We start from the raw sequence: 113,269 nt of genomic DNA, 5'->3' as shown, positions 1-113,269 counted from the left end.
ATTCCCATCACCCGCTCCATCCGCCTCCGCCAAGGCTTCGGCGGGATCGATGGCGGAGCAACGGCGCAACACGCGCAACGCTGGAGGCGGATGTCCCGCCGTAGCTTCAGCGAAGGGGGCCACCGGATTTCAGCTGAACTACATCGCCGATCGCAAAATTCATCTGTGCCGCGGTTGGGCGGCTGTAGTGGTCCTGCTTGTCAGGCCACCGGCGCGTCATTCTGAAAGCCTTTCGGACGCCCGTCCGCCGTGGCAGGTTCGCCCGGCAGCGAACGCTGGCACCGGCTGACGTTCGCGGCATCAGGCACCGGGGGAGCGCTCTATGATTGTCACCACCACCAATGGGCTCGAGGGCTACCGCATCGTCCGCCACATCGGCGTCGTGCGCGGACTGACCGTGAGGTCGCGCAGCGTCGTCGGCAATATCGGCGCCGCCATCCAGATCCTGTTCGGGGGGAACATCTCGGTCTACACCAAGCTCGCCGAACAAACCCGTCAGGAAGCCTTCGACCTGATGATGGCGCACGCCGAGGAAGCCGGCGCGAATGCCGTCCTCGCCATGCGCTACGACGCCAACGAAATTGCGTCCGCCGTCACGGAGGTCTTGGCGTACGGCACGGCCGTCGTTGTGGAAAAAGCCGATTGATCGGCGCCGGATAGACGCAGAAAACGGCGGTCAGGCCACGGATGCTCACGGTGCGTGCGCCGCAAAAGCTGATGTTCGCTGCGCGTGTCATAAGAAAGTGGCCGCGAGGCGGTGACAAACCGAAAAAGTTCAGCTAAGGATGCCGCCCCCGCATTAGGCATGTGCGCCTTTCGCGTCGTTATGGCGCGCAATTGTCATTGCGAAGGGGAGTAGCTCAATTGGTAGAGCGTCGGTCTCCAAAACCGAAGGCTGGGGGTTCGAGCCCCTCCTCCCCTGCCACAGGTTTCGGAGCGGATCAGTAACGAGGGCCCACTGATCCGGCTCGTAAGGACAAAACCCCAATCAAACTGGGGATGCGTCAATTTGTCACATGGCGCTCGGGAAGCGGTTTTGATGTCGAAGTTCAATCCGTTCGAATTTGTGCAAGAGGTAAGGCAGGAGGTTTCCAAAGTCACCTGGCCGACATGGAAAGAGGTGTGGGTTACCACCCTCATGGTCCTGATCATGGTGTCTTTGGCGTCGGCCTTTTTCCTGATGACGGATTTTGCCCTCGGGCATTTGGTCAACATGGTGCTTGGGCTCCGCCGTTGATGCGGCAGGAGCACCGGATCGCGATCGCCCTCGTGGCGAAGGACAAGATTTGAGAATGGCCAAGCGCTGGTACATCGTTCACGCCTACACCAACTTCGAACGCAAGGTGGCAGATGCCATCAAGGAGCGTGCGCGGGCGGCTGGTCTTGAAGACGTGTTCGAGGAAGTCGTCGTGCCGACCGAAGAGGTCGTCGAGGTCAAGCGCGGGCGTAAGGTCCAGTCCGAGCGGAAGTTCCTGCCGGGCTACGTGCTCGTGAAGATGGAGATGTCGGACGCCGCGTTCGTGCTCATCAAGAACACGCCGAAGGTGACGGGCTTCCTGGGTGCCGACAACAAGCCGATCGCGATCTCGGACGATGAGGCGGCGCGCATCCTCAATCAGGTCAAGGAAGGCGTCGAGCGTCCGAAGCCCTCGATCATTTACGAGATCGGCGAGCAGGTCAAAGTCGTGGACGGGCCGTTTGCCTCGTTCCAGGGCGAAGTGGAAGAGGTCGATGGGGAGCGGTCGCGCCTCAAGGTCGGCGTTTCGATTTTCGGCCGCAAGACGCCTGTCGAACTCGAGTTCGGGCAGGTGGAGAAGGTGCCGGCATAGGTTTCATGAACTTCCGGCGCATCTAGCGCCGGTCGCGGACAACGGATCGGCCGCTGATGCGGCAGGCCGTGTCCAATTTTGCGGGAGGGCTCTCAAAGCCCGCTGACCGCTAACCCTGAGGAAGCAGTGCTTCCTCGAAAACTTAGGGGATACGATGGCGAAGAAAATTGACGGCTACATCAACCTTCAGGTCCCGGCGGGAGCGGCTAACCCCTCTCCGCCGATCGGCCCCGCGCTTGGCCAGCGCGGCGTCAACATCATGGAATTCTGCAAGTCCTTCAACGCAAAGACGAAGGACCTGGAGCAGGGTACTCCGATTCCGGTGAAGATCACGGTCTTTTCCGACCGCTCGTTCACGTTCGAAATGCGCACGCCTCCGGCGACCTTCCTGATCAAGAAGGCAGCAGGCATGAAGGCGACCGGCAAGGGTGGCTCGGGTTCTAAGAACCCCGGTCGCGACGTCGCTGGAACGATCACTTTGGCTCAGCTCCGCGACATCGCGAAGGTGAAGATCAAGGACATGAACACGGACGATCTGGATCAGGCCACCAAGACGATCGCTGGCTCCGCCCGCTCGATGGGCCTCAAGGTGGTGGAGTAGTCACATGGCAAAAGAAGCAACCAAAGAGAAGTCTGGCGCCAACGCCGATAAGGCCGCCGCTGCACGCCTCGCCGGCGGCAAGCGCAATGCCGAAGTCCAGAAGGGCATCGACGCCAACAAGGCATACGCCATTGACGAGGCCGTGCGCCTCATCAAGGAACGCGCCAAGGCCAAGTTCGACGAGACCGTCGAAGTTGCGATGAACCTCGGCGTCGATCCGAAGCACGCCGACCAGATGGTCCGCGGCGTCTGCAACCTGCCGAACGGCTCCGGCCGTACGGCCCGCGTTGCCGTGTTCGCGCGTGGCGCCAAGGCCGAAGAAGCCAAGGCCGCTGGCGCCGACTTGGTGGGCGCAGAGGACCTGGTCGAGATCGTCTCGAAGGGCACGATCAACTTCGATCGCTGCATCGCGACGCCCGACATGATGGGCCTCGTCGGCCGCCTCGGTAAGGTGCTCGGCCCCCGCGGCCTGATGCCGAACCCGCGCGTCGGCACCGTGACCATGGACGTCGTCGGCGCCGTCAAGGGTGCCAAGGGCGGCTCCGTCGAGTTCCGCGTCGAGAAGGCTGGCATCGTCCACGCCGGCGTCGGCAAGGCGAGCTTCACGGAAACCGCGCTCGTCGAGAACATCAAGGCGTTCGTCGAAGCGGTCACCAAGGCGAAGCCGGCCGGTTCGAAGGGCACGTATATCAAGAAGGTGTCGCTCAGCTCGACCATGGGGCCTGGCCTCAAGATCGACACCGGCACTGTCGTTTCCGCAACGCCGTCGGCCTAAGGCTCGGCGCGTTGAACACGAATTCGGTGCCGCGGGGCTTGCTCCCGGCACTGGATCTCCGGCGCAAGGACCTTTCGGGGTCTACGAGCCGGAGACCTGTCCAAGATTGATGGGCGCCGATCCGGTTCTCCGGTGACGCTTAATCCTCTCGAACGAGGGCCCGCATGAGACGGGAGACCACCCGGATTTCAGGCCTTCTGGCCCCGATCCGGTATGAGCCTTCTGGGTCAGCACCGTGCCGTACTTACGAGCGCGCGGTCGGACAGGACGAGCGTCGCAGCCGGCTTCCTTCGGGAAGTGAAGCTGCGGCAGGTGCAACCCGCGACGGGGTGAAAGCCTCGATCGCAACCAGGAGTGAGCAGTGGATAGAGCCGCAAAACAGGCGCTCGTAACGTCCCTCCACGACGTGTTGAAAGACACGGGCGTGGTCGTCGTTGCCCACAACACCGGCATGGTGGCGGCCCAAGTGGGAGAATTCCGCAAGCGCGTTAAAGAAGCTGGCGGGTCTGTCAAAGTGGCCAAGAACAGGCTGGTGAAGCTCGCGCTCAAGGACACCAACGCTGAGGGTATTTCTGATCTTTTCGCAGGGCCGACCGTATTGGCCTATTCGAAGGATCCGATTGCCGCAGCGCGGATCGCCGTCAAGTACGCCAAGGAAAACGACAAGCTCGTGATCCTCGGCGGCGCGATGGGCGCCTCCATCCTTGACGCGAACGGCGTCAAAGCACTCGCTGAACTGCCCTCGCTTGATGAGCTGAGAGCCAAGCTGATCGGACTGTTGAACGCGCCGGCGACGAAGATCGCCCGCACGATCGCAGAACCCGGCGCACAGCTCGCACGCGTCATTCAGGCCAAGGCATCTCAAAGCGAAGCTGCATAACGCAACCGTGGCCGAGCGACGTACGCAAATGCGTGCGCATCAACTCTGAAAACGGCGCGTCCCGAACCGAGCGAAGGCTGGGACAATGCGCCTCTCTCAAAGGCTAAACCGGAAGGACTATATACGATGTCGGATCTCGCAAAGATTGTTGACGACCTGTCGAAGCTGACCGTTCTCGAAGCAGCTGAACTCGCCAAGCTTCTCGAAGAGAAGTGGGGCGTCTCGGCTGCTGCTGCCGTTGCCGTTGCCGCAGCTCCTGCTGCTGCTGCTGCCGTCGAAGAGCAGACCGAGTTCACCGTCATCCTGAAGTCGGGCGGCGACAAGAAGATCAACGTTATTAAGGAAGTTCGCGCCATCACGGGCCTCGGCCTGAAGGAAGCCAAGGACCTCGTTGAGGCCGGCGGCAAGACCGTGAAGGAAGGCGTCTCCAAGGACGAAGCTGCAAAGCTGAAGAAGCAGCTTGAGGACCAGGGCGCGGTCGTCGAGCTGAAGTAAAGCATCGGTGAGCAGGCAACGGACACAGGGTCAAACCTGCTGCCTGTTGCCTGCGATCTGCTGCCCAGACGGTTCACCGGAGGGTCTCGAGCGGGTCAAAACCCCGCGAACAGGCCCTCCGGCGAGCCGTTTAAAGAGTTCAAAGAAGAAGCGCAGGGGATGGCGACCTCGGCGCTGGCAAAATATGGCGAGTGGTGCGCACCCCCGGCGCAACCCCGACGAGATGAGGAGCGGACATGGCTGAGACCTTCAACGCCAGGAAGCGGATTCGTAAGCAGTTCGGTCACATCCGCGAAGTGGCGCAAATGCCGAATCTCATCGAGGTTCAGAAGAGTTCCTACGACGAATTCCTGATGGTCAAGGAGCCGGCCGGCGGCCGCTCTCACGACCATGGCCTGCAGGCCGTTTTCAAGTCCGTGTTCCCGATCTCCGACTTCTCGGGCCGCGCGACGCTCGAGTTCGTGCGCTACGACTTCGAGCCGCCGAAGTATGACGTCGACGAGTGCATGCAGCGCGATATGACCTTCGCGGCGCCGCTCAAAGTCAAGCTGCGCCTGATCGTGTTCGACATCAACGAAGAAACCGGCTCGAAGTCGATCAAGGACGTCAAGGAGCAGGACGTCTACATGGGCGACATGCCGCTCATGACGCTCAACGGCACCTTCGTCATCAACGGCACCGAGCGCGTGATCGTCTCGCAGATGCACCGTTCGCCGGGCGTGTTCTTCGATCACGACCGCGGTCGCACGCACGCCTCGGGCAAGCTGCTGTTCGCAGCCCGCATCATTCCCTATCGCGGCTCGTGGCTCGACTTCGAGTTCGACGCCAAGGACAACGTCTACGTTCGCATCGACCGCCGCCGCAAGCTTCCGGTGACGACGCTGCTGTATGCGCTCGGCCTCGACGACGAGACGATCCTCTCGACGTTCTACAAGATGATTCCGATCAAGGAATCGAAGCGCGGCTGGAAGATGCCGTTCATGTCCGACAAGATGCGCGGCATGACCCCGCTTGCCGACCTCATGGACGCCAAGTCGGGCGACGTGGTCGCTAAGGCTGGCGAAAAGGTCACCGCCCGCCGGGCGCGCGAACTGGCCGAGAACGGCCTCAAGGAAATCCTCGTTTCGTCCGAGGATCTCGCCGGGCGTTACATCGCCGAGGACATCGTCGATCTCGAAAACGGCCAGATCTACGCCGAAGCCGGCGCCGAGCTGGACGCGAAGCTGCTTGCCGAGTTGAAGGATCAGAAGGTCAAGGAATTCCACGTCCTCGACATCGATCACGTCAACATCGGCCCGTTCATCCGCAATACGCTGAACATCGACAAGAACTCGAACGGCGACGAAGCGCTGATGGATATCTACCGGGTCATGCGCCCGGGCGAGCCGCCGACCATCGAAGCGGCCACGAACCTGTTCCACTCGCTGTTCTTCGACAGCGAGCGCTATGACCTGTCGGCTGTCGGCCGCGTCAAGATGAACATGCGCCTCGAGCTCGACGCGCCGGACACGATGCGCGTCCTGCGCCGCGAGGACATCCTCGCCGTCATCAAGACGCTGGTCGACCTGCGCGACGGCCGCGGCGAGATCGACGACATCGACCATCTCGGGAACCGCCGCGTCCGGTCGGTCGGCGAGCTGATGGAGAACCAGTACCGCGTCGGCCTGCTCCGCATGGAGCGCGCCATCAAGGAGCGCATGAGCTCGGTCGAAATCGACACGGTCATGCCGCAGGATCTGATCAACGCCAAGCCGGCGGCCGCCGCCGTGCGCGAGTTCTTCGGCTCCTCGCAGCTCTCGCAGTTCATGGACCAGACCAACCCGCTCTCCGAGATCACGCACAAGCGTCGTCTCTCGGCGCTCGGCCCAGGCGGCTTGACGCGTGAACGCGCGGGCTTCGAAGTCCGCGACGTGCATCCGACGCACTACGGCCGTATCTGCCCGATTGAGACGCCGGAAGGCCCGAACATCGGCCTCATTAACTCGCTCGCGACGTTCGCGCGCGTGAACAAGTACGGCTTCATCGAGAGCCCCTACCGCAAGGTGAAAGACGGCAAGGTCACCGACACGGTCGTCTATCTCTCCGCCATGGAGGAGATGCGCCACCACGTCGCCCAGGCCAACGCCCACATCGACGCCAAGAACAACCTCACCGAGGACCTCGTCACCGTTCGCTACTCCGGCGACGTGATGCTCGTCCCCGTCGAGAAGGTCGACTACATCGACGTCTCGCCGAAGCAGCTCGTGTCGGTCGCCGCGGCGCTCATCCCGTTCCTTGAGAACGACGACGCCAACCGCGCCCTCATGGGCTCGAACATGCAGCGTCAGGCTGTTCCGCTCGTGAAGGCGGAAGCGCCTCTCGTCGGCACCGGCATGGAAGAGGTCGTCGCGCGTGACTCGGGCGCCGCCATCGCCGCCCGCCGCGCCGGCATCGTCGACCAGGTGGACGCCACGCGTATCGTCATCCGCGCAACCGACGAGACCGATCCGTCGAAGCCGGGCGTCGACATCTACCGTCTGCGCAAGTTCCAGCGCTCGAACCAGAACACCTGCATCAACCAGCGTCCGCTGATCAACGTCGGCGACCGTGTCGAAGCCGGTGAGATCGTGGCCGACGGTCCTTCGACCGATCTCGGCGATCTGGCGCTCGGCAAGAACGTGCTCGTCGCGTTCATGCCGTGGATGGGCTACAACTTCGAGGACTCCATCCTCCTCTCCGAGCGCGTCGTGTACGACGACGTTTTCACCTCGATCCACATCGAGGAATTCGAGGTCATGGCCCGCGACACCAAGCTCGGGCCGGAAGAAATCACGCGTGACATTCCGAACGTTTCGGAAGAAGCGCTGAAGAACCTCGACGAAGCCGGCATCGTCTACATCGGCGCCGAAGTGAACCCGGGCGACATCCTCGTCGGCAAGATCACGCCGAAGGGCGAAAGCCCGATGACGCCGGAAGAAAAGCTCCTGCGCGCCATCTTCGGCGAAAAGGCCTCCGACGTGCGCGACACGTCTCTGCGCCTGCCGCCGGGCGTCTCGGGCACCATCGTCGAAGTGCGCGTCTTCAATCGTCACGGCGTCGACAAGGACGAGCGTGCGATGGCCATCGAGCGCGAGGAGATCGAGCGTCTCGCCAAGGACCGCGACGACGAGCTGCAGATCCTGGACCGCAACGTTTATGCGCGTCTCAAGGACTCGCTGATGGGCAAGGAAGTGTCCAAGGGTCCGAAGGGCGCCCGCAAGGGCACCGAGATCGACGAGCCGGCCCTCGCCGACATCCCGCGTAGCCAGTGGTGGGAAATCGGCCTCAAGGACGAGAAGGCCCAGGCCGAGCTCGAAGCGATCAACAAGCAGTACGAGGAGGCCAAGAAGAGCCTCGAACGCCGCTTCGTCGACAAGGTCGACAAGCTCCAGCGCGGCGACGAGTTGCCGCCGGGCGTCATGAAAATGGTCAAGGTCTTCGTCGCTGTGAAGCGCAAGATCCAGCCGGGCGACAAGATGGCCGGCCGTCACGGCAACAAGGGCGTCGTCTCGCTCATCGTGCCGTGCGAGGACATGCCGTTCCTCGAGGACGGCACGCACGTCGACGTGGTGCTGAACCCGCTGGGCGTGCCGTCGCGCATGAACGTCGGACAGATCCTCGAGACGCATCTTGGTTGGGCTTGCCGCGGTCTCGGCCGCATCATCGACGAGGCGTTGAAGGAATTCCACGCCTCCGGTAAGGCCGAACAGCTCCGCCAGGAGATGGAGAAGATCTACGGTAAGGAAGTCATCAAGGCGTCCATCAAGGACAACGATCTGGCGACCGCCGCTGAGAAGCTGACCAAGGGCGTGCCGATTGCAACGCCCGTGTTCGACGGAGCCAAGGAAGCCGACATCGTCGAGATGCTGGAAGCGGCCGGCTTCGACAGCTCGGGCCAGGTCCGTCTGTTCGACGGCCGCACGGGCGAGCAGTTCGATCGCCAGGTCACGGTTGGTTACAAGTACGTCCTGAAGCTGCACCATCTTGTCGACGACAAGATCCATGCTCGCTCGATCGGCCCGTACAGCCTCGTCACCCAGCAGCCGCTGGGCGGTAAGGCCCAGTTCGGTGGTCAGCGTTTCGGCGAAATGGAGGTCTGGGCGCTCGAAGCCTACGGCGCCGCCTACACGCTGCAGGAAATGCTCACCGTCAAATCGGACGACGTCGCAGGCCGCACCAAGGTCTACGAGGCCATCGTCCGCGGCGACGACGCGTTCGAGGCCGGCGTGCCGGAAAGCTTCAACGTGTTGGTCAAGGAAATGCGCGCGCTCGGCCTCAACGTCGAGCTGCTCAACTCCGAAGTGCCGGCCGTCGAAGCCACGCAGGAAGCACCGCAGGAGCGTCCGCAGCTTCCGCCTGCCGCCGCCGAGTAGAACGATACGACGGGAAGTCCGGGCCATGTCCGGACTTCCCCTCATTTTCTAGGCCCGCCCGGGACCGCGCGAGCATCGCCGGAACGGGCAGGACGCAAACGACGAGAATTTTGAGGATCGCGGGCCCCACCCACCGCTGATCCCGGGAGAGAGCCGATGAACGAGATCACCAACCTCTTCAAGACCCAGGCGTCGGTCCCGACGTTCGACGAGATCAAGATCTCGATCGCGTCGCCGGACGATATTCACTCGTGGTCGTTCGGTGAGATCAAGAAGCCGGAAACGATCAACTACCGCACCTTCAAGCCGGAGCGTGACGGCCTGTTCTGCGCCCGCATCTTCGGACCGATCAAGGACTACGAATGCTTGTGCGGCAAGTACAAGCGCATGAAGTACAAGGGCCTGATCTGCGAAAAGTGCGGCGTCGAGGTGACGCTCGCCAAGGTGCGCCGCGAGCGCATGGGCCACATCGAGCTGGCCGCGCCGGTCGCCCACATCTGGTTCCTGAAGTCGCTGCCCTCGCGCATCGGCCTGCTGCTCGACATGACCCTCAAGGATCTCGAGCGCGTCCTCTACTTCGAAAACTACATCGTCACGGAGCCCGGCATCTCTCCCTTCAAGGAGAAGCAACTCCTGACCGAGGACCAGTTCAACCAGGCGATCGAAGAGCACGGACCGGACAGCTTCACCGCTGGCATCGGCGCCGAGGCCATTCGCGAACTCATGACCGGCATGGATCTCGAAAAGATCCGTGAAGACCTGCGCCAGGAGATCATCGAGTCCACCACCGAGCTGAAGCCCAAGAAGCTCGGCAAGCGCCTCAAGGTCATCGAGAGCTTCATCGACAGCGGCAACAAGCCGGAGTGGATGATCCTGACCGTCGTTCCGGTCATCCCGCCGGAACTGCGTCCGCTCGTGCCGCTCGACGGCGGCCGCTTCGCGACCTCGGACCTGAACGATCTCTATCGCCGCGTCATCAACCGCAACAACCGTCTGAAGCGGCTGATGGAGCTGCGTGCACCCGACATCATCATCCGCAACGAAAAGCGCATGCTGCAGGAGTCGGTCGACGCCCTGTTCGACAACGGCCGCCGTGGCCGCGTCATCACCGGCGCCAACAAGCGTCCGCTGAAGTCGCTCGCCGACATGCTGAAGGGCAAGCAGGGCCGCTTCCGTCAGAACCTGCTCGGCAAGCGCGTCGACTACTCCGGCCGTTCGGTCATCGTCGTCGGTCCCGAGCTGAAGCTCCACCAGTGCGGCCTGCCGAAGAAGATGGCGCTTGAGCTGTTCAAGCCGTTCATCTACTCGCGCCTGCAGACGCTCGGCCAGGCGGCCACCGTCAAGCAGGCCAAGAAGCTCGTCGAGAAGGAGAAGCCCGAGGTTTGGGACGTCCTCGACGAGGTCATCCGCGAGCATCCCGTGATGCTGAACCGCGCTCCGACGCTGCATCGCCTCGGCATTCAGGCGTTCGAACCACAACTGATCGAAGGCAAGGCGATCCAGCTTCACCCGCTGGTTTGCGCAGCCTTCAACGCCGACTTCGACGGCGACCAGATGGCCGTCCACGTTCCGCTTTCGCTGGAAGCCCAGCTCGAAGCGCGCGTGCTCATGATGTCGACGAATAACATTCTGCATCCCGCGAACGGCCAGCCGATCATCGTCCCGTCGCAGGATATCGTGCTCGGTCTCTACTACCTGTCGATCGTCCGTGAAGGCCAGCCCGGCGAGGGCATGGCGTTCGGCTCGGTGGGCGAAGTGCGTCATGCTCTCGAGGCAAAAGCGGTTTCGCTGCATGCCAAGATCAAGGGCCGCTTCCGCTCCAAGAACCAGGACGGCGACGAGGTCGTCGAACTGGTGGACACCACGCCGGGCCGCATGATCTTGGGCGAAGTGCTGCCGCAGAAGCCGGGCGTGAAATTCGCGCTCGTCAATCAGCTTCTGACGAAGAAGGCCATCTCCGGCATGATCGATGCCGTCTACCGTAACTGCGGTCAGAAGGAGACGGTGATCTTCTGCGACCGCATCATGGCGCTCGGCTTCCATCACGCGTTCAAGGCCGGCATTTCGTTCGGCAAGGACGACATGCTCATCCCCGACTCGAAGACGAGGATCGTCGCCGAGGCGACGGAACTCGTTCGCGAGTTCGAGCAGCAGTACAACGACGGCCTGATCACCAGGCTCGAGAAGTACAACAAGGTCGTCGACGCCTGGTCGAAGTGCACCGACCAGATCGCCAAGGAGATGATGGATCGCATCTCGACCAATCCGCGCGACAAGGATGGCCGCGAGCTCCAGGTCAACTCGATCTACATGATGAGCCATTCTGGCGCCCGCGGCTCCGCGGCGCAGATGAAGCAGCTCGCCGGCATGCGCGGCCTCATGACCAAGCCTTCGGGCGAGATCATCGAGACGCCGATCATCTCGAACTTCAAGGAAGGCCTGTCGGTTCTCGAGTACTTCAACTCGACCCACGGCGCCCGTAAGGGTCTCGCGGACACCGCGTTGAAGACCGCAAACTCCGGCTACCTGACGCGCCGTCTCGTCGACGTCGCCCAGGACAGCATCATCTATGAAGAGGATTGCGGCACCGATCGCGGCATCAAGGTCCAGGCCGTCGTCGACGCCGGTCAGGTGATCGTGTCGCTCGGCGCCCGCGTGCTCGGCCGTACCGCGGCCGAGGACATCGGCTTCACCAACGAGAACGGCGAAGAGACGATCATCATCAAGGCCGGCGACCTCATCGAGGAACGCCACGCCGACGCCATCGAGAAGGGCCAGATCCAGGAAGTTCGCATCCGCTCGGTTCTCACCTGCGAGACCATCACGGGCGTCTGCGGCAAGTGCTATGGCCGCGATCTTGCGCGCGGCACGCCGGTCAACATCGGTGAGGCGGTCGGCGTCATTGCCGCTCAGTCCATCGGCGAGCCCGGCACGCAGCTCACGATGCGCACGTTCCACATCGGCGGCACCGCGAACGTCGTCGACAGCTCGTTCATCGAGAGCAACTTCAACGGCAAGGTGAAGATCAAGAACCGCGCCATCGTCAAGGACGGCCAGGGCCGTCTGGTCGCGATGGGCCGCACCATGTCGATCGTCATCGTCGATCAGTCGGGCAAGGAACTGGCGACCCACAAGGTCCAGTACGGCGCCCGCGTGCATGTCGACGAAGGCGATGAGGTCAAGCGCGGCACCAAGCTCGCTCAGTGGGACCCCTACACCCGTCCGATCCTCACCGAGGCTACGGGTAAGGTGGAGTTCGAGGATCTCATCGAGGGCGCGTCCGTCCGCGAGCAGACCGACGAAGTGAAGGGCACCACCAACCGCGTCATCGTCGATTGGCGCGCAACCCCGCGCGGCGCCGAGTTGAAGCCTGCCATCGTCATCAAGGACTCTAAGGGCAAGCACATCAAGGTGGCCCGTGGCGGCGATGCCCGTTACCTGCTGACGGTCGAGGCCATTCTCTCGGTCGAGCCGGGTCAGGAAGTCAAAGCGGGCGACGTCATCGCGCGTATCCCGCTCGCCTCCGCCAAGCAGAGCGACATCACGGGCGGTCTTCCGCGCGTGGCCGAACTGTTCGAGGCACGCCGTCCCAAGGACCACGCGATCATTTCCGAGGTCTCGGGTACGGTCGAGTTCGGCAAGGACTACAAGAACAAGCAGCGCATCACGATCAAGCCTCTGGACGAAACCCAGGAGCCGGTCGAGTACCTGATCCCGCGTGGCAAGAGCCTGGCGGTCCAGCCCGGCGACCACATCGAGCGCGGCGATTACATCTATGACGGCAACCCTGCGCCGCACGACATTCTGGCGATCAAGGGCGTCGAGGAACTCGCCAACTACCTGATCAACGAGATCCAGGACGTCTACCGTCTGCAAGGCGTGACCATCAACGACAAGCACATCGAGGTCATCGTCCGGCAGATGCTGCAGAAGGTCGAAATCACCGACACGGGTGAGACGACCTTCATCAAGGGCGAGCAGGTCGACCGCATCGAGTTCGACGAGGAGAATGCCAAGTTCGAGAAGGCGGGCAAGCGCCCGGCTTCCGCGACACCGGTTCTGCTCGGCATCACGAAGGCATCGCTGCAGACCCGCTCGTTCATCTCGGCTGCGTCGTTCCAGGAGACCACGCGCGTGCTCACCGATGCTGCCGTCATCGGCAAGTCGGACACGCTCGAAGGCCTCAAGGAGAACGTCATCGTCGGCCGCCTGATCCCGGCCGGCACGGGTGGCATGCTGCGCGGCCTCCGCCGCATCGCGGCCAAGCGCGACGAGCTGATCAGCAAGGAAAAGGCGAAGTCGGACTCCGACCGGTCGCTGTCAGGCCCCGGTGAAGCCGGTGGTCCGGCCCGCCGCCGCCGCCGCGTGGCCGAGTAGGCCACGCACTAGGCGAGTGGCCGAGTAGGCCGCCCACGAACTGCTGACGAAATAGGAAGGCGGCCGGGAAACGGCCGCCTTCATTGTTTTTTATCGGCCTTATGGCCCAGGCCGGGCGCGTGTTTTGGCCCCCTGCTGCCGTCTGGCCATCGGCGGACAGTTGCCCTATAAGCCCCGCTAGAAAAAGCAGCGTCAGACAAAGGGTAAACGGCCGCCGGCCGCCCGCCCTGGACAACTGGCGAAGCGCGTGAGGAAGGTACTGACGACAATGGCCGCAACCTGGTCTCCCGAGAGCTGGCGTTCTTCTCCGATCGTCCAGGTCCCCGATTATCCCGACGCCGGCGCGCTGCGTGACGTCGAGGGCCGTCTTGCGACCTTCCCGCCGCTCGTCTTTGCAGGTGAGGCGCGCGACCTGAAGCGGACGCTCGGCGAAGTGGCTCGCGGCGAGGGCTTCCTGCTGCAGGGCGGAGACTGCGCCGAGAGCTTCCTCGAGCATCGCGCCGACAACATCCGCGACTTCTTCCGCGTCTTCCTGCAGATGGCGATTGTGCTGACGTACGCCGGCGGCAGCCCGGTGGTGAAGCTCGGCCGCATCGCTGGCCAGTTCGCCAAGCCGCGCTCCTCGTCGACCGAAAAGAAGGACGGCCAGGAGCTGCCGAGCTACCGCGGCGACATCATCAACGGCGCCGAATTCACGCCCGAGGCCCGCATCCCGGACCCCGCCCGCCAGCTTGAAGCCTATCGTCAGTCGGCGGCCACGCTGAACCTGATCCGCGCCTTCGCGACCGGCGGCTATGCCGATCTCGAGCGCGTGCACCAGTGGAACATGGGCTTCGTCAAGGACAGCCCGCAGGGCCATCGCTACCAGGAACTCGCTGATCGCATCGCCGAAACGCTGACGTTCATGCGCGCCTGCGGCATCACGAGCGAGAACACGCCGCAGCTCCGTTCGACGCGGTTCTACACGAGCCACGAGGCGCTCCTGCTCAACTACGAGCAGGCGCTGACCCGTCTCGATTCCACGAGCGGAGATTGGTACGCCACGAGCGGCCACATGCTCTGGATCGGCGACCGCACGCGCCAGCCCGATCACGCGCACGTCGAATATTGCCGCGGCGTCAGGAACCCGATCGGCATCAAGTGCGGCCCGTCGCTGGAGGCCGATGGCTTGCTGCGCCTGATCGACATCCTGAATCCGAAGGACGAGGCCGGCCGCATCACGCTCATCTGCCGCTTCGGCCACGAGAAGGTAGGCCAGCATCTGCCGAAGCTCATTCGGGCGGTCCAGAAGGCCGGCCGCACCGTGGTCTGGTCGTGCGATCCGATGCACGGCAACACCATCAGCGCCGCCAACGGCTACAAGACGCGGCCCTTCGATCGCATCCTGAAGGAGGTCGAAGCCTTCTTCGACGTCCATCGCGCCGAGGGCTCGCACGCGGGCGGCATTCACGTCGAGATGACCGGCCAGAACGTGACGGAATGCACGGGCGGCGCCACGGCGATCTCGGAAACGGATCTGCTCGACCGCTACCACACGCAGTGCGATCCGCGCCTCAATGCGGATCAATCGCTCGAGCTGGCGTTCCTCGTCGCGGAGCGCATGAAGCTCGAGCGCGAGGCGCGTAGCGCGCCCCCGCGACCGGAGGTCGCTTTCGGCTAAGTGGCCGGAGGTCGCTTTTGGCTAAGTGACCGGAGGTCGCTTTTGGCTAGGTGACCGGAGGTCGCTTTCGGCTAAGTGACCGGAGGTCGCTTTCGGCTAAGTGACCGGAGGTCGCCTTCGGCTAAGTGACCGGAGGTCGCCTTCGGCTAAGCGACCGGGCGGAACTGACACCCGCCCGCGGGCGTTTTCACGGACTGGGCCGTGGGGCGGGCGCCCCACGGCCACCGGAGAACAACGCCATGAAAATCGACAGGAAATGGGCCAAAGGGGCGCTCGCCGCCTGGGCGATGCTCGCTCTGCCGGCCACTGCCTTCGCCGCGAGCGAATTCGCTGGCACCTGGAAGGTTCAGGACACCTCGGGTGCGTCGTTCGAGATCACCTTGACCGACGCCGGCGAAGCCTCGGCAACCCGGTCCGGCGAGGGCATGAAGGGCACCTGGACCGAGGAAGGCTCAGCCGCCGTCATCAAGTGGGACACCGGCTGGACCACTAAGATCACCAAGGAGGGCGGCTCCTACACCAAGACCGCGTTCGAGGTAGGCAAGGCTGTGCCGAAGGAGGGCAACAGTTCGCCGGCCGAGAAGGTGAAATAGGCTCAGCAGCGCGACCGGATCAGTCCATCTCCGAGACCCGGACTACGGCAAATTGCCGTGGTCTTGCCGGCTCGGGCCAACACCGAGGGGAACCCCTCGGTGCGCGAGGCGTTTTTCATGAGGTGAAGGTCGCGCCAGATGCCCGGCCGCCGAAAAGCGGAGGAGACGATGGCAAGCCTCAGCAAGCAGGGGAGCGCGATGCTCTCCAGTTTTTTGAACGTCGTGGGCGGCAGCGACCAGAATTTGTCGGGCAGCGAATTTGCCGGAACGTGGGAAGTCCGCGACAGCAAGGACACGCCGTTCGAGATCACGCTCTTCGGGTCGGGAACGGCCGAAGCCAATCGCGCCGGCGAAGGCATGACCGGCACGTGGAGCGTGGACGGCCCGGCCGACGGCGCCACGGCCGTGATCACCTGGGATACCGGGTGGACGACGAAGATTACGCACATGGCCGACGGCTACGTGAAGACCGCTTACGATCAGACGGCCGCAACGCCGACGAACACGTCGACTGCGCAAAAGGTCGACTAGAGTGCTTCCGGAAAAGTGGGATCCGGTTTTCCGATAAGAAGCACGACGAAACGAAGGGCGCCGATCAGGCTTTGGCGGCGCGCGCGATGGCTTCGGAGATCAGACGCCGCGCCTCTTCGGCGTCGCCCCAGTGGTCGATTTTCGCCCACTTTCCAGGCTCGAGATCCTTGTAATGGGCGAAGAAGTGCTCGACCTGCTGCATCGAGATCGCGGGCATGTCGGTGTAGTTCTTCACCTTGTCGTAGCGCTGTGAAACCTTGCTCGACGGCACGGCGAGGATTTTCTCGTCGCCGCCGCCCTCGTCCTCCATCACGAGGACGCCGATAGGCCGGCAATTGATCACCGCGCCGGGGACGATCGTGCGGGTGTTGCACACCAGCACATCGATCGGGTCGCCGTCATCCGACAGCGTGTGCGGCACGAATCCGTAGTTTCCCGGATACCGCATCGGTGTGTAGAGGAAGCGGTCCACGATCAGCGTGCCCGACGCCTTGTCCATCTCGTACTTGATCGGCTCCCCGCCGACCGGCACTTCGATGATGACGTTGATGTCGTGCGGCGGGTTCGTGCCGATGGGGATCGCGTCGAGGCGCATGAATAGGCTGCCTTTTGATTTTGGCGAATGGATTGCTTCGCCAGAACGTGCTCCAAGGCGCGCGGGCACACAAGAGGCGGATGTGTCGCCCTCGTTGTTCCTTGGTCGAACACGGAGGGTTTCGATGGACGGAGGGTTTCGATGGCCACGGTCCGACGTGGGTCCGACGTGTTGCCCACGCAGGTTCGACGCAGGTCCGGCTCAGGGCACCGGTACGGCACTGACGCCGAGCCCGAGGGCCATCATCACCAGCGGAACGGTGAGCAGGGCGGCGATGGTCGAGATGAGGATCACGGCCGAGGTGACGAGGGCCGGCAGCCGGTAGAATTCCGCAACGATCAGCGGCCCGGACCCGGTGGGGAGCGCCGCGAGCAGAATGGCCATCGCGGCAAGACGGGACGGGACGGCAAACAGCGTGGCGAGCGCGACCGTCAGCGCGGGATGCACGATGAGCTTGACCGCAGTAAGCGCCAACGAAAGCCGCACCTCGGCTGCCGCGACCGCGCGCGGTTCGGCCAGCACCAGTCCGATGACCACGAGCGCCAAGGGGCTCGCCGCGCCGCCGAGCATCTTGAGGAACGTGTCGGCGGCTTCGGGAAATCCAAGCCCCGACGCGCCATAGAGAACGCCGAGGACGGGCGCGATCAGGATCGGATTCTTTGCGAGCGATACCGCGACCTTGCCGGCCAGCCGCAGTGGCCGCCGTTCGCTCTGGCTGGCGAATTCAATCAGCACGATGGCCGAGGCGTTCAGGACGCAAACGGTAATGATCGACGCGATGGTGACGGGCACGAGACTTTCCCGGCCGAAAATGATCAGCAGCACCGGAAAGCCGATGTAGGCGGTATTGGCGTAGGAGCCGAGCAGCCCGTTGATGCCTGCCGTCGACAGTGTCTGGCCTGCGATCAGGCTACCCGCGACGAGTGCGAAGAAGATCACGCCGCACGAAAGCCCGTACGCCGCGATGAAGTGCGGCTGCGCAAGTTCGCTCCAGCTCGCGTGCGCCATGACGTCGAACAAGAGCGCCGGCAGGGCGAGGTAGACGACGAAGCGGTTGAGCTCCGAGACCGCTTGCGTCCCGAGCACGCCGATGCGCCGGGTCGCGTATCCGCACGCGATGAGCGCAAACACCGGCGCGATGATCGAGAGAATGGACAGCATCGTACAGCGCTCAAACGAAATGGCCCGGCTCGCTCGCCGTGATAGGGGGAAGGCCGCTGCCGGTCCAGCACTTCGCGCTAAGGGCGATGTCTCGCCCGCGGTTCCGCCGGGCAAGACCCGCACGGCGCGGCGGCTTGCTGCTGGACCGGGACGGCACTCCGCCTTAAATCTTGCCGGGCATGACAAATACAGAAACCTCGACCCTGAAAATCGCGCTGGCGCAGTTGAACCCCATCGTGGGCGACCTGGACGGCAATGAGCGGAAGCTGCTCGCGGCTCGTGATGAGGCCGCCGCGCTGGGCGCGGACCTGATCGTCTTCCCGGAGCTGTTCCTGACCGGCTACCCGCCGGAGGACCTCGTGCTGAAGCCTGCCTTCCACAACGCCGCCCGTGAGCGCGTGGAAGCCCTGGCGAAGCGCCTCGGTCCCGGCCCGGCCGTCCTTGTCGGCACGGTGTGGCCGGACGCGGAGGGTGTCTACAACGCGGTCGTCCTGCTGGACGAGGGCGAGGTCTCCGCCGTCCGCTTCAAGGTCGATCTGCCGAACTACGGCGTCTTCGACGAGAAGCGCGTGTTCAAGGCCGGCGAGCTGCCGAGCCCGATCTCGTTCCGCGGCGTCCGCCTCGGCGTGCCGATCTGCGAGGACATCTGGAAGGACGAGGTCACCGAATGCCTTGCGGAGTGCGGGGCCGAAATCCTGATCGTTCCAAACGGCTCTCCCTTCGACTGGAAGAAGCCCGATCTGCGCGTGAACGTCGCCGTCGCGCGCGTCACCGAGACGGGATTGCCGCTGGCTTACGTCAACCAGATCGGCGGACAGGATGAGCTGGTGTTCGACGGGGCGTCGTTCGTGCTGAATGCTGACCGCAGTCTCGCCGTGCAGTTTCCCGCCTGGACCGAGCACGTCGCCGTCACGGAGTGGACGCGCACGGCCGAGGGCTGGCGGTGCTTGCCCGCCCCGCTTGATCGCGTGCCCGAGGGAGACGCGTCTGCGTATCAGGCCTGCGTGCTGGGCCTGCGTGACTACGTCGACAAGAACCGCTTCCCCGGCGTCGTGCTCGGACTATCGGGCGGCATCGACAGTGCCCTCGTGGCCGCGATGGCCGTCGACGCGCTGGGACCGGATCGCGTCCATGCGATCATGATGCCCTACCGGTATACGTCGTCCCAGAGCATCGCCGACGCGGAAGCCTGCGCCGCAGCACTCGGCATCAAGCTCGATACCGTCCCCATCGCGCCCGCGGTCGAGCATCTGAATGCCTCGCTCGCCCCTCTCTTCGCGGGCCGCGCGCCGGACATCACGGAGGAGAACGTCCAGAGCCGGGTGCGTGGCGTGATCGTCATGGCGATCTCGAACAAGTTCGGCGCCATGGTGCTCACCACCGGCAACAAGAGCGAGATGAGCGTGGGTTACGCCACGCTCTACGGCGACATGAACGGCGGCTTCAACCCCGTCAAGGACCTCTACAAGCTCGAAGTCTATCGGCTTGCGCGCTGGCGCAATGCCCATGTGCCAGCGCATGGCCTGGGGTCGGCCGGCATCGTCATTCCCGAAAGCATCATCGTGCGCCCGCCCACGGCCGAACTGCGTGAAAACCAGCTCGACCAGGACAGCCTGCCGCCCTATGAGGTGCTGGACGACATCCTGACCTGCCTTGTCGAGCAGGAGATGCCGGTGGCGGACGTCGCCTCGCGTGGCCACCCGCTCGATGTGGTGAAGAAGGTGGAGCGGCTGCTGTATCTCGCGGAATACAAGCGCCGGCAGGCCGCGCCCGGCGTCAAGATTTCGAGCCGCAACTTCGGCCGCGACCGCCGCTACCCGATCACCAACCGCTTCCGGGAGTAGCTCACTTCGCCTTGGTGCCGTCGGCGCAGAATGTGAGTGCCACCTGGCAGAGCCCGTAGGCGCGCTCGCAATCCCAGCTGGCGTCCTTCTGTGCCAGAGCCATCGATTCTCCCGACGCGGATTTCCAGCGTCCGGGATCGGTCGGGACTTCCGCAAGCGACCAGCATTGCTGCTTCGAGATGGTGGCGATGACTTCGCACCCGGCGCCGCCGAGTTTGTCCGTGCAGGATTTGATCGCGGCCGTCTCCGCCGCCGCGCGGGTCGGCTCCTCCACGCGCGCGAAGATGTTGCCGCCGTTGTTGACGACCGCGCCCCAGCATTCGGACTTCGAAAAAAGGCCGCCGCATTCGGCGAACGGACCCTTCTTGCCGCCGAGCAGGAACAATCCCGCGCCCGCGATCAGCGCGAGCCCGAGCGCCCCGGCCGCTCCATAGACCGCCCATCGGCCGCTGGCGCTCTGCGGCAGGCGGGTCGCCGCCGCCAGGCGCTGGAACGTCGAGCTGACGACTCCCTTCGATTTCGCCGTGCCCGACACTTTTTGTCGTGAGCTTTGTTGCGTGCGCCGCACCGCGGTCTGCGGCTCGGACGACACGACCTCGCTCCCCTCGAGAAGCTGCGGACGCCACGCCCGGATCGATTGCGGACGCTCGGCGGGCGGCAGCTTCAAGGCCGCGTCGATCGCCTTGAGGAAGCTCTCGCGGTACTGCCCCGCCGCCGCCTTCGACGCTGGAATGAGATCGTCGGAGAGTTGCCGCGAGGTCGCCTCCATCGGGCGCTCGCCGGTCACCGCCCGGTAGAGCGTCGCCGCGAAGGCGTAGATGTCGGTCCAGGCGCCATAGCGGTCGGCGTTCGACGTGTACTGCTCCGGCGCCGAATACCCGCTCTTGAACACGAGCGCGGATACGAGCTGCGAATGCTGTTTGATCTCGAAGCGCGAAGCGCCGAAATCGAGCAGGATCGGCGCGCCGTCGGCCGCCCGGATCATGACGTTCTCGGGCGAGAAATCGAGGTGCCACGTGCGGTTTTCGTGCACGAGTTCGAGGGCGCTCAGCAGCGGCCCCGCGACGAGGTCGAGTTCGTCCTGCGTCGGCTTGCTGTCAAGCCCGCGCAGCCACTTCTCGAGCGTCATGCCGCGGACGAGATCGAGCACCATGTAGGCGGTTTCGTTGAGTTCGAACACGCGCCGCACGGCAATGATGTTCGGGTGGTTGAACTGCGCCAGCAGGCGGGCTTCATCGAAGAACTTCTTGAGGCCCCAGCGATAGTCCGCTTCCGAGTTCGCCCGCGCCAGGAACTTGAGGCTGGTCCCTTCGCGCCTGACCAGGTCCTCGGGAAAGAACTCCTTGAGGGCGAACTCCTTGTTCAGCATCTCGTCGTTGATGAGATACGTAATGCCGAAGCCGCCACGCCCGAGCAGACCGGTGATCACATACTGATCGATCCGCGTGCCGTCCCGCAGCACGGCCTCGTTCTGCCCCTCCATGGATCGGCGCCCTCCTAGTGCTTCCGGACAATCGTCGTGCTTCCGGAAAGTAAAAGCAGTGCTTCCGGAAAAGTGTGAAGCGGTTTTCCGATCGGAAGCACGACCGACTAAAGCAGTGCTTCCGGAAAAGTGTGAAGCGGTTTTCCGACAAGAAGCACGCCGAACAAAGAACGCGTCGCTCCGTCCCGGATGAGGGAGCACCATGCCCCATTCGCCTTGAGCCGGAAAGGGTTACTCTGTGTTCCTCCAGATCCGGCCGGGGGCCGGTTGGGAGACGTCTATTTCGCCCGATAACACTAATGCAGATGAGGCCGTGGACGCCGGTCTCGCGATGTTGAACCCCCCACATCGTCAGCGTAAGATGAATCCCTCGATCCACCCGGACGACACCTGGAGACGCATGCATGCGGCGCCGACTGAGGCAGCGCGAAGCGGTAGTGGCGATTGGTTTGCTGCTCTCCGTTTTGGGATCGTCGGTCGCGGGCGCCGCTGACCCGAAGCTGTTCGTGAAATGCCAGGAGCCCGCTAAGGCGTCCGGCGCCGGGCAGGGGACCGTCACGTGCGACGTACGCGCCTCCGGAGCGGCTGTTTTCAAGGATTTGAAGGCCACGATCAAAGGCGAGAAGGACCCGCTCGACACTAAGTTCGAGGCCTTCGATCCCGCCTCGCAGGGCACCACCACCGCCTACATGATCCAGATCCTGCCGAACAACCGGCGCACCACGCTGTCCCAGATGGGCGACGCCGTGGTGACCTTCACCGATCAGCGCGTCGGCAAGCGCCGCTTCATGGCCTACACGTTCGCGAACGACCTCGCGCTGGTGGCCGATTCAGGCACGTCGAAGGCCGAGTTCGTCCGCCAGATCATCGCCATCAAGCCCCTGACAGCGACCATACAACTCTACAAGACGGCGCTCCAAGCCGTCGAGGCGCTAGCGAAGGAGACCGGCGATCGCAAGGCCCTCGTGATACTGGCCGACGGCACGTCGGACGACACCGGCTACAGCCACGATCAGGTGGTGAAGGCCGCCAAGGACGCGGGCGTGACCATCCACGTTCTCGGCTACTACGACGACAAGAATGCGCGCCCGCAGTTCCAGAAGCTCGCCCGCCTCGCCGAGGACACGGGCGGCTCCGCGACCGAGGTGAGGCAGGGCGCCGCCAACAAGGATTTCACCAAGGACTTGGTGACGAACCGGTTCGCGGGTGAGGTGCTGGAGAACGGCGGCAAGGCGGTCGTGACCCTCAAAGGCCCGGCCGGCGCACAGACCATCGAGGTCAAAGCAGACCTGACCGACGGCAAGACCCTCGTCGCCGAGGAGAAGGTCACCGTTCCCGCTGCCGCGCCGCCGGCCTACGACGGCCCCGCGTTCGAGCGCTCGGCGGAACCGGAGCCCGAGCCGAAGGGCACATGGGAGCAGATTTCCGACTGGGCGGAGGACAACTCTTTCATTGTCGTGGCGCTGGGTGTGCTGCTGGGCGCGGGGATCATCGCGTTCGCCGTCTACGGCCAGCAACTGCTCGGCATGGCCCGTGGCGGCGTCGCCGTGCCAGCGGCCGCGCCTGAGCGGCAAGCCGCGAGCTATGACGACGACGCCGACGATCCGATGACCACCGAGGGCGGAGGCGAGGGCGAACTGCTGCGCGATGCGGAAGGCCGCCCCGTCGTCTACGGCTGGCTCGAAATGCTTGACGGCAACGCCTCGCGCCATCCCCTCCGCACCACCAACGTGCGCGTCGGCCGCCACCGCGACAACGACATCTGCCTCCAGAACGACTCCATTTCGCGCCGCCACGCCGTGCTGCACTACAACGCCGACACCCGGCGCTTCGTGATCACCGATCTCGGCGGCGGCAACGGCGTCGTCGTCAATAAGACCAAGTACAAATCCCGTGAGTTGAGCGACGGCGACATGGTGGAGCTGGGCGAGGTTCGGCTGCGGTTCCGGGCCGAGACGGAGTTCTTGACGTAAGCGCAGTCCAAGGCGGCGACAGCACGTGCACGACGGCCCGAGACATTGAGAGACCCGGCAGAGCGCGCCATCGGCCATCGCGCCCGCCGGGAGACCGAGGAGATCCGAGATGAGCAACGATCCGCGCTACCCAGGGGACGACGACGAGGACGACGCCCAGTCCAACAAACGCACGCGTCTTGTCATGCGCCCGGACGTTGCGGAAGGAAGCCCCGCGACGGGCCCGGTCGAGCAGCCGCGCGGCGGCTCGGTCATCGGCACGACGCGGCTCGTCGGCGTTGCAAATCAGGGTGGCGGTGGCGGCGCTGGGTTTTCTCCGGGCGTACCGACCGTGAAGATGCAGAACCAGGCCAAAACGCAGTACATGCGCGAAGGCACCGTGGAAACCGAGCCGGTGGCGGGATGGATCGTCATCGTCAAGGGACCGGGCCGCGGCGGCTTCCGGCCGGTCTATGTCGGCATGAACTCGGTCGGGCGCGCCCCGAGCCAGCGCATCTGCCTCGACTTCGGCGACGAGACCATCTCGCGCGAAGAGCACGCCTTCATCACTTACGACGACGAAACGCGGACCTTCTACCTGCAGCACGGCGGCAAATCCAACCTCGTCCGCCTCGCGGGCAAGCCCGTGCTCGCGCCCACCGAGCTCAAGCCCAACGATCTCTTCCGCATCGGCAACACCACGTTCCGGTTCGTCGCCTGTTGCGGCCCCGACTTCTGCTGGACGAGCGAGGTCGAAGACGTATGACATGGCTCGTGGCAGGCGCTGCCCGAGCCACGATCGGAACGCGCTCAAATCAAGAAGACGCCTTTGAGATTTGGCCGTCCGAAGCCCAAGCCGCCACCAGCCGCGGCGATGGACTGCTCGCGGTGGTCGCTGATGGAATGGGAGGACACGCCGGCGGCGAAATCGCGGGCGACCTCGCAGCTCGCACCTTCGTGTCCACTTTCACCGGCAGCAACGGCGCACTGTCCGAGCGCCTGCAGCACGGCCTGGAGGCCGGCAACGACGCCATCGCTTCGCATGTCCAGGCCAACGCAAAACTGCGCGGCATGGGTTGCACGCTGATCGGTGCGTGGGTCGACCGCGCGGGGCTGTCGTGGGTGAGCGTCGGGGATTCGCTGCTGCTGCTGTTCCGCGCGCCGGAAGTCCTTCGCCTCAATGCCGATCACTCGCTGGGCGCCTACCTTGACGACCAGGTCCGCCGCAATCAGATCGCCCCAGGCGAGGCGCAGAACAATCCCTATCGCAATGCGCTCCGCTCCGCCCTGACCGGCAAGGCGCTCGAGCTGGTCGACCTGCAGGGGGAGCCGTACAAGCTCAGCTCCGGAGACTGGATCATCCTGGCGAGTGACGGCATCACGACGCTCGATGGCGACGAGATCGGCGACATCGTCTACGCCAACCGTGAGGAGAGCCCGGAGGTCATGGCCGAGCGCCTGATCGCCGCCGTGGAAGACAAGCAGGAGCCTGATCAGGATAACACCACGGTTGTCGTACTGCGGATTGTCGAGGATCCGGACGCAGGGATAGATGAGGAGCAGCCGACCCGCGTCCTGCGTCCCGAACCGGTGCTCGCAGCCGCGCCGCCGGAGGCTGACGACGACGGTGTCGCCACCACCCAGCGGATCGTGCAGCCGCCTGCCGTCTATTCTGTCTTTCGCCGTCACCGCAGCCTGATCGTCGGCCTCGGCATGGGGCTGATGTTCCTGATCGGCTGGGGCGTTCGCGCGCTGCTGGGATAGAACCGCGCCGCGCCCCTATCGCCCGAGCAGCTTGCGCGCCGCCACGTCCGGGCTGACCCGGCCGGAAAGAACCTCGTCCGCAAGGCCGTCCACCTCACGGCCGCTGTCTTCCTTCACGCGCCGCGCCACGATGTCGGCTGCCGCGCGCGCGATCAGGTAGCGCGCCCGCCGCCGGCGGCGGGCCAATGGGTCCGCACCCGCTCCGCGCGAGCCTACGTCCCGCATGGCCGCGACGAGTTCCGGAACGCCTTCGCCGGTCGTCGCGGTCGTCTTGAGCACCGGGATATGCGACCGCATCGAGCGGATCGAAAGCGCGCCGAGCAGTTGCTGCAGCGTCAGCTCCGCGCCCTCGCGGTCGCCCTTGTTGACCACCAGAATGTCCGCGATTTCGAGCAGGCCGGATTTCATGGCCTGGATGTCGTCGCCGAGCCCCGGCGCCGAGATCACGACGCGCACGTCGGCCACTTCCGCGACGTCCATCTCGCTCTGCCCGGTGCCCACGGTTTCGAGCAGCACGAGGTCGAACCCGGCCGCGTCGAGCGCATCGATGACGCGCACGGCGGCCGGTGAAAGGCCGCCGAGATATCCGCGGCTCGCGAGCGAACGCACGAACACGCCGTCGTCGTCGAGAGCCGCCGTCATGCGGATGCGGTCGCCGAGAATCGCTCCGCCCGAAATCGGGCTCGACGGATCGACCGCGATCACGCCGACCGTGCCGCCTTGCGCGCGCACGTGCGCGATGACGGCATTGACGAGGGTGGACTTGCCGGCGCCGGGAGGCCCCGTGAAGCCAAGCACGAGCGCATGGCCGAGATACGGCTGCAGCGCCTCGAGCAGGGGCGGGGCGCTGGTGGACAGCTTCTCGAGCTCGGTTACGGCGGCCGCGATGGCGCGGCGCTCGCCGGCGCGCAGGCGCTGAACGAGATCCGGAATCGCTTCGAGCTTCAAGCTCGAGCGAGGCATCGGAGGGGCATCGCGGGTCGTATCATCCATGCTGGCGCTGATACGCATTATTGGACGTAACCGCAATGCCTCCGGCCGTCACAGTCGCAACGATTCCCTTCCCCCTTCATGCAGAAGGCATGTCTCCGGCATGACGAGGGGAAGATGGCAGGGGGAGGAACCGACGGCGTAAACGATCAGAACCACAGCCCCGGCCAGCGGTAGCGCGGCCGCATGTCGCCCGGGCCATAGCCGACAAGCGTCATCATCGGCTGCTCGATGATGACGAGCGGATCGTGCCGTGCGGCCGGGTCGGCGGGCGCGGCGCGCGCGAGCAGCCGCTCGATTCGATCTTCGGTGTTCGGATGCGACCTGAGCAGCGACGGATGGGGCACTCGGCGTGCTGGCACCGGGAACATGAGGTCTTCCCAGAAATGCCCGGTGTAGGGCTCCAACCGCCGCAAGGCCGAGGCGAGCGCGCCCGGATCGCCGGTCAAGTCCGCCGCGTGCGCGTCCGCCAGGAATTCACGCGACCGCGACAGGCGAAGCTGGAACATGCTCGACAGCGCGGGTGCCAGATAGAGGCAAAGCACCGCCCACCACGAGATCGGGTCCTCGCCCATCAGCAACGCCAGCACGTTGTAGACCGCGAGCCCGAGCGCCACGTAGCTCATGAGCTGCAGAACGCGGGTCATAACGTCGGCAAGGCCCATCACCAGCAGGTCGTTGTTACGGATGTGGGCGACCTCATGGGCGAGCACGCCGGCGGTTTCGGACAGAGTGAGTCGCCGCAGTAGTCCTTCCGTTACGGCGATCGCCGAATGCTGGCGTGAACCGGCGGCAAACGCGTTCAGCGTCATGCTGGGAACGACATAGAGATTGGGACGCTGTGGGAGCCCCGCACGATAGCTCAGGACGTCGACGAGGCTGGAGAGCTGGCTATCATCGGGCGGCACGTGAGTCGCCTGGTAGAGGCGCATGACGGCTTCTGGCGGCATGCGGGCGGCCATCGGCCAGATTGCAGCGATGAGGACCGCCGCCGCGAGCGCGCCGGCCGCGCCCCAGAGCAAAACCGTCGGCACGCTGACCAGGAAAACGAAGCCTGTGAGCAGCAGCGCCGCCTGCGTCAAATTGGGTCGGGACTGGGAGCCGGGAAGCGATGCGTCGAGGGGAAGCATGTCGGCCCTCCGCGCCTGAAGGATGACGATTGGAATGCGTGAATCACGCTGGAAAGCAGGCCGCCCCGCACAGCAAAGCCCGCAGAACTTGATGTTGTCTCGAAAAGCGACATTCGTATGATGAACGGCAACGGGGCCCGTTCCGGTCCACTGCGCCAGCAAAAGCGGCGGCCCAAATCCGCGGCGCGCCAATGCGCGGAGTCAATTCTTTCGATCAAGTCACCCACAAGGTGTTGACCGGGAATCCCCGAATGTATATAGGAACGCCACTCTCACGGTAGGTGGTAGGCCCTCTTCGCGCTTCTTTCGCGCTCTGCCTAAACGCTGCCGTCCCTAAAGCAGAGGACATTTTCGGACCAAGATCGCTGGTGAGCCGATGAGGCAAACCGGAGGATCCTCTGGTTTTTTCCGTGCCAGGCCCCGGGGCTCCGGGGCTCGGCAGTTTTCGTTTGGCGCATGCTGTGTCGAGGACGCGCGGCGACAGACGAATTGAGACGGCATTCCGGTTGGTTTGCTGAATTGGCCTGGAGCCGAACGAGAAGCGGGGCGTTTTATGCCGACGATACAACAGCTGATCCGGAAACCCCGGAGCCCGAAGGTCTATCGCGAGAAGTCGCGCCACATGGAAGCGTGCCCGCAGAAGCGCGGCGTTTGCACCCGTGTGTACACGACGACGCCGAAGAAGCCGAACTCGGCACTCCGCAAGGTTGCCAAGATCCGGCTCACCAATGGCTTTGAGGTCATCGGTTACATTCCGGGCGAAGGCCACAACCTTCAGGAGCACTCCGTGGTCCTGATCCGTGGCGGCCGCGTCAAGGACTTGCCCGGCGTCCGTTACCACATTCTGCGTGGCGTGCTCGATACCCAGGGCGTCGCCAGCCGCAAGCAGCGTCGTTCGAAGTACGGTGCGAAGCGGCCTAAGTAGGCCAGCATCGCTTGAGTATCCCGGACGAGCCGCCTGAGAAGCGGTGAGATCCGGAGATCTCGAAGGTTCCAGGTGGCTCGCCCGGGTGTGAGCTGTAAAAAATTGAAGCGAAGGGCTAGGACACATGTCCCGTCGTCACAGTGCAGAAAAGCGCGAAGTCAATCCGGATCCGAAGTTCGCGGATCTTGTTCTGACCAAGTTCATGAACGCCGTCATGTCGCACGGCAAGAAGTCGGTCGCCGAGCGCATCGTGTATGGCGCGCTTGAGCGGATGGAGCAGAAGGCGAAGTCGGATCCGATCGCCATGTTCCATCAGGCTCTCGAGAACGTCATGCCGGCGGTCGAGGTTCGTTCGCGTCGCGTCGGCGGTGCAACGTACCAGGTTCCCGTCGAAGTCCGCACCGAGCGCCGTCAGGCGCTGGCGATCCGCTGGATCATCACGGCTGCGCGCGCTCGCAACGAGAACACCATGGTCGAGCGTTTGTCGGGCGAATTGCTCGACGCGTCTTCGAACCGCGGCACGGCCGTCAAGAAGCGTGAAGACACCCACAAGATGGCGGACGCCAACCGGGCGTTCTCGCACTACCGCTGGTAAAGAAACAACGCGCGGTTGCGTCCAAGCGGAGCTTGGCTCCGAAACAACTGGGCAACCGAAGCGCAAAGGGAATGACAGATGGCCCGGCAATACGCCATTGAGGACTATCGCAATTTCGGCATCATGGCTCACATTGATGCCGGGAAGACGACGACGACTGAGCGAATCCTCTATTTCACCGGCAAGTCCTACAAGATCGGCGAAGTCCATGACGGCGCCGCCACGATGGACTTCATGGATCAGGAAGCTGAGCGCGGCATCACCATTACGTCGGCCGCGACGACCTGTTTCTGGGTGGGCCGCGACAACAAGAAGCGCCGCCTGAACATCATCGACACCCCCGGCCACGTCGACTTCACCATCGAAGTCGAGCGTTCGCTGCGCGTGCTCGACGGCGCCGTGTGCGTTCTCGACTCCAACCAGGGCGTTGAGCCGCAGACCGAGACCGTCTGGCGCCAGGGCGACAAGTACAACGTTCCGCGCATCATCTTCTCCAACAAGATGGACAAGACCGGCGCAGACTTCTTCATGTGCCTGGCCGACATCAAGGACAAGCTCGGCGCGCGCGCGGTGCCCCTGCAGATCCCGGTCGGCGCAGAAGCGGACTTCCGCGGCGTGGTCGACCTTATCAAGATGAAGTCCTACACCTGGGAAGGCGACGCCAAGGACGCCCCCATGGTTGAAGGCGAGATCCCCGCCGACCTCATCGACAAAGCAAACGAATATCGCGCTCTGCTGATCGAAGCTGCCGTCGAGATGGACGACGTGGCGATGGAAGGTTACCTCGAGGGCAAGGAGCCCGACGAGGACACGCTGCGCAAGCTCATCCGCAAGGCGACCGTCACGCGCACGTTCTATCCGATGATGTGCGGCTCGGCCTTTAAGAACAAGGGCGTTCAGCCCCTTCTCGACGCCGTCGTCGACTTCCTGCCGAGCCCGCTCGATCGCGAAGCCTACCGCGGTATCGACCCGAAGACCGGCGAGGAGAGCCCGCGCCATCCGTCGGATTCCGATCCGCTCGCCATGATCGCCTTCAAGATCATGAGCTTCGAGCACGTCGGCTCGATCACGTTCTGCCGCATCTATTCGGGCAAGCTCGAGCAGGGCATGGCACTCGCCAACACCTCGCGCGACAAGAAGGAACGTGCCGGCCGCATGTACCTCATGCACGCCGCCGACCGCGAGGAAATCAAGGAAGCCTTCGCCGGCGACATCGTCGCTCTGCAGGGCATGAAGGACATCCGCACGGGTGAGACCCTGTGCGATCCGGCTAAGCCCGTCATCCTTGAGAAGATGGATTTCCCGGAGCCCGTCATCAACCTCAAGATCGAGCCCAAGACCAAGGCCGACCAGGAGAAGATGGCGATCGCCCTCAACACCATGGCCGTCGAGGATCCGTCCTTCCGCGTTTCCGTCGACCAGGAGAGCGGCGAGACCATTCTCAAGGGCATGGGCGAACTTCATCTCGACATCAAGGTCGACATCCTGAGGCGCACCTACGGCGTGGACGCCAACGTCGGCGCCCCGCAGGTCGCCTACCGCGAGACGCTCGCTCGTCCCGCAGACATCGATTACACGCACAAGAAGCAGACGGGCGGCACCGGCCAGTTCGCGCGCGTCAAGCTCAGGCTTGAGCCGAACGAGACCGGCAAGGGCAATGTGTTCGAAAACACCGTTGTTGGCGGCACCGTTCCCCGCGAGTACATCCCGGGCGTCGAAAAGGGCGTCAAGTCGGTTTGGGACAACGGCGTGCTGATCGGCTTCCCGCTGGTCGACATGAAAGTCACGCTGCACGACGGCGCGTTCCACGAAGTTGACTCTTCGGCGATCGCGTTCGAAATCGCCACCCGCGCGGCCATGAAGGAAGGTTGCGAAAAGGGTGGTGTGAAGATCCTCGAGCCGATCATGGACGTCGAGGTGGTGACGCCGGGCGACTTCGTCGGCTCCGTCATCGGCGACATCAACTCGCGTCGCGGCCAGATCCGCACGCAGGAGATGCGCGGCAACGCTACGGTCATCCGGGCCTACGTTCCGCTCGCCAACATGTTCGGTTACGTAAGCCAGTTGCGGTCGATGTCGACGGGACGCGCGTCCTACACCATGCAGTTCGCGCACTACGCCGACGTTCCGCGCAACGTGGCTGACGAAGTTAAAGCGAAATATGCCTGAGCGGGCGGCCCCGGAAGGGGCCCCGGTTGAGGCGATGAGATCCGGTTGATCCGGGCAAGATGAGAACGAGCTTAAGGAGAGCCTACGATGGCCAAAGCGAAATTCGAGCGCAACAAGCCGCACGTTAACGTCGGCACGATTGGTCACGTTGACCACGGCAAGACGACGCTGACTGCAGCGCTGACGAAGGTGTCCTTCGACCGCGGCTGGACGACCACGGCAATCAGCTACGACAACGTTGCCAAGGCGTCTGAGAGCCAGGGCCGCCGCGACCCGACCAAGATTCTGACGATCGCCACCTCGCACGTCGAGTACGCGACGCCGAACCGCCACTACGCCCACGTCGACTGCCCGGGCCACGCCGACTACGTCAAGAACATGATCACGGGCGCAGCCCAGATGGACGGCGCGATCCTCGTCGTGTCGGCTGTTGACGGCCCGATGCCGCAGACCCGCGAGCACATCCTGCTCGCCCGTCAGGTCGGCGTTCCCTACATCGTCGTGTTCCTGAACAAGTGCGATATCGTCGACGACGCCGAACTCCTCGACCTCGTCGAAATGGAAGTTCGCGAACTGCTCGTGAAGTACCAGTTCCCCGGCGACGACACGCCCGTCATCCGCGGCGCCGCCGTCAAGGCGCTCAACGGCGAGAAGGGCCCGCTCGCTGACGAAGCGATCATCAAGCTCTATGAAGCCCTCGACACCTACATCCCGCTTCCTGAGCGTCCGAAGGATCAGCCCTTCCTGATGCCGATCGAAGACGTGTTCTCGATCTCGGGCCGCGGCACCGTCGTCACCGGCCGTATCGAACGCGGCGTGATCAAGGTCGGCGAAGAAGTCGAGATCGTCGGTCTCGCTGCAACGCAGAAGTCGATCGTGACCGGCGTCGAAATGTTCCGCAAGCTGCTCGACAGCGGTGAAGCCGGCGACAACGTTGGTTGCCTCCTGCGCGGCATCGACAAGGAAGCCGTTGAGCGTGGCCAGGTTCTGGCCAAGCCCGGCTCGGTCAAGCCGCACAAGAAGTTCAAGGCTGAGGCTTACGTTCTCACCAAGGAAGAGGGTGGCCGTCACACGCCGTTCTTCACCAACTACCGTCCCCAGTTCTACTTCCGCACGACCGACGTCACCGGCGTCGTCACGCTGCCGGAAGGCACGGAAATGGTTATGCCGGGCGACAACATCGCAGTTGATGTCGAGCTGGTTTCGCCGATCGCCATGGAAGAGAAGGTCCGCTTCGCAATTCGCGAAGGTGGCCGTACCGTCGGCGCTGGCGTCGTCACCAAGATCGTAGAGTAACGGAAATAGAGAGGCGCTCGAGAGGGCGGCGGAAACGCCGGGCTAAGAGCGCTTCTCTCATTTAGCGGGTTCGATACAATGAACGGCCAAAACATCCGCATCCGATTGAAAGCGTTCGATCATCGAATTCTCGATGCATCGACGCGGGAAATCGTGAACACGGCGAAGCGCACTGGCGCTGAGGTTCGGGGACCGATCCCCCTGCCGACGCGCATCGAGCGTTTCACGGTCAACCGCTCTCCGCACGTCGACAAGAAGAGTCGCGAACAGTTCGAAATGCGCACCCACAAGCGCATGTTGGACATCGTAGATCCGACTCCTCAGACGGTCGACGCGCTGATGAAGCTCGACCTGGCCGCAGGCGTGGACGTGGAAATCAAGCTCTAGAGGATGCCGCGCCGACAGGTCTCCACCGTGTTGGCTGCGATAATTGAAGGAAGGAATGCGAACAAATGCGTTCCGGAGTGATTGCACAGAAAGTCGGCATGACCCGCATCTTCACGGATGCAGGTGAGCATGTGCCAGTGACAGTCCTGAAGATGGAAAAGCTTCAGGTTCTGTCGCAGCGCACGACCGATAAGCACGGCTACACGGCCATCCAGGTCGGCGCTGGCACGCGCAAGCCATCTCGTCTCACGAAGTCCGATCGCGGTACGTTCGCGGTCGCCAACGTCGAGCCGAAGCGGAAGCTTGCGGAGTTCCGGGTCAGCCCCGAGAACTTGATCGAAGTGGGCGCCGAGATTACGGCCGACCATTTCGTGCCGGGCCAGTTCGTCGACGTGACCGGCACCAGCCAGGGCAAGGGCTTCCAGGGCCCGATGAAGCGCTGGAACTTCGGCGGCCTGGGCGCAGCCCACGGCGTCTCCGTGGTCCATCGTTCGCACGGCTCGACCGGCCAGCGTCAGGACCCCGGCAAGGTGTTCAAGGGCAAGAAGATGGCCGGCCACATGGGTGACGAGCGCATCACCACCCAGAACCTCATCGTCGCCAAGATCGACGTTGAGCGCGGCCTGCTGATGATCCGCGGCGCAGTGCCCGGCTCCAAAGGCGGCTGGGTTGTTGTTCGCGACGCCGTCAAGAAAAAGGCTCACGCCGACGCGCCGAAGCCTGGCGCGTTCAAGCCTGCGAATAAGGAGAAGGCGTGATGAAAGCCAACGTCACCACGCTCGAAGCCAAGAAGGCCGGTGAGATCGAGCTCGCCGACGCCATTTTCGGGCTCGAGCCGCGCAAGGACATCCTGCATCGCATGGTGCGCTGGCAGCAGCTCAAGCGCATGGCCGGCACGCATCACGCACAGGACCGCTCGGAAGTCACGGTCACTGGCAAGAAGATGTACAAGCAGAAGGGCACCGGCGGCGCTCGCCACGGTGACAAGTCTGTCCCGCAGTGGCGCGGCGGCGGTAAGGCGTTCGGCCCCAAGCCGCGCAGCCATGCCATCGACCTGACCAAGAAGTTCCGCGCGCTGGCTCTGCGTCACGCTCTCTCCGCCAAGGCCAAGGCCGGCGAGGTTATCGTGATCGACACGGCTTCGTCGTCGGAAGGCAAGACGGGCGTCCTGAAGAAGCAGTTCGCTTCGCTCGGCTGGCGCAGCGCTCTGATCATCGACGGTGCGGCGCTCGACGACGCATTCGCCCGTGCGGCCCGCAACATTCCGCACATCGACGTGCTGCCGATCGCCGGCATCAACGTCTACGACATCCTTCGCCGTGAGAAGCTCGTGCTGACCAAGGCGGCCGTCGAGGCGCTGGACGTGCGCTTCGCCGACGTGAAGGCCAAAGCCGCGGAGCAGAAGTGATGAACAAGCTCAAAGCCTACGACGTCATCCTGTCTCCGGTGATCACCGAGAAGGCGACGCAGGTTTCGGAAGCGAACCAGGTGATCTTCAAGGTCGCTTCGGGCGCCAACAAAACCGACATCAAGTCTGCGGTCGAGATCCTCTTCAATGTGAAGGTCAAGGCTGTGAATACGCTGGTCCGCAAAGGCAAGCGCCGCACGTTCCGCGGCATCCGCGCCCAGCTCAGTGACGTAAAGAAGGCCATCGTGACGCTCGAGGAAGGCCACTCGATCGACGTTACGACCGGCCTTTAAGGGAGACGCGCCGCCATGGCTTTGAAGACATTCCGTCCGACATCTCCGGGCATGCGCCATTTGGTGCAGGTTGATCGCTCGCACCTGTTCAAGGGCGCGCCGGTCAAGATGCTGACCGAAGGTAAGCGCAAGACGGGCGGCCGCAACAGCGACGGTCGCATCACGACGCGCCACATCGGTGGCGGTCACAAGCAGTCGTACCGTCTGGTCGATTTCCGCCGTCGCAAGCACGACGTTGCGGCAACGGTCGAACGGCTCGAGTACGATCCGAACCGCACGGCGTTCATCGCGCTGATCAAGTACGCGGACGGCCACCTGTCCTACATCATCGCTCCGCAGCGTCTCGCTGTCGGCGATCAGGTGATCTCCGGCGCGAAGGTCGACGTGAAGCCCGGCAACGCCATGCCGCTTTCCGGCATGCCGATCGGCACGATCGTGCACAACGTCGAGCTGAAGCCCGGCGGCGGTGGCCAGATCGCGCGCTCGGCCGGTGCCTTCGTGCAGCTCGTCGGCCGTGACGCTGGTTGGGCCGTTCTCAAGCTCAGCTCCGGCGAAACCCGCAAAGTCCGCGCCGAGTGCATGGCGTCCGTGGGCGCCGTCTCGAACCCGGATCACAGCAACGAAGTGATCGGCAAGGCGGGCCGCCAGCGTTGGAAGGGCAACCGTCCGACCGTGCGCTCGATCGCCATGAACCCGATTGACCATCCCAACGGCGGCCGCACCAAGGGCGGCAAGCATTGGGCGACGCCGTGGGGCAAGCCGACCAAGGGCTTCAAGACCCGCAAGAACAAGCAGACCGACAAGTTCATCGTCAGAAGCCGCTCGAAGAGCAAGTAGTCGATAACGCTACTTGAACCACGAGCAGACGATCGAGGAGACGAAAGAGTGACACGCGCAGTTTGGAAGGGCCCCTTCATCGACGGCTACATTCTCAAGAAGGCTGAGAAGGTACGTGCGTCGGGGCGCAATGAGGTCATCAAGACCTGGAGCCGTCGCTCGACGATTCTGCCCCAGTTCGTGGGCCTGACGTTCGGCGTCTACAACGGTCAGAAGCATGTCCCGGTGAACATCACCGAAGACATGATCGGCCACAAGCTTGGCGAGTTCTCGCCGACGCGCGCCTTCCATGGCCACGGCGGCGACAAGAAAGCATCGACGAGGAAATAATGGGCAAGCCGAGCCGGGAACGGAGCCTCTCCGACAAAGAGGCACGCGCGATCACGAAGAACCTTCGTGTGTCGCCGCAGAAGCTGAACCTCGTCGCGGGCCTGATCCGTGGCAAGAAGGTCGACCAAGCGCTCGCCGATCTCGAGTTTTCGAGGAAGCGTATCGCTCAGGACGTCCGCAAGTGCGTGATGAGCGCCGTTGCCAACGCCGAGAACAATCATCAGCTCGACGTCAACGCCTTGATCGTGTCCGAGGCCTATGTCGGCAAGAACCTGGTCATGAAGCGCTTCGCGGCTCGCGGCCGTGGTCGCGGCTTCTCGATCATGAAGCCGTTCTCGCAGATCACCGTCGTGGTGCGTGAGACGGAAGCCGAGGCTGAGAAGCCGAAGGCCGCCAAGGGCGCAGCCAAGCAGGCCAAGCCGGCTGCCAAGGCGAGCAAGAAGTCTGCTGCGGCTGAGAAGGAGGCCGAGTAATGGGTCATAAAGTCAATCCCGTCGGCCTTCGGCTCGGCATCAACCGCACCTGGGACAGCCGCTGGTTCGCCCGTCGTGGCGAATACGGCAAGCTGCTTCATGAAGATCGCGCCATCCGCGCTCACATCTTGAAGATGCAGCGCACCGCCGGCATCTCCAAGGTCGTCATTGAGCGCCCGCACAAGAAGTGCCGTGTGACCGTTCACACGGCCCGCCCGGGCGTTCTGATCGGCAAGAAGGGCGCCGACATCGACAAGCTGCGCGGCGAGCTTTCGCGCTACACGTCCTCGGAAGTTCATCTGAACCTCCTCGAGGTCCGCAAGCCCGATACCGACGCCGTTCTGGTCGCCGAGAACATCGCCCAGCAGCTCGAGCGCCGCGTTGCCTTCCGTCGCGCCATGAAGCGCGCCGTGCAGACCGCTCTGCGCGCTGGTGCCGTCGGCATCCGTATCAACGTTGCCGGCCGTCTCGGCGGCGCTGAAATCGCCCGCACGGAGTGGTATCGCGAAGGCCGCGTGCCGCTGCACACCCTCCGCGCCGACATCGATTTCGGCTACGGCGTTGCCCAGACCGCCTATGGCGTGATCGGCATCAAGGTCTGGATCTTCAAGGGCGAGATCATGGAGCACGATCCGATGGCCTCCGAGCGCCGTTCGACCGAAGGAGCCGGCGACGGCACCGGCGGCCGTCCCCGCCGTGAGGACGGCGGCGAGCGTCGCGAGCGTCGTGGTGGCCCCCGCGGCGACCGTGGTGGACCGCGTGGCGGCGGCGACGCTGCCAAAGAAGGACAGGAGCAGGCCTGATCAGGCTTGAAGGACCAGGACCATGCTGTCACCGAAAAAAACCAAGTTCCGCAAGCAGTTCAAGGGCCGCATCCACGGCGTTGCGAAGGGCGGTACGAGCTTGAACTTCGGCTCTCACGGCCTCAAGGCCGTCGAGCCTGAGCGCGTCACTGCACGCCAGATCGAAGCCGCGCGCCGCGCCATCACGCGTCACATGAAGCGTGCCGGCCGCGTCTGGATCCGCATCTTCCCGGATGTGCCCGTCACCAAGAAGCCGGCCGAAGTCCGAATGGGCTCTGGTAAGGGCAGCATCGAGCTGTGGGTTTCGCGCGTCAAGCCGGGCCGCATCATGTTCGAGTTGGACGGCGTTCCGGATCAGATCGCGCGTGAAGCGCTTCTGCTCGGCGCGGCCAAGCTCGGGATCAAGACTCGTATCGTGACGCGCGTCGGCTAACCCCCGAAACGGCGCACGGGCTAAGGAAGGAATACGACGATGAAATCGGGTGATTTGAAGAGCATGACGCTCGATCAACTCGACGATCAGTTGGGGAAGCTCAAGAAGGAGCAGTTCAACCTGCGCTTTCAGAAGGCCTCCGGCCAGCTTGAGAACACCTCGCGCGTGCGCCAGGTCCGGCGCGACATCGCGCGGGTTCTGACGCTCGCTGGCCAGAAGCGGGGCGGATCCTCGTCCGTGGCCGCGGCGAAATCGAAGACTGGCGCGTAAGGAGATAGAACGATGCCGAAACGCGTCCTGCAGGGTGTGGTTGTTTCGAACAAGAACGACAAGACCATTGTCGTCGAGGTGGAGCGCCGTTACACGCATCCCCTTCTGAAAAAGACCGTGCGTCGTACGAAGAAGTACCACGCCCACGACGAGAAGAACGTGTTCAAGGCCGGCGACCGCGTCGAGATCCAGGAGAGCGCTCCGATTTCGAAGCTGAAGCGTTGGGTCGCGCTCGAAAAAAGCGCGAGATAGATCGATGGCGGCGCCTCGCGTGAGGCGGCGGCCGGGTGACGAAACAGATTTTTACGCCGCGGGCTGTGCGGCAGGAAGAGAGACGGTGCGATGATCCAGATGGAGACAAATCTCGACGTCGCCGATAATTCGGGAGCGCGTCGCGTCCAGTGCATCAAGGTGCTGGGTGGATCGAAGCGCAAGTACGCCACCATCGGCGACACGATCGTCGTGTCGGTGAAGGAGGCGATTCCGAAGGGGCGCGTTAAGAAGGGCCAGGTCATGAAGGCCGTGATCGTGCGCGTCGCCAAGGGCGTGCGCCGTCCCGACGGCTCGCTGATCCGTTTTGACCGCAACGCCGCCGTGCTGATCAACGCACAGGGCGAGCCGGTCGGCACGCGTATTTTCGGACCGGTGACGCGCGAGCTTCGCGCCAAGAACCACATGAAGATCGTCTCTCTCGCTCCGGAGGTGCTGTAATGGCGTCGCTCAAGATCAAGAAGGGTGACAGCGTCGTCGTCCTGACCGGGCGCGACAAGGGCAAGCGCGGCGAAGTGATCGAGGTTCGCCCGAAGGAGAACCGCGCTCTCGTCCGTGGCATCAACGTCGTGCGCAAGCATCAGCGCCAGACGGCCAAGGAAGAGGGCGGCATCATCTCGAAAGAGGCCGCGATTCAGATTTCGAACCTTGCCCTCGAGGATCCCAAGGACGGCAAGCCGACCCGCATCGGTTTCCGCTTCCTGGAAGACGGCAAGAAGGTCCGTTTCGCCAAGCGCTCTGGCGAAGTCATTCCGGAGAAGAACTAAGCCATGGCCGACAAAGAGAAACCCCAGAAGGCCAAGTCGGCAACTGCCGGCGCTAAGCCTGGCAAGGAAGCCCGCGGCGCCAAGCAGGCGAAGGTCGATGCTGGTCCGCGCGAGTGGAAGCCGCGTCCGGCTGACTACAAGCCGCGCCTCAAGACGCACTACGAAAAGGTCGTGCGCGACGCGCTGAAGGAAAAGTTCGCCTACGCGAACCCGATGCAGATTCCGCGCATCGAGAAGATCGTGCTCAACATGGGCGTTGGCGAAGCGACTGCCGACCGTAAGAAGGTCGACAACGCGGCAGCCGATCTCGCGCTCATTGCCGGCCAGAAGCCGCTGATGACCAAGTCGACCAAGTCGATCGCGACCTTCAAGGTGCGCGAAGGCATGACGCTTGGCTGCAAGGTCACGCTGCGCGGCGACCGGATGTACGAATTCCTGGACCGGTTCGTCACCATCGCGCTTCCGCGCGTGAAGGACTTCCGGGGCCTTAACGGCAAGAGCTTCGACGGCCGTGGCAACTTTGCGTGCGGTCTGAAGGAGCACATCGTGTTCCCGGAAATCGATTACGACAAGGTCGACCAGGTGTTGGGTCTCGACGTGATCGTTTGCACTTCGGCCAAGACTGACGACGAGGCGCGCGAGCTGCTTCGTGGTTTCAACTTCCCTTTCCGCAGCTAGAGGACCTCGGGCACGCTCACGCGAAAACCCCGAAAGGCCTTTGGAGGACAATGAATGGCTAAGACGAGCTCTATCGAGAAGAACAACCGGCGCCGGAAGTTGACCGCGCAGTACGCAGCCAAGCGCAAGCGCTTGAAGGCGATCGCGGACGATCTGAAGCGCCCCGCCGAGGAGCGCTTCGCAGCGCGTCTGAAGCTCGCCGAAATGCCGCGCAACGGCTCGGCTGTTCGCATCCGCAACCGCTGCGAGATCACGGGCCGCGCCCGTGGCAACTATCGCAAGCTCAAGATGTGCCGCAACCAGCTCCGGGAGCTGGCCTCGCAGGGTCTTATCCCTGGCATGGTCAAGTCGAGCTGGTAAGAGAGGGCTGAGCACATGGCAGTGAATGATCCTATCGGCGATATGCTGACGCGCATCCGCAATGCGCAGATGCGCCGCCGTCCCAAGGTTTCGACGCCAGCGTCGAACATGCGGGCCCGCGTCCTCGACGTTCTCGCCGAGGAAGGCTACATCCGCGGCTACACGCGCGTGGAGCAGAAGGGTGAACACCCCGAGTTCGAGATCGAGCTCAAGTATTTCAACGGTCAGCCGGCGATCAAGCAGATCAGCCGCGTTTCGACCCCTGGCCGGCGCGTTTATTCGCCGGTTCGTGATCTCCGCACGGTCGCCAACGGCCTCGGCGTCGCCATCCTGTCCACGCCGAAGGGCGTGATGTCGGATTCGCGCGCTAAGGAAGAGAATGTCGGCGGCGAGATCATCTGCAACGTATTCTAACGGAGAGCCCCGGTCTCGGCCGGGAGCTTGAGGAAAGCGACATGTCACGCATCGGTAAAAAGCCCGTTCCCGTACCCGCCGCAATTACTGCGACGGTCGACGGCCAGACGGTCAAAATGAAGGGAGCCAAGGGCGAGCTCTCCTTCACGCTGCCTGAGGTACTGAAGGTCGAGAAGACCGCCGAAGGTATCGAGATCACGCTCGGCGAGGACACCAAGCAGGCGCGCTCCATGTGGGGCATGTCGCGCTCCATGGTGCAGAACCTGATCACGGGCGTGTCCGAAGGCTACACCCACACCCTCGAGATCCACGGCGTCGGCTTCAAGGCCGCGCTGAAGGGCAAGGACGTGTTGACGATGTCGATCGGCTTCAGCCACGACGTCGTCCACCAGATCCCGCCCGGCGTTGAGGTCAAAGTGGGCGGCGCTAAGCAGGAGGTCGTGACGGTCTCCGGCATCGACAAGCAGCTCGTCGGCCAGGTCGCCGCCGATATCCGCGCCTCGCGCAAGCCGGAGCCCTACCAGGGCAAGGGCGTGCGCTTCAAGGGCGAGCACGTCTTCCGCAAGGAAGGCAAGAAGAAGTAGGACCGAGGCCATGGCCAACGCAAACACCCAGTTCGAAAGGCGCCGCGCACGCGTTCGCCGGACGTTGAAGGCCCGCGCCGCGGGACGTCCGCGTCTTTCTATTCATCGCTCGTCGAAGCACATTTACGCTCAGATCATCGACGACGCCGACGGCAAGACGATTGCCTCGGCATCGAGCCTCGAGAAGGATCTGAAGTCGTCCTTGAAGACCGGCGCCGACAAGGCCGCCGCCGCCGCCATCGGCAAGCTCGTTGCAGAACGTGCTGTCAAGGCAGGCGTCAAGGATGTCGTGTTCGATCGCGGCGGTTACATCTACCACGGGCGCGTGAAAGCGCTTGCCGATGCGGCCCGCGAGGGCGGCCTGAGCTTCTGATAAGAGGAATTTGACCAGTGGCACGTCCATCATCGAGAGACCGCGGTCGGGAGCGCGAGCGCGAGGAGAGCGAGTTTTCGGACAAGCTCGTCCACATCAACCGCGTCGCCAAGGTCGTGAAGGGCGGTAAGCGCTTCGGCTTCGCTGCGCTCGTCGTGGTCGGCGACCTCAAGGGCCGCGTTGGCTTCGGCCACGGCAAGGCCCGCGAGGTTCCGGAAGCGATCCGCAAGGCAACTGAAGCTGCTCGCCGCAATCTTGTGCGCGTTCCGCTCCGCGACGCCCGCACCCTGCATCACGACAGCGAAGGCCGTCACGGATCGGGCAAGGTCGTGCTGCGCTCGGCTCCGGCCGGTACGGGCATCATCGCCGGCGGCGCCATGCGCGCCGTGTTCGAGATGCTCGGCGTCCATGACGTCGTGGCCAAGTCTTTGGGCTCGACCAACCCCTACAACGTCGTTCGCGCGACGTTCGATGCGCTGAAGGAGCAGGAAAACCCCCGCTCCGTCGCCGCTCGCCGCAACAAGAAGGTGTCAGAGATCGTCGCCCGCAGGCGCGATGGCTCTTCCGCCACGGAGATCGCCGCAGAAGCCTGATGACGGGCGTGCTTTCGGATGGCCTCCAGGCGCAAGCCGGATCGGAGGCCGTCCGGTTGAAAGCACGGCCGGCAACGGACACGCGGCGGAAAGATTCGAGAAGGGTACGAACCATGGCAGCCAAGAAGACGCTCACGGTCGAGCAGTACGCGAGCGCGAACCGCCGGCCCGAGATCCAGACCCAGACCTTGATCGGCCTCGGTCTCAACAAGCTGAATCGCCGCCGCGTTCTTGAGGACACGCCGTCGGTTCGCGGCATGATCAACAAGATTCCCCATCTCGTTCGAGTGATCGACGATAAGGGCAAGGCCTGAGACGCGCGCCGTCCGGTCACTGCGGCCGGATATGCGCTGTCTCTGCTGAAAGACGAACAAGGAGCTTGAGGCCCATGCGGCTCAACGACATCAAAGACAATCCCGGCGCCCGCAAGAACCGCGTGCGGATCGGACGCGGCATCGGCTCCGGCGTGGGCAAGACCGGCGGCCGCGGCGGTAAGGGCCAGACGGCACGCACCGGCGTCGCCATCGGCGGCTTCGAAGGCGGCCAGATGCCGCTCCATCGGCGTCTGCCGAAGCGGGGCTTCAAGAGCATCAACCGCAAGAACTGGAACGAGATCAACGTCGGCGCCCTTCAGCAGGCCATCGACGAGGGCAAGCTCAAGGCCGGCCAGTCCGTCGACGTGACGGCTCTGGTCGACGCCGGCATTCTGCGCCGTCCCAAGGACGGCCTGCGTCTGCTCGGTTCGGGCGAGATCAAGGCCAAGCTGGCGCTCACCGTCAATCACGCGACGGCATCCGCCAAGGCCGCCATCGAGAAGGCCGGCGGCTCGATCTCCGTGATCGAGGTGAAGGTGCTCGAGGCAGACGAGATCAAGCGCAAGAAGTCGGCCGCCAAGAAGGCAGGCACCGGCAAGCAGCCGGCTGGCGCGAAGTCGGAGGAGTAGGCATCGCGCACGCGCCCCGGGGTCCGTAACGTCCGAAACCGGGCGATGCGCGGGGCGCAGATCGAACTGCTTGGTGGCGCTCCGTCGCGGTGGGGATAGACGCGACGGCAGGCGGACACCAAGTAGAAGGCTCAACCGGGCCGGGAGAGAACGACATGGTATCCGCTGCCGAGCAGCTCGCCTCAAATCTCAACTTGGGCGCCTTCAGCAAGGCCCAGGACCTGAAGAACCGCATCTGGTTCACCCTGGCCGCACTGGTCGTCTACCGCTTCGGCACCTTCATTCCGATCCCGGGCATCGACGCGACCGCCTTTACCGAAGCGTTCCGCTCGCAGTCGTCGGGCATTCTCGGCATGTTCAACGTCTTCGCCGGCGGCGCCGTCGAGCGTATGGCGATCTTCGCGCTGAACATCATGCCGTACATCTCGGCCTCGATCATCATCCAGCTCATGACCTCGATGAACAAGAAGCTCGAGGCCTTGAAGAAGGAAGGCGAGTCGGGCCGCAAGCAGATCAACCAGTACACGCGCTACCTGACGCTCGTGCTCGCCGCGTTCCAGGCCTACGGCATCGCCATCGGCCTTGAAGGCTCGCGGTCCGCGGCCGGCTCGGTTGTAGCCGATCCTGGCTGGTTCTTCCGTGCAACCACCGTGATTACGCTGGTCGGCGGCACCATGTTCCTGATGTGGCTTGGCGAGCAGATCACGCAGCGCGGCGTCGGCAACGGTATCTCGCTCATCATCTTCGCCGGCATCGTCGCGGGCCTTCCGCATGCGATCGTCGGCTTGTTCGAAATGGCGCGCACCGGCGCCCTCTCGACGTTCCTGCTGCTCGCCCTCATTGTGCTGATGCTGGCCGTCGTCGCTGCCATCGTCTTTATCGAGCGCGCCCAGCGGCGGCTCTTGATCCAATATCCGAAACGACAAGTCGGCAACCGGATGTTCCAGGGCGATGCATCGCATCTGCCGCTCAAGCTCAACTCGTCGGGCGTCATTCCGCCGATCTTCGCCTCGTCGCTCCTGCTGCTGCCGATCACTGCAGCGCAGTTCTCGGCGTCCCAGGGTGGCGGTCCGGAGTGGCTGCAGACGGTCGTGGCGTCGCTCGGCAACGGCCAGCCGCTGCATATCGCGATCTATGTCGCGCTGATCGTCTTCTTCGCTTTCTTCTACACCGCCGTCGTCTTCAATCCGAAGGACACCGCCGACAACCTGCGCAAGCATGGCGGCTTCCTGCCCGGCATCCGTCCCGGTGAGAAAACTGCCGAGTACATCGATTACGTCTTGACCCGCATCACCGTCGTCGGCGCGATCTACCTGGCCGCCGTTTGCGTCATGCCGGAAATCCTCACGTCATATGCGGGCATCCCGTTCTACTTCGGCGGCACGTCGCTGCTGATCGCCGTCAGCGTCACCATGGACACGGTCGCCCAGATCCAGAGCCATCTGCTGGCCCACCAGTACGAAGGCCTGATCAAGAAGGCCAAGCTGCGCGGCGCGACCACACGGGGCGGACGCAGATGAAGTTGATCCTTCTCGGGCCGCCCGGAGCGGGCAAGGGCACGCAAGCCGAAAGCCTTGCCAAGCGCCGCGGCCTTATTCAGCTCTCCACCGGCGACATGCTGCGCGCAGCTGTGAAGGCCGGCACCGAGATCGGCCGCAAGGCCGAAGCCGTGATGAAAAGCGGAGGCCTGGTTTCGGACGAGATCGTGATCGGCATCATCTCGGATCGCATTGCCGAGCCGGATTGCGCCAACGGGTTCATCCTCGACGGCTTCCCGCGCACTCTGAAGCAGGCGGCCGCGCTCGATGAGCTGCTCGATTCGAAAGGCACCATCCTCGATGCCGTGATCGAGCTGAGAGTGGACGACAGCGCTCTTTTGTCGCGCATCGAAAATCGCGCCCGCGAAACGGTCGCCGCCGGCGGCACGGTCCGGGCTGACGACAACGCGGACGCGCTCAAGACCCGTCTCATGGCCTACTACCGGGAGACATCTCCCCTGGTCGGCTACTATTTTGCCCAGGGCAAGCTGCGCACGATCGACGGCATGGCGCCCATCACTGAGGTCTCGGCAAAGATCGACGAATTGCTGGGAGCGCCGTGATGGGCCGCGAAAAGATGACCGTAGATCAAGGCGCAGGTTGACGAAGTATTATGACCAAGCTACAACACCGCGCTTTCAGGACGATGAAACGGAAGGCCTGCTCCGTGCGGCGATCTTCGCCCGGACCAGACCGATCCGTGTTTTTTCGTTGAATAACAGATAGATAATTGCTGCGCGACGCTGGATTGCGCGGCCGATGAAGAAGACTGCAGGAGATCGACGTGGCTCGTATAGCTGGTGTGAATATCCCGACGCAGAAGCGCGTCCTCATTGCGCTTCAGTACATCCATGGCATCGGCCCCAAGTTTGCAGAACAGATCTGCAGCCGGGTCGGCATTCCCGCCGATCGCCGCGTCAACCAGCTGACGGACGCCGAAGTCCTGCAGATCCGTGAGGCGATCGACCGCGACTACGTCGTCGAAGGCGATCTTCGTCGCGAAGTTGGCATGAATATCAAGCGCTTGATGGATCTGGGCTGCTACCGCGGCCTGCGCCACCGCAAGGGTCTCCCCGTGCGCGGCCAGCGGACCCACACCAACGCGCGCACCCGCAAGGGTCCGGCGAAGCCGATTGCCGGCAAGAAAAAGGCTTAACGGCTGTCCTCGACAGCACTGAGATTAGCCCGTTAAGCGGCGGGCATTGGGAGTTACGACATGGCGAAAGAAGCACAGGGGCGCACGAAAGTCCGCCGCCGCGAGAAGAAGAACATTACCTCCGGCGTGGCGCACGTGAACGCCTCGTTCAACAACACGATGATCACCATCACCGATGCCCAGGGCAACACGCTTGCCTGGTCGTCCTCGGGCACGATGGGCTTCAAGGGCTCGCGCAAGTCGACGCCCTTCGCCGCTCAGATGGCTGCCGAAGACGCTGGCAAGAAGGCGATGGAGCACGGCATGAAGGTGCTCGAAGTGGAAGTCTGCGGCCCCGGCTCCGGCCGCGAATCGGCCCTCCGCGCCCTGCAGTCGGTCGGCTTCCAGATCACTTCGATCCGCGACGTGACGCCGATCCCGCACAACGGCTGCCGCCCCCGTAAGCGCCGCCGCGTTTAAGTGAAGCGAGTTCTGGTTCTCGGACGGGCGGACTAGCGCGCCACGCGCCCGTTCCCTGACCTGAACTCATCCTCTGTTGGAAGCGTGCCGCCCCCCGGCGAGGCAGCACCCAGAACCGCTACGAGGACCCCCCGTGACGAACGTACTTCAGAAGAACTGGCAAGACCTCATCAAGCCGTCGAAGCTCGAGATCATTCCGGGCCGCGACCGCACGCGCAACGCCACCGTGATCGCCGAGCCGCTCGAGCGCGGCTTCGGCATGACGCTGGGCAACGCGCTCCGCCGCGTGCTGCTGTCCTCGCTGCAGGGCGCCGCGATCAAGACCGTGCACATCGACGGCGTGCTCCACGAGTTCTCGTCGATCCCGGGCGTCCGCGAAGACGTCACCAGCATGATCCTGAACATCAAGGAGATCGCGCTGCGCATCCATTCGGATGGCGTCAAGCGCATGGTGCTGAAGAAGGAAGGCCCCGGCCCCGTCAAGGCTGGCGACATCGAGACCGGCTCCGAGGTCGACATTCTCAATCCGGAGCACGTGATCTGCCACCTCGATCAGGGCGCGCAGATCCGCATGGAATTCACCGCCGACATGGGCAAGGGCTACGTCGCCGCCGAGCGCAACCGCCCGGACGACGCGCCGATCGGCCTCATCCCGGTCGACAGCCTCTACACGCCGGTGACCAAGGTCTCCTACAAGGTCGAGAACACCCGCGAGGGCCAGATCCTCGATTACGACAAGCTCACCATGAGCCTCGAGACGGACGGTTCGGTGAAGGCCGAGGACGCGGTGGCGCTCGCCGCCCGCATCCTTCAGGACCAGCTGGCCGTGTTCATCAACTTCGAAGAGCCGAAGAAGGCCGTCGAGGAAAGCCGCCATCCGGAGCTGGCCTTCAACGCCGCGCTCCTCAAGAAGGTGGACGAACTCGAGCTCAGCGTTCGCTCTGCGAACTGCTTGAAGAACGACAACATCGTCTACATCGGCGATCTCATCCAGAAGACCGAAGCCGAGATGCTGCGCACGCCGAACTTCGGCCGCAAGTCGCTCAACGAGATCAAGGAAGTTCTGGCCGGAATGGGTCTCCACCTCGGCATGGAAGTGCCGAACTGGCCGCCGGACAACATCGAAGAGCTGGCCAAGCGCTTCGAGGATCAGTACTAGGATCACACAGGTTTCCCTCTCCCGCTCATGTGGGGGAGGGATTTGCGTTTCTTCGCAATAGGAGAAACGTCGGACGAGACTACGAGGTGAGGCCGAAGAACCTCCCCGTAACAACCTAAGAGAAAGCGAAAGCTATGAGACACGGAAAGTTGGGCCGCCGCTTCGGCCGCCAGAGCGCACATCGCCAGGCCATGTTCTCGAACATGGCGGCTGCCCTCATCAAGCACGAACAGATCGTCACGACGCTGCCGAAGGCGAAAGACCTGAAGCGCATTATCGACAAGTACATCACGCTGGCCAAGCGCGGTGATCTCAACTCCCGCCGCCTCGCTGCCGCGCGCATGCGCGACGAGGACATGGTCAAGAAGCTCTTCGACGTGCTCGGTCCGCGCTACAAGGATCGCGCCGGTGGCTACTCGCGCGTTCTCAAGGCCGGCTTCCGCTATGGCGACAGCGCACCGCGCGCCGTCATCGAGCTGGTCGATCGCGACGAGTCCGTGAAGGGCGCCGAAGATCGCGCCCGCCACGAAGAGCAGAAAGCTGCCGCGGAAAGCGCGTAAGCCAACCTGCATCGCGCGAGCGCACGACATCGCGCATGGAAATTCGAACGGCCCCGCGCGCAAGCTCGGGGCCGTTTTCCATTGTCGCCTCTCATCAAGGAGTTTTGCGCCGCCGAGCGATCACGGCAGATACGCCTTGATCTCGCGGCCGTCGATGTCCCAATTCACCCGGCCGCCACGCCCGAACGCCGCTTCCTCCGCGCGGATCTCGACCGTCACCCGCCCCTGAGGCGACGGGTCCATGCTCGCGCGCCCGATGGTGATCGTGGTGATCTTCGAGGTCGGAAGTCCGAGCCGCTGCGCCGTGGCCTCCTGCAGCTTGCGCATCTGCGCGGCATCGAGCGCCTTGAGATCTGCGACTGAGAAGCGGGGGTTCGCCTCCGTGAACGGCGACACGGTGCCGAACCGCTTGATGCCGTCCTCGTCGAGCAGGAATTCCCCGAGCTGCTTCGGGTTCTGCGGGTCGAGCGCCGAGATGCTCATGTGTTTGTCGTGAATAATGACTTCCGCAATCGCATCTTCGCCGCCGAACGATCCTGAGATCAATTGAAGCGCGGCTGGCCACGCGGCGGGATCGCGCCCGTCGAATGCCTTTTGCCGGCTCTTGGGCAGTGTGTGGCCCAGCGGCTCGCCCTTCGCATCGAAGCGCGCGGCGCCCTGTTCGCGGTTCTCTTCCAGCGTGATTTCCCATTCGAGCTGCGGCGGCCCGGCCCGCTCCTTGGGCTTCGAAAGCTCGATCTCGGCGAGCTTGGCATTCGGCATACCGAGTGTCTCTCTCGCCTTGCGAACCAGTCCTTCGGCGAGGCTCCAGTCGGTTTCGCCGATCGCGAAGGGTGGATCCGCTCCGAAGTGCTCGCTGGTGTCGATGCTTCCCATGGTGCGGTCGAGCCCGTTGAGGCTCCAATGGAATGTCTGCCTCTGCTTGAGACTGATGAAGAGCGGCGACTTCTCCTCGATGTTGGTCTCGAACGAAAGCCCGCGCGGGCTGACGCTCGCTTTGATCAGCACCGGCCCGCCGCCGACGCTGCTACGGAAAGCTTGCGCGGCCTCCGGCAGCATTTCGAGAGACGCGAGCAGGTTGAACGCCTTCGCCCTGTTCGTGCCCGCGAGATCGACGCGCACGATGTTGCCCTTGGCATCCGCCTGAACCAGCGCGCTCTCGCGACCGCTCGTAACGCGAACGTTCCACCACACGTCGCCGCTCGACGGCGTGGGCAGGAGATAGAGCTGGCGGCGGATGTCGATCGACGTGACGTGGGCGGGGTCTTCGAGCGCCGCGCGCGTGATGGCTTCGCGGATCACTTTTTGGGCCGCAGTGAAATCCACGTCCGCAAAGTTGAACAGATTGGCGTCGAGATCCTTGTCGATCAGGTTGAGTTCGACCGGGTCAGGTCCGGACGTTCCGTCCCAATTGAATGAGCCGATCCTGTTGCGCTCCCGGACCCACTGGTTGACGTGCTGGATGCGGCCCGGGTCCTGCGCCTCGATCCGCACCTGCGTCTCGGTAATGGAAATGGAAAGCGCGCGCTCGAGCCCGCCGGCCGCACGCAGCGCCTCGATGGCCTTTGCGATCCCGGCCGCATCCTCGAAGAACGTTACCGGCGGCCCGAACCGCCAGCCCGTCAACACCAGCAGGCAGGTGAACGCCGCGAGCGCGCGGCCCGAAAACGTAAGGCTTGGCGGTGTGAACGTCCGCAAGCGTGCCGGCATCCTCGATCCTCCGACGCTGTGCTGCGATCATTGAGCCTTGAGCGAGAACGGCCGGTGCCGGTAAACGACATCGGCCACCATCCAATCGCCGCCGGCATTCGTCATGTGCAGGTCGATGATACGGTCTTCGCCCATGTTCTTGAACGTCGCCCGGCCGATCGACGTGCGTCCCCCGCCGCCGATGATGTCGAGCTTGAGGTCGCTCGTCTTGCAGTCCTGCCCATCGATAAGAATGTCGAAGTCGAGCGCGCCCGCCTGCTCGATGTCCCGCGTCACGATCTTGACCAGCGCGGGGACGAAGTACTTTTTGGCGATTGCCTCGAGATCGTAGGCCGGGCCGTCGCCGTTGCCGCCGCACATGGCATTCATCTGGCCGAAGATGTCGTCGAGCACGGCTTTGGGGTCGCTGCCGCCCGCCTGTGCTTGGCCGGTGACGAGCAGAACCGACACAAGGAGGAGCGGCAACCGCAGGCGGGAAAAGGAAGGGATCATCGTTTGTCGCTCCGTCTCGAATGGTCTGTTATCGCACCATAGCGTCTGAAAGGATCTGTTGCAGCCGCGGATCCGGCACAGCGAAAAACGCCGCCTCGAGCCGCCGGTCCACCTCGTCCCGCATCAGAAAGGCTCCGATCCTGTCCGCCTCCTCGCGATGGTCCTCGAGAAATGGATTGTCGAAACATGGTCGGCCGTTGAGCGTCAGAACATCGCCCCTGAGCGCCGCCATGTGGATCGCGGTCGCGGGATCCGCCGCGCCGTCCCACGCCGAGAGCGCGCGATCGAGGTTGCCGCCCGCCGTCACGATCATCGTCAGCACGTCCGCGAGATCGAAGCCGAGCCGCCAGCCGATGGGCCACAGCACGAGGTCGAGCCGCGACAGGCTGGCGATCAGGAAGGTATCGAGGAAGCGGTCGATGATGTCTTCCTCGTGTTCCGGCCATTTCGCGCGCCATCCGCCGCGCCCGATGCGGCGCAAGCAGATGTCGAGCCCGATGGTGTCCGGCGGATCATATTCGGCGATCAGCTCGAAGTACCGCGGCAGGAAATAGCGCATCTCACGCGCCACCGGGCCGTCGTCCCAGTCATGGGCGGAGTTGGTGTACTCCGCGAGCAGTTGAGACGGGATCTCGCGCAGCGGCGTATCGATCAGCTCGCGCTCCGTCTCAGGCGTCATGCAGACATTGCAATGGCAGACGGTGAGTGTGTCGCCCGCCAACTGGTAGCCGCCGAACACGCGATAAGCATCCTCGATCAGGATTTCGAGCTCCGGAGTCATAGCCCCGACTCTAGCCGCCCGCTCCGTTGAGCGCGCGTTCCCTGCGTAACAGCGACGGTTTTCGGATCACACGTCGAGCGACTTGCGGACTTCGAAGACTTCCATGATCCGCGCCCCGCGATGCGGGCCATCCACGACGAACGTCCAGCGCCCTTCCGTGAAGGTGTCGCACATTTTGACACCCTTGATCAGGATCCAGTGGCCTTCCTTACCCTTGTGGATCGCGAGAATGTAATGCGCCCAGGCGTTGCGGGGCTTCTGCATCCATGTCCAGACCGTCGGGCGCTTCTTGCGCTCGACGTGCATGAAGGACTCTTTCAGCGCCATATCGAAACCGTAGACCGCGAGCGCGCCCTCCACCTCGTCGGCATAGGTGCCCTTGACGCGATGGCGCAGATCCGGCGGGAGATTTCGATACGCGTTCACTGCCGTCTCGACCTTGCTGATCGGATAGCCGGTGATCGCGGAGAGGACGAACGGCCCGCAAAAGGCAACGCGCCCGGTATCGTTCTGGGCATCGTTGAGCGTCGAGGTCATCGGGGGCGGGTAGCTGTCGAAATCGGACATCGGGGGCCAAATCGGAAAGAGTTAACGAACTCTTGCCCGAAAGGGTTAGCGAAACGTTAACGCCGCAATAACCCGTCTCTTCCGTTACGACGACGGCGTTGGGTTCGCCAAGCGCGCCGGATGACAAAGGCCGGAGCGTCCGAGCGGCGTTATCGTTGCAGAGCGCTAGGCGGCAGCATCGTGACGGCCGGACATCCAAGCGTCTCCGACAGCGCGGCCGTGAGTTCGTCCGTCGTGTCGGCGGTCGCGAAGATTCCGCCGGTCTCGTCCGCAAGACACCGCTCGACAAACGGCACCGGCGTGCCCGTCATGGGCGTCAGCCGATAGCCGATGACGTGAATGGTGAGGGCGGAATGCGCAGCCTTCAGATTGCGCGCCAGCAGGCAGGCATCGCCGCCGCAGGTGTCCTGGCCGTCGGTGAGCGCAACGATCACCGCGGGTTTTTCTCCAATGGTCAACACGTCGGCCGCCCGCCGCACGGAGGACGTCAGCGCCGTACGCCCTTGCGGCCGCAGCCGGTCGACCTCCTTGATGATGCGCTGGCCCGCATTCGGCATGGGCGCGAAGCGTAAGTCCACGTTCTGGCAGGTGTCGAAATTGCGACCCGGTCCATAGACGAGCAGTCCGAGCCGCCGTGACTGCGCAGCGGCCGGCAGCACCTTGCCCAACGCCTGTCGCACACGATCCATGCGGGAGGGCGCCCCGTCGGGGAAATCCGTGGCCGCCATCGATCCCGAGGCGTCGAACACCAGCATCGCGTCGTCCACGCACGACGCTTGCGCGCCCTCCGCCGCCGCCCGGTCGCCCGATGCGCAGAAAAGCAGGATGACCGAGAGTGCTGAAAGCGCCGCGAGGCGTCGTCGCAGCTGCTGTGTCCGCCAGTTTTTTCTGTCCGCCATGCACGCGCAGTAGAGTCCGCGCAGCTCTGCGCAGCAATCGACAATGCGCCGGTGACACGCGGTTGTGATGCGTCGCGAGCAGCGCTTGCCGAGTGTTCCCGCCCAGCATGCGAGAAGTCTCGGCAACCTCAGGCCGTGCCGCGGATCTTTGCGAGGTTTTCTCTGTGCACCTCTTCGTACGGTTCGTAATAGGTGATCCACCCGGTGTTGATCGGGCCCTGGATCAGCGTCCTGAGCGGGCTATCGCGAAGCCCGGCGTCCGACTTGCAGCGCAGGAGCGCGCGAATGTACTGCTGCATCGCGCGATTGAGGCCACGGCTGTAGCCGCCCCGCGCGATGATGTCCGGATCGCCATGGTTCGGAAGGATGCGGGCCGGTGCAAGAGCGTCGAGGCGGGCCAGGTCTGCCAGATGCTGTTCGAGGCCGTCCGGCTCGGTGACATAGGTGACGGTGTCTTCCATGGTGTCGCCGGCCAGCAGAATGCGCTCGGCGGCCCACCACACGACAGCCGCGTCGTCGCTGTGAATATTGGCTTCGATCAGCTCGAGGCGGACGCTGCCGATGTCAAGCGAAAGCGCGCCGGTAAATACACGCGTCGGCAGCACGAGCGGCGTGATCGCGGGCGGGCCTTCCTGCGTGCCCGCTTCGATGGAGCTCCGATGGCGCGCGAGATGGGCCGCGGTGCGCTCCGTCGCGATGATCTCGCAGTCGGCGAACGCGCCGTTGCCCGCGACGTGATCGAGATGCCAGTGGCTCAGGACGACGGTGAACGTCGAAACGCCGGCCTCACGCTGCAGGGTTTCGCGGATCGTCTCAGCGTGCGCGATCGAGACGTGCGTGTCGTAGACGAGGGCGTGCGCGCCGCTCACGATGGCGTAGCTCGCGATGCCGAGGGACAGCGCGCCTTCATCGACCCAGTTGTGCTCCTCGGCAAATCGGTAGCCCGGCACGCGTCCATCGTAGAAGGCGTAGATCGCGGGATGGGGGCGCAGCACGCGCAAGTGTCCGGTCACAGCGGCAAGCCTCCCGTCAGTTCCAGCGCCGGTTCGACCACATCCATTGCTCGGGCGCATCCCGCACCCAAACCTCGAACTGCTTTTGCATCTCGGTCATGATCCAGCGGATGTCCTCGCTGATGTTCTTGGTGCGAGGAACGCGCAGCTCCATCAACTCGATCTCGAAATTCGACGAGGTGCCGACCCGTTTGCACCGCGACATCCAGATCCGGCTGCCGACGCGCCGCGCAATCATGGCGGCAATGGCTTGCGTCTTCGCGTCCTGGCCGAAGAAGGGCACGGCGAGCCCCGTACGGTCGTAAAGATCGCAAACGAGGCCGAGCCGACCGCCGCGCCGGACGAAATCCGTGAGAATGCGCGCCGTCTTCTGGTCGTCGCCGTGTTCGCCGACCTTGCCGCGGCCGAACAGCCCGCCGGGATAGAGGTCGCGCCGCTGCCAGCGCAGATATTGGTCGACGTAAGGGTTGGTGACCGAGCGGTAGACGGCCGCCGGATTTGCGTTGGCCGCCACGAACGGCCAGATCGAGAGTTCCCAGTTGCCCATGTGGAGCGAAACGCCAATCGCCGGGCCCAGCTTGTTCTTATAGCGGCTGAACAGCGGCTCGGAGACGATGCGGATCCGCGACGGATCCTGCACCAGCCGGTCGATCTGCATCGTCTCGGCCATGACGCGGCCGAGGTTTTCCCAGTGTGTCATGCAGATGGCGAGCCGTTCCGCCTCGGGCATGTCGGGAAACGCGATGGCGAGGTTGGCGAGCGCACGTTTGTGACGCTTCGGGTTGATGCGCGGCGCGAGCAGGCGCCAGGCCTTAGCCGAGATCGCGGTCGCCGTTTCGAGCGGCATCGTCCGCACCAGCCCGACGACCGTGCGCAGAAGACCGTATTCGAGCCGGTACTGGAGATCTCGAACGAAGCTGGTGCTGGGAGCGGTCATCGAGCGTCTGACGCTTTCGGCTGAGGGGCGGGCGATAATGACCGGATGCCCCCAGACGCCTCCGGCGTCAAGCAGCAGTGTCGCCTCCGGCGTCAAGCAACAGTGTCGCCTCCGGCGTCAAGCGGCGGTGCGCGCCTTCGGCGTCAAGCAGCGGAGTCCGCCACCAGCGTCAAGCGGCAGTTGTCTGCGTGCCGGGCGTTGCGCGGGCGGTAAGACGCGTCAGTCCACCCGGTGAGAGCAGCGTGGCGATTTCGGGCGACGGCTGCAGGCCCTCGCGAATGGCGCGCCGGCGCAGCGGCCCGACCGTTTTCAGCGCCACGAGCCCGAGCCCGCGCGCCAGGTGCACGGGCACAAGGTCCGAGATCAGGGACCGGTTCAGGACGTCGATGGCGGTCACGCGCGACGTGACGTCGGGGCGGCGCAGCGCCGTGTAGGCGTCCAGCGTCGCCGGCAAACCGGGATCGCGCCCGGCGCTCAGCGCGTCCGCGATGCAGTCGGCCAGCACCGCCCCGTCGCGCAGGCCGAGATTGAGGCCTTGCGCCCCGATCGGCGGAATGACGTGCGCCGCTTCCCCGAGCAGCGCGATGCGGTTGCGCCCGAACGTGTCCGCCGCGAGGCCGGAGAGGGGAAATACAGCGCGCGGACGGATCTCGCCGATACTGCCGAGCAGGCCTTGCAGGCGCCGCTCCAGCGCCTCCCGGAAGGCGTCGTCGTCGAGCCCTGCCAAGCGCTGGGCCTCGGCGGGCGTTTCGACCCACACGAGGCTGGAGGCCGATCCGGGCATCGGCACCACGGTCAAGGGCCCGGCCGGCCGGTGAAACTCGGTCGAAACGTCCCGGTGCGCGCGCGCGTGCGCGAAGGTGGTTGTGACCGCCGCCTGCGCATACGGCCAGGTTTTCGTATCGATGCCGGCCGCAGCCCGGCAGATCGAATTCCGTCCATCGGCGCCGATGACGAGGGAGGCGCCGAACGTCTCGCCTTCGGCGCTCGTGAGCTGGACCGTGTCGGCCCCGATCGCGACCTGCACGATGCCCCGCGTGTCCTGGAAACGAACGCGCCCGGCCAGGCGCGCCGCGAGGCTGGCGACGAGGGCGGCGTTGGGCACGTTCCAGCCGAACGTCTCCCGCCCCACCTCGGCGGCGGTGAAGACCACCTCGGGCGCCCGCAGCAGTCCGCCCGTGTCGTCGACGATTCTAATTGCCGCGATCGGCGCGCTAACCGGTCTCAAGGCGTCCCACGCCTCGAGGTTGCGCAGCAGCTCGATCGATCCGGCAAAAAGAGCAGCGGTCCGATTGTCGGCTGTCTGTCCAGCGGCCGGAAATGGGGGAGCAAACAGGGTGACGCTGGCGCCGGTGGCAGCCACCGCGAGCGCCGCCGTCAACCCGGCGGGCCCGCCGCCCACGACGGCGATGGAATAGGTCTCGGCCATGTGCCCTCTGTTTTCCTTTCGGAAATTGGCACAACAGCGGACGGTGGGCAATGCACGCATCAAAACCGCCGCATTCAAAAAAATGAAGCGGCCGCTTCAAAAAAAAACGCCAATTCGTAATTTCACAAAACTGTCACAAATGCATTTTCACCCGCAAAACCGGAAATCGAGGCTACTGAGGGGTGCCTACGTAGGGGCGAGGCGGTGTTATCACGAACCGCCTTAGCAATTCTGTCATAAAGGTTTTTCGCGTTTACGGATGAAAACACTTCGCGCTTATCTCGCCCCGTCCACGGTGGCGGGCAGGCACTGCGTTTGCGTCTGTTCTGGTCTGCTGAGTGGAGGGGTCAATTTTGTGCCCTGCCGGTGTTGGCAGGGGCGAGAAATTCGGAAGGACTGGGCATGACTGGGGGATTTGGGATGTCAGCAGGACGGTTGTCGCTGCTTGCAGCAGCGAGCATGGCGCTGCTGGGGAGCGTGTCCGCTCAGGCCGCGGATTTGGGTGGCGATTGCTGCGCCGATCTCGAAGAGCGCATTGCAGAACTTGAATCGACCACGGCTCGCAAGGGCAACAGGAAAGTTAAGCTCGAAGTTTCGGGCCACGTGAACGAGGCGGTCCTCTTCTGGGACGACGGCTTTGAGGACAACGCATACGTCGTCACCAACGATGCGGCGCGCACGCGCTTCCGCTTCAAGGGTGACGCAAAGATCAATAGCGACTTCAAGGCAGGCTACCTGCTCGAAGTCGGCGTCCGCAGCGCCAACTCGAAGCGCTCGAACCAGGACGATCCGATCGGCGAGGTCGGTTTCGACGTTCGTCACTCGGTCTGGTACCTCGACAGCAAGACGTTCGGTCGCGTCTGGGTCGGCCTGACGGGCGGCGCAGCCGAAGGCGTCACCGAAATCAACGTTGCCGGCACGGGCGACGTCGCGAAGTACTCGGACGCCGAAGACATGGGTGGCGGATTGGCTCTTCGCTTAGCGAATGGCACCTTCTCCAGCGGCGGCACCGCCGTCACAGGTGGCGATATCACCATCCGCCGCCTGATCCGCGACAGCGGCAACCAGGCTGGTGAAGGTCGTCGTTACAACATGATCCGCTACGATACCCCCGAGATCGCTGGCTTCGTGGCCACCGCGAACTGGGGTGGCGATGATGCCTGGGAAATCGGCCTGCGTTACAAGGGCGAATTCGCTGGCTTCAAGATGGCTGCAGGCGTGGCCTACGGTGAGAACTCCGAAGCTCCCGCGACCGGCGTGGTCGTCGGCTTCGAGTGCGTCGCCAACAGAACGACGGACGCCAACATCGGTGGCACGGGCAAGGACGCAGATTGCAACCAGTTCGGCGCTTCGGGCAGCATCATGCACGAAGCAACCGGTCTCTACGTGAACGCCGCCTATGGCGTGCTCGAAGACGATCTGCTGAAGGCCCGCTTCGGCGCGGCGACCGACGACAAACACGAGTTCTACGCTCTTGAAGCCGGCATCCAGCAGAAGTGGTTCCCGATCGGCAAGACCACCATCTTCGGCCAGTACTATAACGCCGACGGTGGCTCGACCGATCGCAACTACACGACCGTGGGCCGCATTCTGAACTCCGAACTCGACATCTACTCGCTCGGCGTCATGCAGGGCGTCGATGCTGCGGCAATGAACTTCTACGCCATGTACCGTCACGTCGAGGCCGAAGCCACGACCACGAACTCTGGCACCCTTCAGTTCGAAGACGTCGACATGGTCATGACGGGCGCGATCATCAAGTTCTAAACGTCGCGGCGCTCCGGCGCATCGATGAACGACCCGAAGGAGCCGCCGCAAGGCGGCTCCTTTTTGCGTCGCCTATACGGCCGACACCATTTATTAACGGGTTTGCACGAGATAATCGCCTTGCGGCGCCTTTCGTAAACGTGTGCTTCGCGACCGTTTCGAAAATGACGTTTTTGCGACAGCAACTTCGAAATGAAAAGCTTTTAGCCGCCTGTTTGAGCGGTACTTTTTTGCATCGGTTCATTCGAGAATGAAGGCTCCCCGCCGGTTTAATCGAAACGGCATTGCGCGATAACCCTACCTGAGAATACCTAAGTAGCGCTGGGGCTACTTAGGTAGTCGGGATCAGCGTGCTGCATGGTTCGACTGGACGTCTGTACCGCGCGTTTGCGAATTTTAGGGGATCGAAGAATGACCGCTGGCCTCATCCAGAACTCAACCCGCCGATTACAAAGTTTGACGCTACTGGCACTTGCCGGGGCAATGGCAGCGGCAAGCCCAGCCGCCGCCGCGGACTTAGGTGGTAACTGCTGCGCAGATCTCGAAGAGCGCATTGCAGAACTCGAATCGACGACGGCCCGCAAGGGCAACCGGAAGGTCAGCCTGACGATTTCGGGCTGGGTGAACGAAGCCGTCTTCGCCTGGGACGACGGCGTCGAGAACAACGTTTACGTCGGCACGAATTCGCTCGAGCAGTCCCGCTTCCGGTTCGTCGGAGACGCGAAGATCGACGGTGATTGGTCGGCCGGCTATACCCTCGAAATCGGCGTTTTCGGCGCGGATTCCAAGGCGTTCGCCCAGGACAACACCGGCAGCAAGAACAGCCTCGTGACGCGCAAGGCGTCCTGGTTCTTGAAGAGCAAGACCTTCGGCAAGCTGACGGTCGGCCAGGACGGAACTGCGACTTACCATCTGCTCGACGACGCCGATGGCGCCGCCACGCGCAACTATGCGGACGCGGAGGCTGCCGCAGTCGCCCTCGGAGCCTTCAAGACCCGTTCCGGCGGCGTGCTTGGCGCAAAGTGGACCGACTTCATGGGTGGCTTCAACAACGCCACGCCGGGCCAAAGCGGCCGCCGCAACGTCGTTCGCTACGACACCCCGACCTTCGCGGGCTTCACCGCCACGGCGGCCTGGGGCGAGGACGACATGTGGGATACCTCACTCACTTACAAAGGCGAGGTCGGCGACTTCGCGCTTGTCGGTAAGCTGGGCTACGGCGAAAGCACCGATCCTGGCGTGAACGGCGGCCAGTGCGCAGTCGGCAACGGTGATTGCCAGTGGTGGGGTGCGGCCGGCACGATCATGCACAATCCCACCGGTCTCTACGTCTACGCAGGTTACGCCGAAACCCACATCGACCTAACCGCAGCTCAGGTCGGCGCGGATGACGAGGCAACCACTTGGTTCGTCCAGGGCGGCCTCGAGAAGAAGTTCTTCCCGATCGGCAAGACGACCCTGTTCGGCGAATTCCGGCGGGACGACGTGGGCCTGTCGAAGGCGGCAACTGGGTCCGAACTGGACTTCTGGGCGGCTGGCGTCGTGCAGAACGTGGAAAATGCTGCCATGGATCTCTACGTCATTTACCGCAACGCAAGCGGCGAGGCGACCACGGGCGGCGTGAAAGCAAACCTCGACGACCTCGATATGGTCATCGCCGGTGCAAAAATTCAGTTCTAACGCCGGCGCTCAAAGCGTCGAAGGAACGACCCGAAGGAGCCGCCGCAAGGTGGCTCCTTTTTTATTGCGGCTCGTCGCCTGAGCGGCGTGATCAGGAAAATCTTGAGCGCATCACTCAGGTAATCGTGGTGAGTGCTCTCGGGAGAGCGGATCTGGCCCGCCTGTGGCCACACCGGTTCTGAAGCCGGGTCGCAACGCACATGCCCAAAGCAGACAGCGAGGCGAAAATAAGGCTTCTTCAGGCCGTTGGCATGATCAGAGCCGAGAAGTGGCGTTCGCTTCGGACATGTTACTAAGCCGCCACATTGCACCGCAACCACACATCCCCCGGGAAACGTTCATCCGCCCTTAACTACGGTCGAACATTCTTGTCATCAGCAATCTGAGGCCTCATCTTCACGAGTCAGAAGAGGGTGCACTGCGGGGACGCAATGAAGTTGGTTGGGTATATTGGCTTGGGTCTGACGCTGATGTTTGTCAGCTCGTCGACTCTCGCGTTCCAGGAGCAGGGCGGCGCACCTGCCGCTCCGGCGCCGACTGAAGCCCAGCCTGCCACGCCGGCACCGGCAGGCCAGGACCTGAACTTCTCGACGCCCAAGCCGGCCGACACCAATTCCGGCACGGAAGTCCGCATTCCCGGCCTTGGCAAGCTCGGGGTACTCCCCAAGATGGATTTCGGCCTTGAGCTCCTCTACGGCGCGAACGAAGCCAAACAGCAGCCGGAAGCCCAGCAGCCCAGCGAGGATCTGACGATCCGGGGCTCGCTTAAGCATAATTTCTAGCTCGCTCTCCCAAGAGACACCGCTGCAAGGTCAAGACGAAGGAGCGCATTTGCGCTCCTTTTTGTTTTTGCGACACTAGGCCAGTATGTTGCGTGTCACCGGCCCGGGCTAGGATGACACCCGGTTGAGACCCGCATCGGCATCGGGAAAGGCTCGCACATGCGCATCGCAGTCATTGGCTCAGGTTACGTTGGCCTGGTTTCCGGGGCGTGCTTGGCCGATTTCGGTCACGAAGTTATCTGCGTCGACAGCAATGCCGACAAGATCGCGGCCCTCAACGCAGGGCAGATCCCAATATTCGAGCCCGGCCTGGAGCAGATCGTCTCCACCAACGCGCGCGCCAATCGTCTCGTGTTTACGACCGGCCTTGCCGAGGCGGTGAGCTGGGCCGAGGCGGTCTTCATCGCGGTGGGCACGCCGTCGCGTCGCGGCGACGGCCACGCCGACCTCTCCTACGTCTACGATGTCGCCAGGAGCATCGCCGCCAGCCTCAAGGGCTTCACCGTGGTCATCACCAAATCGACCGTCCCGGTCGGCACCGGAGACGAGGTGGAGCGCATCATCCGCGAGACCAATCCGGCGGCCGACGTCGCCGTTGTCTCAAACCCGGAGTTCCTGCGCGAGGGCGCGGCGATTGAGGACTTCAAGCGCCCGGATCGCATCGTCATCGGCATCGACGACGAACGCGCCCGCGCCGTCATGACCGAAGTCTACCGTCCGCTCTATCTCAACAAGGCGCCGCTCCTGTTCACGGCGCGGCGCACGTCCGAATTGATCAAGTATGCCGCCAACGCGTTTCTCGCGATGAAGATCACCTTCATCAATGAGATCGCCGATCTGTGCGAAGCCGTCGGCAGCGACGTGCAGGAAGTCGCCCACGGCATCGGTCTCGACAATCGCATCGGGTCGAAGTTTCTCCACGCCGGGCCGGGCTACGGCGGATCGTGTTTCCCGAAGGATACGCTCGCTCTCGTGAAGACGGCCCAGGACAACGGCACTCCGCTCCGGCTGATCGAGACGACGGTTGCCATCAACGACCAGCGCAAGCGCGCGATGGCTCGGAAGGTGGCGCGCGCGATCGGCCCGGACATTCACGGCAAGACGATCGCGCTCCTCGGGCTCACCTTCAAACCCAACACGGACGACATGCGCGACAGTCCGTCGATCGCCATCGTGCAAGGCCTTCAGGACGGCGGAGCGAATGTGCGCGCCTTCGATCCGGAAGGCATGGAAGCAGCCAAGGCCTATCTGTCTGGCGTGACGCTGGGAAAGGATCCCTACGCGATCGCGGAGGGCGCCGATGCGCTCGTGCTCGTCACCGAATGGGACGCCTTCCGGGCCCTGGATTTTGCGCGCCTGAAGTCTGTGATGAATGACCCGCTTCTGGTCGATCTTCGCAATGTCTACCGGCGCGATTTGATCGCCCGCCACGGCTTCCGCTATGTCAGCATCGGCCGCCCCAAGCAGGACATTGCCGTGGCGCTGAGCTCCGCTGCGGAATGATGCACTGCGGGATCGGGGCTTACGTCCGATAACTAAAACAGTAAACGAACAAAAATTCAAAAGGGCAGGGTTTTATTAGAATTTTCCAGGTTAGGGTCTGCGAGCCATTGCTTCGGACAACCTGATGACCCCCGCCTTCTCCATTACGGCGATTGCTGACGTTTTCGCGCGCGCCCGGTCGCATCGCGATGCACCGGCCGTGCTCTGTGCGGCGGTTGTTTACGGGATTGCCGTCTACCTCGCGATCAGTCTGACACGCAACTCGACCAGCGTCGCCGCGATCTGGCCCGCGAACGCCGTGCTCCTCGCCGGCCTGCTTGGATGCGGCGCGAGGGGCTCGCGTTTCGTCCTCGTCGCCGCGTGCATTGCAGCAAACACGGTCGCGACCATTGCGAATGGCGATCCGTGGTTGGTCGTCGTCTCCTTCCCCCTGATTGGAGTGGTTGAAAGTCTGCTCGCCTTCCATGTCCTTCGGTCCGTGTTCGGAAAGCGCGTGGCCCTCACCAACGCCTTGAAGGTCGCCAAATTCGCGGCCGCTTGCTTTCTCGTGCCCATCGTTCCGTCGGCCATCGGCGCGCTCGTTGCGGTCAAGGTGTTTGCCTCCGACTTCGAAATTGCGCTTGTGACGTGGTACCTGGCGGATAGCCTTGGCCTGCTCGTCATTACGCCCGCCATCCTCCTCATCAGGCAGAATGCGTCCGCGTCCGACCCCGAGGTCACGACCGACGCTCTTGTCCGCCATTTCCTTCTTCTGTCGGGCGTCTCCCTGATCGTATTTGTGCAATCGGCCGCGCCGTTGCTCTTCCTCCTGATCCCCGTTTCGGTCCTGATCGCATTCCGCCTCGGCCAGCGGTATGCGGCGATGGCCACGCTGTGGCTCACCGTGGTGTCGCTTGTCTGCACGTATCAAGGCTGGGGCCCGGCCGCGCTGATGGATGACCCCGGCACGCGCCTTTGGGTCGTGCAGTTGTTCTGCTTCGTCAATCTCCTGACCTCGCTTGGCGTGGCTGCCGAGCTTTCGGAGCGCGAGCGGCTGCGGCGCGAGTTGGAGCGGGTCTCCGTATTGGCGTCCGACAGACGCCGCCAGCTCGATACCGCACTCGACGCCATGTCCCAGGGCGTTTGCCTGTTCGATCGCAACAGCCGCGTGGTCGTGCGCAACAGCCGGTTCTTGAGCGTCTACGGCCTCGATCCCGACGCCGTTCCCACGGGCATGACGCTGAGCGAGCTGATGGGCGTCTGCACGACGGCCGGCGCAGTGCCGGACAGCTCCGAAGCTCCCGTCGTACTGAGCGTCGACAACGATATCGAGCAGCAGCTCCAGGACGGCCGCTATATCCGCATCAGCCAGCGCGTGCTTTCGGACGGCGGCGTCATCTGCACCTACACGGATTTCACGGCCGAGAAGCAGGCGGAAGCCGAACTGCTGCACCGCACCCTCCACGACATCCTCACGGGCCTGCCGAACCGCCGTCTCCTGGTCGATCGCATCGAGCATGCGCTTGCGGGCGTGAGACGCGGCCGCAAGACCGCGGTCATGCTGCTCGACATCGACTACTTCAAATCGGTCAACGACAGTCTCGGTCACGCCGCCGGCGACGAACTCTTGAAGGCCGTAGCCGTGCGCCTCACGGACTGCGTCCGCGAAACCGACACGGTCGCGCGCCTCGGCGGCGACGAATTCGCCATCCTGCTCTCCGATGGAGACAACGCCTGTGAACCGGCGACAGCCGCGCGGCGCATCCTGGAAGCGATGAAGGCGCCGATCATGCTGGAAGGCAAACCGATCCGCGTCGGTATGAGCATCGGCGTCTCGGAGCCGCCCGCCGACGGCACCACCACCGACGATATCCTGAAGTCCGCCGACGTCGCCCTCTACAAGGCGAAGCGCAACGGCCGGGGCAAATTCGCGTTCTTCAACGCCGCCGAGGACGCAAGCGTCTGCTCGGCCCGCAGGCTCGAGAGCGAACTCAGCCGCGCCATCGAGGAAAAGGAATTCCGCATCGTCTACCAGCCGATCACCACAGGCTCGTCAGGCAATGTCGCCGCGCTGGAAGCCCTCATCCGTTGGGATCATCCCCAGCTTGGCACCGTCTCGCCGGCTGAGTTCATCCCGCTTGCCGAGCGCAACGGCCTGATTGTACAGATCGGCGACTGGGTGCTGGAGCAGGCCTGCCGCGACGCGACGCAGTTGCCCGACAACATCAAGATTTCCGTCAACCTCTCGCGCGTCCAGATTTCCGACCGTGGGTTCGTGGCCCGCGTGGCGAAGATCCTCGGCCACGCCGACATTGCGCCTGGCCGCATCGAGTTCGAAGTCACCGAGACCGCCATTCTCGACGACGAGGCGAACGCCTGCCGCGTGCTGGAAGAGCTGCGCGCGCTGGGTGTCTCCGTGGCCATCGACGACTTCGGCGTCGGCCAATCGGCCCTGAGCTGCCTCAAGAGCCTTCCCATCGGCCGCATCAAGATCGATCGCTCGTTCGTCAACGACCTCGCGACGGATTCCAAGGCCCGTTCGATTTTCGTGGCCGTGGTCTCGCTCGCCAAGTCGCTCGGCATCCAGACGACCGCTGAGGGCATCGAGACGGAGCAGCAGCGCATCATCGCGGCACTTGCCGGTTGCGATCACCTGCAGGGTTATTTCTTGGGCCGTCCCCAGGATCTCGACCGGCTCGGGCTCGAACCGAACGCGCCGGCGATCGAGAAGGACCGCCTCGATATCGCGAGCTGATCCCCCGCGCCGATCACGGCAAACTTAGAGCCCGAGATCGGACAGCCCCGGATGGTCGAGCGGGCGCGCCCCCTGTGGCCAATGAAATTTGCGCTCGCTCGCGGCAATTGGCTTGTCGTTGATGCTCGCAAAACGCCGGCGCATCAGCCCGTGCTCGTCGAACTCCCAATTCTCGTTGCCGTAGGACCGGAACCATTGGCCGCTGTCGTCGTGCCACTCGTAGGCGAAGCGCACCGCGATGCGATTGCCGCCGAACGTCCAGAGCTCCTTGATCAGGCGGTATTCGAGCTCACGCGCCCATTTCCTCGTCAGGAACGCGACGATCTCGTCTCGACCAATTGGAAACTCGGCGCGGTTCCGCCACTGGCTGTCTTCGGTATAGGCCAGCGCCACGCGGGCTGGATCGCGGCTGTTCCAGCCGTCTTCGGCCATGCGCACCTTCTGAATGGCTGTTTCGCAGGTGAACGGCGGCACTGGGGGGCGCGGCGACATGGATTTTCCTCTGGGACCGGGATCGGGACGAGCGAAAGTAACGCGACGAGCGCGATTGCGGACGGTGCACGAGGAATACCGCACGGGACGCCGCGCCGCCAAGCGAGAGATGGGCGCCGCTAAAGCGGGAGCGCGAAAAAAAGACGATCCAACGCTCGCATCCCGGCCTCACCGTTCGCCACCTTTGGGATCGGCGGCATTGCCTGATCCCGATTCTCGCCGCGCCGGCGCCCGGGCAAGAAGAGAGGTCCGCTCTGGGTTACAATCAGCTTGTTCCATGACGCGGCGTCGGGTCCATCATCAGGTATCCGATTGATCCACACGGGGCGCTTGGCCGCCGCGGAGCACGGTGTTGCCTTGATAGAGCGTGCGTTGATCGATGGCGGCGGGGCTCAACCAGTCGGCTTCTGCCATCTGGCCGCTCTGGCCGTACACCGCAAGCGCGTTCGCATAGGTGACGAGGCGGACATCCTGCTCCGATACCCCCTGCTCCGCCAACAGCTTCGCCGTCTTGGGGACGGAGAGCGGATCGGAGACGCCCCAGTCGCACGCGGAATCGACGATCAGCCGCTCGGCTCCGTATGCCTTGACGAGCGCGACCATGCGCTCCGCGGTCATCTTCGAATGCGGGTAAATCGAGAACGCCGCCCAGAAGCCGCGGTCCTTCACCTCCTGGATGGTTTCCTCGTTGACGTGGTCGATCACGACGCGGGACGGATCGACCTTATGCTCCAGGATGACGTCCATGGAGCGTGTGACACCCCGCTTTTTGTCGCGATGGGGCGTGTGAATCATGACGGGCAGGTCGAGCTCGCGCGCGAGGTCCAGCTGCAGGCGGAAATACTTGTCCTCGAGCGCGGTCTGCTCGTCGTAGCCGATCTCGCCAATGGCGACGACGCCTTCCTTGGTGGCGAACCCGGGCAGGATCTCCATCACGGCTTCGGCCAGCGCCTCGTTGTTGGCTTCCTTTGAGTTGAGCCCGATGCAGCAGTAGTGGCGCACGCCGAACTGGCCGGCCCGGAAACGCTCGAATCCCAGGATGTGGGAGAGGTAATCCGCATAGCTGCCGGCGTTGGTGCGTGGCTGCCCGATCCAGAATGCGGGCTCGATGACGGCGACGACACCTGCCTTCGCCATGGCTTCGTAATCATCGGTGGTACGCGAGATCATGTGGGCGTGAGGGTCGATGAACATTCTTGTCTCCGGCGATAGCGTACGTCTGCGCTCAAGCGATCGTGTTCCAGGTAATGCGGCCGTCCTTGATGGCGGATGCGAGATCCGGCCTCCCCGCCAATGCCGCCGCGGCAGATGGGGATTGGCTTTCAGTAAGCGCCAAGGCCGCGCCGGCGCTTTCGTTTTCGTTGCCGTCGCGCAGGATCGCCGCAAGCGTCGCGATCTCCTTCTCTTCGGCAAACGGGATGACGCAACGCCATAGCTCGAGCGAGACGGAGCGCCCGGCCGCCTTGCGCTCGTCGGCATAGTCGACAAGCATGCGGGCAAGGTCGGCGTTGCGCCGTTGATCCAGCCCTTGAACGGGCGCCAGCCGGCTGCCGATGAAGAGCGCCTTCACGACCATCTGATTCCATTGGGCTGTACTGAAATGTTCGCGCGGATAGGCGTTGCGATGCGCGACCGCCTCGAAGACGGGCTGCATGCCGGAACGCACGCCTTCGGCGGCACGCGACATAAATAAGTGAGGGGCGGGAAACAGCAGCAGGCCGCGAAGCAGCGCAATCTGTTCCCCGATCTCGGCCGTTGAAAATACCCTTTCGACGCCGGCGAAAAAGGCCGTTTCGTCGCCCCGGAAACTGGCGAGAACAAGAAAAATGCGAGCCGTCTGATCGATGCTCCAACCCGTGGTGTCGAGGCCGTCACGCGTCGCCTGGCCGGCCGCCCGCTCGGTCGCGTCGAGATCGAGGTCAGCCTTGCCGACCTTGCGCGGCACAAGCCCGAAGGCAATTGCGAGCTGTTGCGGGCGCTCGCCCGCGACGATCGCCTTCGCCTGCTGCTCGAGCCAGGCGAGCACGTCCGGCGACACCCGTCGCGTCAGCCATCCGCGCAGCAGACCGGTGGCGTTCAAGACCTGTGCAATGGTATTGGCCGAGGATATCATGGCGCGTTCGTTCTCAAGTTCCGGCGACAACGCGTTGCAGTGCGAGCGTCAGGAAGAAGAAGCCGACACATCCCACGGCGAACACGGGACTTCCGTGCGCCGCGGCGACAAACCCGTCGGCAAGCGATATGGCGGCGATCAAGAGACCGATGGCTGCCTCGCGATCGCGCGATAAACCCGACCTCATGCGCTGGATCGCCCATCCGATCACGACCAGGAACAGCACCGCCACGACGATCGATAGCGTATCCACTCGCCCATCGACCACGGCAAACACGATTGGAGCGGTCAGAAGAAGCGCGGGCCACGCAGCCGGCAAGGATTGAAAGGAGCCCTTCGCCGCGAGCGTCAGGCCGGAGATGTAAAGGAGCAGCGCGAAGGCACTGCCGATGATCGACACGCCCAGCATTGTCCCTGCCGCGAGTGCTGTCCCGACGTAGACCATCGCGCGACAAACGCCCATGATCAGCGGCGAGACGGGATTGCCTTTGTGCCAAGCGTCATAAAGCAGAATTGCGCCGGCCAGCGCCAATCCACCGACGGCGCTCGTCACACCGAACGTCGCGAGAACCGCAACACCGGCCGATAGCAGGCCGAACCCCAAGATCCAGACTGTCGTGGGCGAAATTTCTCCCGCGGGGATGGGCCGTTCCGGACGTTCGCGCGCATCGAACTCGCGGTCGAAGGCATCGTTGAGGATCATGCCGCCGGTATAGAGCGCCGACATCGCGAGCAGCACCAGCATGAGGCTGGTCGAGCCCATTCCGCCGGCCAGCGCGGACGCCGCGAAAACGTTGCTCCAGATCGTCGGCAGGTTGGAAACGCGGGCCAGCCGCAAGACCGGGGAGATCATGATTAAGCGCCGAGCTCCGTGCGCACCCACTGAAGTTCGCGGACGATATCACCGGTCAGCTCCGGCGACTTGAGCGCGCCCGGCAGGACGTTCCATGTGTAGGTTTCAACTTCCAGATGGGGCGAGACTTCGCGAGACCGGCAAAGCGCCAGCGCATCCCGAAGGTTCTGCTGAGTGGAGCCGAGCGCTTCGAACGTGTCGATGAAAACCGGGACATGGCAGTGGATTCGCCATTCGCCTCCGGCGTCCCCGCGACGCGCCGCAGCGAAGGCGTCGGACAAATCCGTGTGCCGCGTAAGTGTTCCGCCGCGCTTCTCTACCGTTTGGTGCAGATAGATGCCGTCATCGAATTTGGCGAGCAGCCGTTCGAACTCCGATGATGTACCGACGGCCCGCAACGCCGAGCTGAGCTGAAGCTTGGCAATCGAAATGCCTGCGGCCAGCACAGACTCGAGCGCCGCCGCCGTGTTTTCGAACTCTACCGCCGAATGGCAGACATCGAAGCACAGGCCGACATGGCGGCGCAACGCGGACTCCGCGCTCTGGCTGGAAACACCTGTCAGCTCGGTGAACAGCGCGCGTGCGGGTGTCGCGAAGACATGATCCTGCAAAAAGCGCACGGCGTCGTCGGTGGTTTCGAGAAAGCAGGCCGGTTCGGGTTCGAGAGCCAGAACGAGTGTTCGTCCTGACTTTTCGGAAAGCGCGTGCAAATGAGCCGCGGACCGCACGATCGCAGCAATGATCGCGGCGACGTCGGCAGGCGTGGTGACCCTGGCCTTGAACGCACCCGGAACCGTGCTGATGCTGGCTGTCGTACCCTTCGGCGCTATTTCGGCGAGAATATCGGCAACCCGGTTCGTGAACGCCAGCCGCTCCGGCATCCGCCAGTCCGGCTCATAGACCTTCTCCTTCACGCGCTCGCCATGGAAGGGGCCATAGGGAAACGCGTTGACGGTGAAAACATAGTAGCCGCCGTCGGCGAGAAAGCGCTTGAAGCGATTGAGCGCCCATGGCTCCGCAAGCTCTTCGGCGGCCATCGCCGATAAGCGCAACCCGACACCCATCGGTTTGTTGGGAGAAACGCTCCGCTTTATCGAAGGGAGATGGCGCGCCAGCGCCGCTTCGATCTCGCTCCACGTCTCGCCCGCATGAATGTTTGTGCAGTAGGTCAGATGAGGTTGCCCTGGAAGCTCTAGCCGCATCAGGTCTTGGCCTCCACGCGCAGCCAGTCGAGCGCATCGCCGATCACCTGGCCGTCCATGCTATGGACCTCGACGCCGGTTCCAATCGCGCTGAGCAGCGTGATGGTGAGTTCGCCGCCAAGATGCTCGCGAAACTCTTCGAGTCCCTTGAGAAGTATCCGTTCGCCGCTGCCTTCGCGCGTGTCGCACGCATCATGCCATAGCGTGAACCCAAGCCGCTTCAGCAGTTGATAGACGCGCACGTCCTCCCCAGCGGGCAACAGTCCCGCCAGCACGGAATAGCGCGTGTCGAGTGCGATTCCGATTGCGACCGCCTCACCGTGGCGCAGTTCGTAACCGGACAGCACCTCGAGCTTGTGAGCGGCCCAGTGACCGAAATCGAGCGGTCGCACGCTGCCGCGTTCGAATGGATCGCCACCGTGCGCGATCTGGCGCATGTGCAGGAGCGCGCAATGGCGAATGAGCTTGTCGAGGGGCTCCGAGGCGAACAGTGAAAGCGCTTCGGCCTTCTCCTCGAGCCATTCGAAGAAAGCCCGGTCCCGGATCAGCGCGACTTTGACAGCTTCGGCCATTCCCGCTCGCTTGTCGCGGCCCGGAAGAACGTCAATGAAGGCCGAATCGTTGATGACTGCGTTAGGCGGAACGAATGTGCCCAGCATGTTTTTCATGCCAAAGGCATTGATTCCGTTTTTAACGCCGACGCCGGAGTCGTTCTGAGCGAGGACAGTTGTGGGGATCCGAATGTGCCTCAGGCCGCGATGCGTCGTGGCAGCCGCGTATCCAACGAGATCCAAAATTGCGCCGCCGCCCACGCCGACGACATAGGAGTGTCGATCTAGTCCGCACGCAACAAAGCATCGCTGCAGGCGGCTTAGCAGCTCGGGATCGTTCTTGGATGCTTCACCGCCCGCCACCACTTCCACCGGGCACGCAAGCGACAGACCGGGCCATCCGTCGACATAGGCCGAGATGCGCCTCTTCAGGTCGGGCATCTCGCGAAGAACGCCTTCGTCGACAACGAATGCCACGAGATTTTTCGCCGGAGCGGGACGCGTTGCAATCAACTCGGCGAGCGCGGGATTGGTTTTTGAAAAGACATCGCGGGTAAATGAAACTGGGAATTCATAAGAAATAGAAAAGCGCTGAACAAACAATCTGTCGTCGCCGCTTGCCTCGATGTGAGGAAGAGAAATGGCGGTTTGACGTGGCACAGCGACCCCCTCGTAACTGATCAATTTTCGTCGCCCAATTTCCGAAGAAATTTGCCTCGATAAAATCGGGAAAAGTTCCTGTTTGCGCGCGGCACCGATCTTCGCGCCAAGACCCAGAGCGCCTAGTTCTGCTCTAACAGCAACGATCTGGCAACCGGACTCGCGCCCCACGCTGCGTGGTCTAGCGATAGTCTGACGGGTGATTTTTGGTTCAAACGGCCGTCCAATACCGTCGGTCGGGAAAAAATCCGGAGGCGAATGCAGATAAATAGAAACAATGCGGGAGAACAATTCCCGCTTACCAATATTTTCCTTGTATTCAAATCTTCTTGATTGACGCAATGAAGGTACTCGTTGCTCTAATGCGCTCGTTCAGTATTTTGCAAATTGCTGCAATGACGCATCGGCGCGAGCTGACAGCATATTGCACGGGGCGGGGAAAGTCCGCCATCGAACAAAAACACGAGTTATGAAACAAAATAGGAAATGGGAGAACGTCCAAATGCGAATGCGGTTCTTTATGTCCGCGTCGATAATGGCGGCTGGCTTCCTTGCGACCGGCGCCATCATGGCAGGTGCGCAAGAAGTTCCGACGACGGCCGATCAAGTGGCGCGTCCAGGGGGTAAGCTGCCAGGGGATCCGAAAATCGCCGTGGTCAAGGTCGCCGAAGGCTTCCTGGATCCCGTCGGTGTCGCCTCTGCGCGCGATGGAACTGGCCGGCTATTCGTTGTCGAGCGCCAGGGCAAGATCAAGGTCGTCACCAAGGACGGCAAAATAAACGAGAAGCCGTTCCTGGATCTCACCAAGAACAGCCCGCTCGGCAGCGAAGTGCAAACTGGCTTCGTCGAGCAGGGCCTATGGGCCGTGGTCTTCCATCCCAAATTCAAGGAGAACGGCCACTTCTACGTCAGCTACGCGTCGCTGCCGTTCAATGGCGCACACGTCATCGCGCGCTATACGGTCGACCCGGCTAGCCCGGACGTCGTTTCCGTCGAGCATGCCAACAAGACCGTCAAGGTCATCATGAACATTCCGCAGCCATACTACAATCACTACGGCGGCGGCATCCAGTTCGGCCCGGACGGCTTCCTCTACATCGGCAAGGGTGACGCCGGCTGGGAAGGCGACCCGCTCGATGCCGGTCAGCGCAAGGATGTGCTCTGGGGCAAGATGCTCCGCGTCGATGTCGATACGCCGGACGACCTCTCCTACCGGATTCCCAAGGACAATCCGTGGGCCGGTGCCTACCAGGATCGCATGATGACCCTCTTCGGCATCACCGAAGAAGGCTTCTCAAAGATCCACATGGGCGCCAGGGGCGAGATCTGGGCTTACGGCCTGCGCAATCCCTACTCGTTCCACTTCAACGCCAAGACGGGCGACCTCTTCATCGCGGACGTCGGCCAGAACCATCTCGAAGAGATCGACTGGCAGCCGGCCAAGAGCAAGGGTGGCGAGAACTACGGCTGGAAGCACAACATGGGCACCAACTGTCACCCGATGACAGGCGCCGATGACAAGTGCCCCATCGTCGGCGTTCTGCCTGCCGCGCAGTATCCGCATCAGGAGCCCTATCCGGGCGCCGAGAAGTTGAAGGATGGCTGGGGCTGCTCCGTGCAGGGTCTCGGCGTCGCCAACTACGGCGGTCTGGAAGGCGTGTACCTGACCGGCGACTGGTGCTCGGGCCGGATCTTCGGAACCGGTTGGGACGGCAGCAAGTGGCAGATCCAGGAGCTCGCACAGACGGCGTTGCAATTCACGGCGGGTAATACCGACGAGGACGGCACCGTGCTGGCTGTAAACTGCAACTGCTTCTATCTCGACGACAAGGGCGCAGCGGCCAACCCGCCGGGCGCGCTCTGGAAAATCCTCCCGGCTGATAAGGTGCCAGCTGGGGCGGAACTCGCAAAGACTAAGAAGTAACCAGGCAAGTCATTGACGCGCCACGCTTCATGACCTGTGGAGGCTCTTGCGCTCTTCGGCGCAGGAGCCTTCATGCTGGCAACCTCACACGATTTCTCAGGACGAGACACATGATCCCGAAACTTCAGGCTTCTCCGATGAAAGCGGTCCTGACTGCCGCGGCACTCGTTGCGGCGACCTTCGTCGCGCCTGCGCTTGCCGACATCGAATTCCGTCATGCCCTCGACGACTCGGTTCTCGATATGGCTCCGATCAAGGGCGAGGAAATCACCGAGGCCGTGAAGTCTTTCCGCAAAGACGGGGTCAATCCCTATACCGGCAACGCAGAGGCTCTGGCGGCCGGCAAGACGCTTTACGAAGACAATTGCCAAGCCTGCCATCTCGACGACGGCCGTGGCGGCATGGGACCGAGCCTGATCGACGAAGTGTACGTCAATTCACGTGCCAATACGGACGTCGGCATTTTCGAGATCATCCATTCCGGTGCGTCCGGCGCCATGCGCTCGTTCTCGGAACGTGGGGTCACGCAGGACCAGATTCTCAAGTTGATCGCTTACATTCACACCCTGAAAAAGTAGTAGCCCAACGGAAGCCCGGCCGGCGATGCATCCGACCATCGTTATCAATGTCGTCGGCCTGACGCCGAGCCTGATCGGACCGCACACGCCCAATCTGGCGCGCTTGGCCTCGGTTGGCGGCTGCCGTCCTCTCAACACCGTCACCCCCGCCGTGACGTGCTCGGCGCAGGCGACGTTCGTCACCGGGCTTGCACCGGGCGGGCACGGCATCGTCGGCAACGGATGGCTTTTCCGGGACCTCATGGAGGTCTGGCTCTGGCGTCAATCCAACAAACTGGTGGCCGGAGAGCGGATCTGGGACGCAGCGAAGGCGCGCAATCCGGCCTTCACCTGCGCCAACATGTTCTGGTGGTACGCCATGGCGGCATCGACGGACATCGCCGTCACGCCGCGCCCCATCTACAAGGCGGACGGCCGAAAGCTGCCGGACTGCTATGCCGATCCGCCGGAGTTGCGCGAGGAGTTGACGAGCAAGCTCGGTGCCTTTCCGCTGTTTCGGTTCTGGGGGCCGGCGACCACGATTGCCTCCAGTCGCTGGATCGCAGACGCGGCGAAGTATGTCATTGCCACGCGCGATCCGACGCTGACTCTCGTCTATCTGCCTCACCTCGACTATGGGCTGCAGCGGCTCGGACCGGATCATCCCGAAATTCGCAAAGACCTCACCGAACTCGACGCCGTGGCCGGCGATCTCATCGCCACCGCGCAGGCGTCGGGGCGGCGGGTCATCGTCCTGTCGGAGTACGGCATCGTTCCCGTCAATCGGCCCATCCATATCAATCGCGCCTTGCGAGCGGCGGGTCTGCTGGCCGTGCGCGTCGAGGACGGCGGAGAAATCCTCGACATTCCCCGCTCGCGCGCCTTCGCCGTGGCTGACCACCAGGTCGCGCATGTCTATGTGCGCGACCCCGGCGATGTCGCAGAAGTTCGCGCGATACTTGAGCGCGTCGACGGCATATCGGACATTCTCGACCGGGCGCAACAAGAGCCGTGGCAGCTCGGTCATGAGCGGTCGGGCGAACTCGTCGCCGTTGCCGACCCCGACGCCTGGTTCACCTATTACTATTGGCTCGACGACGATCGCGCTCCGGACTTTGCCCGAACGGTCGACATCCATAAAAAGCCTGGCTATGACCCCGCCGAGCTCTTCATCGATCCCGCGATCCGCTGGCCCAAACTGGCGCTAGGTTGGCGGCTCCTGCGCAAGTCGCTGGGCTTCCGCACGCTTATGGATGTCATCCCGCTGGACGCAACGCTGGTGAGAGGGTCGCACGGGCGAGCCGATACGCCCAAAGAGCATGGGCCGGTGTTCCTGTCTTCAGAGCCGCATCTGGTACCGGAAGGCGTCGTCGATGCGACCGACGTCAAGGGCCTGATGCTGGCCCACATCTTCGAGCCGTAAGGAGGTCCTGTTTGGAAGTCCAGCGTGAGACTCTCATCCTGATTGACGCCGACGACCGGGACATCGGCACGGCGGAAAAGATCGACGCGCACCGGCGCGGTCTGCTGCATCGCGCCTTCTCGGTCATTGTGTGGGATTCCAGCGGGCGCCAGCTCCTGCAGAAACGCGCCGCCGCAAAATATCATTCCGGCGGCCTCTGGACCAACACCTGTTGCGGGCATCCGCGGCCGGGAGAGACGGTCGAAGCTGCCGCGCGCCGGCGGCTTGGCGAGGAGATGGGCTTCACATGTCCTCTCGAGTGGCTTGGCATCGTGCAATACCACGCCGCCTTCGACAACGGCCTCGCCGAGCATGAGATCGTGCATGTCTTTCGCGGACACTACGACGGCCCGCTCGATCCCAATCCTGCCGAGGCGGAGGACCACCGCTGGTCGAGCCTCGAAGCCATCCGCGGCGACATCGCAGCGTCACCCGAGCACTTCAGTGTCTGGTTTCTCCGCTACATGGCCGAGGAGTGGCCGGTCACCCTGGTGCCGCCGGCCGATGGGCCGCGAGCTACCCTTTCTGACTCAGCGCGCAAGGATCACATTTCATGACGGCAGGCATCGCAGCCTCGCAAGCTCTGCAACGTATCGTGAGCGATTTCGAGGCCGACAACGGCACAGTTCATTTCCTCGGCAGCGATGGCATGCTCCATCTCGCCGCGGCAAGTCCGGGAATTCCGGAACCCGTGCTCGCCACCATCCGCACGATCCCAGTCGGTAAGGGCATGGCCGGCCTCGCCGTCGAGCGCGCTGCGCCTATCAACGCCTGCAACATCCAGACGGATTCCAGCGGAGACGTCCGGCCCGGCGCCAGAGCAACCGGCCTGGAGGGTGCGATCGTGGTTCCAATCTTCGACGGCGGAACCGTAGTTGGCGCCCTTGGCGTCGCCAATCGCACGGAGCGCACCTTTTCCGAGGACGAGATCGCACGATTGATCGAAGAAGGCCGGCAGCTGGCTGGGGACCGGAAGCTTCAATACCGACCTTCAAAGCGGCCTCTGACCTAGCACGACATTGCTCCCACGAGTATCTTGCTGTTATGTTTATTGTGCAGCGGCGGGTTTCGTCGGAGCTGCCGCGGACTTAGCTTTTAGTTCCTTCTTGCATTCAGCGCGAAACTTCTGGCGCTCCTTGCCGTGTAGGTTCTTGGTGTCGGCCTGCTGAGAACACTGGATTGACTCCGGTGAATGCACCTTTGAATTCGCCGTCGCCGCTGCAGCGCCGGACGCGACAATCGAATTCGCGCCAACTATGAGCGCCGCAACAGATGCAATAAACTTGGGGTTGGACATCATCTAACTTCTCCTTTTGGCGTGTTGTGGAAGCGCATGACTTACCGACCAGGATGGCTTGTCAGTGTCTCGGAAGGGCCGAGGGTCAAACGTCAATGCCCTCGCCATCAACCTCATCGAAGGCGTCTTGTGAGTCATCCAATGCCGCGTCATCCGCAGCAAGATCTTCGCGGGCATCTTGTGCGTCGTCCTGCGTGCGATCGACGGCCGCCATAGAACTGGATGCGCCATCGCCAAGACGGCCGCCACCCAGCACATTTCGGATGCTGTCGGCCAGGAGCATCCCGCCGGTAACTCCTGCCACCGTTGAAAGTGCGGAAGCGAGAAACCCGCCTCCGGAAGGTACAGGTAGCGGCGATCGGTCAGCGTCCCGCGCGGGGGATGGCCCATCGATTGCGGGCGGATCTGCTACTTGCCTGCCTGCCAACGGAACAGAACCGGTCGTTCGAATCTGAAGACCGCCCGCACCGCCGAGAAAGCTACGGCTTTCAGTGCTCTGATCTGGCCCAATGGCGCCGGACGGAAGATTGGCCACGCGCTCCTCAAGCTCGCGAATGCGCGCGTCGGCTTGCCGCAGAGCCTGCTCTTGTACGAGCACAGACTGCACCAGCAAGTAGGGCGCGTCGGGAACTTGCCGGACCGCGTCACGGATCAATTGATCCGCATCGCGGTCCTTCGCAACGGGCTCGATATTTTGCAAACGGTCAAACAAACCGGTGACCAGCTGCCGCTCCTCGGGGGTCATGGCGACTTTCCTTTCAATCGTGACGTCCGCAGCTTTCGACTCGAGCAACCGATTGACATTTTTAATGCCCTTTCGGTAGTCGCTGATGTGACGATCACGATGAAAGTACATCGCACGCCTTACGGCGCGGTGGCTGGCGCTTTACAGATGCGTAAGGCGACCCAATTTTACGAATTGCTGGTCCCGATGCTGCCGCTTATGTGATTCAATACGAGGCGGGCCCCGCGCGTGCATCACGCACAGGTAGTCGCAAAACTCGGAGTGCCGAAATGCAAAAGAGCCGTCGCGATATCTTGCGTCTCGTAGGACACATCTCTCTGGTCTCAGCGGTTGCGGCCGTGGCAGGCACGCGCGCGGAGGCTGTCGAGCTTGAGCAGGGTCCCGCCGCGACGCCGCCCGGCGGGGACGCCGATCACGCTCTCGTCCGGCGCATCAAGGCGATCTCGAATGTCTTCGAGGTCGGGCGCGCCGAACCCGACTTTGCCTACGTCGAGGACCTCGAGGACGGTCGCGGCTTCACCGTCACACAGTACGGTTTCTGCACTTACAACAGCGAGGTTGCCGAGGTGATCGGGCGTTACGCGAAGGACGTCCCCACGACGCCGCTCACGCGCTTCCTGCCGCATCTCCCGCCCGTGACGATGACGGCACGCAAAGCGGAGCTGGCGGGCTTTCCGACGGCGTGGCGCAAAGAGGTGAAGGCTTCGGAGCTACTGGGCCGTGCCTGTGACGCCGAGGCCGACAGGCTGTACCTGCGCCCCGCCCTGGCCGCCGCTAAGGCCGCCGGCATCCACTCCGCAATCGGCAAGGCGATCTTCTACGATACTTGGCTGCAGCACGGCGCGAGCACGGATCCGGACTCGTTGCCCTCGATCCTCAAACGCGTGAATGCCAAGATCGGCGGCGTGAGCGACAGCTCTGAAGCGGAATTTCTCAGGACGTTTCTGGCGATCCGCAAGTCGGTGCTGCACGAGCCCGCCAGCCGCGAGACGCGCGAGGTATGGCGCGCCTCCGCTCGCCGCGTCGAAGCCTTGCTCAATCTGCTCAACAGCAATCCGGACCTCGCCCCGCCTATCGAGGTCAGCAACGCCGACATCCACGTCGTCGTGCTCTAGACCAGGATCGCTTCCGATCTTATCAGTTCGAATCGTGATCAGCTTGGTCGTGTGTCTTCGGAAGGAGGCGCTTTTGGCGGCAAGGCCGCTTGGTTCACCGTCGCTTTGCGGTCGAGTTTGCCCCAGCCAACGAGGTGCCCCTTGGCTGCCGAGATGACGGACTTCACGACGACATAGTAGAGAAGCTGGCGGTAGCCGAACCGCTGCAGGACGAGCCACCACAACAGTCGCCAGTCCTCCTTCTTCTCGAACAGGAATGCGATCGCCGCCGTGGCGAGGTCGACGGTCATGAAGAGCGCATAGTAGAACAGGGTGATCTCGAGGTTGGTCGGATCGAACTGCGCGCCGTGTTCGAGATAGTCGAGCGTCGCCGTCACAACCTGAACCACGAGCATCAGGTCCACGAATGGCGAGATGAGCCCGAGCAAGATCTGGAACAGCCAGGCCTGCGGAAGCGCGACGAGGCCGAGCGCGCCATAGCGCGGCCGGAAGGTGACGTCTGCGTGCTTCCACAAGCACTGCAACGTCCCGAACGACCAGCGGAACCTCTGCTTGGCGAGCCCGGCGACCGTATCCGGGGCTTCAGTCCATGCCACTGCGTCGGCATCGAAGATCGCTCGGTAGCCGGCTTTCTGGATCGCGATCGTGAGATCCTGGTCCTCGGCAAGCGTGTCCCCTGGAAATCCACCGAGCTCCGCCAGGGCGGAGCGTCGCCAGGCGCCCACCGCGCCCGGCACCACCGTGATGCAGTCGAGCGCCGCGAGCGCGCGCCGTTCGAGATTCTGTGCCGAGATGTACTCGAGCGCCTGCCAGCGCGTCAGCATGTTGATGCGGTTGCCGACCTTGGCGTTGCCGGCGACCGCTCCGATCCTCGCATCTCCGAACCAGCGGGTGAGCTTTGCGATGGTGTCCGGCTCAAACTGCGTATCAGCATCGAGCGCGATGATGACCTCTCCCGCCGCGCGCTCGAGCCCTGTGTTGACCGCGTGCGCCTTGCCGCCGTTCGCAATCGTGATGAGCGTGACGCGCGGATCGGCCCCGAAACTGCGGCGCACGACGTCGCTCGTTCCGTCGGTCGACCCGTCATCGATCACGATCACCTCGAGGGTGACGTGGCGGCTTTCGAGGATCCGTGCGACCGACTCCCCGATGACGTTCGCCTCGTTGAACGCCGGAATCAGCACCGTCACCGCGATGCCGTCACTTGCACTGACAGGGGGCGTGCGTCCGCGCTTGAAGTGGCTCCAGAGCGCGAGGCCGCAGAGCGCTCCGAGCCGAGCCAGGCCAAGGCCGATTGCGAGCTTGAAGAGGAAATGCATCGTGGACTGAAGCCAGCTCGCCGTGATGAACACGTACCAGTTAACGAGCGTCGAGCGGTCGTCGAGTGGAACCGGCGGCATCACCTGGTCGAACGTCCAGCCGGCCAGCTCCGAGACCGGCACGATCTCGAGGCCCTTCGCACGCAAGGCATCGATGATGCGCGGCAGCGCCTTGACGGTCTGGGATCTGTCGCCGCCGGCGTCGTGCAACAGCACGATCTGCCCGCGCGTCTCGGGGTTGGTATCGGCCATGCGATCCAGGACCCGCTTGACGATGAGGTCTGCCGGCGGCTTTTGCCAGTCGTCGGGATCGACTCGGAGTCCGACCGATACGTAGCCCAGTGTCTGCGCGAGCTTGACGGGATTGATCTCGCTCGGGGTGGTCGGTTCCGCATCGCCGAAAAAGGGCGCCCGGAAGAGCCGCATCGAGCGCCCCGTCAGCGCCTCGACCAGTCGCTGCGTGGCATTGATCTCGATGCGCGACACTTGCTCCGAGGTCTCGCCGAGGTTGGGATGCGTGAACGTGTGGTTGCCGATCTCGTGGCCGTCCGCAAGAAGACGCTGGACCAGGCTGGGATTGGCCTCGCCGTTTTCGCCCACGATGAAGAACGTCGCCTTTGCGCCTTTTTCCTTGAGGATATCGAGGATCTGCGGCGTCCACTCGGCGCTCGGCCCGTCATCGAACGTCAGCGCCACCTTGTTGGGCACGAACCCCGAGCGGCGGATGACATAGGACGTCGGAATTGTGGTGAACGCCTCCGACGTGATGATCTGGTTCTTGCCCATCTCAAACGTACGGGCGCCACTGGCGGGTTCGGCCGCAATGCTGAGAATCTCGCCTTCGCCCTCGATGTCGATGTCGCTGCCGGGAACGATGGTCTTGAGGTCCTCGGGCACGCCCGCGTCGTAGGGTCTGCCGAGCAGCGACCAGATCGACGGGTCCTCCGAGCCGAGGCGCCACAGGGCATAACCCATGGGGCGGAACACGTCCGCCGCCCGGATCTGGTTGTGGGCGGTCACGGCATCGAGGAACCACACATCGTGGGTGCTGCCGTCGTCCTCCTTGTACTGGAAATAGGGGTTGAGCGTCGCCGGATCGAATAGAATCGGCGCCTCGGACTCCTTGGACGAGAGCACCGTTTCCTGGAACGTCATGTCGACCGCAGGCCCTTTGCCGCCCCAGTCGTAACCGTAGTTCCCGAGCGCGACGATCGTGTGCGCAGGATTGAGTTCCTTCATGCGCTGGCTGAGTTTATCGACGAACCATGGCTGTGACGCGATGGCTCCCGCCGAACCTTCCTCGAAGTGCTCGTCGTAGGCCATCAGGATCTGGTAGTCGGTCACGGTCGCGTAGACGCGATAGGTCCAGTCGGGATCGTCGAATGGCGCGCAAATGGCGACCAGCCAGCCGTGGGGCGCGAACGCCTGGCGCATCTCGCGAAGGAACGTGATGAGGTTCTTGTGCGCCTCTTTGGGAACTTCCTCGAAGTCGACCACGAGGCCTTGGGCGGCGTTCGTCTCGAGAAAGGCAACGAGGCTGTTGAGGCGGGCCTGGCGTTTGGCGGGGTCGGCAAGCATCCGCGCGAGCCCCGGGCCATCCCACTTTCCGTCGCTTGCATTCTGCAGCATCGGGAGAACGGCGGGCGGCACCTTCTGCTTGCGCAGAAGATCAACCGATTTCTGGTCGACCCCGGTTTTGAGTTCCATATCGGGACCGACGAGCTCGAGCCAGCTCGGCACCACCCAGTCGAGCTTCGGCATCGCCTTCGCGAGCGACGCATAGCTGCTGTCGTCCCACGTCACGTAGAAGCCGATCGTGAGCGGCCGGCTGCCCTCACGCGCACGGATTCCCGCAAGCTGCTTCGACGACGGCTTGGGAATGACTTGATGCTTGGCCCATTTCGGCAGGCCGGCCTTGTTCGAGCGCGCGTCATCTGCGAGCCGGCGCGCGGCAGGCAAAAGCTCACGCCGTTGCGCAATGTCGTTGGCGACCCTAAGCGCCGTGCGATTGTGCGGCGGCGCGAGGGGCAGAACAGAGACGATCGGGAAGAACAACATGCTCGCCACGAAGATGAGCAGCATGATCGTGCTGATCACGGAGACGATCCGGCCAAGGTGTCCGAGGACGACCGAGCGGCGTTTTGTCGGATCGAAGAAGACGGGATGACGTGTCACGTGCTGAACCTGAGATGGGGCTGAAGCTATACCACGGTGATCCTGCGTACGGCCTCAAAGTTCCGTAAGCTTGCTAAAAGGGCGCGTTAATGTGAACGCTGCCGGGTCCCGGAAAAGCACGGGTCAGGCTCCACGCGCTGGGAGCGGAGAGTGTCTTTGGCAACGCTTCGAGCGACCACCAGGATCGCACCGCGCCTCCCGCCACTAGCTAGATTTTTTGAGCTTCGACAAGCCAGTCGCTGCGAAATCGCATTGGCTAGTGCGGCATCTATGTCGCTCATCTGGCCTCCGAGCCGCGACGCCGCCTGGCGATCGACTGTGACATTGAGCTGTAATCCGCCCTGCTCGCGATCAGTCCCAACGTCGACGATGTCCGGGATCTGACGCACAGCGGTCATAATCTTGGGCAGCCACTGGGTGAGATCGCCGAGGTCGAGGCTCCAAATCGTATATTGATATTTCGCCTTACCCTGCCGCGCGCCGGTCCGCAGCCGGTCAATCACGAGCGCCGTAGCGAAAAGCCGTTCGCTGAGCGGCTTCAGCGAGATGAACAGGCGGCCTTGATTCATCGAGGGATTGGGGCCGCCGGATCCGACCGCCGAGCCGACGCCCGCGACTGCCGGATCGAGCCCTCCGTCGCGCGATGGCCGCGGCCAAGGCGACCGACGCCGCGCGTGCGCTAATGACGGGTTAGTCGGGCTGCGGCTCGGCTGTGCCCCTGAGCCGTTTCAGGATCTCGTCGGCAATGATTTGATAGTTGCCGTCGAAGTGATGACCGCCGGGCCGCTCAATCCGTGTCACTCCGTCGAGCTCCGGCAGCACGCAGGCGGTGCTGTTATCCTCCTTCTCTTCGACGCCGTAAAAACACAGCACCTTGGATTTCGGCAGGCCCGGGAGATAGGGGCGCACATCGATATCGCGAGATGACGACATTCCAAGCCATCCCGAGACCGAGACCTGGAGATCGAACGTCGGCGAAATTCCAAGGAGAGCGATGAGGCTGGTTTGCGCCTGCGTGTTGGGTTCTAGCTGGGGCCACGCCATCGGCATGATGTCAGCACCGAACGAGTAGCCCGCGAGAACCAGCGACTTGAGCTTCCACTTGTCGAGGTAGTGATCGGAGATGCGCTCGAAGTCGGCCGCGATCTGGATCGGCTCCTTGCGGGTCCAGAAATAGCGCAGCGAGTCGACGCCGACGACTGCTACGCCGTGATCGGCGAGATATTCTCCGATCTGCTTGTCGATGTCGCGCCATCCGCCGTCACCGGAAAGCAGGATGAGTAGCATCGTCGCCGGGCCGTTGGCAGGCAGCTCCGTCAGGGGCAGGTCGCTCAGCGCTTCCGAGACCGGCGGCTTCATCGTGAAGATCGACCTTGCGGCCGCATCGAACTGCGCTGCGCCGCTCTCCGGCAGTACCTGGATCATCGCTTGCTGAGGCTTGTCCGCGAACGCCTTGATCGCATCGGACGGAGGCGATTTCAAAATCAACGTCCACGGACCCGGCAAATCGTCTTTCGGCTCGTAGGTAACCACTCCCTTTGTCGCGGACGCCTTCGCGGCGCCGGGGCAGAGCGGCCGGCTGGTCGGAAAGCTTGGCGTAAAGCCGAGGCTCACGGCGCCTCCGGCAGTGTTGGCGGGAGCCTGCGCGAGGGCCAGATAGGCGAGCGTACCGCCGTCTCCGATGCCCAGAAGGATCGGCCATTGCCAATCCGACATGCCAAGCTGTCGTTGGGCAATCCGGGACAGTTCCTCGAAGTCGCCGAACGTGTAGTGACACGTGTCGTCACTTCTCTTGGCAAGCGTCGCCTCAAGCGAGGGAAGATCGATGAGGGCAACGGCGGCGCCTTGCGCCGCAAGCGTCTCCGCCTCGGCCAGGCGCTCGGATGTCAGGCCGTCCTTGTCGGAGATAAAGACCACGAACCGGCTGGGTTCGCTCGCAGGTGCGAGCACCTTGACGGGCCCGAGAGTCTCCTGCGCAACGGAGATGGTACGCGTCTCGGCATGCACGGGCGACGCCGACACCGCGACCGCGACCGACAACATCGCAATCGAAAACCGCCGCCTCATCTGCCAGCCTCCAGTGTTCGCGCACGCGTAGGCGCGTTGGCGATGAGGGTCGAGACGTCGACCAGGATCTGCGGCAGCAGCCGTCCGCCCGGATAGGCGAGGTATTTTGGCCGCCATTGGGGATGGAATTTGCTCTTGAACGACCGCAACCCCTCGAATTTGTAGAATCGGTCGCCGTGTCGCGAGAACCACGTCGCAGCGCGGCTCCAAAGCGGAGCCAGCCGGTGCCGCGGCAACCCGGAGAGCGGCGCCATGCCGAGGTTGAACCATCGGTAGCCCTCGGACTTGGCGCGCTCCATGAGGGCAGTGAACAGGAAGTCCATCATGCCATTCGGCGCGTCGTGCCGTACGCGCATGAGGTCGATAGACATCTCGTGGCAGTTGGCGCTGCGCCAGATGTTGGCGAACGCAATGATGCGCCCGTCGACGCGGATGATGGCCACGTCGTTCTTCGTCATGTAGTCGTCAGTCCAGTATCCGAGGGAGAAACCCTTCTCCTTCTTTCCCCGATCCGCGAGCCACGCATCCGAAACGCGCCTGAGGTCCGGTAGGAGGTTCGCGACAACACTCGCCGCCACAATCTCGAATGTGGCCCCCGTTCGCTGCGCCTTGGTGAAGGCCTGCCTCAGCTTGCGCTTTTCCGCGCCTTCAAGCGTGAAGCCCTCAAGATCCACCCAGGCTTCCTCGCCAAGTTTCACCATCGAGAAGCCGGCGTCGAGATAGAGCGGCAGTTGTGGACTTGATACCTGGTAGAAGACCGGAACCCCCGCATGGCGATCGACCAGCTCCTTGTATTGCCAGACGAGCGCTGCCGCGTCGCCCTCGCCCACAACGACGGGATCCCCCATCGCAATCCAACTCGACCCTTGCGTCCCGAACATGACGAAGCCGGTCTTGTCTTCATTGAACAGGAACCGCTTGTCGCCAATCAGCGCGAGGTTGGATTCGACGCGTTCCGACGCAGCGACGACGGCGGCAGCCGCCTCGAGCTCTTCGAGGGGAACGGTCGGGCTCATCGGCGCCGTCCGGGTCATCAGGCGGTACACGATCGTCAACAGTGCGGTTACCGCGACGCCGAGCGTGGCGCGCAGGAAGCGCGGCGCGTCGCCGTGGTACGCAAAGTCCCACCACAGCGAGCCCTCGTAGGCCACGTCCCGAAATGCAATGAGGCCGATCCAGATCGAGGTGATAGAGGCAATTCCGATGGTCAGGATCTCGCCGGCCTGCAACGAGCCCGAAAGCACGCCGCCCTTTCGGTAGAACCACCTGCGGCCGGCTATCAAGAGAGCCGCGATCGTGCAGCAGACGATCGCCTCCTCGTAGTCGATGCCCTTGAGCAACGAGAACGCCGCGCCGAGCACCAATAGCGCCACCGCCGCCTGCCACGCGGCTTCGAGCCGGCGCGCCAGCCCGTAGGCGATGATGATGAGCAGCGTGCCGATGACGCTGGCGATGAAGTGCGACGCCTCCACAAACGGCAGCGGGACGGTATGGCGGAGGATGGCAATGCGGTCGTGCTCGGCCGGCAGCGCGCCGGACACCATCAGGATGAAGCCGCCGAGGAAGACGAGGATGGCCGAAACTGGCGGGATGGCGCCACCGAGTGAAGATCCGAGCGTCGACGCGTGCTTCGCCAGCGCGACTCGCCGTTCGCCAAGCTCGATCACGGCCAGCGTGCCGGCGGCGATTAGCATGGGGAGGAGGTAGTAGATGCAGCGGAAAAGCAGAAGCGATGCCAGGAGCGCGCCGTGGCTCGTTGCCGGCACCGCGAGTAGGATGACGCCTTCGAATACTCCGAGGCCGCCGGGCACGTGACTGATCACGCCGAGCGAGATCGCCGCGACGAAAATGACGAGAAAGGCCGGAAAGCTCAGCGCCACGTCAGCCGGGAGCAGCGCCCACAGCGCAAATCCCGATGCCACGATATCAACCGCACCGACAAGAATGGCGAGGCTCGTTACGCTTGCGCTCGGGCCCCGAAGATCGAGGCCGGGCAGCCGCGGCGATTTTTCTGCAGAGTACCAGCCCGCCCATATCACGAGACCGAGGAGGGCGGCGCCGACCGCGCGCGCCACGTCCGGGGGAATCGACAGGACCGTCACCGCAACGTCGGGGGCGGCGATCAGGGCGACACCCGAGACGACGGCGATCCCGAGCCAGACCGCCATCGTGACGAGGACGCTCGTCGCGAGGATCTGGTCCGGCTTGAGCCCGGTCGACCCGTAGAGGCGCATGCGGACGGCACCGCCGGTCAGGATGCCGAATCCGAAATTGAACGTGAAAGCTTGGCTCACGAACGACGTAAGGGCAACGGTTCGGAAAGGAATTCCCGGCGCACCGAGGTGACGCAGGGCAAGCACGTCGTAGCCGACGAGCGCAATGTAGGAGAGGACCGTTGCCAGCGCCGCGATCCCAATCTGAGCGAGGCTGGTCGTTGCGAAAGCCGTCCGCACCTCGCCCCAGGAAGTGACCTCGAGTTCATGGTAGAGCCCGAAGGTTACGATGGCGAACAGGGTCACCACCAGCAGGGCCCGGAACCGCGTGCTGGCGATGAAACTCTGAAGCATCGCGTGCTCCAGTCCGGATTGGACGTCGGCGGTGCCGCCGGTGTTGTCTGCCGCCCTCAAGGATCGCATCGATTTGGTTGTCATTGCCGGCGAGAGTAGCCCGGACCGGGATGATCCTCACCCCGAAAATATGTCCGGTGCCGAATCGCTCAATCCCGGAACCTGTGCCTCTCGCCCAGTCGACCGGATCGTGATGCTTGGATCTGCTGCTCCACGTCCGGTCTATGCTCTAAACTGTCGACAAATTTTCTTCCTCCGTTGCCTTGTAATGGCCCATTGCGTGTCGGATGCGCCAATGTCCGCTTTTAATGGACTAGCTGACATCCCCGCCCTCCAGCCTAGACAAGCCCACGCGGATTTCCGCCCCGTCTAGCCATGGCGGTGCAGAAGCTCAACAAGAAGGCCGCCTAACGGCGAATGTCTTCGATCCCCGCGCGGCGAGAGGCTCAGCCCCTCGCGCGCGGCAAACCGAGTTCAAGCTGCTCCGGAACCGACCCTGTAGCGAACTTCGAGACGCTGACCCCCACCAAGCGAATCCCCAGTGTCACGGGATAGACGGACTGGACCAATGAGACGCTGGTTTCGTGGAGTTGCGCGCATGTCGCGACCGGTGACGGCAAGGTCTTGCTGCGGGTCACGTGCCGGAAGTCGGCGTATTTTATTTTGACCGTTACCGTTTGTCCGAACACCTGATGCTTTTCGCACCAAGCCCAAACGTCGTCCGCCATGGCCCTGACCCCGGCCTCGATGTCGGCTGGCGCGGTGAGATCTCGGGCGAATGTGGTCTCCGAGCCGGATGACTTCCGAGGTCGATCCGGCGTGACCAGCCGATCGTCCTCGCCCCGGGCGATCGCGTGGTACCAAGCGGCGGATCTGCCGAAGTGCTGTTGCAGGAAAGCGAGCGGCCGATCTCGAAGGTCGGCACCGGTGTGGATGCCGAGCGACGTCATCTTGGCGGCCGTGACTGGGCCAACTCCATGAAATTTGGCGACCGGCAATGTCTCGATGAAGCCGGGCCCCATCTCTGGCGTGATGACAAATTGTCCATTGGGCTTGCGATGATCCGAGGCGAGTTTCGCCAGGAACTTGTTGTAGGAAATTCCCGCAGACGCCGTGAGGCCGGTCTCTGCCAGGATTTTTGCGCGGATATCTTTGGCGGTGGCCGAGGCCGTCGGAATGCCACGCAGGTTGTCCGTGACATCAAGATAGGCCTCGTCGAGGGATAGCGGTTCGACCAGCGGCGTGTAGTCCGCGAAGATGCGCCGGATTTGATCGGAAACTGCGCGATAGGTTTCGAAGCGGGGAGCCACGAAGACCAGCTCTGCGCATTGCCAAAGCGCCGTCGTCGACGGCATCGCGGAACGCACGCCGAATTCGCGGGCTTCATAGCTGGCCGCGACCACAACTCCGCGTCTTTCCGCATGACCCACCGCAACCGGACGGCCACGAAGAGACGGATCGTCTCGCTGCTCGACCGACGCGTAGAACGCATCCATGTCGATGTGAATGATTTTTCGACCGATGACTTGGCTCATCGCCGCCACGTTATCATGGGCACGACGTGAAGGTTGCTGCCGAGGCGTGCAACACGTGAGGCCGAACCGGCGGAAGTCGAGAAATTCGCCACCTCGGTCGGCGCTGGTGAATAAGTCCGTGGACGTGCGCAATGCGTGTAAAAGCGTAGAGCCAGAAAGACACCCTTGCCAACGCAGACCGGCGGACAGCTCGCGCTGCTCTAGTTTTGCGTGAACTTCGCGGCGACGTCATCGAAGACGGCAATCAGCTTGCCCAATGTTTCAGAGCTGATTTCGTAAGACTTCACTTCTTTTTTTACGGTGACCATGAACGTCCGATCGATAAGGCCTGTTATATGGCTCCCTGGCCCCGCGTGAATGAACTCACTGTTGTACGGGGCGGTCGTGACGTGCTTCGGCATTTCCTTTTCGCTGCGATTATCAGCCTTGTGAGCGATTGCGTTTCATTGCCAACGCCAACTTCGATCGCCAACTCGCCGGTTTCAACGTTGTAGGTAGATTGTTGTCGCGTCGGGCTAGCAGAAATAAAATCATTTAAATTATGGCGGAGGGAGTGGGATTCGAACCCACGGTGAGCTTGCACCCACGCCGGTTTTCAAGACCGGTGCCTTAAACCACTCGACCATCCCTCCGGAACATGCCGCGCCCCTCAGAGCCTTTTCGTCAAAGAAGGGGCTTGCAACGGCGCGGACCCTACACAGTCCGCGCCCGCCCCTCAAGCCGTCGGTTCCGCACACCCACGGCTGGGTTTCTGACACCCTAAGAGCTTGGCGCGAAACCCGCTTAACGGGATCGCAATCGCTCTCTGTCATTGTCGCAGGGCTTCGGCAAAGGCCGCGAAACAGCGGCCACCGGGGCGTCTAGGCAGGAAGGCCCGTCAAAAGGGCCAGTGGGATGGCGTTGATGTCGCGTACAGTAAGCCACGGCGCAAGTGCGTCCAGGCACCCGAATTCCTTGACGTTTCGGACCGCGCCCAAGGGCGCGTCCAGGGCTCCGGCGCTGGCCCTGATGGTTGCCGCAGCGGCGGCCCTGCTGGGGGGATGCTCGAGCACCCAAAGCGTCGTATCCAGCGCCTTTTCGCCTTTGAATCCGGGATCGTCGGGCAACGCGGAGCCGATGTTTCCGGAATCCAAATGGGGCGTCACCGCCAGCCGGCGCGTGGCCGCGGACGGCGATCACATTCCGAGAGGCGGCGGGCGCTACAAGGTCGGCGACCCCTACCAGGTCGGCGGACGCTGGTACAACCCGCGTGAGCAGCCCGATTACGATCGCGTCGGCATCGCGTCCTGGTACGGCAGCGATTTCCACGGCCGCCACACGGCCAACGGCGAAGTTTTCGACATGAACGCCCTCACGGCCGCGCATCCCACGCTGCCGTTGCCGAGCTACGCGTATGTCACGAACCTGAGCAACAACCGCACCGTCCTCGTCCGGATCAACGATCGCGGCCCCTATGTCGGCGACCGCGTCATCGACTTGTCGCGTAAGTCCGCCGATGCGCTGGGCTTGCGGTCGGGCGGCACCGGAAAGGTCCGCGTGCGCTACGCCGGCCGCGCCCCGCTGGATGGCAGCGACCATCACGAACGTCAGTTCCTGGCCAGTCGGCCATGGAATGGCGGCGGCACCGATATCGCGGCCGTTGAACGCGCCCAGTCGGCCCGGGAGTGGGCGGCCTACCGGCAAGCTCCCAATCCTGTCACGCAGAACCAGGCTCCGGCGGGTTACGGCTATGCTTCGGCGGCACCGGCCCCGGAGCGTTTCCCAACCTCCGACCGCTACGCCGCGTCCACGCCGGAGCGTTACCCCGCGCGCGATGAGCAGACGGCCGGCTACACGCGCACTCCGCTTCCCGACGTGGGCCAGCGGCCTCAGCCGGTCGCCCGACAGAACGACGGTCAGGGCTATGGCCAAAGTTATGCCGATGCCGGACCCGACGCTGGGCGCGTCTGGACACCCCACGAATATCGTGCGGCGCTGAACGGCCGCTAGCCGGCGGGGCCAAGGCCCCGAAGCCCCAAGCACCCCGGCCCCCGGCCGTTCCGGCACGGCCGCCCGGTGCCTCCGTGACGCCTTCCGCCCGAGCGCCCGCTGCCCTATATCCTCGGGCGAGCGTTCGAGAGCAGGGGTCGCACGATGTTTCGGTCAATCAAGGATTTGGCGGCCATCGCGGGCGCTTGCGTGCTCAGCGTGCTGGCTGTCGCGGCGTTCGATAAGCCGGCTACCGCCCAGCGGGCCGAAGAAGGGCCCATCGCGCGCGAGGTCCCGCCCTCCCGCGAAGTCGCGCAATACTCTTTCTCCCCCATCGTGCGCCGCGCCGCCCCCGCCGTCGTCAACGTCTACGTCCAGCGCCGCGTGCAGACGTTCTCGTCGCCATTTGCCAACGATCCCTTCTTCCGTCAGTTCTTTGGCGACGCCTTCGGGCAGCCTTCCGAGCGCATCCAGAGTTCGCTCGGCTCCGGCGTCATCGTCAGCCCCGACGGCGTTGTCGTGACCAACACGCACGTCATTCGCGGCCGCGGCGAAACCGAAATCCGCATCGCGCTCTCCGACAAGCGCGAGTTCGACGCCAAGGTGGTGAGCCAGGACGACAAGACCGACATCGCCATCCTGAAGATCGAGCACAACGGCCAGCGCTTCCCGACGCTCGAGCTTGAGGACTCGGACAGCCTGGAAGTGGGCGACATGGTGCTCGCCATCGGCAATCCGTTCGGCGTCGGCCAGACGGTGACGAGCGGCATCGTGTCGGCGCTCGCCCGCAGCGAGGTCGGCACATCCGACATGCAGGTCTTCATCCAGACCGACGCCGCCATCAATCCCGGCAACTCCGGCGGCGCGCTGGTGGATATGTCCGGCAAGCTGGTCGGTATCAACACCATGATCTTCTCCCAGTCCGGCGGCTCGCAGGGCATCGGCTTCGCGATTCCCTCCAATCTCGTCCGCCTCTACGTCGAAGGGGCCGCCGAAGGGCGCACCGTCGAACGCCCATGGCTCGGCGCGCGGCTTGAGACGGTCACGCGCGAAATGGCCGAAGGGCTCGGCCTCGATCGCGTCGCGGGCGCCGTCGTCGCGCGCGTAACGGAGGGCGGCCCCGCGGCGCTGGCCGGACTGCACGCGGGTGATGTGCTGCTGCACGTCGACGGGTTCGAGGTGGCCGACGCACGCGGCGCCCAATACCGTCTCACCACGCGCGGCATCGGCAATACCGTGAAGCTCGATGTGCTCCGCAAGGGGCGACCGGAGACCGTCGAGATGACGCTCGTCACGGCGCCTAAGCCCGGCAAGGACGACGTCCGCAATCTCGCCGGACAGCACCCCCTCGATGGCGCGCGCGTGTCGAACATTCTGCCGGGGCTGGTGGACGAAATGGGCCTCGATGCCATGGACGGCGTGGTCGTCTTGTCCGTACGCCGCTCCTCGACCGCCGCGCGTCTCGGCTTTCAACCCGGCGACATCATTGCCCAGATCGGTGGCCAGCCGGTGACGACGGTCGCCGACCTGGAAACCCGGTTGGGAACCCGCCAGCGCATGTGGCTCGTCGCCGTCAAGCGTGGCGATAAGGTCTTCAATCTGCAGGTGCCGGGCTAGCTGGTCGTATGCGGCCGACAACGCGCCGGCCGCGCAACGCGCAACAGTCGGCCGCCACTTTCAATTTGCAGCGGAAACACACTAACATCGCCCCATGAGCAATCTCTTCGAAGCGGCCGGACTGGAAAAGGGCGCGCCGCGCCCGCTGGCGGACCGGCTGCGCCCGCAAAAGCTGAGCGAGGTCGCGGGCCAGCCTCACCTCGTCGGCCCTGAGGGCACGCTGACGCGCTTTCTCGCCAGTGGCCGCCTGCCGAGCCTCATCCTCTGGGGACCGCCAGGCTGCGGCAAGACCACCATCGCGCGCCTGTTGGCGCACGAGACCAAGCTCGAGTTCGAACAGCTGTCGGCCATTTTCTCGGGCGTTGCGGAACTGCGCAAGGCCTTCGACCGCGCCAAGGCCCGGCGCGAGCAGGGGCGCGGCACGCTGCTGTTCATCGACGAGATCCATCGCTTCAACCGCACCCAGCAGGATAGCTTCCTGCCCTACATGGAAGACGGCACCATCACGCTTGTCGGCGCGACGACCGAGAACCCGTCCTTCGAGATCAACGCCGCCGTGCTTTCGCGCGCGTCCGTCTTGACGCTCAACCGCCTCGACGACGATGCGCTCGAGGATCTCGCCAAGCGCGCCGAGGCGGAGGAGGGGAGGCCGTTGCCGCTCGACTCCGACGCGCGCGACGCCTTGATCTCGATGGCCGACGGCGATGGCCGCGCCGTCATCAATCTCGCCGACGAAGTGCTGTCCACGGTCAAGGCCGGGGCCAAGCCGCTCGACCGTGCGGCCCTCGTCAAACTCGTTCAACGCCGCGCGCCGCTCTACGACAAGAGCCGTGAAGGGCACTACAACCTGATCTCGGCGCTCCACAAGTCAGTGCGCGGCTCCGACCCCGATGCAGCGCTCTACTATTTTTGCCGCATGCTCGACGGAGGGGAAGACCGTCTCTTCCTGGCGAGGCGTCTCGTGCGCATGGCCGTCGAGGACATCGGCCTCGCCGACCCGCAGGCACTCGTCGTCTGCAACGCAGCCAAGGACGCATTCGATTTTCTGGGCAGCCCTGAAGGCGAACTCGCACTGGCCGAGGCAGTCATCTATTTGGCGACCGCACCCAAATCGAACGCGAACTACGTCGCATACAAGGCGGCAATGCGCGCGGCGAAGGAGCATGGCTCGCTAAGCCCGCCCAAAGTCATCCTCAATGCGCCGACCAAGCTGATGGAGGATGAGGGCTACGGCGACGGCTACCTCTACGACCACGATCAGCCGGACGCCTTCTCGGGCCAGAACTACTTCCCCGATGAGTTTACGCAGCGTCCCAAGTTCTACGATCCGCCCGAACGGGGCTTCGAGCGCGAGCTTGGTAAACGCTTGGCCTATTGGGACGGCCTGCGCAAAAAGCGCTCCGACTAGCGGCTGCCCGCCCTCCGGACGGACTGTTTCCCGACCGATTCCGGCTCCTTCCCGCACTGGCCAAGCCCCCGTCCGGCGTCATATAGTCCGGGCGCGCGCGGGGGCCCGGACGGGGATATGACGGGGCATGGCGTCCAAGCGGGCGGGACCAAGTAGGGAAGCGTTTCATGATTGAATTCAACGATCTTTGGCGCGGGCACCCCATTAATGAGAGCGTCGCGACGCCCTGCATCGCGCCTCGAAATCTGACCAATCTCGAAGGCAAGACCGTCCTGCTCGGCTTTCCGGTCTTCTCGAACCAATGCGCCATCCGCATGGGGGTCGCGCTACGGCGTGCGGGCGTCCAGCCGTCGCAACTCTCGGGCATCTCGCATTGCTCGGTCCATCCGCGCGACGAGATGCACTTCATCAACGCGAGCCAACTCGCCAACGGCATCGCGCGCGCCAAGATCGACGGCATCGGCCCGACCGAAAAATTCGTGGGCGCCGACGCGGCCAACTTCTATCCGAAGATCTACGGCCGCACCGGCATCATCTACATCCAGGACTACTGGCGCCGCTCGACCGACGGCGACCGCCCGACCGGCGACCACATCGACGTCTGGAACGGCTACCGTTCGTCCGCCAAGTGGCTGATGGAGTGGTTTTCCTGGCTTGGTTACTACTCGAACTATGCCGGCGCCGGTGAAATCTGGTTCTGGGAAGTCAAATAGCGCGGGGGCACGCGCGCAAGAATGTCGTAGAACGACGCTGAACTATGCCGCCGGAGGTCTCATGCGCTATCTCGTTGCCATCATTTTCGCGATCGTCGGCGCTGCGCTCGCGATGCATTTCCTGAGCGGCCCAGTGGCCGACTGGGCCGCCCTGCAGCTCAAGTACGAAAGCTCCGACGAAGCCGAGAACATGAACCAGCTTGCGTTCATGGTCGTCAATCTGGCGGGGCTCATCGTCGGCTGGACCATCGGCTGGATCATCGGAGGCCCATTGCGCGGCGGCTCGCGTCCGAGCTGATAGTCAGGATCACATCGGCGCCGTTGCCTTCGCTCGGGGCGTGTTCAGCGCGCCGCGCGGCGCTCGCGACGCTTCCTCAATCTCTCCCGCCCTCAATGAGGCGCCGGGCCTAAATTTGGTATTTCAAAACTGTGCAACACCATGAATGACCGCGTCAGCGAGCGCGTTGAAACGATCGAGGTTTCGGAACGCGAAGCGGGCATGCGCCTCGATCGCTGGTTCCGTGTCCACTTTCCGGAAATCACGCACGGCTATCTGCAGAAGCTTCTTCGGTCCGGGCAGGTGAGGGTGGACGCGCGCCGCGTCGAGGCGAACGCGCGCCTGGAAACCGGCGCCAAGGTCCGCGTGCCGAAAGCCGCGCGCACGCCGAAAGAGAGTGCCGCCGGCGCCAAAGCCGAGGTCAAGGGTACTCCCGAGGCCGATCGCGCGCTGATCGAAAGCATGATCCTGTTCGAGGACGACGACGTGCTCGTTCTCAACAAGCCGTTCGGCATCGCCGTCCAGGGCGGCACGGGCACGCGCCGTCACATCGACGGTATGCTGGCCGGCATGGTCGACCGCTTCGGCGACCGCCCGCGTCTCGTCCATCGTCTCGACCGCGACACCACCGGCATTCTGCTGGTCGCCAAGCACCGCCAGGCCGCCGCCAAGCTCGGCCGTACCTTTCAGACGCGCTCGGCGGCCAAGACCTATTGGGCGCTGATCAAAGGCGTGCCCAAGCCGCCGCAGGGCAAGGTCGAGGCGGCGCTCGTCAAGGCTTCCGGTCCGGATGGCGACCGCATCCGCAAGGCGCGTCCCGGCGAGCAGAAGGAAGCCATGCACGCCACCACGCACTATTCGGTCATCGACCGCGCCGCGCACAAAGTGTCGTGGGTGTCGCTGAAACCGGTCACCGGCCGCCAGCATCAGCTCCGCGCACACATGGAGATGATCGGCCACCCCATCGTCGGCGACGGGAAATACAACGGCGGCGAGACGGAGCCTGTGATTGAGAACATCGAAGCGAAGCTTCATCTCCATGCGCGCCGCCTGATCATTCCCCATCCCGCGGGCAAGGCTAAGATCGATGTGTCCGCGCCGTTACCCGAGCACATGCTGGCGACCTGGGATCTGCTGGGCTTCGATCCGCGCCGCTTCGACAGCGATGACGGCTGAGGGCAGGGCGTCGTGAAGCTCGTCATTTTCGATTGCGACGGCACGCTGGTCGATAGCCAGCACGGTATCGTCGCGTCCATGGTTGAGGCCTTCGGTGTGGAAGGCCTCGCAGCCCCCGTGCGCGCCAGCATCCTCGGTGTCGTCGGCCTGTCGCTGGAGATCGCGGTCGCGCGCCTGATGCCGGCCGGCAGCGACCTCGATCGCGTCGACCGCATGACGGAAGCGTACAAGGAGGCGTTCCGCGCCCGCCGATTGCTAAAGGATCACGCCGAACCGCTGTACGAAGGCATGCGCGAGACGGTGGAAGGTCTGGCCGCGCGCGGTGACGTGCTGCTCGGCATTGCCACCGGCAAGTCGCGCCGCGGCTTGGATGCCGTATTGGAGCGCGAAGGCCTGTCCCGCCATTTCGCGACGCTGCAGACGGCGGACACCAATCCGTCGAAGCCGCATCCGGCGATGATCCTGACCGCCATGGACGAGACCTCGGTTGCCCCGGGCGACACGGTCATGATCGGCGATACGAGTTTCGATATCGAAATGGCCCTCAGCGCCGGCGTGCTGCCGGTGGGAGTCGGCTGGGGCTATCACCCGCCGCAAGAACTGCGCGCGGCCGGCGCGAAAATCGTGGCCGCCAACCATCGCGAGCTCAACGCGGCCCTCGCGCGCTTCCTTCCCCCGATCTCCTCCTGAGTTACGGCTGACGTCATGACCAACGATAACGGTGACCACGACAACGATAACGCGCCCGCGCCACCCGCCAAGCGCCTGGGCCGGGACGAAGTGCGCCCGCTCCCGAAGCGCTTCTACAAAAGTGTTTCCGTCGCGCCGCGGCAGGACCTGTTCGAAGTGCACCTCGACGGACGCGCGATCCGCACGCCGGCCAAGCAACCGCTCGCCGTGGCCTCCGAGCCGCTCGCGCGCGCCATCGCGGCCGAATGGGAGGCGCAGGGCGAACGCATCGATCCCGCCACCATGCCGCTGACCAAGCTCGTCAACACGGCCATCGACGCCGTGGCTGAGCGCTGGGATGAGGTCGCCGCCGATATCGTGGCCTTTGCCAGCAGCGATCTGCTCTGCTATCGCGCCGCGACACCGGACGGCCTCGCGCGCCGGCAGAGGGAAACGTGGGATCCGATCCTCGCTTGGGCAAAAGAGGAGCTTGGCGCCGATTTCAGGCTGCGCCAGGGCGTAATGCCGATCGACCAGCCGGATGAGGCGCTCGACGCCGTCCGCCGCGCCCTCGACGGCGTCGACGCGATTGCTCTCGCCGCGCTGCATGTGATGACGACCATCGGCGGCTCAGCCGTGCTGGCCCTTGCCCACACGCGCGGCCACCTCACGCTCGATCAGGTCTGGCACGCCGCGACGGTGGACGAAACATGGCAACGCGAGCTTTGGGGCCACGACGCGGAAGCCGCAGCGGCAACGGCGTTCAAGCGCGCCGAATTCGCCGCCGCTAGCCGCTGCGTTGATCTTCTTCATTCTCCTCGATGAGGAGCGTGCTTGCCGACGCCTTTTCGTTCTGCCCGGCGAAATTGACGAACCTCAAGATGCAGAACGCGAGCACCGCAGCGAAAATCGCCAGCAGATAGTGCCCCGCTCCGATGGCGACGCCGAGCGCGCCCGCCATCCACATACCGGCTCCCGTCGTCAGCCCCCGCACGCTCGTGCGCCCTTGGATGATGGTGCCGGCAGCCAGAAACGCGACGCCCGCCGTCACCGCTTCGATGATGCGGATCGGGTCCGAATTACCGCCGGGGTTCGCGGTGACGATCGTCTCGTAGATTTCGAAGGTGATGATCGTGAACAGCGCGGATGCGAGCGCGACGAGCATGTAGGTCCGCAGCCCCGCGGGCCGGTCCTTTTCTTCGCGGTCCCACCCGAGCAAGCCTGCGAGCGCAATGGCCAGCACGAGCCGGAAGCCGATCTCCAGCGACGCCAGAAAACCGGGTGGAAAAGAGAGTTCGAGAGAAGCCAAGCCGCAAGCCCTCCAGCAGGATCGGAAAGGCATCTAGGAGTTCAAGTCTAAATGATTTCGTTCTTCAGCAATAGGAACAATATTGCGATCATTCGCCGTCCGGCTTTTTCGGCACGGTGATGTCGACGCCGGGCGCCTGCACGCGGGTGCCCTCGTCGCTCGTTTCCACCCGCGTGCCAGGTGCGTCGACGCGAGTCCCCGTGTCGGTCGAAACCGGTGTGTCAGTCGAAACCGTTGAAGTGCCGGGATGATTGCCGAACACCAGGGCGGCCCCGATCAGCACGGCAATAGCGAGAGCGAGAATGAGGACAGGGCGCGGCACGGCTGCTCCTAAACATGGCTGTGATCGGACGAAACGATCGGGCAGGCGCAAAGTTCCGTGAGCGCGCAAATCCGGCGCAACCGTTAGCGCTTCATTTACGGGTTAAAGGCCAAATGGAGGGATCATCAGCAACAGGAGTGCCCGATGGCGCCGACCGATGCCGTTCCGTTCCGCGCCGAGGCCGGGTTCGCGCGCACTGTGCTGACGGCCGTAACGATCGCCCTGATGGCCTGCCTAGCCGCCGGCACGGCGAAGTCCGCCGATCTCGTCGTCGCCTACGATCAGTCCCAGCTGCTGCGCCTGCCGCGCGCTGTCTCGAGCGTGATCATCGGCAATCCCTCGATTGCCGACGTCGCCATCCAGGGCGGCAACCTTCTGGTCGTCACGGGCAAGACCTTCGGCGTGACGAACATCATCGCCCTCGACGCCGAACGCAACATCATCCAGGACCAGCGCATCGTCGTGCAGCGCGATGAGGTGCGCACCGTGAACCTTACGAAGGGCGGCCTGCGGCAGTCCTACAGCTGCACCCCGACCTGCTCGCCGACGCTCACCATCGGCGACGACACGGCCTACTTCGACCTCATCTCGAAGCACGCCGCGACCAAGACCAAGTTCTCCGAAAACGGCGGCGGCTCAGGCAACGGCTCCGAAGGCCAGTAGCGCTCAACCCTTGCGGCCCAAAGCAAGCGCTTGGCGAGACGCCCAGACCGGGCGAAAGATCCCTCGCGAGAGGGGATCTTCGCACGAGGACCCTACGCCTCTCCGCCGTTCTTCGGCGTGCACATGGAGCGCTTCCCGCCGGCCCGGATGAAGGCGATGATCTCCATCACGATCGTATGGTCCTTGAATTCCTCGGCCACGTCCGCGACGCGTTCGAGCAATGTGCCCTCGGCGGCGAAGAGAAACCGGTAGGCGCGACGCAAGTCGTGGATCTCGTTGCGTGAGAACCCGCGCCGCTGCAAGCCGACAATGTTGAGCCCCGAGAGATAGGCGCGGTTGCCGAGCGCCATGCCGTAGGGAATGAGATCCTGCTCGAGGCCGCTCATGCCCCCGAGAAAAGAATGCGCGCCCACGCGCGCGAACTGGATCACGGCAGCCCCGCCCCCGATAATGGCGAAATCGCCCACGTCGCAATGCCCAGCGAGCATCACGTTGTTCGAGAAGATGACGTTGTTGCCGACGTGGCAATCATGGCCCACGTGCGAGTTGGCGAGAAACGCGCATCCGTTCCCGATCGTCGTCTTCATGCCGCCGCCCTCGGTCCCGGGGTTGAGGGTCACACCCTCGCGGATCAAGCAGTCCGAACCGATGTCGAGCGTCGAAGGCTCGCCCTTGTACTTGAGATCCTGCGGCTGATGTCCGATCGACGCGAACGGGAAGATGCGTGTCCGCGCGCCCACCGTCGTACGGCCCGTCACGACCACATGGCTCGCGAGATTGACGCCCTCGCCGAGCGTCACATCGGCGCCGACGATGCAGAACGGCCCCACGACGACGCCGTCAGCCAGCTTCGCGCCGTCTTCGACGATCGCGCTCGAATGAATTTTCGTCTCAGCCATTCTTGCTCGCAGCGAACGCCCGCGCCTCGGAGGTGTCGGCCAGCATGGCGCTGATCTCGGCTTCGGCAACGGTATGTCCGTCGACCTTCGCTTCGCCGAAGAACCGCCACACCCGGCCGCGATTGCGAATCTTGCGGACATGGTAATGCAGCTGGTCGCCGGGAAGCACGGGCTTCCGGAACTTCGCCTTGTCGATCCCCATGAAATAGACGAGCTCGGTCTTGTAGTCCTCGCCGAGGCTGTGCACGCACAGCGCGCCCGCGGTCTGGGCCAGGCCCTCGATGATCAGCACGCCCGGCATCACCGGAAACTGCGGGAAGTGCCCCTGGAAGAACGGCTCGTTGATGGTCACGTTCTTCACGCCGACGCACGTCGAGTCGCCGTTGATGTCGTAGATGCGGTCGAGCAGCAGGAAGGGGTAGCGGTGCGGCAGCAGCTTCAAAATCTTTGAAATGTCCGCCGTCGTCGATGGCGCCTTCGTCTTGTCGTTCATCCCCTTCACACTCCATTTGGCCCGCCCGAATTGGTCTCGGGCTCGAGCAATACTCAATAACTTTTCAGCCCTTGTCCGCGTCGGTATCGCCACCGCTGGAGCCGCGCTTGGTCAACCGCGTGATGGCGGCAACTTCGCGCGCCCATTGCTTGAATGGGCGCGCCGGAGTTCCGGCCATGATCGCCCCGGCTGGCACGTCGTCCTTGGGGTGAGCGCCGCCCGCAATCTGTGCGCCGGCCCCGATCTTGATGTGCCCGATCAAACCGGAATGTCCGCCCATGACGACGAAATCGCCGAGTTCGGCTGATCCGGCAATGCCGACCTGCCCGACGATGACGCAGTGGCGTCCCATCAAGACGTTGTGCCCGATCTGGACCAGATTATCAATTTTGGAGCCTTCGCCGATGATCGTGTCCTTCAGCGCCCCGCGGTCGATCGTCGTGTTTGCGCCGATGTCGACGTCGTCCTGCAGGATGACGCGGCCGACCTGCGGCACCTTGAGGTGCCCCTCGGCGCTCATGGCGAAGCCGAAGCCGTCCTGGCCGATGCGCGCCCCGGCGTGGATGATAACGCGGTCACCGATCAGCGCGTGCATGACGCTGGCGTTCGGTCCGACGTAACTGTCCCGGCCGATAGCGACCCGGTATCCGATGACGGCGCCGGCCGCGATCCGCGTACCCCGCCCGATGCGCGCCTCCGCGCCAATGATCGCACCGGGCTCGATCAGTGCGCCCTCTTCGATCATGGCCGAGGGATCGATGCGGTGTTCGCTGCCAGCGGTCGCGGTCTTGCTGTGCATCGCGCCGGGGTAGAACAGCGCCAGGCTCTGGGCGAATGCGCGATAGGGGTTCTTGTTGACCAGGGCGACCGTACCCGCCGGCACGCGATCCGCGAATTTCGGATTGACGAGGCACGCCCCCGCCGCGGTCGAGCCGAGCTGAGGCAGATACTTCTTGTTGTCGAGGAAGGTGACGTGGTGCGCCAGCGCTTCAGCGAGCGGCTGCACGCCTTCGAGCTTGCGTCCGTGCAGCGCAGGGTCTCCCGCGATCTCCGACTGCGTGGCGGCGGCCACCTCCGCGACGGTGAACGGCCCGGCGACGTCGAAGAAACCGGGATGGTTCATGTGAGTGACCTCAAGGATGGAGTGCTTCCGGGAAACCGGAATTCGGATCGGAATCACGACAAACAGCGAAACGGGAGTGGTTCCAAGGGGAGCCTGCAAGACATCCTGGGGGCGCTTGCGGCGGCGAGCCTGGAACGACTGCGACGCGCAATCGCCTCGCGGGACCCGTCTTAATACCTGAAACGGCTCGGGTCCAGCCGCAGACCCGCCGAAGCGTCAACTCGCCCCTGAGAGAGGGAAGAAGGGGGCATAGCCGCCGTCCGAACGAGGTTAACCGATGACGGAGCTGCCGGAGCGAGGCGAATACAACCAGGATGGGGCGGAGTCAAAAAGAAAGGGGCAGCGCTTTGCGCCGCCCCTGCCAAATGAGACCTTGAACTTTTAGAACTTGGACGACGCGCCGAAGCGGAAGAACTGCTCTTCGTCGTATTTCTCTTTGCTGAGCGCCTTGGCGAAGTCCATGCGGATCGGGCCGACCGGCGATGACCACATGATGCTGACACCGACCGACGAGCGGATCGTGGCATCGTCTTCAAGAATAATGCCGTTTGGCTGGCCATTGAGTTTCTTGGCCAGCTCATTTGCGTTGAAGAGCGAGCCGGCATCCGCGAACACCGCGCCCGTCAGGCCGAGGTCATCGGGAACGAACGGCAGCGGGAAGCGAACTTCCGCGGTCGTGGCCCAGTACGTCCGGCCGCCGACGGCGTCGCCGGTGACCGCGTCGCGCGGACCGAAGCCTGCGCGGTCGAAGCCGCGAACCGTTTCACCGCCGCGATAGTAGAGGTCGGTGAGGCGAACGTCGTCGCCGCCGAAGCCTTCGATATGACCGCCCGTTGCGCGGCCGACGAAGGTGATTTTCTCGGTGACCGGGAAGTAGAAGCGGCCTTCCGCATTGACGCGAGCGTACTGCACGTCGCCGCCAAGGCCAGCCATGTCGGTCGCCAGCTGCAGCCAGTAGCCGCTGGACGGATCCTTCGGATGGTTGCGCTTGTCGTAGGTGAGCGAGGTGCCGAACGAAGACGTCAGGGCCGCATCGCCGCGGAGCCTAAGTTCTTCGATCACGAGCGCGTTGATGTCGCGAGTGCCATTTCCATCGCAATCGCCGTTAGGATTGTCGCAACGAGCCGGAACTTTGAGCGAGCTGTAGTCCAGCGTGTAGCCGGTTTGCATCCAGAGGCTTTCCGAAAGCGGGAAGCCCAGGCGCAGCGTGCCGCCCGTACGCGCCGACTCGTAGCCAGCCTCGCGGACCTGATCGACTTCCTTGTGGAAGAGGTCGAAGCCGGCCGAGAGATTGCGGTCGAGGAAGCGCGGTTCGGTGAACGACAGGTCGACCTGCATGCGCTCGAGAGAACCGGCGAGCTTGAGGCGCAGGAACTGGCCGTTGCCGAGCAGGTTGCGCTCGCTGATGCTGACGTCGCCGATCACGCCTTCCGCCGTCGAGTAGCCGGCGCCGAACGAGAGTTCGCCGGTCGACTGTTCGACGAGTTCGACGTCGAGGATCACGCGATCCGGCGTCGAGCCGGGACGGCGCTTGATCTCAACCGACTTGAAGAAGCCGAGACCCGACAGACGCTTCTTGGCGCGGTCCACGAGCATCGGGTTGTAAGCGTCGCCCTCGGCAAGACGGAATTCGCGGAAGATCACGTAGTTCTTCGTGCGCAGGTTGCCGCTGACGTTGATGCGTTCGATGTAGATCCGCGGGCCTTCGTCGATGAGGTAAGCCATCGAGATCGTGCGCGATGCGGGATCCGGCATGGCGCGCGGGCGGACGCGAGCGAACGCGAAGCCCTGCTCAGCCGTGAGAAGCGTCAGTTTCTCGACGGTCTTGTCGATGTCGGCGCCGTTGTAGATATCGCCCTGGTGGGTGAGAACCTCGCCGATCATGGTCTGCGCGTCTGCGCCCGGCAGCGAGCTTTCGATCGTGACGTTGCCGAAATTGTAGCGTTCGCCTTCGTCGATCGCGAAGTTCATGTAGAAGCCGGTGCCCTGGCGGTCGAGCTCGGCGTTGGCCGCCGTCACGCGCACGTCGGCGTAACCGTTCTTGAGGTAGTACTGGCGCAGCAGCTCGCGATCGAGGCTCATGCGATCCGGATCGTAGACGCTGGTGCCCTTGAGGAAGTCGAACCAGCCGGTCTGCGTCGTGGAAATGATGTCGCGCAGCTGCGCGTCGGAGAACGCGTGGTTGCCGACGAAGTTGATGCCCTGAACCTTGGTCGAGCCGCCTTCGTTGATTTCGAACACGAGGTTCACGCGGCTCTGCTCGAGCTCGATGATCTTCGGCTCGACGGTCGCGGCGAAGCGGCCCTGGCGGCGGTAGACGTCGAGAATACGCTGCACGTCGCCCTGGACGCGAGCGCGTGTATAGACCGAGCGCGGCTTGAGCTGGACTTCGGCCTTGAGCGTGTCGGTATCGACTTCGCTGTTGCCCTCGAAAGCGACCTGGTTGATGACCGGGTTTTCGATCACGTAGACGACGACGGTGTCGCCTTCCTGGTCGATCGAAACGTCGGCGAACAGGCCGGTCGCGAACAGCGCCTGGAGCGACTTGTCCACCTTGCCGGCGTCGTAGCCCTGACCGACCGAGAATTGGAGATAGGAGCGCACGGTTTCCGGCTCGACACGCCGGTTGCCTTCAACGCGGATGTCGCGAACGACAGCCTGCGCGTACGCAGTGTTGGAAACGGCCGCGAACTGCGCGGCGAGACCTGTTGGGATAGCGATCGCCAGCAAAAGCGCTAGACGTAGTCCCCCAAACGACATGATCCGTAACTGCACCATGTGCGGATCTGCCTCGCCTTCTCTTGCGCCGATCCCCCTCGGATCACGGAACCTGTCGGCATAGTTGGTTCCGAGCCGTCGTTTCTTCGTGGCGGATGATGGTCGACCCGGGCCGTTTGAAGGGCTCGCGGAGCGCAAGAGACACCTATTCGAAGCCCCCTGCCTCGAATCGCGTCCCATCTTCGGTCACTTGAACCCATTCTTAACGTCTGGGTAAGGCACTGGGAAGTGGCAAGTTTACGTCACCGGACAAGGATTCTAGCCGCCACCAAATAGCCACCTTCTGCCCAGGCGCATGAGGTCGTTCAGGTTGACGAAAACCACCAGCATGAGCACCAGGGCGATGCCAATCTGGAAGCCGATTTCCTGAACCCGACGGCTGAGCGGCCGCCGCCGGATGGCTTCGATCGCGTAAAACACCAAATGTCCGCCGTCGAGCACCGGAATCGGCAGCAAATTCAAGAGCCCGATGTTGGCCGAAATGAGCGCGGTCCAGCGCAGCAGCGGCTCCCAGCCCATTTCGACGACCCGCGCCGTCACCTCGGCCATCAGGATTGGCCCGCCAACCTGGTCGGCAGATTGGCGCCCCCAGATGATGTCGCCAATTCCGGTGACGGTCTGAACCATGTTCGAATAGGTTTCGCGGACGCCCAACCTGAGGGATTCGGCGAGCGAAACGCCGACCGGTTCCGGGCGCGCCGGAGCGATACCGATGCGGCCTTTCGAAACCGTCGCGCCGTTCTCTTCGGTCACCGAGGTGCCCTCGGGCACGACGGCGATGGTCTGGGTCACGCCGGCGCGTTCCACGGCCACGGAAAGGCTTTTTCCGGCCGCCGGCCCGACGAGGCGGATCACGTCCTCGAAGGAGCGCACCGGCGTGCCGTCAATGGCAGTGATGACATCCAGAGGTTGAAACCCGGCCTTTTCGGCGGGCGAACCGGCGATGACGGCCCCGACCCGCGCCGGAATGGTGCGCCGGATGCCGATGTCGCCCAGCCGGACCGTGACGCCCAGATCGTCGTTGTGGTCGCGCATGGCGGGCGTGACCGGGATCACCTCGGACTTGCCGTCGCGGTTGACGGTGATGTTGAGGGTGCGGCCGCTGCTCGCGGTCACGAGGCGAATGACGTCGTCGAACGTCTCGATGCCTTGCCCGTCGATGTTCGTGATGGTGTCGCCCGCCTTCAGGCCGGCAACGGCCGCGGGCATTCCAGCCACGACTTCATCGATCTGGGGCGACACCTTGGAGACGCCGTAGACGGCGTTGACGCCCGTGTAAAGCAATGCAGCAACGATGAAATTCGCAATTGGACCGGCGGCGACGACGAGCGCGCGCTGCCACACCGGCTTGGTGTGGAAGGCACCCGCCTGCACCTCGGCCGGAAGCGGCTCATCGGCAGGCGGCTGGCTCGCGGCGTTGGTGTCGTCGAGAAACTTCACGTACCCGCCGAGCGGGATGGCGGCGATCCGCCAGCGGGTGCCGTGCCGGTCGTACCGGCCCCAGAGTTCGCGCCCGAATCCGATCGAGAAGGTCGTTACGGTCACGCCGCACCAGCGCGCCACCAGGAAATGCCCGAGTTCGTGGAAGAACACGACCACGCTGAGCACGAACAGGAACGCCAAGCCGGACAGAGTCCAGGAAAAGGCCTGACTCACTAACCCTTCGATCATGCTGCAAAAATCCTGTCAGCTTGAGACATTGATTGGGATGGTTCGGCCACGCACGCGGCTGCCGGGGCAGTCTTACCCCGGAAGCACGTTCTGTGCCATCGCTCTCGCCTCCCGGTCGACGGCGAGCACGTCGTCGAGCGTGGCAAGATCCCTAAGAAGGCCCTGCGCTTCGGCCTTTTCAAGACAGGCGGCGACGCTGAGCGCGATTTCGAGGAAGCCGATCTTTTTATCGAGGAAAGCCTTCACCGCGACCTCGTTGGCCGCATTCAGCACGGCCGGAGCCGCGCCGCCGCGGTTGAGCGCGTCGATTGCCACCCCGAGCGCTGGGAAACGATCGCGATCCGGCGCTTCGAACGAGAGCGATTGGAGCGCGACGAGATCCAGCCTCGGAACCGGCGTCGAGATCCGTTCGGGCCACGACAGTGCGAGCGCGATCGGCGTGCGCATGTCGGGATGCGACATCTGCGCCATCACCGATCCGTCTTCCAGCATGACGAGGCAATGCACGATCGATTGCGGATGGATCACGGCGTCGAGCTGATGCGCGCCGACCGGAAACAGGTGAAACGCTTCAATGAGTTCCAGGCCCTTGTTCATGAGCGTGGCGGAGTCGATGGTGACTTTGTTTCCCATCGACCAGTTGGGATGCTGCAGCGCCTGCTCGGGCGTGACGCGCGCCAGGCGGTCCTTGTCGAACGTCCGGAACGGCCCGCCCGACGCAGTCAGGATGATCTTCTCGATGGAATGGGCAGGCGTTCGGCCGATGGCCTGGAACGCGGCGGAATGCTCGCTGTCCACCGGCAGGAGTTCCGCGCCCCAAGTCTTGATCTGATCGAGAAAGATATCGCCCGCGCTGACGAGGCATTCCTTGTTGGCGAGCGCCACCCGGCACCCCTGGCGCGCGGCCGCGAATGTGGGCTTGAGACCGGCCGCCCCAACGATCGCGGCCATCACGCAGTCAACCGGCTCGAGCGCCGCTTCGACGACCGCTTCTTCGCCCGCGGCGACGCGGATCCCGGTCCCCGCAAGCAACGCTTTGAGCTCGCCGTAATGGGCCGGGTCGCCGATCACGGCGAGACCGGCGCGATGCGTAATTGCGAGTTCCGCCAAGCGCTTGGCGTTGCATTGCGCCGTCAGCGCCACGACCTCGAAGCGGTGCGGATGGCGCCCGCAGAGATCGAGCGTGCTGGTCCCGATGGAGCCGGTCGCGCCGAGTACGGACAGTCGGAGAGGGGCGGCGCCGGAACGCGGAGTGGGCGTCGCGTCCGTGCAAACGGACGCTCCCGATACGCTCACCGCTCGCGTCATGCTTGAACCGTCTCCGTCGCTTGATTTTCCGCCGATGCATAGCACCGTACGGCCATGGCGGAACAGGCCGATCGTGCCGCGCCTCAGGGGCTCGCGAGCGAAAGCCCGGACAGCAAGGCGTACGCGGGCGCTTGCGGGTTGAGAAACAGGGCCGCAATTGCGACCGCCACCGAAACGGACACGAGCCCGTCCATGCGGTCCATGAAGCCACCGTGGCCGGGCAGCAGTTGGCTCGCGTCCTTGACGTCGAACGCACGTTTAAGAGCGGATTCCGCCAGGTCGCCGGCCTGTGCGATCAAGCCCAGGAGCATGCCGACAATGGCGAGCGGCGCGACGGGCGCGCCAATCACGACGGCGAACACGGCAGCGACGCCCGAGGCGGCGGTAACGCCGCCGATCAGCCCGCTCCAGGTTTTGTTGGGAGAGACGCGCGGCGCAAGACGCGGGCCGCCGATCAGCCGCCCGGCCGCGAACGCCGCCGTATCCGTTGCCGCGACCACGAGCACCAAGAAGAGGATGGCGAGGAAGCCATGCGGCTCGTCGCTGCGCAGCCAGAGCAGGGCCACCGCCGGCAGGCCGGAATACATGACGCCGGCCGCCGAGAGCAGCGGGTGCGAACCGAACTCCAGCGCCAGCACGATGATGGTGCCGATCAACAGCACCGCGACGCCGAGCGCGACGAACCCGAAGCTCGCCAGCGCCACCGCCGCGGCCACCGCAATCGCATGCACGACGAGCGTGAGATCGATGCCGTCGCCGCGCACGACGCGCGACCATTCCCAGCTCATCGCCAGCGCGACGACGAACACGAGGGCGGCGAACGGCAGCAGCCCGGCCCACGCGAGCCCGAACGCCAAGCCAGCGAGCAGCAGGCCTGAAAGCACGCGCTTCCAAATGTCGGAGGAGGATTTCTGCACAGGCGGCAGGTCTTGGTGATCCTCGGCGGTCCGGTCGGTCTCCATCGGAGGCGATCCTAGGCCGTGGACCGGCGCGCCAATCCGCCGAACCGGCGCTCGCGCGCCCTGTACTGCGTGATCGCCTCGAGCAGCAGCTCACGGCCGAAGTCCGGCCAATACGCGTCGAGGAAGACGAATTCGGTATAGGCGCATTGCCAGAGCAGGAAGTTCGAGAGCCGGCGCTCGCCGCTCGTGCGGATCAGAAGTTCCGGGTCCGGCACGCCGCCGGTATCGAGCGCATTGGTTATGTGTTCGCTGGTGATGTCGGCTGGTAGCAGACGGCCCGCGGCAACGTCTTCGGCGATCCGGCGCGTCGCGCGCGTGATCTCTCCGCGTGCTCCGTAATTGAAGGCGATCACGAGCGTCAGCCGCGTGTTTTGCCGTGTCAGCTCGCACGCCTCGTCGATCAGCGCCTTCATCTCGGTGTCGATGTTGTCGCGCTCGCCGATCACCATTACCCGCACGTTGTTCTGGTGCAGCTCGGCCAGGTCGCAGCGGATGAAGCGCTTCATCAAGCCCATGAGATCGTCGATCTCGCCTTGCGGGCGCGACCAGTTCTCGGACGAGAAGCTGTAGAGCGTGATGTAGGGGATCTTGAGATCGATCGCGGCCTGCACCGTGCGCCGCACGGCGTCGACGCCCGATCGATGCCCGAGCGTGCGCGGCAGTCCGCGCTCCGCCGCCCACCGGCCGTTGCCGTCCATGATGATAGCGACATGACGCGGCATGATCACCGCACCGGACGTGCCCTCGGGGGATTGCGATCTGTCTGCCACGGGCTTTCGCGTGTTGCTACGATTGAGGTCTCAAAACGACGTCGCGGGTACCAATCAATTCCCCCGAGTGGGGCGTATCGCGACGCATCTGGTGGTTGCACACATTAGCACTTCGCGAAAAGAACGTGGACAGTTAGAGCCTTAATCCACCGGCAAGTCACGCGTTTCGAAAATGGAAGGCTTAGACTTTGTGAATCTCGGCCTCTTTGGCTTGCACGGTCTGGTCGATTTCCTTGATGAGCTTGTCGGTCAGCTCCTGCACCTTGGCCGTGTTCGCGCGGTGGTCGTCCTCGCTCATTTTGCCGTCTTTTTCGAGCTTCTTGAGGAGGTCCATGCCGTCGCGGCGAACGTTACGCACGGCCACGCGATGCGCCTCGGCATACTTGTGAGCCTGCTTGGCGAGCTCCTGGCGCCGCTCTGCGGTCGGCGCCGGGATCGGCAAACGGATCAATGTCCCGTCGACCACCGGATTGACGCCGAGATTGGCTTCCCGGATCGCCTTGTCGACCGACTGAACGTTGCCCTTGTCCCAGACCTGCACGGCGATCATGCGCGCTTCCGGCACAGTAACCGTGGCGACCTGGTTGATCGGCATCCGCGAGCCGTAGACGTTGACCTGAACCGTATCGAGCAGATGAGCGCTGGCGCGGCCGGTGCGCAGGCCCTGGAGTTCGCGCTTGAGCGCGTCGAGCGAAGCACGCATCCGCTGTTCGATATCCTTGGGATCGAAGCTCGTGATCGACACGGGGCAGTCTCCTTCTTGTCTTGATCGGCAATTGCGGGCGCGCGCTTTGCATCACGCTGCGTTGGTCCCGCGCGAGGCCATGAGAGAGGTGAAGGCCTCAGTCTTGGATGACGGTTGCGCGAGCGCTGCCACGCACCACGTTGATAAGATTGCCGGGCACATCGATGGAAAACACAATTACCGGAAGATGATTGTCCCGGGCAAGGGCGATTGCGGCGCCGTCCATGACGCGCAGATCCCGCGCCAGCACCTCGGAATAGGTGAGCGTATCGAACCGCTTGGCGTTCGGATCCTTCTTCGGATCGGACGAGTAGACGCCGTCGACCTGCGTCGCCTTGGCGACCGCGTCGCAGCCCATCTCGATGGCGCGCAGCGTCGCGGCCGTGTCCGTCGTGAAGAACGGGTTTCCGGTGCCGGCCGCGAAGATGACGATCCGTTCGCGTTCGATGTGATAGAGCGCACGGTGGCGCACGTAGGGTTCGCACACGGTCGGCATCGGAATGGCGGAGAGCACCCGCGCCGGCGCCTTTGCCTCTTCCAGCGCGCTCTGCAGCGCCAGCGCATTCATGACGGTCGCCAGCATGCCCATGTAGTCGGCCGTGGCGCGGTCCATGCCCTTCGCCGCGCCCTGCAGGCCGCGAAAGATGTTGCCGCCGCCGACGACGACCGAGAGGGCACAGCCCGCCGCGCGTGCTTCCGCGAGCTCTGCCGCAAGCCGGTGGACGACGGTGGTATCGAGGCCATATCCGGCCTGACCCATCAACGCCTCGCCGGAGACCTTGACGAGCAGCCGCTTGTACTTGAGCGATCCACTTTCCGCCGTCATTCGGCCCTCCGCGTTATCCTGGATGTGCAGTCATACTGCCCCGGCCGTGCGGGGCTGGCAAAAAAAAGCCGGCGCAACCGCCGGCTTTTCTTTTCGATCAGGCCTTGTTGGCCTGGGCCGCGGCGCCGACCGTCTTGGCGACCTCGGCGGCAAAGTCTTCGACTTTCTTCTCGATGCCTTCACCGAGCTGATAGCGCACGAAGCCCGCCACCTTGACCGGCGCACCGACGTCCTTCTCGGCCTGCTTCAGGATCTCGGCGACAGTGGCCTTGCCGTCGATGACGAACACCTGCTTCAGCAAAACCTGCTGGTTGACGAATTCCTTCTGCAGGCGGCCTTCGCCGGCCTTGAGCAGGATTTCGTCGGACTTGCCGGCGTTCTTCGGCTCGGCCTTGGCCTGATCGAGATAGATGGCGCGCTCGCGATCGAGCGCATCCTTCGAGAGATCCTCGACGTTCACGACCTGCGGGTTGGAGGCGGCGATGTGCATGGCCAGCTGGCGGCCGAGCGTCATCAGCGAATCCGTGTCGCCCGCGCTTTCGAGCGCGACCAGCACGCCGATCTTGCCGAGGCCGTCGGCGGCCTTGTTGTGCACGTAGTCGGCGACAACGCCTTCCTTGACGGACAGAGAGGCCGTGCGGCGCAGGCCCATGTTCTCGCCGATGGTGGCGATCGCATCCTTGATCTGCTGGTCGACCGTGCCCTGGCCGCCCGGATACTTGGCTTCGAGCAGCTTGGCGACATCGCCGTTCGCGGCCGGGGCCAGCGACGTGATGGTCTGCACCAGTTCCTGGAATTGCGGGTTGCGCGCCACGAAATCGGTTTCCGAGTTGACCTCGACGGCCGCACCCGACTTGACCTTAGAGATGACGCCGATGAGGCCCTGGGCGGCGACGCGGTCGGACTTCTTGGCGGCCTTGGACAGGCCCTTCTTGCGCAAGAGGTCGATGGCGGCTTCCATGTCGCCGTTGGTTTCGGTCAGCGCCTGCTTGCAATCCATCATGCCGGCGCCGGTCTTGTCGCGCAGCTCCTTAACGGTTGCGGCGGAAATCGTGCTCATGCTTGCTCCTTTCGCGCGGGGCGAGGTAACGCGTGGCGAATAGACCCTGATGATCGCTGCGGATACGGCCCGGAGCGTGTTTCATCGGTCTCATCAAAATTCCGGAGCGCGGCCGCAATGTAATCGGGACGGATCGCGCTTCAGCGGCAACGGGCCGGAAAATCCGGCCCGCGCCATGTAACGAAGGGGTGCAGGCCGGGTGACCGGCCGGCGAGGCTTAGGCGGCCGAGGCTTCGACCAGCTTCTTGGCCTGTGCGACCCAGCCTTCCTGAGTGATCTGACCGTTGAGCTTCAACCTGCGGTCGAGAGCGCCGAGGTTGTCCGCATCGAGGTCGGCGATCTGCCAGAAGTGGAACACGCCTGCGTCGTTGAGCCTCTGCTCGAGCTTCACGTTGATGCCCGTGATGCGCTTGAGATCGTCGGCTTCGCCACGCGGGCCATCGATGCCCTTGAACGAGGTAACAACCTCAGGCAGCGCTTCGACCGGGGGTGCCACGGCGGCGCCGGCGTCAACGCCCGACGAGCCCTGGCCGCGCTCGAGGCCGTCGAGTGCGGCGCGCGCGATGAGATCGCAGTAGAGCGTGATGGCGCGGCCGGCGTCGTCATTGCCCGGAACCGGGAAATCGATGCCGTCGGGATCGCAGTTCGTGTCGACGATGGCGACGATCGGGATGCCCAACTTGCGGGCTTCCTTGATGGCGATGCCTTCCTTGTTCGTGTCGATCACGAACAGGAGGTCGGGCACGCCGCCCATGTCCTTGATGCCGCCGAGCGCCTGGTTGAGCTTGTCGCGCTCGCGCTGGACGTTGAGGACTTCCTTCTTGGTGCGGCCCTGCGGGTCGGCCAGGATGTCGTCGAGCTGGCGCAGACGGCGGATCGACGTGGAGATCGTCTTCCAGTTGGTCAGCGTGCCGCCGAGCCAGCGATGGTTGATGAAGTACTGGGCCGACTTCTTGGCGGCTTCGGCGATGGAGTCCGAGGCCTGGCGCTTGGTGGCGACGAACAGCACGCGGCCGCCCGAAGCGACCGTGTCCGAGACCTTGTTCAGCGCCTGATGCAGCATCGGCACGGTCTGGGTCAGGTCGAGAATGTGGATGTTGTTGCGGGCGCCGTAGATGAAGGGCGCCATCTTGGGGTTCCAGCGATGCGACTGGTGACCGAAGTGAACGCCAGCTTCCAGGAGCTGACGCATGTTGAATTGCGGCGCTGTCATGTGCGCAAATATCCTTTTTCCGGTTGATCCTCCGCGCGCCTTGAGAAGAAAGGCTAGCCTTTTGAAGGGCTTGGCTTGTCCACCGGAGCGACCTGCGGGGCTTTTAATCCGCGAGGCGCATGAGGCGCGCGTGTGAGATGAGCGGGTGTCTAGCGGCAAATGGCCGAAAGGGCAAGCCTTGAGGGGTTAATCGGCAAGTCACTTTGGTCCCAATTTACAGGCCCCCTATGATGTCGTCGCCCATTTCAACAACGACGTCCCCTCATCGAAGCGCGGGTTGGGCGCGCAGCCGCTCGGCCGCGAAGCGCACGAACTCCCGCACCCGTGGCGTGTTCGACCGCGACGGCCGGTACACGAGGTGAATGGGAATGCGCGTGTCGTCGAAACGCTCGAGGATCGGTACTAGGTGACCGGCGTCGATCGCCGCCCGCGCCTGGTAGGAGAGCACGCGCGTCAGACCGACACCGGCCACGGCGGCCTCGACCGCCGCTTCCGCAGTGTTGACCGACAGGCGCGACCGGACCCTGACGGTCTTGCGGCCATGGCGCTTGCTTTTGAACACCCAACGCGCCCCGCTCTGCATCCCGGCGAATGTCACGCAGTCGAGAGTGCCGATCTCGGCCAGGGTCGCTGGGCCGCGTAATCGCTGAAGGAAGTCCGGGGAGGCACACACGACGAGGTGCAGCGCGCCGACCCGCGTCGCCAGCAACCCGGAGTCGGGCAACTCGCCGATCCTCAGCGCGACGTCCAGGTCCTCCTCGATCAAATCGACGACGCGATCCATGAGCTGCAATCGCGCGGTGATGCGGGGATAGGCGGCAAGGAACGCCGTCATGACCGGCAGCAGGTGCAGGCGTCCGAAGCTGACCGGCGCCGTGATCGCGAGTTCACCGGAGAGCTCCGAGGATTGTCCCGCGATCCGGGCCTCCGCGCCTTCGAGCGCTTCGAGCACCTGCCGGCACGTCGCCAGATAATCGCGCCCCGCGTCGGTCAGGTTCATGCGCCGGGTCGTGCGGTCGACGAGCGTGCAGTTCAAGTGCACCTCGAGTTGCGACAAGAGGCGGCTGACGTTGGTCAGCGGCTCGCCGAGCCGGCGCGCCGCCGCCGACAGACTGCCCGCTTCGGCCACCTCGACGAAAACGGTCATGGCCCGAAGCTGGTCCATTCAACCCTTCCGAAAAATGGAAATATAACTATCAGACTTTCTGTCTACCGGAGCAATCGCGTTTGCACCACCTTTTGCCGGACACCAATGCGACGGAAAGGGCGACGCCATGGCGGCAAGGCTTTACGACCTCGAACTCTCGGGCAATTGCTACAAGGTGCGCCTGCTCAGCGCCCTTGTCGGCGTGCCGCTCGAAATCATCCCCGTGGATTTTCTGGCCGGCGCGCACAAGCAGCCGCCGTTGAGCGACCTCAACCCCTTCCGAGAGATCCCGATCTTCGAGGACGGGGCTCTGGCGCTGCGCGATAGCCAGGCGATCCTGATCTACATCGCGCGCAAGTGGGGCGGCGAGGACTGGCTGCCGGCCGACCCAGCCGGTTTGGCGCAGGTGAGCCAGTGGCTGATGGTGGCCGAGAACGAACTCGCCCGCGGTCCCAACGATGCGCGGCTGCACGACAAGTTCGGCTACACGCTCGATGTCGCGCTCGCTCGCTCAAAATCGGCGCGGATCCTCGCCCTCATGGAACAGCACTTGGCGCACGAGAAATGGCTCGCGCTCGCCAGGCCGACCATCGCCGACATCGCCTGCATGCCCTACGTCGCACTCGGTCACGAAGGCGGCGTTCCGCTCGATCCCTATCCGGCCGTCGCGGCATGGGTCGATCGGGTGAAGGCGTTGCCCGGCTTCGTCGGCATGCCGGCGATTTGAAGGGCGCGATCAAAAGTGGAAAGGAGCGTTTCTATGACCCGTTACGCATCCGACATTGCCTTCACCGATACGGTCAAGGCCGAACAATCGGCCCGTGGCTCCCGCGCGCAGTATGAGCGTATGGAAAAAAGCAAGGGCTGGCCGACCACGGTAACGCCGGATCTGGCGGGCTTCCTCACCGACGTGCGCTCGTTCTATCTCGGCACCGCGAACGCCGAGGGCCAGCCTTACATTCAACATCGCGGCGGCCACGCGGGCTTCCTCAAGGTGCTGGACGAGCGCACGCTTGGGTTCGCCGATCTGGCCGGCAATCGCCAGTACATAACGGCCGGCAATTTGGCCGAGAACCCGCGGGCTTTCATTTTTCTCATGGACTACGCGCATCGCCGGCGCGTCAAAATCTGGGGCCGCGCCCGGGTGGTCGAGAACGACGACGAGCTTCTCGCGCGCCTGCGCCCGCAGGTGGGTCACGCGGTCGCCGAGCGCGCGATCCTGTTCGAGATCGAGGCGTGGGATCGCAATTGCCCGCAGCACATCCCGCAGCTCGTCGCCATAGAGGACGTCGAGGCCGCACTTCGCACGCTGCAAGATCGCATTCTGCTGCTCGAAGCCGAACTCGAGCAAGTGCGCTCGGGCCACTGACCGAACAACTGCGTCCCATGACGCGTCCGTCGATCGGAGCCGTCGCGAGCCGGGCGAGAGGCTGAACAATCGACTGCCGCCGACCATCATGCCAACGCGCACGTTGCGAGCATGGCGATGGCACTGGGCGGCAGCCTTCATCCTAGGCAGTGGGATCGGCTATCCTAGTGCTGCTGGTTCTCGCCGTCTTGAAGCACTTTCGTAACCTCCGCCTCCCTGAGTGTCAGAATCAGGCCATCAGGCTTGACCTCTTGAATTTGGTCCGAAGTGATCCGGTAGCGCGCGGCACCAATGCCGAGGAATTTACCTGTGTCTACGAACGCCTCGGTGACCTTGTTATCGGGATCACGCATGATCTCGACGATCTCCCCGATCTTTTTGTTGTCGCTGCTGTACACCGGTCTTGCAATCCAGTCCTTCACCTGATCCGCCGTGACGATGAAGGCTACGCGAGCGGGAGCTGTGATCGGTGATTCTACCTTGCTCGCTGGAAGGGTCGCCACGTCGTGTGTCGGGCTCCGGAGCAGATACCAAGCAAGCCCGCCGACCGCCAGAATGCCGAGCGCGGGCAGTATCCATCTGAAGTCCGACGAAGTCGGTTGCGGCTTGGCATAGGCCGGTTCGAAGTGAGGCGTTTTCACGCCGATGCGATCAAGAATACCGGCACCGCTGAGGTTGTCGGCGAAACCGGCAGGCAAGGCACGAGCGATATTGTCCTTCTGTGAGGCAAG

General features: G+C 63.8%; 111 protein-coding genes, 3 tRNA genes and 1 pseudogene (2 of these 115 cut by a window edge). 71 read left to right on the top strand and 44 right to left on the bottom strand.

The genetic code is table 11. The features are described from left to right. From ACTIFK_RS10285 to ACTIFK_RS10220, 14 genes are all read left to right on the top strand, one after another. Nucleotides 1-19, top strand: a tRNA-Gly gene (locus tag ACTIFK_RS10285); it begins 55 nt to the left of the window's first position. 303 nt (nt 20-322) lie between these two features. Continuing rightward, nucleotides 323-646: a YbjQ family protein gene (locus ACTIFK_RS10280; protein WP_439542973.1), complete on the top strand. Its 324-nt coding sequence runs from the start codon at nt 323-325 to the stop codon at nt 644-646. A gap of 203 nt (nt 647-849) precedes the next feature. Beyond that, nucleotides 850-925: transfer RNA gene (locus ACTIFK_RS10275), tRNA-Trp, on the top strand. Nucleotides 926-1,039: 114 nt separating this feature from the next. Next, on the top strand, nt 1,040-1,237 hold the full coding sequence (gene secE / locus ACTIFK_RS10270; protein WP_439542972.1) for a preprotein translocase subunit SecE: 198 nt from the start codon (nt 1,040-1,042) through the stop codon (nt 1,235-1,237). A gap of 55 nt (nt 1,238-1,292) precedes the next feature. Next, nucleotides 1,293-1,829 carry a transcription termination/antitermination protein NusG gene (gene nusG / locus ACTIFK_RS10265; RefSeq protein ID WP_439542971.1) on the top strand — a complete coding sequence of 179 codons (537 nt, stop codon included), beginning with the start codon at nt 1,293-1,295 and terminating at the stop codon, nt 1,827-1,829. A gap of 154 nt (nt 1,830-1,983) precedes the next feature. Further along, on the top strand, nt 1,984-2,430 hold the full coding sequence (gene rplK, locus ACTIFK_RS10260) for a 50S ribosomal protein L11 (RefSeq protein WP_439542970.1): 447 nt from the start codon (nt 1,984-1,986) through the stop codon (nt 2,428-2,430). Between the two features lie 4 nt (nt 2,431-2,434). After that, nucleotides 2,435-3,205 (top strand): 50S ribosomal protein L1, encoded by a 771-nt coding sequence (gene rplA, locus ACTIFK_RS10255; RefSeq protein WP_439542969.1) that lies wholly within the window; start codon nt 2,435-2,437, stop codon nt 3,203-3,205. Between the two features lie 361 nt (nt 3,206-3,566). Beyond that, complete coding sequence (rplJ, locus tag ACTIFK_RS10250; protein WP_439542968.1) at nt 3,567-4,085, top strand: 50S ribosomal protein L10; 519 nt, start codon at nt 3,567-3,569, stop codon at nt 4,083-4,085. Between the two features lie 126 nt (nt 4,086-4,211). Next, a complete protein-coding gene (gene rplL, locus ACTIFK_RS10245) occupies nt 4,212-4,580 on the top strand; it encodes a 50S ribosomal protein L7/L12 (RefSeq protein WP_439542967.1) in 369 nt (122 codons plus the stop codon). 236 nt (nt 4,581-4,816) lie between these two features. Beyond that, a complete protein-coding gene (rpoB, locus tag ACTIFK_RS10240; RefSeq protein WP_439542966.1) occupies nt 4,817-8,971 on the top strand; it encodes a DNA-directed RNA polymerase subunit beta in 4,155 nt (1,384 codons plus the stop codon). A 156-nt stretch (nt 8,972-9,127) separates the two neighbouring features. Then, nucleotides 9,128-13,348: a DNA-directed RNA polymerase subunit beta' gene (gene rpoC, locus ACTIFK_RS10235; protein ID WP_439542965.1), complete on the top strand. Its 4,221-nt coding sequence runs from the start codon at nt 9,128-9,130 to the stop codon at nt 13,346-13,348. A gap of 268 nt (nt 13,349-13,616) precedes the next feature. After that, complete coding sequence (locus ACTIFK_RS10230) at nt 13,617-15,008, top strand: class II 3-deoxy-7-phosphoheptulonate synthase (RefSeq protein WP_439542964.1); 1,392 nt, start codon at nt 13,617-13,619, stop codon at nt 15,006-15,008. Nucleotides 15,009-15,247: 239 nt separating this feature from the next. Then, nucleotides 15,248-15,601 (top strand): hypothetical protein, encoded by a 354-nt coding sequence (locus ACTIFK_RS10225; RefSeq protein WP_439542963.1) that lies wholly within the window; start codon nt 15,248-15,250, stop codon nt 15,599-15,601. A gap of 168 nt (nt 15,602-15,769) precedes the next feature. After that, on the top strand, nt 15,770-16,132 hold the full coding sequence (locus ACTIFK_RS10220) for a hypothetical protein (RefSeq protein ID WP_439542962.1): 363 nt from the start codon (nt 15,770-15,772) through the stop codon (nt 16,130-16,132). Between the two features lie 64 nt (nt 16,133-16,196). On the opposite strand, the gene ppa is transcribed toward ACTIFK_RS10220, so the two are convergent. Both ppa and ACTIFK_RS10210 read right to left on the bottom strand, forming a co-directional pair. Next, nucleotides 16,197-16,727 (bottom strand): inorganic diphosphatase, encoded by a 531-nt coding sequence (gene ppa, locus ACTIFK_RS10215; RefSeq protein ID WP_439542961.1) that lies wholly within the window; start codon nt 16,725-16,727, stop codon nt 16,197-16,199. Nucleotides 16,728-16,928: 201 nt separating this feature from the next. After that, nucleotides 16,929-17,888, bottom strand: a complete 960-nt coding sequence (locus ACTIFK_RS10210; RefSeq protein WP_439542960.1) for an AEC family transporter — start codon at nt 17,886-17,888, stop codon at nt 16,929-16,931. A 179-nt stretch (nt 17,889-18,067) separates the two neighbouring features. Between ACTIFK_RS10210 and ACTIFK_RS10205 the strand changes: the two genes are divergently transcribed. Next, nucleotides 18,068-19,732 (top strand): NAD+ synthase, encoded by a 1,665-nt coding sequence (locus ACTIFK_RS10205; protein WP_439542959.1) that lies wholly within the window; start codon nt 18,068-18,070, stop codon nt 19,730-19,732. 1 nt (nt 19,733) lies between these two features. Here ACTIFK_RS10205 and ACTIFK_RS10200 read toward each other — a convergent pair whose 3' ends face one another. After that, nucleotides 19,734-21,215, bottom strand: a complete 1,482-nt coding sequence (locus ACTIFK_RS10200) for a protein kinase domain-containing protein (protein WP_439542958.1) — start codon at nt 21,213-21,215, stop codon at nt 19,734-19,736. Nucleotides 21,216-21,619: 404 nt separating this feature from the next. Here ACTIFK_RS10200 and ACTIFK_RS10195 point away from each other — a divergent pair, with 404 nt between their 5' ends. The 3 genes from ACTIFK_RS10195 (at nt 21,620) to ACTIFK_RS10185 (ending at nt 24,931) form a co-directional block, all read left to right on the top strand. Continuing rightward, on the top strand, nt 21,620-23,188 hold the full coding sequence (locus tag ACTIFK_RS10195) for an FHA domain-containing protein (RefSeq protein ID WP_439542957.1): 1,569 nt from the start codon (nt 21,620-21,622) through the stop codon (nt 23,186-23,188). A 109-nt stretch (nt 23,189-23,297) separates the two neighbouring features. Then, on the top strand, nt 23,298-23,933 hold the full coding sequence (locus tag ACTIFK_RS10190) for an FHA domain-containing protein (RefSeq protein ID WP_439542956.1): 636 nt from the start codon (nt 23,298-23,300) through the stop codon (nt 23,931-23,933). After that, nucleotides 23,930-24,931 carry a PP2C family protein-serine/threonine phosphatase gene (locus tag ACTIFK_RS10185; protein WP_439542955.1) on the top strand — a complete coding sequence of 334 codons (1,002 nt, stop codon included), beginning with the start codon at nt 23,930-23,932 and terminating at the stop codon, nt 24,929-24,931. The genes ACTIFK_RS10190 and ACTIFK_RS10185 overlap by 4 nt, the downstream gene beginning before the upstream one ends. 15 nt (nt 24,932-24,946) lie before the next feature. On the opposite strand, the gene meaB is transcribed toward ACTIFK_RS10185, so the two are convergent. Continuing rightward, nucleotides 24,947-25,924, bottom strand: coding sequence for a methylmalonyl Co-A mutase-associated GTPase MeaB (meaB, locus tag ACTIFK_RS10180; RefSeq protein ID WP_439542954.1), 978 nt, complete (start codon nt 25,922-25,924; stop codon nt 24,947-24,949). Between the two features lie 146 nt (nt 25,925-26,070). Further along, nucleotides 26,071-27,051: a zinc metalloprotease HtpX gene (locus ACTIFK_RS10175; RefSeq protein WP_439542953.1), complete on the bottom strand. Its 981-nt coding sequence runs from the start codon at nt 27,049-27,051 to the stop codon at nt 26,071-26,073. A 553-nt stretch (nt 27,052-27,604) separates the two neighbouring features. On the opposite strand from ACTIFK_RS10175, the gene rpsL reads away from it, so the two are divergent. The 31 genes and pseudogenes from rpsL to rplQ all read left to right on the top strand — a co-directional run bounded on the left by rpsL (nt 27,605) and on the right by rplQ (nt 47,124). Beyond that, nucleotides 27,605-27,976, top strand: coding sequence for a 30S ribosomal protein S12 (gene rpsL, locus ACTIFK_RS10170; protein WP_439542952.1), 372 nt, complete (start codon nt 27,605-27,607; stop codon nt 27,974-27,976). A 124-nt stretch (nt 27,977-28,100) separates the two neighbouring features. Then, on the top strand, nt 28,101-28,571 hold the full coding sequence (gene rpsG, locus ACTIFK_RS10165) for a 30S ribosomal protein S7 (RefSeq protein ID WP_439542951.1): 471 nt from the start codon (nt 28,101-28,103) through the stop codon (nt 28,569-28,571). 78 nt (nt 28,572-28,649) lie between these two features. After that, nucleotides 28,650-30,740: an elongation factor G gene (fusA, locus tag ACTIFK_RS10160; RefSeq protein WP_439542950.1), complete on the top strand. Its 2,091-nt coding sequence runs from the start codon at nt 28,650-28,652 to the stop codon at nt 30,738-30,740. A gap of 87 nt (nt 30,741-30,827) precedes the next feature. Next, nucleotides 30,828-32,036 (top strand): elongation factor Tu, encoded by a 1,209-nt coding sequence (tuf, locus tag ACTIFK_RS10155; protein WP_439542949.1) that lies wholly within the window; start codon nt 30,828-30,830, stop codon nt 32,034-32,036. A gap of 78 nt (nt 32,037-32,114) precedes the next feature. After that, nucleotides 32,115-32,423, top strand: coding sequence for a 30S ribosomal protein S10 (rpsJ, locus tag ACTIFK_RS10150; RefSeq protein ID WP_023788138.1), 309 nt, complete (start codon nt 32,115-32,117; stop codon nt 32,421-32,423). A gap of 65 nt (nt 32,424-32,488) precedes the next feature. Further along, nucleotides 32,489-33,181, top strand: a complete 693-nt coding sequence (gene rplC / locus ACTIFK_RS10145) for a 50S ribosomal protein L3 (RefSeq protein WP_439542948.1) — start codon at nt 32,489-32,491, stop codon at nt 33,179-33,181. Continuing rightward, nucleotides 33,181-33,831 (top strand): 50S ribosomal protein L4, encoded by a 651-nt coding sequence (rplD, locus tag ACTIFK_RS10140; RefSeq protein ID WP_439542947.1) that lies wholly within the window; start codon nt 33,181-33,183, stop codon nt 33,829-33,831. The genes rplC and rplD overlap by 1 nt, the downstream gene beginning before the upstream one ends. Further along, entirely contained in the window at nt 33,831-34,124 is a 294-nt protein-coding gene (locus ACTIFK_RS10135) for a 50S ribosomal protein L23 (protein WP_291148851.1), read from the top strand. Before rplD ends, ACTIFK_RS10135 begins: the two co-directional genes overlap by 1 nt. A gap of 15 nt (nt 34,125-34,139) precedes the next feature. After that, nucleotides 34,140-34,961 (top strand): 50S ribosomal protein L2, encoded by an 822-nt coding sequence (gene rplB, locus ACTIFK_RS10130; protein WP_439542946.1) that lies wholly within the window; start codon nt 34,140-34,142, stop codon nt 34,959-34,961. A gap of 48 nt (nt 34,962-35,009) precedes the next feature. After that, nucleotides 35,010-35,291, top strand: coding sequence for a 30S ribosomal protein S19 (rpsS, locus tag ACTIFK_RS10125; protein ID WP_439542945.1), 282 nt, complete (start codon nt 35,010-35,012; stop codon nt 35,289-35,291). After that, nucleotides 35,291-35,668: pseudogene (gene rplV, locus ACTIFK_RS10120) on the top strand (50S ribosomal protein L22); the annotation flags it as partial. The gene rpsS and the pseudogene rplV, both read left to right, overlap by 1 nt. Before the next feature lie 95 nt (nt 35,669-35,763). Continuing rightward, nucleotides 35,764-36,567 carry a 30S ribosomal protein S3 gene (gene rpsC / locus ACTIFK_RS10115; RefSeq protein ID WP_439542944.1) on the top strand — a complete coding sequence of 268 codons (804 nt, stop codon included), beginning with the start codon at nt 35,764-35,766 and terminating at the stop codon, nt 36,565-36,567. A gap of 22 nt (nt 36,568-36,589) precedes the next feature. Beyond that, nucleotides 36,590-37,000, top strand: a complete 411-nt coding sequence (gene rplP, locus ACTIFK_RS10110; RefSeq protein WP_439542943.1) for a 50S ribosomal protein L16 — start codon at nt 36,590-36,592, stop codon at nt 36,998-37,000. A gap of 39 nt (nt 37,001-37,039) precedes the next feature. Beyond that, nucleotides 37,040-37,270, top strand: coding sequence for a 50S ribosomal protein L29 (gene rpmC / locus ACTIFK_RS10105; RefSeq protein ID WP_439542942.1), 231 nt, complete (start codon nt 37,040-37,042; stop codon nt 37,268-37,270). Nucleotides 37,271-37,282: 12 nt separating this feature from the next. Next, nucleotides 37,283-37,522 carry a 30S ribosomal protein S17 gene (gene rpsQ, locus ACTIFK_RS10100; RefSeq protein ID WP_439542941.1) on the top strand — a complete coding sequence of 80 codons (240 nt, stop codon included), beginning with the start codon at nt 37,283-37,285 and terminating at the stop codon, nt 37,520-37,522. A gap of 90 nt (nt 37,523-37,612) precedes the next feature. Beyond that, complete coding sequence (gene rplN, locus ACTIFK_RS10095; RefSeq protein ID WP_291148831.1) at nt 37,613-37,981, top strand: 50S ribosomal protein L14; 369 nt, start codon at nt 37,613-37,615, stop codon at nt 37,979-37,981. Continuing rightward, nucleotides 37,981-38,307 carry a 50S ribosomal protein L24 gene (gene rplX / locus ACTIFK_RS10090; protein WP_439542940.1) on the top strand — a complete coding sequence of 109 codons (327 nt, stop codon included), beginning with the start codon at nt 37,981-37,983 and terminating at the stop codon, nt 38,305-38,307. The genes rplN and rplX overlap by 1 nt, the downstream gene beginning before the upstream one ends. 3 nt (nt 38,308-38,310) lie before the next feature. Beyond that, the gene (gene rplE, locus ACTIFK_RS10085; protein WP_439542939.1) at nt 38,311-38,985 is read left to right on the top strand and encodes a 50S ribosomal protein L5; all 675 of its coding nucleotides are present in this window, start codon (nt 38,311-38,313) and stop codon (nt 38,983-38,985) included. A gap of 54 nt (nt 38,986-39,039) precedes the next feature. Beyond that, the gene (rpsN, locus tag ACTIFK_RS10080; protein WP_439542938.1) at nt 39,040-39,345 is read left to right on the top strand and encodes a 30S ribosomal protein S14; all 306 of its coding nucleotides are present in this window, start codon (nt 39,040-39,042) and stop codon (nt 39,343-39,345) included. Nucleotides 39,346-39,360: 15 nt separating this feature from the next. Beyond that, entirely contained in the window at nt 39,361-39,759 is a 399-nt protein-coding gene (gene rpsH, locus ACTIFK_RS10075) for a 30S ribosomal protein S8 (RefSeq protein ID WP_439542937.1), read from the top strand. A gap of 41 nt (nt 39,760-39,800) precedes the next feature. Beyond that, entirely contained in the window at nt 39,801-40,343 is a 543-nt protein-coding gene (rplF, locus tag ACTIFK_RS10070; protein ID WP_439542936.1) for a 50S ribosomal protein L6, read from the top strand. Between the two features lie 10 nt (nt 40,344-40,353). Further along, on the top strand, nt 40,354-40,716 hold the full coding sequence (gene rplR, locus ACTIFK_RS10065; RefSeq protein ID WP_439542935.1) for a 50S ribosomal protein L18: 363 nt from the start codon (nt 40,354-40,356) through the stop codon (nt 40,714-40,716). 17 nt (nt 40,717-40,733) lie between these two features. Continuing rightward, complete coding sequence (gene rpsE, locus ACTIFK_RS10060) at nt 40,734-41,309, top strand: 30S ribosomal protein S5 (protein WP_439542934.1); 576 nt, start codon at nt 40,734-40,736, stop codon at nt 41,307-41,309. Nucleotides 41,310-41,422: 113 nt separating this feature from the next. After that, nucleotides 41,423-41,623, top strand: coding sequence for a 50S ribosomal protein L30 (gene rpmD, locus ACTIFK_RS10055; protein ID WP_439542933.1), 201 nt, complete (start codon nt 41,423-41,425; stop codon nt 41,621-41,623). A 74-nt stretch (nt 41,624-41,697) separates the two neighbouring features. Beyond that, nucleotides 41,698-42,252: a 50S ribosomal protein L15 gene (gene rplO / locus ACTIFK_RS10050; protein ID WP_439542932.1), complete on the top strand. Its 555-nt coding sequence runs from the start codon at nt 41,698-41,700 to the stop codon at nt 42,250-42,252. Between the two features lie 155 nt (nt 42,253-42,407). Continuing rightward, a complete protein-coding gene (gene secY, locus ACTIFK_RS10045; RefSeq protein WP_439542931.1) occupies nt 42,408-43,772 on the top strand; it encodes a preprotein translocase subunit SecY in 1,365 nt (454 codons plus the stop codon). Continuing rightward, nucleotides 43,769-44,353: an adenylate kinase gene (locus ACTIFK_RS10040; RefSeq protein WP_439542930.1), complete on the top strand. Its 585-nt coding sequence runs from the start codon at nt 43,769-43,771 to the stop codon at nt 44,351-44,353. Before secY ends, ACTIFK_RS10040 begins: the two co-directional genes overlap by 4 nt. Nucleotides 44,354-44,574: 221 nt before the next feature. Beyond that, on the top strand, nt 44,575-44,946 hold the full coding sequence (gene rpsM / locus ACTIFK_RS10035; RefSeq protein WP_439542929.1) for a 30S ribosomal protein S13: 372 nt from the start codon (nt 44,575-44,577) through the stop codon (nt 44,944-44,946). A gap of 60 nt (nt 44,947-45,006) precedes the next feature. Next, complete coding sequence (gene rpsK, locus ACTIFK_RS10030; protein WP_020087346.1) at nt 45,007-45,405, top strand: 30S ribosomal protein S11; 399 nt, start codon at nt 45,007-45,009, stop codon at nt 45,403-45,405. Between the two features lie 133 nt (nt 45,406-45,538). Further along, nucleotides 45,539-46,564 (top strand): DNA-directed RNA polymerase subunit alpha, encoded by a 1,026-nt coding sequence (locus ACTIFK_RS10025; protein ID WP_291148793.1) that lies wholly within the window; start codon nt 45,539-45,541, stop codon nt 46,562-46,564. A 134-nt stretch (nt 46,565-46,698) separates the two neighbouring features. Continuing rightward, a complete protein-coding gene (gene rplQ, locus ACTIFK_RS10020; RefSeq protein ID WP_439542928.1) occupies nt 46,699-47,124 on the top strand; it encodes a 50S ribosomal protein L17 in 426 nt (141 codons plus the stop codon). A 120-nt stretch (nt 47,125-47,244) separates the two neighbouring features. Here rplQ and ACTIFK_RS10015 read toward each other — a convergent pair whose 3' ends face one another. From ACTIFK_RS10015 to ACTIFK_RS09980, 8 genes are all read right to left on the bottom strand, one after another. Next, nucleotides 47,245-48,834 (bottom strand): hypothetical protein, encoded by a 1,590-nt coding sequence (locus ACTIFK_RS10015; RefSeq protein ID WP_439542927.1) that lies wholly within the window; start codon nt 48,832-48,834, stop codon nt 47,245-47,247. A gap of 27 nt (nt 48,835-48,861) precedes the next feature. Beyond that, the gene (locus ACTIFK_RS10010) at nt 48,862-49,326 is read right to left on the bottom strand and encodes a hypothetical protein (RefSeq protein ID WP_439542926.1); all 465 of its coding nucleotides are present in this window, start codon (nt 49,324-49,326) and stop codon (nt 48,862-48,864) included. Nucleotides 49,327-49,354: 28 nt separating this feature from the next. Then, the gene (locus ACTIFK_RS10005; protein WP_439542925.1) at nt 49,355-50,107 is read right to left on the bottom strand and encodes a hypothetical protein; all 753 of its coding nucleotides are present in this window, start codon (nt 50,105-50,107) and stop codon (nt 49,355-49,357) included. Nucleotides 50,108-50,173: 66 nt separating this feature from the next. Continuing rightward, nucleotides 50,174-50,674, bottom strand: a complete 501-nt coding sequence (locus ACTIFK_RS10000) for a hypothetical protein (protein WP_439542924.1) — start codon at nt 50,672-50,674, stop codon at nt 50,174-50,176. Between the two features lie 149 nt (nt 50,675-50,823). Continuing rightward, on the bottom strand, nt 50,824-51,573 hold the full coding sequence (locus tag ACTIFK_RS09995) for a vWA domain-containing protein (RefSeq protein WP_439542923.1): 750 nt from the start codon (nt 51,571-51,573) through the stop codon (nt 50,824-50,826). A gap of 128 nt (nt 51,574-51,701) precedes the next feature. After that, nucleotides 51,702-52,586, bottom strand: a complete 885-nt coding sequence (locus ACTIFK_RS09990) for an MBL fold metallo-hydrolase (RefSeq protein WP_439542922.1) — start codon at nt 52,584-52,586, stop codon at nt 51,702-51,704. A 16-nt stretch (nt 52,587-52,602) separates the two neighbouring features. Beyond that, a complete protein-coding gene (locus ACTIFK_RS09985) occupies nt 52,603-53,523 on the bottom strand; it encodes a lysophospholipid acyltransferase family protein (protein ID WP_439542921.1) in 921 nt (306 codons plus the stop codon). 169 nt (nt 53,524-53,692) lie between these two features. Further along, on the bottom strand, nt 53,693-54,952 hold the full coding sequence (locus tag ACTIFK_RS09980) for a UbiH/UbiF family hydroxylase (RefSeq protein WP_439542920.1): 1,260 nt from the start codon (nt 54,950-54,952) through the stop codon (nt 53,693-53,695). A gap of 420 nt (nt 54,953-55,372) precedes the next feature. Here ACTIFK_RS09980 and ACTIFK_RS09975 point away from each other — a divergent pair, with 420 nt between their 5' ends. The 5 genes from ACTIFK_RS09975 (at nt 55,373) to ACTIFK_RS09955 (ending at nt 63,418) form a co-directional block, all read left to right on the top strand. Continuing rightward, nucleotides 55,373-56,719, top strand: coding sequence for a porin (locus ACTIFK_RS09975; RefSeq protein ID WP_439542919.1), 1,347 nt, complete (start codon nt 55,373-55,375; stop codon nt 56,717-56,719). 411 nt (nt 56,720-57,130) lie between these two features. Continuing rightward, nucleotides 57,131-58,399, top strand: coding sequence for a porin (locus ACTIFK_RS09970; RefSeq protein ID WP_439542918.1), 1,269 nt, complete (start codon nt 57,131-57,133; stop codon nt 58,397-58,399). 431 nt (nt 58,400-58,830) lie between these two features. Beyond that, entirely contained in the window at nt 58,831-59,181 is a 351-nt protein-coding gene (locus ACTIFK_RS09965) for a hypothetical protein (RefSeq protein ID WP_439542917.1), read from the top strand. Between the two features lie 159 nt (nt 59,182-59,340). Continuing rightward, complete coding sequence (locus tag ACTIFK_RS09960) at nt 59,341-60,684, top strand: UDP-glucose dehydrogenase family protein (RefSeq protein ID WP_439542916.1); 1,344 nt, start codon at nt 59,341-59,343, stop codon at nt 60,682-60,684. A 124-nt stretch (nt 60,685-60,808) separates the two neighbouring features. Beyond that, entirely contained in the window at nt 60,809-63,418 is a 2,610-nt protein-coding gene (locus ACTIFK_RS09955; protein WP_439542915.1) for an EAL domain-containing protein, read from the top strand. A 24-nt stretch (nt 63,419-63,442) separates the two neighbouring features. Here ACTIFK_RS09955 and ACTIFK_RS09950 read toward each other — a convergent pair whose 3' ends face one another. From ACTIFK_RS09950 to ACTIFK_RS09925, 6 genes are all read right to left on the bottom strand, one after another. Further along, nucleotides 63,443-63,910 carry a DUF1348 family protein gene (locus tag ACTIFK_RS09950; RefSeq protein ID WP_439542914.1) on the bottom strand — a complete coding sequence of 156 codons (468 nt, stop codon included), beginning with the start codon at nt 63,908-63,910 and terminating at the stop codon, nt 63,443-63,445. Nucleotides 63,911-64,210: 300 nt separating this feature from the next. Beyond that, nucleotides 64,211-65,104, bottom strand: coding sequence for a TatD family hydrolase (locus ACTIFK_RS09945; protein WP_439542913.1), 894 nt, complete (start codon nt 65,102-65,104; stop codon nt 64,211-64,213). Between the two features lie 31 nt (nt 65,105-65,135). Next, the gene (locus ACTIFK_RS09940; protein ID WP_439542912.1) at nt 65,136-66,023 is read right to left on the bottom strand and encodes an EboA domain-containing protein; all 888 of its coding nucleotides are present in this window, start codon (nt 66,021-66,023) and stop codon (nt 65,136-65,138) included. A gap of 13 nt (nt 66,024-66,036) precedes the next feature. Continuing rightward, nucleotides 66,037-66,876: a UbiA family prenyltransferase gene (locus ACTIFK_RS09935; protein WP_439542911.1), complete on the bottom strand. Its 840-nt coding sequence runs from the start codon at nt 66,874-66,876 to the stop codon at nt 66,037-66,039. Between the two features lie 2 nt (nt 66,877-66,878). After that, nucleotides 66,879-68,078, bottom strand: a complete 1,200-nt coding sequence (eboE, locus tag ACTIFK_RS09930) for a metabolite traffic protein EboE (protein WP_439542910.1) — start codon at nt 68,076-68,078, stop codon at nt 66,879-66,881. Beyond that, entirely contained in the window at nt 68,078-69,631 is a 1,554-nt protein-coding gene (locus ACTIFK_RS09925) for a 3-dehydroquinate synthase (protein ID WP_439542909.1), read from the bottom strand. Before ACTIFK_RS09925 ends, eboE begins: the two co-directional genes overlap by 1 nt. A gap of 178 nt (nt 69,632-69,809) precedes the next feature. On the opposite strand from ACTIFK_RS09925, the gene ACTIFK_RS09920 reads away from it, so the two are divergent. The 5 genes from ACTIFK_RS09920 to ACTIFK_RS09900 all read left to right on the top strand — a co-directional run bounded on the left by ACTIFK_RS09920 (nt 69,810) and on the right by ACTIFK_RS09900 (nt 74,244). Continuing rightward, nucleotides 69,810-71,213, top strand: a complete 1,404-nt coding sequence (locus tag ACTIFK_RS09920; protein WP_439542908.1) for a PQQ-dependent sugar dehydrogenase — start codon at nt 69,810-69,812, stop codon at nt 71,211-71,213. A 110-nt stretch (nt 71,214-71,323) separates the two neighbouring features. Next, entirely contained in the window at nt 71,324-71,791 is a 468-nt protein-coding gene (locus tag ACTIFK_RS09915) for a c-type cytochrome (RefSeq protein ID WP_439542907.1), read from the top strand. Between the two features lie 25 nt (nt 71,792-71,816). Continuing rightward, nucleotides 71,817-73,193 carry an alkaline phosphatase family protein gene (locus tag ACTIFK_RS09910; RefSeq protein ID WP_439542906.1) on the top strand — a complete coding sequence of 459 codons (1,377 nt, stop codon included), beginning with the start codon at nt 71,817-71,819 and terminating at the stop codon, nt 73,191-73,193. Nucleotides 73,194-73,204: 11 nt separating this feature from the next. After that, entirely contained in the window at nt 73,205-73,789 is a 585-nt protein-coding gene (gene idi, locus ACTIFK_RS09905) for an isopentenyl-diphosphate Delta-isomerase (protein ID WP_439542905.1), read from the top strand. Continuing rightward, nucleotides 73,786-74,244, top strand: coding sequence for a GAF domain-containing protein (locus tag ACTIFK_RS09900; protein ID WP_439542904.1), 459 nt, complete (start codon nt 73,786-73,788; stop codon nt 74,242-74,244). The genes idi and ACTIFK_RS09900 overlap by 4 nt, the downstream gene beginning before the upstream one ends. A 36-nt stretch (nt 74,245-74,280) precedes the next feature. On the opposite strand, the gene ACTIFK_RS09895 is transcribed toward ACTIFK_RS09900, so the two are convergent. Further along, complete coding sequence (locus ACTIFK_RS09895; protein WP_439542903.1) at nt 74,281-74,532, bottom strand: PsiF family protein; 252 nt, start codon at nt 74,530-74,532, stop codon at nt 74,281-74,283. A gap of 82 nt (nt 74,533-74,614) precedes the next feature. Beyond that, nucleotides 74,615-75,385: a DUF2076 domain-containing protein gene (locus ACTIFK_RS09890; RefSeq protein WP_439542902.1), complete on the bottom strand. Its 771-nt coding sequence runs from the start codon at nt 75,383-75,385 to the stop codon at nt 74,615-74,617. Nucleotides 75,386-75,543: 158 nt separating this feature from the next. On the opposite strand from ACTIFK_RS09890, the gene ACTIFK_RS09885 reads away from it, so the two are divergent. Further along, nucleotides 75,544-76,389 carry a chitosanase gene (locus ACTIFK_RS09885; RefSeq protein ID WP_439542901.1) on the top strand — a complete coding sequence of 282 codons (846 nt, stop codon included), beginning with the start codon at nt 75,544-75,546 and terminating at the stop codon, nt 76,387-76,389. Nucleotides 76,390-76,427: 38 nt separating this feature from the next. On the opposite strand, the gene ACTIFK_RS09880 is transcribed toward ACTIFK_RS09885, so the two are convergent. From ACTIFK_RS09880 to ACTIFK_RS09850, 7 genes are all read right to left on the bottom strand, one after another. Then, the gene (locus tag ACTIFK_RS09880; protein ID WP_439542900.1) at nt 76,428-79,883 is read right to left on the bottom strand and encodes a polysaccharide deacetylase family protein; all 3,456 of its coding nucleotides are present in this window, start codon (nt 79,881-79,883) and stop codon (nt 76,428-76,430) included. Nucleotides 79,884-79,969: 86 nt separating this feature from the next. Continuing rightward, a complete protein-coding gene (locus ACTIFK_RS09875; RefSeq protein ID WP_439542899.1) occupies nt 79,970-80,452 on the bottom strand; it encodes an efflux RND transporter permease subunit in 483 nt (160 codons plus the stop codon). Between the two features lie 121 nt (nt 80,453-80,573). Continuing rightward, nucleotides 80,574-81,950: an AcvB/VirJ family lysyl-phosphatidylglycerol hydrolase gene (locus ACTIFK_RS09870; RefSeq protein WP_439542898.1), complete on the bottom strand. Its 1,377-nt coding sequence runs from the start codon at nt 81,948-81,950 to the stop codon at nt 80,574-80,576. Continuing rightward, nucleotides 81,947-84,517 carry a bifunctional lysylphosphatidylglycerol flippase/synthetase MprF gene (gene mprF / locus ACTIFK_RS09865; RefSeq protein ID WP_439542897.1) on the bottom strand — a complete coding sequence of 857 codons (2,571 nt, stop codon included), beginning with the start codon at nt 84,515-84,517 and terminating at the stop codon, nt 81,947-81,949. Before mprF ends, ACTIFK_RS09870 begins: the two co-directional genes overlap by 4 nt. A gap of 446 nt (nt 84,518-84,963) precedes the next feature. Continuing rightward, nucleotides 84,964-86,052 (bottom strand): DNA polymerase IV, encoded by a 1,089-nt coding sequence (gene dinB / locus ACTIFK_RS09860; protein WP_439543074.1) that lies wholly within the window; start codon nt 86,050-86,052, stop codon nt 84,964-84,966. A 200-nt stretch (nt 86,053-86,252) separates the two neighbouring features. Further along, the gene (locus tag ACTIFK_RS09855; RefSeq protein ID WP_439542896.1) at nt 86,253-86,453 is read right to left on the bottom strand and encodes a hypothetical protein; all 201 of its coding nucleotides are present in this window, start codon (nt 86,451-86,453) and stop codon (nt 86,253-86,255) included. A 141-nt stretch (nt 86,454-86,594) separates the two neighbouring features. Then, a tRNA-Ser gene (locus ACTIFK_RS09850) sits at nt 86,595-86,684 on the bottom strand. Nucleotides 86,685-87,006: 322 nt separating this feature from the next. On the opposite strand from ACTIFK_RS09850, the gene ACTIFK_RS09845 reads away from it, so the two are divergent. The 8 genes from ACTIFK_RS09845 to ACTIFK_RS09810 all read left to right on the top strand — a co-directional run bounded on the left by ACTIFK_RS09845 (nt 87,007) and on the right by ACTIFK_RS09810 (nt 94,705). Continuing rightward, a complete protein-coding gene (locus tag ACTIFK_RS09845; RefSeq protein WP_439542895.1) occupies nt 87,007-88,041 on the top strand; it encodes a septal ring lytic transglycosylase RlpA family protein in 1,035 nt (344 codons plus the stop codon). Between the two features lie 144 nt (nt 88,042-88,185). After that, entirely contained in the window at nt 88,186-89,637 is a 1,452-nt protein-coding gene (locus tag ACTIFK_RS09840; RefSeq protein ID WP_439542894.1) for a Do family serine endopeptidase, read from the top strand. Between the two features lie 94 nt (nt 89,638-89,731). Continuing rightward, a complete protein-coding gene (locus ACTIFK_RS09835; RefSeq protein ID WP_439542893.1) occupies nt 89,732-91,045 on the top strand; it encodes a replication-associated recombination protein A in 1,314 nt (437 codons plus the stop codon). 167 nt (nt 91,046-91,212) lie between these two features. After that, nucleotides 91,213-91,758, top strand: coding sequence for a type VI secretion system amidase effector protein Tae4 (locus tag ACTIFK_RS09830; protein ID WP_439542892.1), 546 nt, complete (start codon nt 91,213-91,215; stop codon nt 91,756-91,758). 61 nt (nt 91,759-91,819) lie between these two features. Then, entirely contained in the window at nt 91,820-92,056 is a 237-nt protein-coding gene (locus ACTIFK_RS09825; protein ID WP_439542891.1) for a hypothetical protein, read from the top strand. A 141-nt stretch (nt 92,057-92,197) separates the two neighbouring features. Next, nucleotides 92,198-93,211 (top strand): RluA family pseudouridine synthase, encoded by a 1,014-nt coding sequence (locus tag ACTIFK_RS09820; protein WP_439542890.1) that lies wholly within the window; start codon nt 92,198-92,200, stop codon nt 93,209-93,211. A 12-nt stretch (nt 93,212-93,223) separates the two neighbouring features. Beyond that, nucleotides 93,224-93,901, top strand: coding sequence for an HAD-IA family hydrolase (locus ACTIFK_RS09815; RefSeq protein ID WP_439542889.1), 678 nt, complete (start codon nt 93,224-93,226; stop codon nt 93,899-93,901). 15 nt (nt 93,902-93,916) lie between these two features. After that, nucleotides 93,917-94,705: an ATP12 family chaperone protein gene (locus ACTIFK_RS09810; protein ID WP_439542888.1), complete on the top strand. Its 789-nt coding sequence runs from the start codon at nt 93,917-93,919 to the stop codon at nt 94,703-94,705. Here ACTIFK_RS09810 and ACTIFK_RS09805 read toward each other — a convergent pair. Further along, nucleotides 94,668-95,189 (bottom strand): MgtC/SapB family protein, encoded by a 522-nt coding sequence (locus ACTIFK_RS09805; protein ID WP_439542887.1) that lies wholly within the window; start codon nt 95,187-95,189, stop codon nt 94,668-94,670. The genes ACTIFK_RS09810 and ACTIFK_RS09805 overlap by 38 nt on opposite strands. Before the next feature lie 88 nt (nt 95,190-95,277). Then, complete coding sequence (locus ACTIFK_RS09800; protein ID WP_439542886.1) at nt 95,278-95,511, bottom strand: hypothetical protein; 234 nt, start codon at nt 95,509-95,511, stop codon at nt 95,278-95,280. A gap of 144 nt (nt 95,512-95,655) precedes the next feature. On the opposite strand from ACTIFK_RS09800, the gene ACTIFK_RS09795 reads away from it, so the two are divergent. After that, nucleotides 95,656-96,174 (top strand): pilus assembly protein N-terminal domain-containing protein, encoded by a 519-nt coding sequence (locus tag ACTIFK_RS09795; protein WP_439542885.1) that lies wholly within the window; start codon nt 95,656-95,658, stop codon nt 96,172-96,174. Between the two features lie 92 nt (nt 96,175-96,266). Here ACTIFK_RS09795 and lpxA read toward each other — a convergent pair whose 3' ends face one another. The 13 genes from lpxA to ACTIFK_RS09730 all read right to left on the bottom strand — a co-directional run bounded on the left by lpxA (nt 96,267) and on the right by ACTIFK_RS09730 (nt 111,187). Beyond that, nucleotides 96,267-97,073 carry an acyl-ACP--UDP-N-acetylglucosamine O-acyltransferase gene (lpxA, locus tag ACTIFK_RS09790; protein WP_439542884.1) on the bottom strand — a complete coding sequence of 269 codons (807 nt, stop codon included), beginning with the start codon at nt 97,071-97,073 and terminating at the stop codon, nt 96,267-96,269. After that, nucleotides 97,066-97,566 (bottom strand): 3-hydroxyacyl-ACP dehydratase FabZ, encoded by a 501-nt coding sequence (gene fabZ / locus ACTIFK_RS09785; RefSeq protein WP_439542883.1) that lies wholly within the window; start codon nt 97,564-97,566, stop codon nt 97,066-97,068. The genes lpxA and fabZ overlap by 8 nt, the downstream gene beginning before the upstream one ends. Nucleotides 97,567-97,630: 64 nt before the next feature. Further along, the gene (lpxD, locus tag ACTIFK_RS09780; protein ID WP_439542882.1) at nt 97,631-98,689 is read right to left on the bottom strand and encodes a UDP-3-O-(3-hydroxymyristoyl)glucosamine N-acyltransferase; all 1,059 of its coding nucleotides are present in this window, start codon (nt 98,687-98,689) and stop codon (nt 97,631-97,633) included. Nucleotides 98,690-99,070: 381 nt separating this feature from the next. After that, nucleotides 99,071-101,467 carry an outer membrane protein assembly factor BamA gene (gene bamA, locus ACTIFK_RS09775; protein WP_439542881.1) on the bottom strand — a complete coding sequence of 799 codons (2,397 nt, stop codon included), beginning with the start codon at nt 101,465-101,467 and terminating at the stop codon, nt 99,071-99,073. Nucleotides 101,468-101,725: 258 nt separating this feature from the next. After that, entirely contained in the window at nt 101,726-103,138 is a 1,413-nt protein-coding gene (gene rseP / locus ACTIFK_RS09770; protein WP_439542880.1) for an RIP metalloprotease RseP, read from the bottom strand. A 72-nt stretch (nt 103,139-103,210) separates the two neighbouring features. Further along, nucleotides 103,211-104,446: a 1-deoxy-D-xylulose-5-phosphate reductoisomerase gene (gene dxr, locus ACTIFK_RS09765; RefSeq protein ID WP_439542879.1), complete on the bottom strand. Its 1,236-nt coding sequence runs from the start codon at nt 104,444-104,446 to the stop codon at nt 103,211-103,213. Nucleotides 104,447-104,529: 83 nt separating this feature from the next. After that, complete coding sequence (locus ACTIFK_RS09760; RefSeq protein WP_439542878.1) at nt 104,530-105,408, bottom strand: phosphatidate cytidylyltransferase; 879 nt, start codon at nt 105,406-105,408, stop codon at nt 104,530-104,532. Between the two features lie 11 nt (nt 105,409-105,419). After that, nucleotides 105,420-106,178 (bottom strand): isoprenyl transferase, encoded by a 759-nt coding sequence (locus ACTIFK_RS09755; RefSeq protein WP_439542877.1) that lies wholly within the window; start codon nt 106,176-106,178, stop codon nt 105,420-105,422. A 181-nt stretch (nt 106,179-106,359) separates the two neighbouring features. Continuing rightward, nucleotides 106,360-106,923, bottom strand: coding sequence for a ribosome recycling factor (gene frr / locus ACTIFK_RS09750; protein ID WP_439542876.1), 564 nt, complete (start codon nt 106,921-106,923; stop codon nt 106,360-106,362). 97 nt (nt 106,924-107,020) lie between these two features. After that, the gene (gene pyrH / locus ACTIFK_RS09745; RefSeq protein ID WP_439542875.1) at nt 107,021-107,749 is read right to left on the bottom strand and encodes a UMP kinase; all 729 of its coding nucleotides are present in this window, start codon (nt 107,747-107,749) and stop codon (nt 107,021-107,023) included. Nucleotides 107,750-107,846: 97 nt separating this feature from the next. Further along, nucleotides 107,847-108,809, bottom strand: a complete 963-nt coding sequence (gene tsf, locus ACTIFK_RS09740; protein ID WP_439542874.1) for a translation elongation factor Ts — start codon at nt 108,807-108,809, stop codon at nt 107,847-107,849. Between the two features lie 217 nt (nt 108,810-109,026). Beyond that, entirely contained in the window at nt 109,027-110,022 is a 996-nt protein-coding gene (locus ACTIFK_RS09735; protein WP_439542873.1) for a 30S ribosomal protein S2, read from the bottom strand. Nucleotides 110,023-110,284: 262 nt separating this feature from the next. After that, nucleotides 110,285-111,187, bottom strand: coding sequence for a LysR family transcriptional regulator (locus ACTIFK_RS09730; protein WP_439542872.1), 903 nt, complete (start codon nt 111,185-111,187; stop codon nt 110,285-110,287). A gap of 109 nt (nt 111,188-111,296) precedes the next feature. Between ACTIFK_RS09730 and ACTIFK_RS09725 the strand changes: the two genes are divergently transcribed. Both ACTIFK_RS09725 and ACTIFK_RS09720 read left to right on the top strand, forming a co-directional pair. Further along, nucleotides 111,297-111,896, top strand: a complete 600-nt coding sequence (locus ACTIFK_RS09725; RefSeq protein WP_439542871.1) for a glutathione S-transferase family protein — start codon at nt 111,297-111,299, stop codon at nt 111,894-111,896. 33 nt (nt 111,897-111,929) lie between these two features. Further along, nucleotides 111,930-112,538, top strand: a complete 609-nt coding sequence (locus ACTIFK_RS09720; RefSeq protein WP_439542870.1) for a pyridoxamine 5'-phosphate oxidase family protein — start codon at nt 111,930-111,932, stop codon at nt 112,536-112,538. Nucleotides 112,539-112,702: 164 nt separating this feature from the next. Here the strand turns inward: ACTIFK_RS09720 and ACTIFK_RS09715 are convergent, their stop codons facing one another. After that, nucleotides 112,703-113,269, bottom strand: the 3' portion of a protein-coding gene (locus tag ACTIFK_RS09715; protein ID WP_439542869.1) for a DUF937 domain-containing protein. Its footprint extends 462 nt past the window's final position; 567 of the gene's 1,029 nt are visible here — the last part of the coding sequence; its start codon lies off the right edge, out of view; its stop codon occupies nt 112,703-112,705.

The sequence above is a fragment of the Hyphomicrobium sp. genome, assembly GCF_051860585.1.
Classification (GTDB): domain Bacteria; phylum Pseudomonadota; class Alphaproteobacteria; order Rhizobiales; family Hyphomicrobiaceae; genus Hyphomicrobium_C.
The sequence above is the reverse complement of the archived record's forward strand: the minus strand, read 5'-3'. Positions and strand labels throughout refer to the sequence as shown.

Bases quoted from the DNA above. Each gene is read 5' to 3' on its own strand.
- ACTIFK_RS10190 (WP_439542956.1), top strand. From the start codon at position 23,298: ATGAGCAACGATCCGCGCTACCCAGGGGACGACGACGAGGACGACGCC.
- ACTIFK_RS10010 (WP_439542926.1), bottom strand. From the start codon at position 49,326: ATGATCCCTTCCTTTTCCCGCCTGCGGTTGCCGCTCCTCCTTGTGTCG.
- secY (WP_439542931.1), top strand. From the start codon at position 42,408: ATGGTATCCGCTGCCGAGCAGCTCGCCTCAAATCTCAACTTGGGCGCC.
- ACTIFK_RS10205 (WP_439542959.1), top strand. From the start codon at position 18,068: ATGACAAATACAGAAACCTCGACCCTGAAAATCGCGCTGGCGCAGTTG.
- rplD (WP_439542947.1), top strand. From the start codon at position 33,181: ATGAAAGCCAACGTCACCACGCTCGAAGCCAAGAAGGCCGGTGAGATC.
- ACTIFK_RS09950 (WP_439542914.1), bottom strand. From the start codon at position 63,910: ATGTCGCCGCGCCCCCCAGTGCCGCCGTTCACCTGCGAAACAGCCATT.
- ACTIFK_RS10230 (WP_439542964.1), top strand. From the start codon at position 13,617: ATGGCCGCAACCTGGTCTCCCGAGAGCTGGCGTTCTTCTCCGATCGTC.
- ACTIFK_RS10005 (WP_439542925.1), bottom strand. From the start codon at position 50,107: ATGACTCCGGAGCTCGAAATCCTGATCGAGGATGCTTATCGCGTGTTC.
- ACTIFK_RS09975 (WP_439542919.1), top strand. From the start codon at position 55,373: ATGTCAGCAGGACGGTTGTCGCTGCTTGCAGCAGCGAGCATGGCGCTG.
- ACTIFK_RS09810 (WP_439542888.1), top strand. From the start codon at position 93,917: ATGACCAACGATAACGGTGACCACGACAACGATAACGCGCCCGCGCCA.
- rplO (WP_439542932.1), top strand. From the start codon at position 41,698: ATGCGGCTCAACGACATCAAAGACAATCCCGGCGCCCGCAAGAACCGC.
- nusG (WP_439542971.1), top strand. From the start codon at position 1,293: ATGGCCAAGCGCTGGTACATCGTTCACGCCTACACCAACTTCGAACGC.
- rplC (WP_439542948.1), top strand. From the start codon at position 32,489: ATGCGTTCCGGAGTGATTGCACAGAAAGTCGGCATGACCCGCATCTTC.
- ACTIFK_RS09855 (WP_439542896.1), bottom strand. From the start codon at position 86,453: ATGCCGAAGCACGTCACGACCGCCCCGTACAACAGTGAGTTCATTCAC.
- fusA (WP_439542950.1), top strand. From the start codon at position 28,650: ATGGCCCGGCAATACGCCATTGAGGACTATCGCAATTTCGGCATCATG.
- rplA (WP_439542969.1), top strand. From the start codon at position 2,435: ATGGCAAAAGAAGCAACCAAAGAGAAGTCTGGCGCCAACGCCGATAAG.
- ACTIFK_RS10225 (WP_439542963.1), top strand. From the start codon at position 15,248: ATGAAAATCGACAGGAAATGGGCCAAAGGGGCGCTCGCCGCCTGGGCG.
- ACTIFK_RS10175 (WP_439542953.1), bottom strand. From the start codon at position 27,051: ATGCTTCCCCTCGACGCATCGCTTCCCGGCTCCCAGTCCCGACCCAAT.
- rpoB (WP_439542966.1), top strand. From the start codon at position 4,817: ATGGCTGAGACCTTCAACGCCAGGAAGCGGATTCGTAAGCAGTTCGGT.
- ACTIFK_RS10000 (WP_439542924.1), bottom strand. From the start codon at position 50,674: ATGTCCGATTTCGACAGCTACCCGCCCCCGATGACCTCGACGCTCAAC.
- ACTIFK_RS09735 (WP_439542873.1), bottom strand. From the start codon at position 110,022: ATGACAGCGCCGCAATTCAACATGCGTCAGCTCCTGGAAGCTGGCGTT.
- rpmC (WP_439542942.1), top strand. From the start codon at position 37,040: ATGAAATCGGGTGATTTGAAGAGCATGACGCTCGATCAACTCGACGAT.
- ACTIFK_RS09885 (WP_439542901.1), top strand. From the start codon at position 75,544: ATGCAAAAGAGCCGTCGCGATATCTTGCGTCTCGTAGGACACATCTCT.
- rpsK (WP_020087346.1), top strand. From the start codon at position 45,007: ATGGCGAAAGAAGCACAGGGGCGCACGAAAGTCCGCCGCCGCGAGAAG.
- ACTIFK_RS09915 (WP_439542907.1), top strand. From the start codon at position 71,324: ATGATCCCGAAACTTCAGGCTTCTCCGATGAAAGCGGTCCTGACTGCC.
- ACTIFK_RS10195 (WP_439542957.1), top strand. From the start codon at position 21,620: ATGCGGCGCCGACTGAGGCAGCGCGAAGCGGTAGTGGCGATTGGTTTG.
- lpxD (WP_439542882.1), bottom strand. From the start codon at position 98,689: ATGAACCATCCCGGTTTCTTCGACGTCGCCGGGCCGTTCACCGTCGCG.
- ACTIFK_RS09965 (WP_439542917.1), top strand. From the start codon at position 58,831: ATGAAGTTGGTTGGGTATATTGGCTTGGGTCTGACGCTGATGTTTGTC.
- ACTIFK_RS09995 (WP_439542923.1), bottom strand. From the start codon at position 51,573: ATGGCGGACAGAAAAAACTGGCGGACACAGCAGCTGCGACGACGCCTC.
- ACTIFK_RS09840 (WP_439542894.1), top strand. From the start codon at position 88,186: ATGTTTCGGTCAATCAAGGATTTGGCGGCCATCGCGGGCGCTTGCGTG.
- rplL (WP_439542967.1), top strand. From the start codon at position 4,212: ATGTCGGATCTCGCAAAGATTGTTGACGACCTGTCGAAGCTGACCGTT.
- ACTIFK_RS10200 (WP_439542958.1), bottom strand. From the start codon at position 21,215: ATGGAGGGGCAGAACGAGGCCGTGCTGCGGGACGGCACGCGGATCGAT.
- rpoC (WP_439542965.1), top strand. From the start codon at position 9,128: ATGAACGAGATCACCAACCTCTTCAAGACCCAGGCGTCGGTCCCGACG.
- rplF (WP_439542936.1), top strand. From the start codon at position 39,801: ATGTCACGCATCGGTAAAAAGCCCGTTCCCGTACCCGCCGCAATTACT.
- ACTIFK_RS09890 (WP_439542902.1), bottom strand. From the start codon at position 75,385: ATGTACTTTCATCGTGATCGTCACATCAGCGACTACCGAAAGGGCATT.
- rplQ (WP_439542928.1), top strand. From the start codon at position 46,699: ATGAGACACGGAAAGTTGGGCCGCCGCTTCGGCCGCCAGAGCGCACAT.
- dinB (WP_439543074.1), bottom strand. From the start codon at position 86,052: ATGAGCCAAGTCATCGGTCGAAAAATCATTCACATCGACATGGATGCG.
- rpmD (WP_439542933.1), top strand. From the start codon at position 41,423: ATGGCAGCCAAGAAGACGCTCACGGTCGAGCAGTACGCGAGCGCGAAC.
- ACTIFK_RS10210 (WP_439542960.1), bottom strand. From the start codon at position 17,888: ATGCTGTCCATTCTCTCGATCATCGCGCCGGTGTTTGCGCTCATCGCG.
- rpsL (WP_439542952.1), top strand. From the start codon at position 27,605: ATGCCGACGATACAACAGCTGATCCGGAAACCCCGGAGCCCGAAGGTC.
- ACTIFK_RS09730 (WP_439542872.1), bottom strand. From the start codon at position 111,187: ATGGACCAGCTTCGGGCCATGACCGTTTTCGTCGAGGTGGCCGAAGCG.
- ACTIFK_RS09830 (WP_439542892.1), top strand. From the start codon at position 91,213: ATGATTGAATTCAACGATCTTTGGCGCGGGCACCCCATTAATGAGAGC.
- ACTIFK_RS09720 (WP_439542870.1), top strand. From the start codon at position 111,930: ATGACCCGTTACGCATCCGACATTGCCTTCACCGATACGGTCAAGGCC.
- ACTIFK_RS09760 (WP_439542878.1), bottom strand. From the start codon at position 105,408: ATGGAGACCGACCGGACCGCCGAGGATCACCAAGACCTGCCGCCTGTG.
- ACTIFK_RS09825 (WP_439542891.1), top strand. From the start codon at position 91,820: ATGCGCTATCTCGTTGCCATCATTTTCGCGATCGTCGGCGCTGCGCTC.
- rseP (WP_439542880.1), bottom strand. From the start codon at position 103,138: ATGATCGAAGGGTTAGTGAGTCAGGCCTTTTCCTGGACTCTGTCCGGC.
- rplR (WP_439542935.1), top strand. From the start codon at position 40,354: ATGGCCAACGCAAACACCCAGTTCGAAAGGCGCCGCGCACGCGTTCGC.
- ACTIFK_RS09955 (WP_439542915.1), top strand. From the start codon at position 60,809: ATGACCCCCGCCTTCTCCATTACGGCGATTGCTGACGTTTTCGCGCGC.
- ACTIFK_RS09960 (WP_439542916.1), top strand. From the start codon at position 59,341: ATGCGCATCGCAGTCATTGGCTCAGGTTACGTTGGCCTGGTTTCCGGG.
- ACTIFK_RS10015 (WP_439542927.1), bottom strand. From the start codon at position 48,834: ATGCCGGCACGCTTGCGGACGTTCACACCGCCAAGCCTTACGTTTTCG.
- tuf (WP_439542949.1), top strand. From the start codon at position 30,828: ATGGCCAAAGCGAAATTCGAGCGCAACAAGCCGCACGTTAACGTCGGC.
- ACTIFK_RS10280 (WP_439542973.1), top strand. From the start codon at position 323: ATGATTGTCACCACCACCAATGGGCTCGAGGGCTACCGCATCGTCCGC.
- ACTIFK_RS09985 (WP_439542921.1), bottom strand. From the start codon at position 53,523: ATGACCGCTCCCAGCACCAGCTTCGTTCGAGATCTCCAGTACCGGCTC.
- ACTIFK_RS09980 (WP_439542920.1), bottom strand. From the start codon at position 54,952: ATGGCCGAGACCTATTCCATCGCCGTCGTGGGCGGCGGGCCCGCCGGG.
- ACTIFK_RS10185 (WP_439542955.1), top strand. From the start codon at position 23,930: ATGACATGGCTCGTGGCAGGCGCTGCCCGAGCCACGATCGGAACGCGC.
- tsf (WP_439542874.1), bottom strand. From the start codon at position 108,809: ATGAGCACGATTTCCGCCGCAACCGTTAAGGAGCTGCGCGACAAGACC.
- ACTIFK_RS09875 (WP_439542899.1), bottom strand. From the start codon at position 80,452: ATGAATCAAGGCCGCCTGTTCATCTCGCTGAAGCCGCTCAGCGAACGG.
- ACTIFK_RS09910 (WP_439542906.1), top strand. From the start codon at position 71,817: ATGCATCCGACCATCGTTATCAATGTCGTCGGCCTGACGCCGAGCCTG.
- ACTIFK_RS09970 (WP_439542918.1), top strand. From the start codon at position 57,131: ATGACCGCTGGCCTCATCCAGAACTCAACCCGCCGATTACAAAGTTTG.
- ACTIFK_RS09725 (WP_439542871.1), top strand. From the start codon at position 111,297: ATGGCGGCAAGGCTTTACGACCTCGAACTCTCGGGCAATTGCTACAAG.
- ACTIFK_RS10040 (WP_439542930.1), top strand. From the start codon at position 43,769: ATGAAGTTGATCCTTCTCGGGCCGCCCGGAGCGGGCAAGGGCACGCAA.
- rplN (WP_291148831.1), top strand. From the start codon at position 37,613: ATGATCCAGATGGAGACAAATCTCGACGTCGCCGATAATTCGGGAGCG.
- secE (WP_439542972.1), top strand. From the start codon at position 1,040: ATGTCGAAGTTCAATCCGTTCGAATTTGTGCAAGAGGTAAGGCAGGAG.
- ACTIFK_RS09795 (WP_439542885.1), top strand. From the start codon at position 95,656: ATGGCGCCGACCGATGCCGTTCCGTTCCGCGCCGAGGCCGGGTTCGCG.
- fabZ (WP_439542883.1), bottom strand. From the start codon at position 97,566: ATGAACGACAAGACGAAGGCGCCATCGACGACGGCGGACATTTCAAAG.
- rplE (WP_439542939.1), top strand. From the start codon at position 38,311: ATGGCCGACAAAGAGAAACCCCAGAAGGCCAAGTCGGCAACTGCCGGC.
- ACTIFK_RS09895 (WP_439542903.1), bottom strand. From the start codon at position 74,532: ATGATGTCCAACCCCAAGTTTATTGCATCTGTTGCGGCGCTCATAGTT.
- pyrH (WP_439542875.1), bottom strand. From the start codon at position 107,749: ATGACGGCGGAAAGTGGATCGCTCAAGTACAAGCGGCTGCTCGTCAAG.
- dxr (WP_439542879.1), bottom strand. From the start codon at position 104,446: ATGACGCGAGCGGTGAGCGTATCGGGAGCGTCCGTTTGCACGGACGCG.
- eboE (WP_439542910.1), bottom strand. From the start codon at position 68,078: ATGCGGCTAGAGCTTCCAGGGCAACCTCATCTGACCTACTGCACAAAC.
- ACTIFK_RS10220 (WP_439542962.1), top strand. From the start codon at position 15,770: ATGGCAAGCCTCAGCAAGCAGGGGAGCGCGATGCTCTCCAGTTTTTTG.
- rpsC (WP_439542944.1), top strand. From the start codon at position 35,764: ATGGGTCATAAAGTCAATCCCGTCGGCCTTCGGCTCGGCATCAACCGC.
- ACTIFK_RS09940 (WP_439542912.1), bottom strand. From the start codon at position 66,023: ATGATATCCTCGGCCAATACCATTGCACAGGTCTTGAACGCCACCGGT.
- ACTIFK_RS09900 (WP_439542904.1), top strand. From the start codon at position 73,786: ATGACGGCAGGCATCGCAGCCTCGCAAGCTCTGCAACGTATCGTGAGC.
- rplK (WP_439542970.1), top strand. From the start codon at position 1,984: ATGGCGAAGAAAATTGACGGCTACATCAACCTTCAGGTCCCGGCGGGA.
- rpsN (WP_439542938.1), top strand. From the start codon at position 39,040: ATGGCTAAGACGAGCTCTATCGAGAAGAACAACCGGCGCCGGAAGTTG.
- rplB (WP_439542946.1), top strand. From the start codon at position 34,140: ATGGCTTTGAAGACATTCCGTCCGACATCTCCGGGCATGCGCCATTTG.
- ACTIFK_RS09870 (WP_439542898.1), bottom strand. From the start codon at position 81,950: ATGAGGCGGCGGTTTTCGATTGCGATGTTGTCGGTCGCGGTCGCGGTG.
- rpsJ (WP_023788138.1), top strand. From the start codon at position 32,115: ATGAACGGCCAAAACATCCGCATCCGATTGAAAGCGTTCGATCATCGA.
- ACTIFK_RS09835 (WP_439542893.1), top strand. From the start codon at position 89,732: ATGAGCAATCTCTTCGAAGCGGCCGGACTGGAAAAGGGCGCGCCGCGC.
- rpsQ (WP_439542941.1), top strand. From the start codon at position 37,283: ATGCCGAAACGCGTCCTGCAGGGTGTGGTTGTTTCGAACAAGAACGAC.
- ACTIFK_RS09820 (WP_439542890.1), top strand. From the start codon at position 92,198: ATGAATGACCGCGTCAGCGAGCGCGTTGAAACGATCGAGGTTTCGGAA.
- meaB (WP_439542954.1), bottom strand. From the start codon at position 25,924: ATGGATGATACGACCCGCGATGCCCCTCCGATGCCTCGCTCGAGCTTG.
- mprF (WP_439542897.1), bottom strand. From the start codon at position 84,517: ATGCTTCAGAGTTTCATCGCCAGCACGCGGTTCCGGGCCCTGCTGGTG.
- ACTIFK_RS09935 (WP_439542911.1), bottom strand. From the start codon at position 66,876: ATGATCTCCCCGGTCTTGCGGCTGGCCCGCGTTTCCAACCTGCCGACG.
- ACTIFK_RS09945 (WP_439542913.1), bottom strand. From the start codon at position 65,104: ATGTTCATCGACCCTCACGCCCACATGATCTCGCGTACCACCGATGAT.
- rplX (WP_439542940.1), top strand. From the start codon at position 37,981: ATGGCGTCGCTCAAGATCAAGAAGGGTGACAGCGTCGTCGTCCTGACC.
- rplP (WP_439542943.1), top strand. From the start codon at position 36,590: ATGCTGTCACCGAAAAAAACCAAGTTCCGCAAGCAGTTCAAGGGCCGC.
- bamA (WP_439542881.1), bottom strand. From the start codon at position 101,467: ATGGTGCAGTTACGGATCATGTCGTTTGGGGGACTACGTCTAGCGCTT.
- ppa (WP_439542961.1), bottom strand. From the start codon at position 16,727: ATGCGCCTCGACGCGATCCCCATCGGCACGAACCCGCCGCACGACATC.
- ACTIFK_RS10135 (WP_291148851.1), top strand. From the start codon at position 33,831: ATGAACAAGCTCAAAGCCTACGACGTCATCCTGTCTCCGGTGATCACC.
- lpxA (WP_439542884.1), bottom strand. From the start codon at position 97,073: ATGGCTGAGACGAAAATTCATTCGAGCGCGATCGTCGAAGACGGCGCG.
- rpsG (WP_439542951.1), top strand. From the start codon at position 28,101: ATGTCCCGTCGTCACAGTGCAGAAAAGCGCGAAGTCAATCCGGATCCG.
- ACTIFK_RS09920 (WP_439542908.1), top strand. From the start codon at position 69,810: ATGTCCGCGTCGATAATGGCGGCTGGCTTCCTTGCGACCGGCGCCATC.
- rpsH (WP_439542937.1), top strand. From the start codon at position 39,361: ATGGCAGTGAATGATCCTATCGGCGATATGCTGACGCGCATCCGCAAT.